Origin of the sequence: Bradyrhizobium sp. BR2003 (genome assembly GCF_009720285.1) — a bacterium.
In the GTDB taxonomy this organism is placed as follows: domain Bacteria; phylum Pseudomonadota; class Alphaproteobacteria; order Rhizobiales; family Xanthobacteraceae; genus Bradyrhizobium; species Bradyrhizobium elkanii.
Genome location: NZ_SMYJ01000018.1, coordinates 1 through 113,177 on the forward strand (window position 1 = coordinate 1; position 113,177 = coordinate 113,177).

The 113,177-nt window shown below is 64.2% G+C and carries 109 protein-coding genes and 2 pseudogenes (1 of these 111 running past the window's edge); 50 read left to right on the forward strand and 61 right to left on the reverse strand.

From position 1 onward, the window contains the following. From E2I15_RS12475 to E2I15_RS12495, 5 genes and pseudogenes are all read right to left on the reverse strand, one after another. On the reverse strand, window positions 1–1,927 hold a 1,927-nt coding region (locus E2I15_RS12475), incomplete at its 3' end, for an autotransporter assembly complex protein TamA (protein ID WP_155262350.1). 409 nt (window positions 1,928–2,336) lie between these two features. Then, complete coding sequence (locus tag E2I15_RS12480) at window positions 2,337–3,032, reverse strand: response regulator transcription factor (RefSeq protein ID WP_137481503.1); 696 nt, start codon at window positions 3,030–3,032, stop codon at window positions 2,337–2,339. Beyond that, complete coding sequence (locus tag E2I15_RS12485) at window positions 3,022–3,408, reverse strand: response regulator transcription factor (protein ID WP_349629377.1); 387 nt, start codon at window positions 3,406–3,408, stop codon at window positions 3,022–3,024. The genes E2I15_RS12480 and E2I15_RS12485 overlap by 11 nt, the downstream gene beginning before the upstream one ends. Continuing rightward, window positions 3,401–4,051, reverse strand: coding sequence for a response regulator transcription factor (locus tag E2I15_RS12490; protein ID WP_016847675.1), 651 nt, complete (start codon window positions 4,049–4,051; stop codon window positions 3,401–3,403). The genes E2I15_RS12485 and E2I15_RS12490 overlap by 8 nt, the downstream gene beginning before the upstream one ends. Then, window positions 4,048–5,922, reverse strand: a pseudogene (locus E2I15_RS12495) (PAS domain-containing sensor histidine kinase); the annotation flags it as partial. The gene E2I15_RS12490 and the pseudogene E2I15_RS12495, both read right to left, overlap by 4 nt. A 742-nt stretch (window positions 5,923–6,664) precedes the next feature. Here E2I15_RS12495 and E2I15_RS12500 point away from each other — a divergent pair. Next, on the forward strand, window positions 6,665–7,648 hold the full coding sequence (locus tag E2I15_RS12500) for a helix-turn-helix domain-containing protein (protein WP_246668235.1): 984 nt from the start codon (window positions 6,665–6,667) through the stop codon (window positions 7,646–7,648). A gap of 61 nt (window positions 7,649–7,709) precedes the next feature. Here the strand turns inward: E2I15_RS12500 and E2I15_RS39200 are convergent, their stop codons facing one another. Continuing rightward, window positions 7,710–7,922 (reverse strand): hypothetical protein, encoded by a 213-nt coding sequence (locus E2I15_RS39200; RefSeq protein WP_170991672.1) that lies wholly within the window; start codon window positions 7,920–7,922, stop codon window positions 7,710–7,712. Between E2I15_RS39200 and E2I15_RS12505 the strand changes: the two genes are divergently transcribed. The 22 genes from E2I15_RS12505 (at window position 7,921) to E2I15_RS12610 (ending at window position 32,841) form a co-directional block, all read left to right on the forward strand. After that, on the forward strand, window positions 7,921–8,748 hold the full coding sequence (locus E2I15_RS12505; RefSeq protein ID WP_137481742.1) for an alpha/beta fold hydrolase: 828 nt from the start codon (window positions 7,921–7,923) through the stop codon (window positions 8,746–8,748). The two genes, E2I15_RS39200 and E2I15_RS12505, sit on opposite strands and share 2 nt — an antisense overlap. Window positions 8,749–8,865: 117 nt before the next feature. After that, window positions 8,866–9,609, forward strand: coding sequence for an SDR family NAD(P)-dependent oxidoreductase (locus tag E2I15_RS12510; protein ID WP_137481507.1), 744 nt, complete (start codon window positions 8,866–8,868; stop codon window positions 9,607–9,609). A gap of 1,005 nt (window positions 9,610–10,614) precedes the next feature. Then, on the forward strand, window positions 10,615–11,865 hold the full coding sequence (locus E2I15_RS12515; protein ID WP_137481509.1) for an ABC transporter substrate-binding protein: 1,251 nt from the start codon (window positions 10,615–10,617) through the stop codon (window positions 11,863–11,865). A gap of 136 nt (window positions 11,866–12,001) precedes the next feature. Next, window positions 12,002–12,820: a helix-turn-helix transcriptional regulator gene (locus E2I15_RS12520; protein ID WP_016847806.1), complete on the forward strand. Its 819-nt coding sequence runs from the start codon at window positions 12,002–12,004 to the stop codon at window positions 12,818–12,820. 120 nt (window positions 12,821–12,940) lie between these two features. Next, complete coding sequence (locus E2I15_RS12525; RefSeq protein ID WP_137481511.1) at window positions 12,941–13,951, forward strand: branched-chain amino acid ABC transporter permease; 1,011 nt, start codon at window positions 12,941–12,943, stop codon at window positions 13,949–13,951. 3 nt (window positions 13,952–13,954) lie between these two features. Further along, on the forward strand, window positions 13,955–15,040 hold the full coding sequence (locus E2I15_RS12530; protein WP_137481513.1) for a branched-chain amino acid ABC transporter permease: 1,086 nt from the start codon (window positions 13,955–13,957) through the stop codon (window positions 15,038–15,040). Beyond that, window positions 15,033–15,815: an ABC transporter ATP-binding protein gene (locus E2I15_RS12535; protein ID WP_021075866.1), complete on the forward strand. Its 783-nt coding sequence runs from the start codon at window positions 15,033–15,035 to the stop codon at window positions 15,813–15,815. Before E2I15_RS12530 ends, E2I15_RS12535 begins: the two co-directional genes overlap by 8 nt. After that, on the forward strand, window positions 15,808–18,018 hold the full coding sequence (locus E2I15_RS12540) for an ABC transporter permease (protein ID WP_137481515.1): 2,211 nt from the start codon (window positions 15,808–15,810) through the stop codon (window positions 18,016–18,018). Before E2I15_RS12535 ends, E2I15_RS12540 begins: the two co-directional genes overlap by 8 nt. A gap of 3 nt (window positions 18,019–18,021) precedes the next feature. Then, the gene (locus E2I15_RS12545; protein ID WP_137481517.1) at window positions 18,022–18,855 is read left to right on the forward strand and encodes a phosphoenolpyruvate hydrolase family protein; all 834 of its coding nucleotides are present in this window, start codon (window positions 18,022–18,024) and stop codon (window positions 18,853–18,855) included. Between the two features lie 24 nt (window positions 18,856–18,879). Next, window positions 18,880–21,774, forward strand: a complete 2,895-nt coding sequence (locus E2I15_RS12550; protein WP_137481519.1) for a flotillin family protein — start codon at window positions 18,880–18,882, stop codon at window positions 21,772–21,774. Between the two features lie 9 nt (window positions 21,775–21,783). Then, the gene (locus E2I15_RS12555) at window positions 21,784–22,221 is read left to right on the forward strand and encodes an SRPBCC family protein (RefSeq protein WP_137481521.1); all 438 of its coding nucleotides are present in this window, start codon (window positions 21,784–21,786) and stop codon (window positions 22,219–22,221) included. Window positions 22,222–22,437: 216 nt separating this feature from the next. Then, the gene (locus E2I15_RS12560; protein ID WP_137481522.1) at window positions 22,438–22,881 is read left to right on the forward strand and encodes an SRPBCC family protein; all 444 of its coding nucleotides are present in this window, start codon (window positions 22,438–22,440) and stop codon (window positions 22,879–22,881) included. A 13-nt stretch (window positions 22,882–22,894) separates the two neighbouring features. Beyond that, window positions 22,895–23,713 (forward strand): FAD binding domain-containing protein, encoded by an 819-nt coding sequence (locus E2I15_RS12565; protein ID WP_137481525.1) that lies wholly within the window; start codon window positions 22,895–22,897, stop codon window positions 23,711–23,713. A gap of 5 nt (window positions 23,714–23,718) precedes the next feature. Next, window positions 23,719–24,198: a (2Fe-2S)-binding protein gene (locus E2I15_RS12570; protein WP_137481527.1), complete on the forward strand. Its 480-nt coding sequence runs from the start codon at window positions 23,719–23,721 to the stop codon at window positions 24,196–24,198. A 12-nt stretch (window positions 24,199–24,210) separates the two neighbouring features. Continuing rightward, on the forward strand, window positions 24,211–25,803 hold the full coding sequence (locus tag E2I15_RS12575) for a xanthine dehydrogenase family protein molybdopterin-binding subunit (protein WP_137481529.1): 1,593 nt from the start codon (window positions 24,211–24,213) through the stop codon (window positions 25,801–25,803). A gap of 2 nt (window positions 25,804–25,805) precedes the next feature. Next, window positions 25,806–26,828, forward strand: a complete 1,023-nt coding sequence (locus E2I15_RS12580; RefSeq protein ID WP_028333322.1) for a xanthine dehydrogenase family protein molybdopterin-binding subunit — start codon at window positions 25,806–25,808, stop codon at window positions 26,826–26,828. Window positions 26,829–26,836: 8 nt separating this feature from the next. Further along, on the forward strand, window positions 26,837–27,718 hold the full coding sequence (locus tag E2I15_RS12585; protein ID WP_137481531.1) for an AAA family ATPase: 882 nt from the start codon (window positions 26,837–26,839) through the stop codon (window positions 27,716–27,718). After that, entirely contained in the window at window positions 27,715–28,833 is a 1,119-nt protein-coding gene (locus E2I15_RS12590; protein ID WP_137481533.1) for a vWA domain-containing protein, read from the forward strand. The genes E2I15_RS12585 and E2I15_RS12590 overlap by 4 nt, the downstream gene beginning before the upstream one ends. Further along, a complete protein-coding gene (locus E2I15_RS12595) occupies window positions 28,830–29,720 on the forward strand; it encodes an amidohydrolase family protein (protein ID WP_137481535.1) in 891 nt (296 codons plus the stop codon). Before E2I15_RS12590 ends, E2I15_RS12595 begins: the two co-directional genes overlap by 4 nt. A gap of 52 nt (window positions 29,721–29,772) precedes the next feature. Next, a complete protein-coding gene (locus tag E2I15_RS12600) occupies window positions 29,773–30,621 on the forward strand; it encodes an MBL fold metallo-hydrolase (RefSeq protein ID WP_026193286.1) in 849 nt (282 codons plus the stop codon). A 12-nt stretch (window positions 30,622–30,633) separates the two neighbouring features. Beyond that, window positions 30,634–32,205 carry an isochorismatase family protein gene (locus E2I15_RS12605; protein WP_137481537.1) on the forward strand — a complete coding sequence of 524 codons (1,572 nt, stop codon included), beginning with the start codon at window positions 30,634–30,636 and terminating at the stop codon, window positions 32,203–32,205. 9 nt (window positions 32,206–32,214) lie between these two features. Continuing rightward, complete coding sequence (locus tag E2I15_RS12610; RefSeq protein WP_137481539.1) at window positions 32,215–32,841, forward strand: FMN-dependent NADH-azoreductase; 627 nt, start codon at window positions 32,215–32,217, stop codon at window positions 32,839–32,841. A 196-nt stretch (window positions 32,842–33,037) separates the two neighbouring features. Here E2I15_RS12610 and E2I15_RS12615 read toward each other — a convergent pair. From E2I15_RS12615 to E2I15_RS39205, 3 genes and pseudogenes are all read right to left on the reverse strand, one after another. After that, window positions 33,038–33,973, reverse strand: a pseudogene (locus E2I15_RS12615) (sensor histidine kinase); the annotation flags it as partial. Window positions 33,974–34,397: 424 nt separating this feature from the next. Next, window positions 34,398–35,090 carry a response regulator transcription factor gene (locus E2I15_RS12620; protein WP_137481542.1) on the reverse strand — a complete coding sequence of 231 codons (693 nt, stop codon included), beginning with the start codon at window positions 35,088–35,090 and terminating at the stop codon, window positions 34,398–34,400. Window positions 35,091–35,240: 150 nt separating this feature from the next. Continuing rightward, a complete protein-coding gene (locus E2I15_RS39205) occupies window positions 35,241–35,759 on the reverse strand; it encodes a hypothetical protein (RefSeq protein ID WP_170991673.1) in 519 nt (172 codons plus the stop codon). Window positions 35,760–36,304: 545 nt separating this feature from the next. On the opposite strand from E2I15_RS39205, the gene E2I15_RS12630 reads away from it, so the two are divergent. Beyond that, window positions 36,305–37,744, forward strand: coding sequence for an FAD-binding oxidoreductase (locus E2I15_RS12630; RefSeq protein WP_137481548.1), 1,440 nt, complete (start codon window positions 36,305–36,307; stop codon window positions 37,742–37,744). Between the two features lie 123 nt (window positions 37,745–37,867). On the opposite strand, the gene E2I15_RS12635 is transcribed toward E2I15_RS12630, so the two are convergent. The 3 genes from E2I15_RS12635 to E2I15_RS12645 all read right to left on the reverse strand — a co-directional run bounded on the left by E2I15_RS12635 (window position 37,868) and on the right by E2I15_RS12645 (window position 42,226). Then, complete coding sequence (locus tag E2I15_RS12635) at window positions 37,868–40,213, reverse strand: Tex family protein (RefSeq protein ID WP_137481550.1); 2,346 nt, start codon at window positions 40,211–40,213, stop codon at window positions 37,868–37,870. A 115-nt stretch (window positions 40,214–40,328) separates the two neighbouring features. Further along, complete coding sequence (locus E2I15_RS12640; RefSeq protein WP_137481552.1) at window positions 40,329–41,183, reverse strand: amidohydrolase family protein; 855 nt, start codon at window positions 41,181–41,183, stop codon at window positions 40,329–40,331. Continuing rightward, a complete protein-coding gene (locus tag E2I15_RS12645) occupies window positions 41,180–42,226 on the reverse strand; it encodes an aldo/keto reductase (protein WP_137481554.1) in 1,047 nt (348 codons plus the stop codon). The genes E2I15_RS12640 and E2I15_RS12645 overlap by 4 nt, the downstream gene beginning before the upstream one ends. 466 nt (window positions 42,227–42,692) lie before the next feature. Here E2I15_RS12645 and E2I15_RS12650 point away from each other — a divergent pair, with 466 nt between their 5' ends. Beyond that, entirely contained in the window at window positions 42,693–43,709 is a 1,017-nt protein-coding gene (locus E2I15_RS12650; RefSeq protein WP_246668236.1) for a hypothetical protein, read from the forward strand. Between the two features lie 27 nt (window positions 43,710–43,736). Here E2I15_RS12650 and E2I15_RS12655 read toward each other — a convergent pair whose 3' ends face one another. After that, window positions 43,737–44,051, reverse strand: coding sequence for a monooxygenase (locus E2I15_RS12655; protein WP_137481558.1), 315 nt, complete (start codon window positions 44,049–44,051; stop codon window positions 43,737–43,739). Between the two features lie 80 nt (window positions 44,052–44,131). Here E2I15_RS12655 and E2I15_RS12660 point away from each other — a divergent pair, with 80 nt between their 5' ends. Both E2I15_RS12660 and E2I15_RS12665 read left to right on the forward strand, forming a co-directional pair. Beyond that, complete coding sequence (locus E2I15_RS12660) at window positions 44,132–44,710, forward strand: TetR/AcrR family transcriptional regulator (protein WP_137481560.1); 579 nt, start codon at window positions 44,132–44,134, stop codon at window positions 44,708–44,710. Window positions 44,711–44,761: 51 nt separating this feature from the next. Continuing rightward, window positions 44,762–45,166 carry a GFA family protein gene (locus E2I15_RS12665; RefSeq protein WP_137481562.1) on the forward strand — a complete coding sequence of 135 codons (405 nt, stop codon included), beginning with the start codon at window positions 44,762–44,764 and terminating at the stop codon, window positions 45,164–45,166. A gap of 150 nt (window positions 45,167–45,316) precedes the next feature. Here the strand turns inward: E2I15_RS12665 and E2I15_RS12670 are convergent, their stop codons facing one another. Genes E2I15_RS12670 through E2I15_RS12680 form a run of 3 tightly spaced genes read right to left on the reverse strand, consistent with a single transcriptional unit; the run spans window position 45,317 to window position 49,809 of the window. Then, window positions 45,317–46,411, reverse strand: a complete 1,095-nt coding sequence (locus E2I15_RS12670; RefSeq protein WP_137478565.1) for a glycosyltransferase family protein — start codon at window positions 46,409–46,411, stop codon at window positions 45,317–45,319. A 3-nt stretch (window positions 46,412–46,414) separates the two neighbouring features. Further along, window positions 46,415–48,253, reverse strand: coding sequence for an asparagine synthase (glutamine-hydrolyzing) (asnB, locus tag E2I15_RS12675; protein ID WP_137478566.1), 1,839 nt, complete (start codon window positions 48,251–48,253; stop codon window positions 46,415–46,417). 2 nt (window positions 48,254–48,255) lie between these two features. After that, entirely contained in the window at window positions 48,256–49,809 is a 1,554-nt protein-coding gene (locus tag E2I15_RS12680) for a lipopolysaccharide biosynthesis protein (protein WP_137478567.1), read from the reverse strand. A gap of 286 nt (window positions 49,810–50,095) precedes the next feature. Between E2I15_RS12680 and E2I15_RS12685 the strand changes: the two genes are divergently transcribed. Continuing rightward, window positions 50,096–51,289, forward strand: a complete 1,194-nt coding sequence (locus tag E2I15_RS12685) for a CaiB/BaiF CoA transferase family protein (RefSeq protein WP_038380817.1) — start codon at window positions 50,096–50,098, stop codon at window positions 51,287–51,289. A 56-nt stretch (window positions 51,290–51,345) separates the two neighbouring features. On the opposite strand, the gene E2I15_RS12690 is transcribed toward E2I15_RS12685, so the two are convergent. The 9 genes from E2I15_RS12690 to E2I15_RS12730 form a co-directional block, all read right to left on the reverse strand. Next, a complete protein-coding gene (locus tag E2I15_RS12690; RefSeq protein WP_137478568.1) occupies window positions 51,346–52,857 on the reverse strand; it encodes a tripartite tricarboxylate transporter permease in 1,512 nt (503 codons plus the stop codon). A gap of 22 nt (window positions 52,858–52,879) precedes the next feature. After that, window positions 52,880–53,422, reverse strand: coding sequence for a tripartite tricarboxylate transporter TctB family protein (locus tag E2I15_RS12695; protein ID WP_137478569.1), 543 nt, complete (start codon window positions 53,420–53,422; stop codon window positions 52,880–52,882). 76 nt (window positions 53,423–53,498) lie between these two features. After that, window positions 53,499–54,599: an S-methyl-5-thioribose-1-phosphate isomerase gene (gene mtnA, locus E2I15_RS12700; protein ID WP_137478570.1), complete on the reverse strand. Its 1,101-nt coding sequence runs from the start codon at window positions 54,597–54,599 to the stop codon at window positions 53,499–53,501. Between the two features lie 40 nt (window positions 54,600–54,639). After that, window positions 54,640–55,515, reverse strand: coding sequence for an S-methyl-5'-thioadenosine phosphorylase (locus tag E2I15_RS12705; RefSeq protein ID WP_137478571.1), 876 nt, complete (start codon window positions 55,513–55,515; stop codon window positions 54,640–54,642). Window positions 55,516–55,650: 135 nt separating this feature from the next. Continuing rightward, the gene (locus E2I15_RS12710) at window positions 55,651–56,637 is read right to left on the reverse strand and encodes a Bug family tripartite tricarboxylate transporter substrate binding protein (protein ID WP_137478572.1); all 987 of its coding nucleotides are present in this window, start codon (window positions 56,635–56,637) and stop codon (window positions 55,651–55,653) included. Window positions 56,638–57,584: 947 nt separating this feature from the next. Beyond that, window positions 57,585–58,382 (reverse strand): enoyl-CoA hydratase/isomerase family protein, encoded by a 798-nt coding sequence (locus tag E2I15_RS12715; RefSeq protein WP_137478573.1) that lies wholly within the window; start codon window positions 58,380–58,382, stop codon window positions 57,585–57,587. A 47-nt stretch (window positions 58,383–58,429) separates the two neighbouring features. Next, window positions 58,430–59,626 (reverse strand): pyridoxal-phosphate-dependent aminotransferase family protein, encoded by a 1,197-nt coding sequence (locus E2I15_RS12720; RefSeq protein ID WP_137478574.1) that lies wholly within the window; start codon window positions 59,624–59,626, stop codon window positions 58,430–58,432. A gap of 129 nt (window positions 59,627–59,755) precedes the next feature. Further along, the gene (locus tag E2I15_RS12725; RefSeq protein ID WP_137478575.1) at window positions 59,756–61,039 is read right to left on the reverse strand and encodes an MFS transporter; all 1,284 of its coding nucleotides are present in this window, start codon (window positions 61,037–61,039) and stop codon (window positions 59,756–59,758) included. A gap of 159 nt (window positions 61,040–61,198) precedes the next feature. Continuing rightward, window positions 61,199–62,401, reverse strand: coding sequence for a pyridoxal-phosphate-dependent aminotransferase family protein (locus E2I15_RS12730; protein ID WP_137478576.1), 1,203 nt, complete (start codon window positions 62,399–62,401; stop codon window positions 61,199–61,201). 132 nt (window positions 62,402–62,533) lie between these two features. On the opposite strand from E2I15_RS12730, the gene E2I15_RS12735 reads away from it, so the two are divergent. The 3 genes from E2I15_RS12735 (at window position 62,534) to E2I15_RS12745 (ending at window position 66,818) form a co-directional block, all read left to right on the forward strand. Further along, window positions 62,534–63,286 (forward strand): GntR family transcriptional regulator, encoded by a 753-nt coding sequence (locus tag E2I15_RS12735; RefSeq protein WP_137478577.1) that lies wholly within the window; start codon window positions 62,534–62,536, stop codon window positions 63,284–63,286. A 132-nt stretch (window positions 63,287–63,418) separates the two neighbouring features. Further along, window positions 63,419–66,397, forward strand: a complete 2,979-nt coding sequence (locus E2I15_RS12740; RefSeq protein ID WP_137478578.1) for an FAD-binding and (Fe-S)-binding domain-containing protein — start codon at window positions 63,419–63,421, stop codon at window positions 66,395–66,397. After that, window positions 66,390–66,818 carry a GlcG/HbpS family heme-binding protein gene (locus E2I15_RS12745; RefSeq protein WP_028343121.1) on the forward strand — a complete coding sequence of 143 codons (429 nt, stop codon included), beginning with the start codon at window positions 66,390–66,392 and terminating at the stop codon, window positions 66,816–66,818. The genes E2I15_RS12740 and E2I15_RS12745 overlap by 8 nt, the downstream gene beginning before the upstream one ends. A 225-nt stretch (window positions 66,819–67,043) precedes the next feature. Here E2I15_RS12745 and E2I15_RS12750 read toward each other — a convergent pair whose 3' ends face one another. From E2I15_RS12750 to E2I15_RS12760, 3 genes are all read right to left on the reverse strand, one after another. Further along, the gene (locus E2I15_RS12750; protein WP_137478579.1) at window positions 67,044–67,823 is read right to left on the reverse strand and encodes an enoyl-CoA hydratase/isomerase family protein; all 780 of its coding nucleotides are present in this window, start codon (window positions 67,821–67,823) and stop codon (window positions 67,044–67,046) included. Window positions 67,824–67,902: 79 nt separating this feature from the next. Then, complete coding sequence (locus E2I15_RS12755) at window positions 67,903–70,002, reverse strand: molybdopterin oxidoreductase family protein (RefSeq protein ID WP_137478580.1); 2,100 nt, start codon at window positions 70,000–70,002, stop codon at window positions 67,903–67,905. A gap of 124 nt (window positions 70,003–70,126) precedes the next feature. Continuing rightward, entirely contained in the window at window positions 70,127–71,197 is a 1,071-nt protein-coding gene (locus E2I15_RS12760; protein ID WP_246668024.1) for an ABC transporter substrate-binding protein, read from the reverse strand. A 205-nt stretch (window positions 71,198–71,402) separates the two neighbouring features. On the opposite strand from E2I15_RS12760, the gene E2I15_RS12765 reads away from it, so the two are divergent. Both E2I15_RS12765 and E2I15_RS12770 read left to right on the forward strand, forming a co-directional pair. After that, window positions 71,403–72,323: a tripartite tricarboxylate transporter substrate binding protein gene (locus E2I15_RS12765; RefSeq protein WP_422109837.1), complete on the forward strand. Its 921-nt coding sequence runs from the start codon at window positions 71,403–71,405 to the stop codon at window positions 72,321–72,323. 39 nt (window positions 72,324–72,362) lie between these two features. Further along, window positions 72,363–73,070 (forward strand): molybdate ABC transporter substrate-binding protein, encoded by a 708-nt coding sequence (locus E2I15_RS12770; protein WP_137478582.1) that lies wholly within the window; start codon window positions 72,363–72,365, stop codon window positions 73,068–73,070. Here E2I15_RS12770 and E2I15_RS12775 read toward each other — a convergent pair. Then, entirely contained in the window at window positions 73,067–73,873 is an 807-nt protein-coding gene (locus E2I15_RS12775; protein ID WP_137478583.1) for an SDR family NAD(P)-dependent oxidoreductase, read from the reverse strand. The genes E2I15_RS12770 and E2I15_RS12775 overlap by 4 nt on opposite strands. Window positions 73,874–73,896: 23 nt before the next feature. Between E2I15_RS12775 and E2I15_RS12780 the strand changes: the two genes are divergently transcribed. Next, the gene (locus E2I15_RS12780; protein WP_155262352.1) at window positions 73,897–74,217 is read left to right on the forward strand and encodes a hypothetical protein; all 321 of its coding nucleotides are present in this window, start codon (window positions 73,897–73,899) and stop codon (window positions 74,215–74,217) included. A gap of 103 nt (window positions 74,218–74,320) precedes the next feature. Further along, on the forward strand, window positions 74,321–75,415 hold the full coding sequence (locus tag E2I15_RS12785; protein WP_137478585.1) for an amidohydrolase family protein: 1,095 nt from the start codon (window positions 74,321–74,323) through the stop codon (window positions 75,413–75,415). Between the two features lie 64 nt (window positions 75,416–75,479). Here the strand turns inward: E2I15_RS12785 and E2I15_RS12790 are convergent, their stop codons facing one another. Both E2I15_RS12790 and E2I15_RS12795 read right to left on the reverse strand, forming a co-directional pair. Further along, complete coding sequence (locus E2I15_RS12790; RefSeq protein ID WP_137478586.1) at window positions 75,480–75,749, reverse strand: hypothetical protein; 270 nt, start codon at window positions 75,747–75,749, stop codon at window positions 75,480–75,482. Between the two features lie 132 nt (window positions 75,750–75,881). Continuing rightward, window positions 75,882–76,550: a Crp/Fnr family transcriptional regulator gene (locus E2I15_RS12795; protein ID WP_233285806.1), complete on the reverse strand. Its 669-nt coding sequence runs from the start codon at window positions 76,548–76,550 to the stop codon at window positions 75,882–75,884. Here E2I15_RS12795 and E2I15_RS39210 point away from each other — a divergent pair. Further along, complete coding sequence (locus E2I15_RS39210) at window positions 76,543–76,695, forward strand: hypothetical protein (RefSeq protein ID WP_246668025.1); 153 nt, start codon at window positions 76,543–76,545, stop codon at window positions 76,693–76,695. The two genes, E2I15_RS12795 and E2I15_RS39210, sit on opposite strands and share 8 nt — an antisense overlap. A gap of 218 nt (window positions 76,696–76,913) precedes the next feature. On the opposite strand, the gene E2I15_RS12800 is transcribed toward E2I15_RS39210, so the two are convergent. The 5 genes from E2I15_RS12800 to E2I15_RS12820 are packed head-to-tail and all read right to left on the reverse strand — an operon-like array spanning window position 76,914 to window position 81,469. Continuing rightward, window positions 76,914–77,753: a phosphodiesterase gene (locus E2I15_RS12800; RefSeq protein WP_137478587.1), complete on the reverse strand. Its 840-nt coding sequence runs from the start codon at window positions 77,751–77,753 to the stop codon at window positions 76,914–76,916. A 3-nt stretch (window positions 77,754–77,756) separates the two neighbouring features. Then, window positions 77,757–78,821, reverse strand: coding sequence for an ABC transporter ATP-binding protein (locus tag E2I15_RS12805; protein ID WP_137478588.1), 1,065 nt, complete (start codon window positions 78,819–78,821; stop codon window positions 77,757–77,759). Further along, window positions 78,818–79,603: an ABC transporter permease gene (locus E2I15_RS12810; protein WP_137478589.1), complete on the reverse strand. Its 786-nt coding sequence runs from the start codon at window positions 79,601–79,603 to the stop codon at window positions 78,818–78,820. The genes E2I15_RS12805 and E2I15_RS12810 overlap by 4 nt, the downstream gene beginning before the upstream one ends. Before the next feature lie 4 nt (window positions 79,604–79,607). Then, window positions 79,608–80,423 carry an ABC transporter permease gene (locus tag E2I15_RS12815; RefSeq protein WP_137478590.1) on the reverse strand — a complete coding sequence of 272 codons (816 nt, stop codon included), beginning with the start codon at window positions 80,421–80,423 and terminating at the stop codon, window positions 79,608–79,610. A 38-nt stretch (window positions 80,424–80,461) separates the two neighbouring features. Beyond that, entirely contained in the window at window positions 80,462–81,469 is a 1,008-nt protein-coding gene (locus E2I15_RS12820) for an ABC transporter substrate-binding protein (protein WP_137478591.1), read from the reverse strand. Window positions 81,470–81,663: 194 nt separating this feature from the next. On the opposite strand from E2I15_RS12820, the gene E2I15_RS12825 reads away from it, so the two are divergent. Then, window positions 81,664–82,815 carry a zinc-dependent alcohol dehydrogenase gene (locus tag E2I15_RS12825; RefSeq protein WP_137478592.1) on the forward strand — a complete coding sequence of 384 codons (1,152 nt, stop codon included), beginning with the start codon at window positions 81,664–81,666 and terminating at the stop codon, window positions 82,813–82,815. A 36-nt stretch (window positions 82,816–82,851) separates the two neighbouring features. Here E2I15_RS12825 and E2I15_RS12830 read toward each other — a convergent pair whose 3' ends face one another. From E2I15_RS12830 to E2I15_RS12865, 8 genes are all read right to left on the reverse strand, one after another. After that, window positions 82,852–83,556, reverse strand: coding sequence for an ABC transporter ATP-binding protein (locus E2I15_RS12830; protein WP_137478593.1), 705 nt, complete (start codon window positions 83,554–83,556; stop codon window positions 82,852–82,854). A gap of 3 nt (window positions 83,557–83,559) precedes the next feature. Continuing rightward, a complete protein-coding gene (locus E2I15_RS12835) occupies window positions 83,560–84,330 on the reverse strand; it encodes an ABC transporter ATP-binding protein (protein WP_137478594.1) in 771 nt (256 codons plus the stop codon). Next, window positions 84,327–85,313 (reverse strand): branched-chain amino acid ABC transporter permease, encoded by a 987-nt coding sequence (locus E2I15_RS12840; protein ID WP_137478595.1) that lies wholly within the window; start codon window positions 85,311–85,313, stop codon window positions 84,327–84,329. The genes E2I15_RS12835 and E2I15_RS12840 overlap by 4 nt, the downstream gene beginning before the upstream one ends. Before the next feature lie 9 nt (window positions 85,314–85,322). Then, window positions 85,323–86,207 (reverse strand): branched-chain amino acid ABC transporter permease, encoded by an 885-nt coding sequence (locus E2I15_RS12845; RefSeq protein WP_137478596.1) that lies wholly within the window; start codon window positions 86,205–86,207, stop codon window positions 85,323–85,325. Between the two features lie 54 nt (window positions 86,208–86,261). Next, window positions 86,262–87,515, reverse strand: coding sequence for an ABC transporter substrate-binding protein (locus E2I15_RS12850; protein ID WP_137478597.1), 1,254 nt, complete (start codon window positions 87,513–87,515; stop codon window positions 86,262–86,264). A gap of 67 nt (window positions 87,516–87,582) precedes the next feature. Continuing rightward, the gene (locus tag E2I15_RS12855; RefSeq protein WP_137478598.1) at window positions 87,583–89,973 is read right to left on the reverse strand and encodes a xanthine dehydrogenase family protein molybdopterin-binding subunit; all 2,391 of its coding nucleotides are present in this window, start codon (window positions 89,971–89,973) and stop codon (window positions 87,583–87,585) included. Continuing rightward, window positions 89,970–90,455: a (2Fe-2S)-binding protein gene (locus E2I15_RS12860; protein ID WP_137478599.1), complete on the reverse strand. Its 486-nt coding sequence runs from the start codon at window positions 90,453–90,455 to the stop codon at window positions 89,970–89,972. The genes E2I15_RS12855 and E2I15_RS12860 overlap by 4 nt, the downstream gene beginning before the upstream one ends. Further along, entirely contained in the window at window positions 90,452–91,333 is an 882-nt protein-coding gene (locus E2I15_RS12865) for an FAD binding domain-containing protein (RefSeq protein WP_137478806.1), read from the reverse strand. The genes E2I15_RS12860 and E2I15_RS12865 overlap by 4 nt, the downstream gene beginning before the upstream one ends. A gap of 169 nt (window positions 91,334–91,502) precedes the next feature. On the opposite strand from E2I15_RS12865, the gene E2I15_RS12870 reads away from it, so the two are divergent. Next, window positions 91,503–92,600, forward strand: a complete 1,098-nt coding sequence (locus E2I15_RS12870) for an LLM class flavin-dependent oxidoreductase (protein ID WP_137478600.1) — start codon at window positions 91,503–91,505, stop codon at window positions 92,598–92,600. A 12-nt stretch (window positions 92,601–92,612) separates the two neighbouring features. Continuing rightward, window positions 92,613–93,488 (forward strand): polysaccharide deacetylase family protein, encoded by an 876-nt coding sequence (locus tag E2I15_RS12875; protein ID WP_137478601.1) that lies wholly within the window; start codon window positions 92,613–92,615, stop codon window positions 93,486–93,488. A gap of 6 nt (window positions 93,489–93,494) precedes the next feature. Here E2I15_RS12875 and E2I15_RS12880 read toward each other — a convergent pair whose 3' ends face one another. The 7 genes from E2I15_RS12880 to E2I15_RS12910 all read right to left on the reverse strand — a co-directional run bounded on the left by E2I15_RS12880 (window position 93,495) and on the right by E2I15_RS12910 (window position 97,951). Then, window positions 93,495–94,181: a TetR/AcrR family transcriptional regulator gene (locus E2I15_RS12880; RefSeq protein ID WP_018272811.1), complete on the reverse strand. Its 687-nt coding sequence runs from the start codon at window positions 94,179–94,181 to the stop codon at window positions 93,495–93,497. Next, the gene (locus E2I15_RS12885) at window positions 94,178–94,732 is read right to left on the reverse strand and encodes a flavin reductase family protein (RefSeq protein ID WP_137478602.1); all 555 of its coding nucleotides are present in this window, start codon (window positions 94,730–94,732) and stop codon (window positions 94,178–94,180) included. The genes E2I15_RS12880 and E2I15_RS12885 overlap by 4 nt, the downstream gene beginning before the upstream one ends. 10 nt (window positions 94,733–94,742) lie before the next feature. After that, entirely contained in the window at window positions 94,743–95,918 is a 1,176-nt protein-coding gene (locus E2I15_RS12890; protein ID WP_137478807.1) for an acyl-CoA dehydrogenase family protein, read from the reverse strand. Between the two features lie 394 nt (window positions 95,919–96,312). Continuing rightward, window positions 96,313–96,741 carry a GNAT family N-acetyltransferase gene (locus tag E2I15_RS12895; protein WP_137478603.1) on the reverse strand — a complete coding sequence of 143 codons (429 nt, stop codon included), beginning with the start codon at window positions 96,739–96,741 and terminating at the stop codon, window positions 96,313–96,315. 81 nt (window positions 96,742–96,822) lie between these two features. Further along, window positions 96,823–97,116, reverse strand: a complete 294-nt coding sequence (locus E2I15_RS12900) for a hypothetical protein (protein WP_196238905.1) — start codon at window positions 97,114–97,116, stop codon at window positions 96,823–96,825. A gap of 4 nt (window positions 97,117–97,120) precedes the next feature. Further along, window positions 97,121–97,357 (reverse strand): hypothetical protein, encoded by a 237-nt coding sequence (locus E2I15_RS12905; protein ID WP_092125851.1) that lies wholly within the window; start codon window positions 97,355–97,357, stop codon window positions 97,121–97,123. Window positions 97,358–97,696: 339 nt separating this feature from the next. Next, the gene (locus E2I15_RS12910; RefSeq protein WP_137478604.1) at window positions 97,697–97,951 is read right to left on the reverse strand and encodes a hypothetical protein; all 255 of its coding nucleotides are present in this window, start codon (window positions 97,949–97,951) and stop codon (window positions 97,697–97,699) included. Window positions 97,952–98,827: 876 nt separating this feature from the next. Between E2I15_RS12910 and E2I15_RS12915 the strand changes: the two genes are divergently transcribed. Then, on the forward strand, window positions 98,828–99,013 hold the full coding sequence (locus E2I15_RS12915) for a hypothetical protein (protein WP_137478605.1): 186 nt from the start codon (window positions 98,828–98,830) through the stop codon (window positions 99,011–99,013). A gap of 100 nt (window positions 99,014–99,113) precedes the next feature. Here the strand turns inward: E2I15_RS12915 and E2I15_RS12920 are convergent, their stop codons facing one another. Further along, entirely contained in the window at window positions 99,114–99,416 is a 303-nt protein-coding gene (locus E2I15_RS12920; RefSeq protein ID WP_137478808.1) for a hypothetical protein, read from the reverse strand. 206 nt (window positions 99,417–99,622) lie between these two features. On the opposite strand from E2I15_RS12920, the gene E2I15_RS12925 reads away from it, so the two are divergent. Then, window positions 99,623–99,883: a hypothetical protein gene (locus E2I15_RS12925; protein ID WP_038379158.1), complete on the forward strand. Its 261-nt coding sequence runs from the start codon at window positions 99,623–99,625 to the stop codon at window positions 99,881–99,883. 27 nt (window positions 99,884–99,910) lie between these two features. On the opposite strand, the gene E2I15_RS12930 is transcribed toward E2I15_RS12925, so the two are convergent. Then, window positions 99,911–100,264: a phasin gene (locus tag E2I15_RS12930; RefSeq protein ID WP_016847366.1), complete on the reverse strand. Its 354-nt coding sequence runs from the start codon at window positions 100,262–100,264 to the stop codon at window positions 99,911–99,913. Window positions 100,265–100,483: 219 nt separating this feature from the next. Between E2I15_RS12930 and E2I15_RS12935 the strand changes: the two genes are divergently transcribed. After that, window positions 100,484–100,669, forward strand: a complete 186-nt coding sequence (locus E2I15_RS12935; RefSeq protein WP_018272817.1) for a hypothetical protein — start codon at window positions 100,484–100,486, stop codon at window positions 100,667–100,669. A 13-nt stretch (window positions 100,670–100,682) separates the two neighbouring features. Here the strand turns inward: E2I15_RS12935 and E2I15_RS12940 are convergent, their stop codons facing one another. The 3 genes from E2I15_RS12940 to E2I15_RS12950 form a co-directional block, all read right to left on the reverse strand. Beyond that, entirely contained in the window at window positions 100,683–100,886 is a 204-nt protein-coding gene (locus E2I15_RS12940) for a hypothetical protein (protein ID WP_018272818.1), read from the reverse strand. A gap of 143 nt (window positions 100,887–101,029) precedes the next feature. Continuing rightward, a complete protein-coding gene (locus E2I15_RS12945) occupies window positions 101,030–102,163 on the reverse strand; it encodes an alpha-hydroxy acid oxidase (protein ID WP_137478606.1) in 1,134 nt (377 codons plus the stop codon). Window positions 102,164–102,328: 165 nt separating this feature from the next. Next, the gene (locus E2I15_RS12950) at window positions 102,329–103,348 is read right to left on the reverse strand and encodes a GlxA family transcriptional regulator (RefSeq protein ID WP_018272820.1); all 1,020 of its coding nucleotides are present in this window, start codon (window positions 103,346–103,348) and stop codon (window positions 102,329–102,331) included. Window positions 103,349–103,411: 63 nt separating this feature from the next. Here E2I15_RS12950 and E2I15_RS12955 point away from each other — a divergent pair, with 63 nt between their 5' ends. Genes E2I15_RS12955 through E2I15_RS12970 form a run of 4 tightly spaced genes read left to right on the forward strand, consistent with a single transcriptional unit; the run spans window position 103,412 to window position 106,515 of the window. Beyond that, on the forward strand, window positions 103,412–104,125 hold the full coding sequence (locus E2I15_RS12955; RefSeq protein ID WP_170991489.1) for a hypothetical protein: 714 nt from the start codon (window positions 103,412–103,414) through the stop codon (window positions 104,123–104,125). Beyond that, window positions 104,125–105,417, forward strand: coding sequence for an MFS transporter (locus E2I15_RS12960; RefSeq protein ID WP_137478608.1), 1,293 nt, complete (start codon window positions 104,125–104,127; stop codon window positions 105,415–105,417). Before E2I15_RS12955 ends, E2I15_RS12960 begins: the two co-directional genes overlap by 1 nt. Window positions 105,418–105,457: 40 nt before the next feature. Then, a complete protein-coding gene (locus E2I15_RS12965) occupies window positions 105,458–106,198 on the forward strand; it encodes a YqcI/YcgG family protein (protein ID WP_229188818.1) in 741 nt (246 codons plus the stop codon). After that, window positions 106,195–106,515, forward strand: a complete 321-nt coding sequence (locus tag E2I15_RS12970; protein ID WP_038379151.1) for a cupin domain-containing protein — start codon at window positions 106,195–106,197, stop codon at window positions 106,513–106,515. Before E2I15_RS12965 ends, E2I15_RS12970 begins: the two co-directional genes overlap by 4 nt. Before the next feature lie 25 nt (window positions 106,516–106,540). Here E2I15_RS12970 and E2I15_RS12975 read toward each other — a convergent pair whose 3' ends face one another. Then, complete coding sequence (locus E2I15_RS12975) at window positions 106,541–106,723, reverse strand: hypothetical protein (protein ID WP_016847357.1); 183 nt, start codon at window positions 106,721–106,723, stop codon at window positions 106,541–106,543. Window positions 106,724–106,748: 25 nt separating this feature from the next. Between E2I15_RS12975 and E2I15_RS12980 the strand changes: the two genes are divergently transcribed. Continuing rightward, window positions 106,749–106,934 carry a hypothetical protein gene (locus E2I15_RS12980; protein ID WP_016847356.1) on the forward strand — a complete coding sequence of 62 codons (186 nt, stop codon included), beginning with the start codon at window positions 106,749–106,751 and terminating at the stop codon, window positions 106,932–106,934. Window positions 106,935–107,182: 248 nt separating this feature from the next. On the opposite strand, the gene E2I15_RS12985 is transcribed toward E2I15_RS12980, so the two are convergent. The 4 genes from E2I15_RS12985 to E2I15_RS13000 form a co-directional block, all read right to left on the reverse strand. Beyond that, window positions 107,183–108,445 carry a CaiB/BaiF CoA transferase family protein gene (locus E2I15_RS12985; protein WP_137478609.1) on the reverse strand — a complete coding sequence of 421 codons (1,263 nt, stop codon included), beginning with the start codon at window positions 108,443–108,445 and terminating at the stop codon, window positions 107,183–107,185. Window positions 108,446–108,734: 289 nt separating this feature from the next. Next, window positions 108,735–109,157 (reverse strand): GFA family protein, encoded by a 423-nt coding sequence (locus E2I15_RS12990; protein WP_137478610.1) that lies wholly within the window; start codon window positions 109,155–109,157, stop codon window positions 108,735–108,737. A 361-nt stretch (window positions 109,158–109,518) separates the two neighbouring features. Continuing rightward, complete coding sequence (locus tag E2I15_RS12995; RefSeq protein ID WP_137478611.1) at window positions 109,519–110,094, reverse strand: DUF6456 domain-containing protein; 576 nt, start codon at window positions 110,092–110,094, stop codon at window positions 109,519–109,521. A gap of 94 nt (window positions 110,095–110,188) precedes the next feature. Beyond that, a complete protein-coding gene (locus E2I15_RS13000; protein ID WP_137478612.1) occupies window positions 110,189–110,749 on the reverse strand; it encodes a GcrA family cell cycle regulator in 561 nt (186 codons plus the stop codon). Between the two features lie 127 nt (window positions 110,750–110,876). Here E2I15_RS13000 and E2I15_RS13005 point away from each other — a divergent pair, with 127 nt between their 5' ends. The 3 genes from E2I15_RS13005 to E2I15_RS13015 form a co-directional block, all read left to right on the forward strand. Further along, on the forward strand, window positions 110,877–111,515 hold the full coding sequence (locus tag E2I15_RS13005) for a LexA family transcriptional regulator (protein ID WP_137478613.1): 639 nt from the start codon (window positions 110,877–110,879) through the stop codon (window positions 111,513–111,515). Between the two features lie 152 nt (window positions 111,516–111,667). Beyond that, complete coding sequence (locus E2I15_RS13010) at window positions 111,668–111,943, forward strand: hypothetical protein (protein ID WP_137478809.1); 276 nt, start codon at window positions 111,668–111,670, stop codon at window positions 111,941–111,943. Window positions 111,944–112,107: 164 nt separating this feature from the next. Then, window positions 112,108–113,177, forward strand: the 5' portion of a protein-coding gene (locus tag E2I15_RS13015; RefSeq protein WP_137478614.1) for an OpgC domain-containing protein. Its footprint extends 82 nt past the window's final position; 1,070 of the gene's 1,152 nt are visible here — the first part of the coding sequence; the start codon lies at window positions 112,108–112,110; its stop codon lies off the right edge, out of view.

The following is a 113,177-nucleotide window of genomic DNA, read 5'->3' on the forward strand; positions in this document are numbered from 1 at the left end:
CGTCAAGGCGGATCGGGCCGACCGGCGTCAGATAACGCAAGCCAAGTCCCGCGCCGTAGCCCACATAGTCGTCGAAGCCAGGCAGGGACGATCGGGAGGCGGTGCCAAAGTCGAAGAAAGGCACGAGACCGATGGTGGGCGTGATCCTGACCCGCACCTCGGCTGAGCCCTCGATCAGGCCGCGACCACCGGTGATCTGACCGAACATCATCGGCGAAATGGTGTTGAAGCCGTAACCGCGCACGGATCCGCCGCCGCCGGCGAAGAAGCGATGTGCATCCGGAATCTGGTCGAGCGGCGCGCCCGCAAGCGAGCCTGCGGCCAACCGACCCGCCAGCACGTAGTCGGCCTGCTCGTCGAGCGCATAGTAGGCCGAGCCCGCAACCCGCGCTTCGAACAGATCGATCGTGGAACCCATCAGCTTCGGATAGGCATTGACGGTCGCCGAGAGGCGCACACCGCGCGTCGGGTCGAGCGGATTGTCTGTCGTGTCGTAGCGGCCGGTCGCCGTGAAGCCGATCAAGGTCGCATCGACCCGCCCCAGCACGTCCTGCGATTTCGATTGCTCGACCTGAAGACCGGCCTGCAGCGAAGCCACCTCCGAAAAGCGATGGATCACGCCGAACGTGCCGCGCACCGTGTCGTCAGTGTAACCGCCGAGGTCGTTGTTGCCGACACGCTCGCGGAACGCGGTGGCCTCGATCAGAAGATCGTTGGCCGTACCGAACAAGCCTGGCTTGACGAAGGTGCCGGTAAACCGTGCGCCGAAATCCGAGGCGCTCAGATTATTGAAGCCAGTGAAGGACGTGCCGTCGATCCGTTGCAGGAGCGAGCCGGATGCTTCGAGCCTCAGGCGCTCGCCGCCGCCGAATATGTTCCGATCCTCGTAATAGCCTGCAATGCCGGGACCATCGACGGTGGAATATTTTGCCGAGAGGCCCACCGCGTGCCTTGGCCTTTCCGTCAAATCGATGAAGACCGGCAGGTTGCCATTGGCATCGAGCTTGTCGGCCTCGCGGACGCGAATTCCCCCGATGGCCGGGATCTTTGCGATCGAGGTTTTCGCCAAGGCGAGCCGCTCTGGCGAATAGGGCTCGCCTTCCCTCAGGTAGACGTGCGTGGCCACCACTCGCGGATCGACGTCTCCGCCCGAGATCGTCACGGCGCCGATGCCGGTCTTGGGGCCCGCTTCGACCCGCAACCGAAAGTCCATCGCGGCGGCGGCATGATCGACGGTGGCCTTGACGTCGGCGACCTTCGCGAGCGGATGTCCGTTGCTGCGGAACCAATCGACGAGCTTCACCTGCGCGGCGCGCAGGTCGGCAGAGATTGCGGGATCGCCAGACTTCAGCGCAAACGCGCGGCGCGGCAATCCCTGCGGCGCTTGGTCGCGCGGATAGTCTAGATCAACGGCGCGCAGCTTGAACAACGGACCAAGTCGCGCGATGACCTTGACGGGCACAACGGTCCGATTGCGAAAGCTGTCGGCCCGGCGCGCCGCCGCGGCAAGCCCGGTCTCGTCGAGGGAGATTGGAACTCCATCTATCGTCACATCGATCCGGGCGTTGTAGCGGCCAAGCCCCCAAAGGGCATCGAGCAGCGGATTGACATCTGCCTGCAGTCGGCGCGCGAGACCTTCCCCGTCCGGCGGCGGTTCCTGTCGGAGGCGATAGGTGCCGGCGGCATCGCGCAATGCCTGTTCGGCGTCGCTGTCGTTCTTGCCATCCGGCGTCTTGGCTTCGATCTCCAACCGATAGGACAGCGTCGTGGCGCTGACCGGCGGCGGATCGTCGGAACCGAACAGACCAAAGAAATCGAGCGCGTGGGCCTGCTCGCACAGCGAGCAACCGACGACAGCGACGCACGCTGAACGGAGGACCCGTCGCGCTGCAGCGATGAAATACCTTTGCCTTGCCCGCCCCAGCAAAGATGGCAGGCATCGTCGCACCACAATTTGCTTGATTGTTCCGCTCCGCCCGCCTGTTGACACGACCCGAGTCTTTGCACCTCGGGTTCCGGCGATCCCCTGTCTCCGCGTTCAACAGGCACCACACGCGAAGTTGATAGACTCATGATGGACAATGTTGGGCAAACCCAAGGGAACCTCGATGTTCGTCGCAGTTATCCAATCTCCGATGCGCGCCGCCATCGGTTCCGGCAACCACGTCTTGCGAGCAATCCGCCACGCGCGTCGCGTCATGAGCATCACTTGGCACTGACGCTGGAACCGTCGGCTGATCAACCGAGAGCCCGTCATCGGGCGGCGCGTTGTTCCAACCGCTGATCGAGTTCTTGCCCAGCCTGGCGGAAGAGTGCCTGCTTCGCTTCCGCCAGGATCATCCGTCGACGGCGGTCTCGCGCACCGCTTTCGGCAGCGTCTCCCAGATCCGGATGAGGTCGCCGATCGAAGTAGCCTGCAGCTTGCGCATGACGTTGGAGCGATGCAGCTTCACCGTCACCTCGCTGATCCCGAGCTCGAAGGCGATCTGCTTGTTGACGCCACCATGCGCAACCCTGTGAAGCACTTCGCGTTCGCGCGGCGTCAGCGTCCTGACGCGTTCGAGATAACCCTTGACGACCAGGGCCTGCTGTCGGCGCGCCGCATCCATCGTGATGCCGGCGAGCACGGCGTCGAGCAGCGCCTGGTCGCGCACCGGCTTGGTGAGGAAGTCGATGGCGCCGGCCTTCATCGCTTGCACGGTCATCGGAATGTCGCCATGTCCGGTCAGGAAGATGATCGGCTTGGGATTGCGGTTCTGGACCAGATCGGCTTGCAGGTCGAGACCGCTGGAACCCGGCATCCGCACGTCGAGGATGAGGCAGCCGGGGCGTTGCAGGACATCCGCCTCGAGCAACTCCCTGGTGGAAGCGAAGCCGATCGACTGGAAGCCGACCGACAGGATCAATTCGGATAGCGCCTCTCGCACCGACGCGTCGTCATCGACGATCAGGACGACTGGTTGCGCGGCATTGTCGCCCGGCAGCGGCCGGGTTGACGGCGGTCGTCGTTGCAGCAGCGCATCAATCCTCATTCTTCCCATCCCCTCCGCCGCGCAGGGCATCATCCACCGCGGCGAGCAGCGCCCGGCCATCGAACGGCTTGCGGAAGAATCCGCTCAATCCCTGCGCACGGCTCTGATCTGCCACCTCATGGCGGCCGCTGATCAGGAACACCGGCAGGTCCGGCCGCTGCTTCAAGGCGCGCCTGCGAAGCTCGAAGCCATCGACACCGGGAATGCCGACATCGGTGATGAGCACGTCCATGTTGGCAAAGCCGGCAGCGAGCAGCGCCTGCGCCGACGAGAAACAGCATGTGTGATAGCCCGCGGATTCCAGCAGCTCCGCGAGCGATTCAACCAGCCTCGGATCGTCGTCGACAACTGCGACAACCCGCCCACCCTTACTCACGATCGGTCCCTCCGCCGCGCCGGGAGTGGGTGACGGGAATTTCCAGCCGTTGCGCACTGCGCACGAGGTCGGCGAGCGATGCCGCTGCCATTTTCTGCATCACATTCCTTCGATGGATCTGGAGCGTCACCTCGCTGATGCCGAGTTCCGCCGCCGCCTGCTTGTTCATGAGGCCGCTGACCACGAGCGGCAGCACGTCACGCTCGCGCGGCGTCAGGCTGAGGTAACGCTGCCGCAACCCGCAGAGTTCGGCGCGATCCGCCCTCCTGACCCGGTCCTGGGCGATCGCCACCCGGATCGCAGCCATCACGTCGTCATCGCTGAACGGCTTGGTCAGAAAATCCAGCGCGCCATGCTTGATGGCACGAACCGACGACGGGATATCGCCATGCCCGGTGATGAACACGATCGGCGGATGATCGCCCTGCGCGATCTGCCCCTGCAGATCGAGCCCGTTGATGTCGGGCAGCTCGACGTCGAGCACCAAGCAGGCGGGCAGGTCCGGCTTCTCGGCATCGATATACGCCCCGGCCGAAGCGAACGTCGCGGTCTCGACGCCATGCGAGGCCAGCAGCTCACTCAACGCCTCGCGAATGCGCTCGTCGTCGTCCACGATGAAGACAATCTGCTCCTCGGCCGTCATGTCGCCCTGTTCGCCTCGATCGGCAATGTGAAAATGAAGCTGGCGCCGTGCGGCTCATTTTCTTCCGCCCACAAATGCCCGCCATGCGACTCGACGATCGAGCGGCAGATTGCGAGGCCCATGCCCATCCCGGACTCCTTCGTCGTGAAGAACGGCTGAAAAACCCGGTCAGGGAACTCGACGCCCGGACCGCGGTCGCTGATCCTGACCCGAACCGCATCCTCGATCCGATCGAGGCGGATCCGGATCGATCTGTCGCCGACGGCCCGCTCCATGGCCTCCATGCCGTTGCGGATCAGGTTGCTCAGAACCTGCTGGATCTGGACGCGATCGACGGTCACGGGCGGTATGGCGGATTCGACATCGATATCGAGCCGGATGCGACGCCGCACGGCCTCTTCGGACATCAGCTCGCGCACTTCGGCGATGATGCTGCCCAGCTCCGCGCTGTTTCGCTTGTCGAGCGATTGCCTGAACAACGCACGGATGCGGCTCACGACATCGGCGGCGCCGTTCGCATCGCGGATGATCCGCTCGACCGTCTTGCGCGCCCGCTCCAGGTTTGGCGGGTCCGCCGTCAACCAGCGCTGGCAGGCGTGCGAATTGGCCACGACGGCGGCCAGCGGCTGGTTCACCTCGTGCGCGATCGAGGCGGAAAGCTCCGCAAGACTCGCCGCCTGGCTTGCACCGGCAAGCTCGGCCTGCGCCATTCGCAACTCTTCCTGTGTCCGCACCTCGGCGTCGATGTCCAGACAGATCACGTTCCACTGCACGATGGCGCCATCGGCGTTGCGCATCGCGCCGGCGCGGGTCTCGACCCAGCGATACTCGCCGTCGAAACGCCGCAGACGGTGCCTGCGCGCATATGGCTCGCCCGACGCCAATGAGTGCGCGTATCGCTCCTTGACGCCGTCAAGGTCGTCGGGATGGACGCCGGCGTCGAGCGTCGCTTCGAGGCGCCCCTTCTCATTGCCGTCGAGTTCCTCGAGATTGTATCCGAGAAACTCGCGGAGCTGGCGGCTGCGATAGATCGGCTCGCCATCCGGCGCGGCGCAATCGATCATGGCCGGCAATGTCTCGACGAGTTGGCGCAGCGATCGCTCGCTCTCCTTCACCGCTTCCTGCGCCGTCACCAGGTCGTGGATATCGACGCTCACGCCATACCACTGGATGATATCGCCGGCATCGTCACGCAGCGGCTCGGCGCGGGTCTCCGTCCAATGGTAGGCACCCCCGGCGCGGAGTTGGCGATAGATCATGACGTAAGGCTCGCCCGTCCTGAATGAGTGGGTGATCGCCGCAATCGCGGCCGCCCTGTCGTCCGGGTGAACGACACTCAGCGAGGGCGATCCGTCGGGCGCCGTGATGTCTTCGAGGGAAGCACCGGTTGCGACCTTGAACCGCTTGTTGACATAGGTCGGTGTTCCATGCGGCGTCGTGCTCCAGATCAGCGCGGGCACCGCGTCGATCAGTTGCTGAAGCTGTCGTTCGCTCTTGCGCAGCGCGTCCTCCGCCTGTTTCTTCGCCTCGATATCGATCATCGTGCCGTACCAGCCGGCCAGCTCGCCCTGCTCATCGCGCGACAGCGAACCGAACGACCGAAACCAGCGATAGGTCCCGTCCGAGCCGCGCACCCGATACTCGGCGTCGAACGGGAGACCGGTCTTCAGCGAATGGCGGCGGATGTCCATCACCTGCGCATAGTCGTCGGGATGGATCGCGCGCCGCCAGCCGGCATTGTCGAGGATATGAAACAGCCCGGTCTTGTCCGCGAGCTCGCCGAGATAGGACAGCGTACTCGCACTCACATGGGTGATGTGACCATCCGGGCTTGCCGACCAAGTATAGGCCGGCATGCTCTCGATGATCCGCATGGCCTGCACCGCATCGGCGCTCAGCTTTGCCGACGACGGGATCGCGACGATCTCGCCGATGCAAAGCGCGAGGACAGCGAACAGCGCCAGCAATAGCGCGGGGCTCTGGGGGGCGTGCGCAAGGAAATACGCGGCAGTCGCGCCGGCGAACGCGACGCCCCACACGACCCGCAGCAGCAAGACACCCCGCCGATCGACGTAGAGGTACAGGGCGGCAACCACGGCCAGCAGGCCGAAGGGCGATTTCGTGAGCCAGCTTGCGGTAACGCCGGCGAGGCAGGCCGCGATCGCAAGCAAAGCGCGCTGCATGTTGGGCTGCCCTGTCCGCGACAGGTAAGCCTTGAGATCAATCTTGGGCTCGACCTTGGGCTCAATTCTGGGACCAGCCTTAAGATCGGCAGCGTTGTGTTTGGCGCTATTGGTCAAATGAGGGCCGGAGTTGGTGAAGCTGGGCGGTTTACGCCCCGATTGTACCCCCGCCGCGCCCGGGCCGCACCTCATGGAAACCCATGTACGCCGGCGTCTCGTTCGCAATCCGGACCAATCGCCACAGTGGCGGACGCGGGACGACCTGACGACTGGCGAACAGAGGCTATCCCGCGGCACAGTATCGCCATCTCGGAAACCGTGCCTTTTTCCCCGCATCGCGGCCGACTGGCATGCCGGCCGCGCACTCACGATCCGGGAAAGCCGTCATGCTCGATATCACCGGCACCGTCAGCGGCGCGAAGGCAAATCCATGAGCAAGCCTGTCCCGCACAACCTTCCGAACGATCGGCCGGCTACATCGGACGACCGCCCGGATGGCTCGCCGCTTACTGACCAGCGCTCGGCCAATACCGAAATGGCACGCGTGCTGAAGACGAGGCCGGTTCGCTTTGCGCTGGAGCCGTCCGGCGGCTCGATCGCATATTGGCAACACGATCCGGTGCATGAGATCGTCAAGCCGATGGCCGACCATGTCATCATGGCCTATCCCGCCGGCATTCAGCGGCTCGAGCGCCGGAGTGGAAAATCGGTTGCGATCGGCACCGCGCGCCCCGGGGTGGTGACGGTCATTCCCGCCGGCGCGACCTCGCGGTGGGATGTCGTTGCGGCCGGTTCGGCGGGCCGCGCGGATTCGCCTCAACTCTTGAATCTGATCCAGCTCTATCTTCCGCACACCACGCTTGAGCGCATTGCGGGCGAGGCCGATCTGGGTGCTCCGGCTGATCTGACCGAACGGATCGGACATCCCGACGCCATCACGGCGCGATTGCTGACCAGCGGGGCCGATCTCCTTGAGAACAACACCGCCCTGGATATTCTGTTCAGGCAACAGCTGACGGACCTGCTGGCAACGCGCCTGCTGGTCGCGCATTCCGGCTCCGCTATCAAGGTACCGCCGGCGGTCGGCGGGCTGTCGCCTTCGGTGCTTCGTCGCGCCATCGAGCGCTTGCGCTCGGACAGCGATGCGGACGTCTCGCTCGCTGCGCTGGCGTCCGATGCGGGGCTGTCACGCTTCCACTTCTGCCGCGCCTTCAAGGAAAGCACCGGGCTCTCGCCGCATGCCTTCCTGCGCCAGCACCGGCTCGAGCAAGCCATGAAGATGCTGCGCGACACCGACGCGTCCGTCGTCACGGTGTCGGCCGCGCTCGGCTACGCCTCCCAGACCGCGTTTGCTGCGGCCTTCAGGCGGTTGACCGGCGATACGCCGACCAATTGGCGGCGCCGCGTGCGCTAGCAGCAATTGCGCTGCAACGGTCTCAATCGCTCTGGGGCAGCGGCGCAATTGACGGCGTAAATCAGCAGCATGCCCACGCCAACAACACGGAGACAAACAAGATGGTTTGGAACAACTCGGTCACCCGCCTCGCGCGGACGTCGCGACGAAAGCTGCTCACGGCTTCCATCATGTCGGCAATGTCGCTGACAATTCGCTCGACATCCGCCGTCGGCAAGGAAACAAAAGCTCCGACCGGGACCGGCGAAACGACGCCGCCCGTCACCTCGATCATGACAAGAGATGGCGTGCACATCTTTTACAAAGATTGGGGACCGAAATCTGCCCAGCCGATCGTCTTCCACCACGGCTGGCCGCTCAGCTCCGACGACTGGGATACCCAGATGCTGTTCTTCCTCAGCCGGGGCTACCGCGTCATCGCACATGATCGACGCGGCCACGGCAGGTCGAGCCAGGTCAGCGAGGGGCACGACATGGATCACTACGCGGCTGATGTCGCGGCCCTCGCCGAGCATCTCGATCTTCGCAATGCCATTCACATCGGCCACTCCACGGGCGGCGGCGAGGCCGCGCGTTATGTCGCGCGGCACGGCAGGGATCGTGTGGCGAAGCTGGTCCTGATCGGTGCGGTGCCGCCGCTGATGTTGAAGACCGAGGCCAATCCCGGCGGCCTGCCCATCGAAGTCTTCGACAACCTGCGCAATCAGCTCGCCGCCAACCGCGCGCAATTCTATTTCGATTTCGCGTCCGGCCCGTTCTACGGTTACAATCGTGCCGGTGCCGAAACATCGCAAGCGGTGATCTGGAATTGGTGGCGCCAGGGCATGAGCGGAAGCGCCAAGGCGCACCACGACTGCATCAAGGCCTTCTCGGAAACCGACTTCACCGATGACCTGAAGGCCATCGCCGTTCCCACGCTCGTTCTGCATGGTGGCGACGACCAGATCGTGCCGGTCTCCGATTCCGCCGTGCTGTCGGCCAAGCTGCTGCAACACAGCCAGCTCAAGGTCTACGACCTGCTGCCGCACGGCCTCTGCACCACGCAGCCCGGCATCGTCAACGCCGACATTCTCGCGTTCATCTCGGCCCGAAGGGCTTGATGATGAATCGGGTGTCGAGCCCGGCCTAGGCTTACCTCTTCTCGATGGGGAGAGGTGAACCTCTCTTGCTGCTCGCGCTCGACTTCACCTCAATCGCAGTTTCGTAAGGACAATCACATGAACGACAAGGTCATCATCCTGACCGGCGGCACCTCCGGCATCGGCCGCGCGGCCGCGCTCGCCTTCGCACGGCAAGGCGACAAGGTGCTGGTCACCGGCCGCCGGCCCGGCCCTCTTGAGGAAACGGTTGCCGAGCATCCGAACATCGCGGGCCTGATCGCGGATGCCGCCTCCGCCGATGACGCGCGGCGCACGGTCGCCAAGGCGATCGAGGCCTGGGGCAGGCTCGATGCGGTCATCAACAATGCCGGCGCCGGCGCGATCCTGCCGCTGGAAGACGCGACGGCCGACCGGATCGCGGACATCTTCGCGGTCAATGTGGTCGGGCCGAGCCTGCTCACCGCAGCCGCGCTTCCGCACCTGAGGGCGACGCGCGGCGCCATCGTCAACGTCTCCAGCACCTACGGACACAAACCGGCGGCGGGCCTGTCGCACTATGCGGCGAGCAAGGCGGCGCTGGAGCATTTGACCCGCTGCTGGGCGCTCGAGCTTGCGTCGCTCGGCGTGAGAGTGAACGCGGTTGCGGCGGGGCCCACCGAATCCGGCGCGCTCACCGGCATGATGGGTCTCACCGACGAGCAGGCGGCAGCCATCAAGGAGCAGGAACGCGCGCGCATCCCGCTTGGACGACGCGGCCTTCCGGATGACGTCGCCGGATGGATCGTGCGGCTCGCCGGTCCTGCCACGCAATGGATGACCGGTCAGATCATGACCGTCGACGGCGGACTGGAGCTGGCGTGAGCGCGCCCCCTGCCACTGATTTGCCCGACGACGCAAGCCCCGCAGCAAAAAATATTTCGCTTTATCAGAAGCGCAACTCGGTATATGGTTTCCCTGTCTCACCCGATCGAGGGGCGCTGCGCATCGTCACGGGTGTTGCGGTGAGATGCGGTGGACGCCGATTGCGCAACTGACGAGTGCGCATGCGGCGGACGGTGAAGTCGTGTGGTCCTGACGCCCTAGCGGCAGGTGTCCTCTCGCAAAGCGCGTAAACGCTTTTGCGAAGGCGGTGACAACAAAGCCCAGTCTCGCCGGGGAGAGCACGAAGCAAGCCGTAAAACCATCGCGCAGGGAAAGCCGGGTTGTTCCCGGTTACACCTGTGGTCCTACCCCCGAGCTTTCTACTCATTGCTCGGGGCCCATGGGTGCGATCGGCGCCCGGCTTTCCCTGCGCCCTCTGTTCTCAGAGCGGCGAAACGAAATGCAAAGCTCGGGCAAATTATGTCGCGAGAATGCGGAGTTGTGACCACAAGCAGCGCAACACACTCGGCGTCGTCCTGGCGGAAAGTCAGGACCCGTAACCACAAATGCTAATTGTTGAACGATGCTGGGACGACGAGTCCCGTTCTCAACACCCGCTGCGGCGTATGGGTCCCCGCTCCCGTGCGCAATTGCGCACTAGGCGGGGACGACGTGGGGAAGGTCTCGGATGCTCTGATTCTCCCCGATATCATGCCCGCGAAGGCAGGCGATCCGGTCCGCCGCAGCTTCTCGACTCAAGCTCCTGGTCTCTGGAATACGGGATCACCTGCATGCGCGGGTGATGACACTGAACAAGCTCCGCGGCATTGCGTCGCGAACCGCGCTGCGGCGCAACAATCAAAATGAGACTGCCCGTTAAGCCGGCTAGCGCCGACGACATCCGCGCCGCGCCCGCATTCGGCTAGCTTTGCCGGCAACAACCGGACGCCCATCAGCCTTCGCACGCCAAGTGGACGCCGGCGACAACACAGAGGGAGGAGCGCGATGTTGAAAGGCAGTTTGGGACTGATTGCGTTGAGCAGCCTGTTGCTTTCGGGCACGGCGTTCGCTCAGGAGAAGATCAAGGTCGGCGTCACGGCGACGCTCGAGGGCACCTATACGGTGCTCGGCGAAGATGGCATGCGCGGCCACCAGACGGCGCTCAACGTGCTCGGCAAGAAGATCGGCGACAAGGAGCTCGAATTCGTCGTCGCCTCGACCGATGCGACGCCGGATTCCGCGGTGCGCGCGGTGCGTAAGCTGATCGAGCAGGACAAGGTGCAGATCCTGCTGTCGCCGCTGTCCGGCGACGAAGGCATCGCGGTGAAGAATTTTGCAAAAACCCATCCGGAGCTGACCTTCGTCAACGCCGCCTCCGGCGCGCAGGAGACGACCTATGTCGATCCGGCGCCGAACTTCTTCCGCTTCAACATGGACGGCGCGCAGTGGCAGGTCGGCCTCGGCAAGTACGCCTATGAGACCAAGGAATATCGCAAGATCGCGACCGTCGGCGAGGACTACTCCTTCATCTACACCCAGGTGTTCGGCCTGGTGCTCGAATTCTGCGGCGCCGGCGGCCAGGTCACCAACCGGCAATGGGTGCCGCTCGGCACCAAGGACTTTGCCTCGGTGATCGCCGCGCTGCCTGACGACGTCGACGCGATCTATCTCGGCCTCGGCGGCGCCGATGCCGTCAACTTCCTCAACCAGTATCAGCAGGCCGGCGGCAAGGCGCATCTGATGGGCGGCTCGATCATGATCGACCAGACCATCCTGTCGTCGAAGGGCAACGCCAAGAACGCGCTGATCGGCACGATCGCCGCGAGCGGCCAGGCCGATACGTGGGAGGATCCGGGCTGGCAGAAATTCGTGAAGGCCTATCAGGATGCCTTCCCGCCGGCCAAGCGCTTCCCGAGCCCGTCGCTGCTCGCCACCAACTATTACGGCTCGACCATGGCGCTGATCCTGGCGCTGCGGCAGGTCAACGGCGATCTTTCCAACAACCAGGCCAAGCTCAAGGAGGCGCTGGCCAAGATCGAGATCGACGCGCCGAACGGCAAGATCAAGCTCGATTCCAACCGCCAGGCGATCGGCACCAATTTCGTCACCGAGGTGGTCGATGACGGCAAGGGCGCGCTGTTCAGCAAGGTCGTCAAGGTGATCCCGAACGTCAACCAGACGCTGGGCTACGATCCGGCGGTGTTCGCCAAGATCGGCCTGCCGAGCCGCACGGTCCCGGAGTGCAAGAAGTACTGACGTATTTGCTGCATTGCAAGCACGCGACCGTGGCGACGGCGCGCGGTTGCATGATGCGCCCTGCTCGCCCTTGCTTTCCGCGGGCGGATGATGAACGCTTGTCGAAAAGACAAGAACATCCCGCGGGAGGGGAGGCATGAGCAGGGCGCTTGCCGTCTTCCACGGCCGGTTCGGTCGCGCGACGGTCTATCAGTTGAACCGTCCCTTCAACGTGCATGCGCACCGCGAAGGGCATCTGATATTTCATGTCGGCGGAACGCCGGCGCAGATCGACGTCTCGGAGCAACGGCTGCTGCTCAAGGACGATACCGTGGTCGCGGTCAACCCGTGGGAACCGCACAATTTTCTGCCGACCGACATGGACCACGGCGCGATCTTCTTCGTGCTCTATGTCAACGCCGAATGGTTCGCGCCGCAGCCCGCGACGGCACAGGGGCTGCGGTTCGGCCGCACCTTCTTTCCGCGCACCGAAGCGCTCGACCGGCTGATCCGCCGCACCGCAGCACTGGTGTGCGGCGCGCCGTCGCTGCGCAGCCTCGATTGCGAGCTCCGGCAGCTGATCGACTCCTGCTACGAGGAGAGCTGGCAGGCGGCGCAGGACGCGCGCGCGGCGGCCGCGGTGACCGATTTTCGGGTGCGCAAATCGATCAAGCTGATGTCGGAAAGCCCCGGCGCCGAGATCGAACTCGATGCGATCGCGCGCGAGGCCGGGCTGTCGCGGCCGCATTTCTACCGGCTGTTCCGCACCCAGACCGGCGTCACCCCTCACCTCTACATGAACACGCTGATCATGGAGCAGGCGCTGGATGCGCTGGTGGCGACCGAGACGCCGATCGCCGATATCGGCTTCGACCTCGGCTTCTCCTCGCAGAGCGGCTTCACCCGCTTCTTCGCCGCCAATGTCGGCATGGCGCCGACCGACTATCGCCGCGCCGCCAAGGTGTTGCGGCCGTGAAGCAGTTCCGGAGCACACGATAAAAGATACTGTCGATCAAATCCGAAGCTTTCGCCCTCGATAGGATACCGGACACGCGGCCCGGCAGACGGTCGCGACCAGTGAGGGAACGCGACGGAGATGGCCAGGTTCATCGAACGCCATCCGGCCTGGGCGCTGATCGTGATCATCGCGGTCGCGGTGCTCGCGTGGCTGGTGGTCGCGATCTGGCCGCCGGGGCTGGAGGCCGCGATCGGCCGCAAGCGCGTGTTCCTCAACGCGGTGCTGAACGGCATCACGCTCGGCGGGCTGTACTTCCTGGTGGCCAGCGGCTTCACGCTGATCTTCGGCCTGATGCGCAACGTCAACCTTGCGCACGGCTCGCTCTATCTGTTCGGCGGCTATGTCGGCTACGCGATCAGCAGCTGGACCGGGTCGTGGCTCCTCAGCTTCATCATCGCCTTCATCGCGGTGGCGCTGGTCGGCGTGACCCTGCAGCTCGTCGTGTTCCGACGCATGGAGGGCCAGGACCTCAGGCAGACCATGGTGACGATCGGGCTCTCGATCGTGTTCGCCGACCTGATGCTCTGGGTGTTCGGCGGCGACTTCTACCAGATCCAGACCCCGAGCTGGCTGATCGGCCCGATCCAACTGCCGCTGCTGACCGCGATCAAATCATCGGGCGAGCCGGTCTATCTGCAATACCCGCTGGTGCGGCTGGTGATCTTCGCTGCGTCGGTCGTGATAGGAATCGCGATGTGGCTGGCGCTCAACCGCACACGGATCGGCATGATCGTGCGCGCCGGCGTCGACGACCGCGACATCCTGGCCGCGACCGGCGTGCGGATCCAGCTGGTGTTCGTGCTGGTGTTCGCGCTCGGCGCGGGCCTTGCCGGCATTGCCGGCGTGGTCGGCGGCACCTTCCAGTCGCTGTCGCCGGGCGAGGATACGCGGTTCCTGCTCGCCTCGCTCGTGGTCGTGATCGTCGGCGGCATGGGCTCGATCCCGGGAGCGGCGCTCGGCGCCCTCATCATCGGCCTCGCCGAGCAGCTCGGCTCGGTCTACATCCCGACCTACGCCATCGTCGTCACCTTCCTGATCATGGTGCTGGTGCTGGCGCTGCGGCCGCAGGGCCTGCTCGCGAGGCGATGACAGATGTCGCTGCTCCAGAGCACCCAATTCCGCCCCGATCCATCCGCCAACGCGACCCGCCGCGCCTTGGTTCGTGCTTGGCCGGAATTCCAGAACCCTGTGGCCTGGCTGGTCGCGCTGATCCTCGTGATCATGCCGCTGATTGCCAACGGCTTCTTCCTGATCGAGATCTTCGCCACCACGCTGATCCTCGGCATCATCGCGCTCAGTCTGATGTTCCTCGCCGGCTATGGCGGCATGGTCAGCCTGATGCAGCTCACGATCGCGGGCTTCGCCGGCTACATGGTCGCGGTGTTCGGCGTGAGTGGCAACGCCAACATAAGCCTCGGCTGGCCGTGGTGGCTGGCGACCCCGATGGCGCTGGCGCTGGCGACGCTGTTCGGCACGCTCGGCGGCGCGCTCGCGGTGCGCACCGAGGGCATCTACACCATCATGATTACGCTGGCGATCGGCGCCGCGTTCTACTACTTCACCAACCAGAACTGGGCCATCTTCAACGGCCACACCGGCATCAACACCGTCGCGACGCCGCATTTCTGGGGCGTCGACTGGCGCGCCGATATCGCCTTCTATTATGTCACGCTCGGCATCGCCGCGATCTGCTACTTCGCCGTCCAATATGTCTCGCGCGCGCCGTTCGGCCTCGCGTTGCAGGGCGTCCGCGACAATTCCCGCCGCATGGCGGCGCTCGGCTTCAACCCCAATGCGCACCGCATCGCGGCCTACGCCTTCGCCGCCTTCATCGCCGCGCTCGGCGGCGTGCTGCAGGTCTGGAACTACCGGCAGATCTCGCCCGGCTCGGTCAGCGTCGGCGCCTGCATCGACGTCCTGATCATCGCCGTGGTCGGCGGCATCACGCGGCCGATCGGCCCCTTCATCGGCGCATTGATCTTCGTGCTGCTGCGGACCTTCGCGCTCGACGTGCTGATCAAGTTCGGCCTCGACGGCAATCGCTTCCGGCTGCTGATCGGACTCGGCTTCCTCGCCATCGTGTTCTGGTCGTCCGACGGCGTGATCGGCCTGTGGGAACGCTGGCGGCGCCGCAGCGCGTCCTCGACGCAACGTTCAGGCGGAGGCCGCCATGGATAGCGTCGCGCAGCGGCTGTCCGTGGTCGGCGCCGGCGCGGCGCTCGAGCTGCGCGGCGTGACGCGGCTGTTCGGCGCGCTGGCGGCGCTGACCGATGTCACCATCACGGTGCGGCCCGGCGAAAGGCGCGCAGTGCTCGGTTCGAACGGCGCCGGCAAAACGACGCTGTTCAACTGCATCACCGGCGACTTCCCGCCCTCCTCCGGCACGATCCGCTTCTTCGGCGAGGACATCACCCAATTCCCGCCCTATGAGCGCATCCGCCGGGGCTTGCGCCGCACCTACCAGATCTCGGCACTGTTTCCCGGCCTGACCGTGCAGGACAATGTCTACCTCGCCTGCCGGGGCGTCTCACGCGGACGCTTCTCGTTGCTGCGCCCCGGACAGAACGACGCGCTGATGCATGCGACCGAGACGCTGGTGCAGGCGGTGCACCTCGCCGGCGTCAAGGACCAGCGCGTCGCCGAGCTTGCGCATGGCCAGCAGCGCCAGCTCGAAATCGCGCTCGCGCTGGCCGGCGCGCCGCGCTTCATCCTGTTCGACGAGCCGGCGGCGGGACTGTCGCCGACCGAGCGACGCGAGCTGATCGAGATCCTGACCTCACTGCCCGCCCATATCGGCTACATCATCATCGAGCACGACATGGACGTCGCGCTGCGCGTCGTCGAAAGCGTGACGATGATGCACAACGGCCGCATCTTCAAGGAAGGCCTGCCGCGCGAGATCGAATCCGATCCCGAGGTGCAGGAGCTTTACCTCGGAGGCGGCCATGAATGACCGCCGCGCCGTGCCCGCGCTCGAGGTGAAAGGCCTCGACGTCTATTACGGCCATTCGCACGCGCTGCAGGGCGTCGATCTGACGCTCGATAGCGGCGTGTTCTCGGTGGTCGGCCGCAACGGCATGGGCAAGACCACGCTGTGCAAGGCGATCATGGGCCTGGTGCGCGCCAGCAATGGTTCGATCCGGATCCGAGGCGAGGAGGTCACGCGGCTGAATCCGGCGCGGATCGCCCGGCTCGGCGTCGGCTATGTGCCGCAGGGCCGGCGGCTGTGGCGCTCGCTGACCGTTGACGAGCACCTTGCCCTCGCCGGCGGCCTGCGCAGTGGCGCCTGGACCATCGAGCGCATCTACGACACCTTCCCGCGGCTCGCCGAACGCAAGAACAACGGCGGCAACCAGCTCTCCGGCGGCGAGCAGCAGATGCTCGCGATCTCGCGTGCGTTGCTGACCAATCCGCGGCTCCTGATCATGGACGAGCCGACCGAGGGCCTTGCGCCCGTCATCGTCGCCCAGGTCGAGGACATGCTGCTGCGCCTCGGCGATGAAGGCGACATCTCCGTCCTGGTCATCGAGCAGAATATCGGCGTGGCGACGGCGGTGTCGCGCAACGTCGCCATTATGGTCAACGGCCGCATCAACCGCATTATCGACTCCGCGCGCCTTGCGACCGACCGCGAGTTGCAGCAGCGATTGCTTGGTGTCGGCACCCACGGCGCGGACGAGACCGACGCCGAGGCTGCGCCGGCGAAAGCCGAAGCCGCCGGCACGCCGCAGCCGGAGCACAAGGGACCGATCCGCATCTACATCTCCAATCCCGTGCTGCCGACGCGCTGGTCGCAACCGATACCGATTGCCCGTATCGAGGCCGCCGCGCGGACGCAATCAGCCGCCGTCAGGCGTATCGAGGAGACAACCCGCACGCACCGCGAACCGGCGACCTCGAGGATATCGGGGCCTCCCGTCGTGCTAGTCGTCGGCACGCTCGACACCAAGGGCACCGAGCTCCGCTTCATCCGGGACATCATCGCGGGCAGCGGCCTGCGCACCCGACTGGTCGACGTCTCGACCAGCGGCAAGGCGGCAAGTTGCGACGTCACCGCGCAGGAGATCGCCCTCAACCACGGCCGCGGCGGCTCCGGCGTATTCGGCGCCGATCGCGGCGCCTCGGTGACGGCGATGGCGGACGCCTTCGAGCGATGGCTGCGTCGCCAGGGCAATATCGCCGGCATCATCTCCGCCGGCGGCTCGGGCGGCGCGTCGCTGGTCGCGCCGGGGATGCGCGCGCTGCCGGTCGGCGTGCCGAAACTTATCATCTCTTCGGTCGCGTCCGGCGACGTCGGTCCCTATGTCGGTCCCGCCGACATCACCATGATGCATTCGGTGACCGACGTGCAGGGTCTCAACTCGATCTCGCGCACGGTGCTCGGCAACGGCGCGAATGCGCTGGTCGGCATGGTCAAGGCGCGGCTCGATGAGCAGGCCGGCAAGCAGCGCGACACGCGCGCTCATCTTCCGGCGATCGGCATCACCATGTTCGGCGTCACCACGCCGGCCGTGCAGAGGATCGCGGCCGACCTGCGCGAGGATTTCGAGTGCCTCGTCTTCCACGCCACCGGCGTCGGCGGCCGCTCGATGGAGAAGCTGGTCGAGTCCGGGCAACTCGCGGGCGTGATCGACCTCACCACGACGGAGGTCTGCGACCTGCTGATGGGCGGCGTGTTCCCGGCGATAGAGGATCGCTTCGGCGCCATCATACGCAGCCGCGTGCCCTATATCGGCTCGGTCGGCGCGCTGGACATGGTGAACTTCGGCGCACCCGACGCGATCCCGGAGCGCTATCGGCAACGCAAATTCCACGTCCACAATCCGCAGGTCACGTTGATGCGGACCACGCCGGACGAGAACGAGCGCATGGGCCGCTGGATCGGCGAACGGCTCAACCAGATGGACGGGCCAGTGCGCTTCTTCCTGGCCGAGGGCGGCGTCTCCGCGCTCGATGCACCCGGCCAGCCGTTCTGGGACCCGGAGGCCGATGCGGCGTTGTTCCGCACGCTGGAGCGCACCGTGCGCCAGACCGGCAACCGGCAGATCATCCGCATCAAGCGCAACATCAACGATCCCGAGTTCACCGCCGCCATCGTCAGCGCGTTCCGCTCCTTGCTGGGACGCGCCGGTGGTCGGCGGAGAGTGGCGAGGTGACCCATGGCCAGGTTTGAACGCACGGCGCTGTTGAAGAAGTTTCACGCCATGATCGCACGCGGCGAGCCGATCGTCGGCGGCGGCGCCGGCACGGGACTGTCGGCGAAATGCGAGGAGGCCGGTGGCGTCGACCTGATCGTGATCTACAACTCCGGCCGCTACCGCATGGCCGGCCGCGGCTCGCTCGCCGGACTAATGCCCTATGGCGACGCCAACGCGATCGTCGTCGAGATGGCCGGAGAGGTATTGCCGGTCGTGACCAAGACGCCGGTGCTCGCCGGCGTCAACGGCACCGATCCGTTCCGCGATATGGACGTGTTCCTCGACCAGCTCAAGGCGCTTGGCTTTGCCGGCGTGCAGAACTTCCCGACCGTCGGCCTGATCGACGGCACCTTCCGCGCCAACCTCGAAGAGACCGGAATGTCCTACGCGCTCGAGATCGACATGATCGCGAAGGCGCATGAGAAGAACATGCTGACCACGCCCTATGTGTTCAGCGAGCAGGAGGCCGCCGCGATGGCGATCGCCGGCGCTGACATCATCGTCTGCCACATGGGCCTGACCATCGGCGGCACGATCGGCGCGCAGACCGCGCCAAGACTTGCCGACTGCCCTGCCCGCATCGAGGCCTGGGCCGAGGCCGCGCTCAGCGTCAATTCGAACATCATCGTGCTCGCGCATGGCGGTCCGATCGCGGACCCCGCCGACGCCGATTTCATCATGAAGCAGACCCGCAACTGCCACGGCTTCTACGGCGCCTCCTCGATGGAGCGCCTGCCGGTCGAGCGGGCGCTGACGGATCAGGTTCGCAAATTCAAGGCGATCGGCGCGCGCTAGCCGCCGTGACCAAGGGAGGAAGAGATGTCGGGGATGCTGGTCGGTGAATTGATCCTCTGGCTCATCGTCGCAATCGTCGCGATCGTCATCATCGTCTATGTCGTGAACTGGCTGTATCACCGTTCGTCGAAGGAGGTCTCCTTCGTCCGCACCGGTTTCCTCGGTGAGCGCGTGGTGATCAATGGCGGCGCCTTCGTGCTACCGTTCATCCACGACTACACGCCGGTCAACATGAACGTGCTGCCGATGGGGATCGTGCGCTCCCGGCAAGACGCGGTGATCACCCGCGACCGGATGCGCGTCGACATCGAGGCAGATTTCTACGTCCGGGTTCAGCCGACCCGCGAGGCGGTCTCGATCGCCGCCGCCACGCTCGGCCGCCGCACCATGGAGCCGCAGCAGCTGCACACCCTGCTCTCTGGCAAGTTCATCTCCGCGATCCGCTCGGTCGCCTCCGAGATGACGATGGAGCAGATGCACGAGCAGCGCGGCGACTATGTCGCTCGCGTCAAGGCCAATGCCGCCGAGGCGCTGGCGCAGAACGGCCTCGAGCTGGAGTCGGTCGCAATCACCGATCTCGACCAGACCGACCTCGAATATTTCAATCCCTCGAACCGCTTCGACGCCGAAGGCCTGACCCGGCTGATGGAGGACATCGAGGCCAAGCGCAAGCTGCGCAACGACATCGAGCAGGACTCGATGATCAAGATCCGCTCCCGCAATCTCGAGGCAGAGCGGCAGGCGCTGGAGATCGAGCGCGAGAGCGAGACCGCTCGTCTCGAGCAGGAACGCGATATCGAGATGCGCCGTGCCCTGCAGCGCACCGAAGTCGCCCGCGAGCGCGCGCTGCGTGAGACTGAGTCAGAGCAGGCCCAGATTGCGGCGCGCGAAGCCATTGAGAAAGCGCGCATCGCCAACGAGCAGGCGATCACCGAGGCCCGGATCGCTTCGGAGCGCGAGACCCGGCACAAGGAGATCGAGCGGACGCGGGCGGTCGAAGAGAAGGAGCTGCTGGCCCGCGAGGAGATCGAGAAGGTCCGGATCGCCAACCAGCGCTCGGTCGACACCACCCGCATCGCCTCCGAGCGCGAGGTGCGCCAGCGCGAGATCGAGCGGATGCGCACGGTCGAGGAAGCCGAGATCGCTGCTCGCGAAGCGATCGAGAAGGCTCGCATCCAGCAGGACCGCGTCGTCACCGATGCCCGCATCGCCAATGAGGAGGAGACCCGGCGCCGCGAGATCGAGCGCACCCGCGCGGTCGACGAGGCCGAGATCGCCGCCCGCGAGGCCACCGAGAAGGCGCGGATCGCCCAGACCATGACGGTCAATGTCGAGCGCATCTCCTCGGACGAGCGCACCCGCGCGCTGGAGATCCAGCAGGTCCGCACCATCCAGGAAGCCGAGATCGAGGCGCAGAAGGCGGTCGAGGCCGCCCGGATTGCCCGCGAGAAGACGCTGGCCGCCGAACGCATCGCCGCCGATCACACCACGCGCAAGCTCGAAATCGAGCGCAATCAGGCGGTCGAGATCGCCGGGATCAGTGCCCGCGAAGCCACCGAAGCGTCGCGGATCGCCCAGGAAGAGCACGTCCGGGCGCTCGAGATCGCGCGCACCCGTGCGATCGAGGAAGCCGATATCGCCTCCCGCGAGGCGATCGAGGCGGCGCGCATCTCGCAGGAGAAGTCGGTCGCCGCGCAGCGTATCCGGGCCGAGCGCGAGACCCGCGCGCTCGAGATCGAGCGCACCGGGGCGATCGAGGCCGCTGAGCTGAAGCGCCGCGACGCGGTCGAGCGGCAGCGCATCGATGTCGAGCTGACGCTGGAGAGCGAGCGGATCGCCTCCTCCAGGACCCGCGAGGTGCTCAACATCGACCAGAAGAAGGCGATCGAGCTCGCCGACGAGGAGCGCGTGATCGCGCTCGCCGCCAAGCGCTCCGAGCGGATCGATGCCGACCGGCAGGTCCGGCAGGCCGAGATTGTGGCGCGCAAGGACATCGACACCACCGACGTCTCGCGCGAGCAGGCGCTGGAGGCGGCCCGGATCGAGCGGCGCCGTGCGATCGAGCAGCTCGAGGTCGCCCGCAACCAGTCGCTGCAGGAGGCCGAGATCGTCGCCCGCGAGGAAGTCGAACGTGCACGGATCGCGTCGGACCGTGGCCTCGACGAGGCCCGGATCGGCCGGGAGCGCGAGCTGCGCAAGCTCGAGGTCAACCGCGAGAAGGATGTCGAGACCGCGCTGATGGAAAAGGCCATTGCGCTGCATCAGAAGTCACTGGAGGAGTCCGCGGCGCGCGCCGCGGCCGAGGACGCCCGGATCCGCGCGACCGAAGCGGCCGAGCGCGTCGTCACCGCGCGCGAAAGCGAGATCGCCAAGCGGCGAAAGACGGTCGAGGTGCTGCTGGCCGAGAAGCAGGCCGAGGAGACACGGATCGCCGCGGAAGCCGAACGCGTTCGCGCCGCGGTCGAGGCCGAGGCCCAGCGCCTGCTCAACGAAGCCGAGAACGTGCTCACCGACCAGGCGCGCTACTCGCTGTTCCGCCGCAAGCTGCTCGACCGCATCGAAGGCATCGTGCGCGAGAGCGTCAAGCCGATGGAGAAGATCGAAGGCATCCGCATCCTCCAGGTCGACGGCCTCAACGGCAATGGCCATGGCAACGGCACCGGCCGCAGCGCCACCGACGAGGTGATCGATTCGGCGCTGCGCTACCGCGTGCAGGCGCCGCTGATCGACTCGATCCTGTCGGATATCGGCGTCGAGGGCGGCAGTCTCGCCAAGATGCCCGGCCTGATCCGCGAAGCCCGAGACATGCAAGGCATCAAGGACTCCGCGCGAAAGAGCGGCGGCGACGCCAAGCCGGCAGCGCCCGAGGGCGGCGGCGAGCCGGCGCGCCCTGAGCGCACGCCGCGCAAGAAGGACTGAGCTGACGCCATGGCACGGGTTTACGTCTCCACCGTCGTCAACGCCCGCAACGACCGGGTCTGGGCCCGCGTCCGCGATTTCAACGGGCTGCCGAACTGGCATCCCGCGATCGCGGAAAGCCGGATCGAGGGCGGCGAGCCCTCCGACAAGATCGGCTGCATCAGGGATTTCCGGCTGCGCAACGGAGATCGCATCCGCGAGAAGCTGCTCGGGCTGTCCGACTACGACATGTTCTGCACCTATTCGATCCTGGAATCGCCGATGGGCGTCGAGAACTACGTCGCGACGCTGCGGCTGACGCCGGTCACCGACGGCGACCAGACCTTCCTGGAATGGACCGCCGAATTCGACTGCGCACCGGAACGCGAGGCGGAGCTCGTCAACAATATCGGCGGCGGCGTGTTCCAGGGCGGCTTCGACGCGCTGAAGCGGGCGTTCGGGGGATAGCGGAATGCACAGATCAGGTATCTCCGAGCAGACGGTCCACCTCTCCCCTTGCGGGAGAGGTCGGATCGCATCGCAAGATGCGATCCGGGTGAGGGGTTGCGGACCTTCGTGGGGCCTATGCCCCCTCACCCGGCGCTACGCGCCGACCTCTCCCCGCTGGGGAGAGGTGAGGCACGCGGCTCGAGACATCAAAACCTCAGCTATTGGATTTTGACCGTGCCGCATATCGTCAAAAGCACGATCCTGGATGCACCGACCGATGCGGTGTGGGCCGTGCTGCGCGATTTCAACGGTCATGACCGCTGGCATCCTGCGGTTGCAACCAGCGGCATCGAGCGCGCGCAGCCGTCCGACAAGATCGGCTGCGTCAGGCGCTTCAAGCTGAAGGACGGCGCCGAGCTGCGCGAGCAATTGCTGGCGCTGTCCGATCTTGAGCAATCGTTCAGCTACTGCCTGCTCGATACCCCGATCCCGATGTTCAACTACGTGGCGCATGTCCGCCTGCTGCCGGTCACCGACGGCGACCGCACTTTCTGGCATTGGGAGTCGCGCTTCACGACGCGGACCGAAGATAGCAAGCGCATCACGCAGATGGTTTCGGAAGACATCTACCAGGCCGGCTTCGATGCCATCCGCCGGCATCTGAAGGAGGCCGCGTAAGCGGAAGGACATCATGCCAATTACGGTGAAGACTTTCACCAACACCCACGACGCCGCGGCGGCGCTGTCCTCGGATCGCAGCGCCCGCTATCTCGGCGGCGGCACGCTGGTGATGCGGGCGCTGAACGAGGGCGACATCTCGATCTCGACCATCGTCCGCGCCAGCGACCATGCGATGACACGGATCGATGCCACGGGCTCGCGCATCACGCTGGGTGCCGGCGTCACCTTCGCGCGCATCCTGGCCGAACGCGACCTCGCCTTCCTGCACGCGCCTGCCCGCTCGATCGGCGGACCGGCGGTGCGCAATATGGGCACGGTCGGCGGCAATCTGTTCGCGCCGGTGCCGTATGGCGACTTCACGGTCGCGATGCTCGCGCTTGACGCCACTGTGTCGGTGCAGGGCGGCCTCGGTGGGCGCGATATCCCGATCGAAGAGTTCCAGCAATCGCGCGACCGGCAGGCCGGATCGCTGGTGCTGGCGATCTCCTTTGCCAGGCCCGGCAGCACCGAAGCTTTCCGCTACCGCAAGATCGCGCGGATCAAGCCCAAGGGCGGCGCGGTGGTCACGCTCGCGGCGCACCTGCCGGTCAACGGCAACCGCATCGTCGGCGCCCGCGTCGCGCTGGGCTCGATGGCGCCGACGCCGATCCGCGCCCGCGCCGCCGAGCGCGCGTTGGAAGGCCGCGCCCTCGACGCCTCCACCATTAGCGCGGCCGCTGCGGCAGCGGTCGAAGGAACGTCGCCCGGCGACAATGCGCTCGCCAGCGCCTGGTATCGCCGCGAGATCGTCGGCGTGCATCTCCGCCGTCTGTTGTCCGGTCAGGAATAATCATCATGGCCAAGACTGCCATTCAATTTCAGCATAACGGCCGTGACGTCGCGATCTTCGTTGACGGCGGCACCAACCTTCTGGTCGCGCTGCGCGAGCTGATCGGCGACATGACGCCGAAGTTCGGCTGCGGCCAGGGCGGCTGCGGCACCTGCAGCGTGCTGATCGACGGCGAGCTGCATCTCTCCTGCCTGACGCTCGCCGAAACGGTTGCCGGCCGTTCGGTCGAGACGCTCGACGGCATCAAGGATGGTCCCAACCTGCACCCACTGCAACGCGCCTTCGCCGACAATTTCGCCGCGCAGTGCGGCTACTGCACGCCGGGCATGCTGATGGCCGCGAAAGCACTGCTCGACCGCAATCCGCAGCCGAGCCGCGCCGAGGTCGTCGAGGCGATTTCGGGCAATATCTGCCGCTGCACCGGCTATGAGCCGATCATCAACGCCGTGCTGGCTGCCGCTTCCGGCGGCCGGGCACGTGCGTAAGGGAACAGTGCCATGCTGGAACTGCGCAAGGACATCTTCGCCGACGAGCGCGACGACAATCTGAAGGAGATCGGCAAAGGCACGCAGCGCCAGGACATGCTCGGCCATGTCACCGGCACCTCGCCCTATTTCGACGACCACAAGCTGCAGGGCATGCTGCATTTGAAGGTGGTGCGCAGCGCGCATCCCCATGCAAGACTCCGCCGCATCGACACCTCCGAGGCCGAGCGGTCTCAGGGGGTGCGGCGCGTGATCCGTGCCTCCGACGTGCCGCGCAACCTGAACACGCTGCTCAGCCTGATCAATTTCGGCAAGGACGACGAGCCGTCGCTCGCGGTCGACAAGGTGCGCTACAAGGGCGAGCCGATCGTTGCGATCGTCGCCGACAGCCCGCGCGAGGCCTTTGAAGCCATCGCCAAGGTCAAGATCGACTATGAGCCGCTGCCGGCGGTGTTCGACGTCGAGGACGCGCTGAAGCCGGGCGCACCCGTGGTCAACGAGGTCTATCCCAGGAATACCTTCACCTATCACGAGACCTATGACCACCAGCAGCTGCGCTTCGGCGACGCCGACCGCGCACTTGCGACGGCCGACCATGTGCTGGAGCAGCGCTACCAGATGTCGCCGATCGAGCACGCGCCGACCGAGACCAACGGCTCGATCGCAGCGCCCGACACCAACGGCCGCTACATCGTCTACACCTCGACCCAGGCGCTGTTCTTCTCGGTCGATACCTGCGCGAAGATCCTGGACGTGCCGTCCAACACCTTCCACTTCACCGGCGGCACCGTCGGTGGCGGGTTCGGCGGCAAGGTCGATACCCTGACCGAGCCGCTCTGCATCCTCGGCGCGATGCTGACCGGTCGCCCGGTGCGCTATGTGTTCGGGCGCGAGGAGGAGATGCAGTACGGCCCGCCGCGCGGCGCCGAGCGCATCTACATCAAGGACGGCGTGATGCGCGACGGCCGCATCGTAGCGCGCAAGGTGCGCGCCTATTTCGACAGCGGCGCCTATACGCGGCTGTCGAGCTATGCGGCGGTGAAATGCGCCGCCCATCTGCCCGGCCCCTACACGATCCCGAACGTCTATGGCGACGTCTATTGCGTCTTCACCAACCGCACGCCCGCGACCGCGATGCGCGGCTTCGGCGTCACGGCGATGGATTTCGCGATCGAGTGCCAGATGGACAAGCTCGCCCATCTCGTCGGCATGGACCCGATGGAATTCCGGATTCTCAATGCGTATCGCGACGGCGACATGAAAGCGCACCGCCGCGAGGCCAAGAACACTGCGCTGATCGAATGCGTGCAGGTCGCCGCGGAGAAAGCCAAGTGGCCGCTCCGCGAGGACTTCAAGCGGATGTCGTCGCGCAAGGATGGCGGCGGCGCGCGCGCCGCCGTGACGCCGACCCCGCGCGAGCCGCATGCGCCGCCGGCCGTACCATCCCAGCAGCGCACGACGTATGACCGCGCGCCGGCCACGACCCGCGAGCCGCCGCCACCGCCGCCCTCTTCGCCGCCACCGGCGTCTCCGCCGCCGCGGCCGGCCGCGCCGTCGCATGGCGCCACCCGCTTCTCTTCCGTCTTCGGCACCAGGAGGCGCTGACCATGACCCGACATCGTGGGCGCGGCATCGCGTCGGTCAATTATCCCATCGGCATGAATCTCGGCGGCGACCCGAGCCAGGCGCTGGTGCATTCCAACCCCAGCGGCAAGTTCACCGTGGCGCTGTCGTCGATCGATCTCGGCCAGGGCATGAAGTCGGTGACGCGGCAGATCTGCGCCGAGACGCTCGGCGTGCCGGTCGAGGACGTCTATGTCGACACCGCGGATTCCGACACCGGCCCGCACTGCATGGGCTCGTTCGCCTCGCGCGGCACGCACCGGGTCGGCAACGCTGTGATGGCGGCGGCGCGCGAGGCGCGCGGGGTGATGATGGAGGCAGCCGCCGAAGAGCTCGAAGTGAATGCCGCCGATCTCGAGACCGACGGCCGCGGCAACATCCACGTCAAGGGCGCGCCGCATCGCTCGATCTCCACCAAGGACGTCGCGATCGCCGCGCAGTTCAAGCAGGGCAAGACCATCTCCGGCCGCGGCATCTTCCTGGTGCCGCTGTCCGACGTCGATCCCGAGACCGGCGAAATGTCGCCGGCGACATGCTACGCGCATGCCTGCCTCGTCGCCGAGGTCGAGGTCGACGACGAGACCGGCGAGGTCGACATGGTCCGGATGGACTCCGCCTATGAGCTCGGCCGCGCGCTCAATCCGCGGCTGGTCGAGCAGCAGCTGGTCGGCGGCGCCTGGATGGGCGTCAGCCACGCGCTCTACGAGACGCCGGAGCCCTATTATCCGGAGCCGGTGCACGGTCCGCGCGACTTCGTCGAATATCTGATGCCGGGTCCGGGCGACATCTGCCCGCACGACATCGCGGTGCTGGAACGCCCGGCGCCCGACGGCCCGTTCGGCGCCAAGGGACCGGGCGAGATGTGCGCCAATCCGGTGCTGCCTGCGGTCGCCAACGCGATCTTCAACGCGGTCGGGGTGCGGATCGACGATCTGCCGATCACGCCGGAGAAGGTGCTGCGCGCCATCAAGGCGCAGGGCGGCGCGCGGCCGCAGCCGCGGCGCTGAGGCTCGCCATGCCGGTCCGCAGCAATATCGTCGGCATCGACAGCCCCGAGGCGCTGGAGAAGGCGCTGCGCGCGGCCTATTACCTCGCCGACGACGGCATCGCGACGGCCTCCTATCTCTCGCTGGCGCTCGGCAAGCCGCTGTTGCTCGAGGGCGCGCCGGGTGTCGGCAAGACCGAAGCCGCGAAAGCGATCGCCGCCGTGCTCGGCCGCAAGCTGATCCGTCTGCAATGCTATGAGGGCATCGACGCAGCCGCTGCGCTCTACGAGTGGAACTACCCGCGCCAGATGCTGGCAATCCGGCAGGCTGGCGAAGAGAGCATCGACATCTATGGCGACGCCTTCCTGATCGAGCGGCCGATGCTGGCCGCGCTGCGCGCGCCCGACGCGACGGTGCTGCTGATCGACGAAATCGACCGGGCCGATCAGGAGTTCGAGGCCTTCCTGCTCGAATTCCTCTCCGACTTCCAGATCTCGATCCCCGAGCGCGGCACGGTGCGTGCTGCCGAACATCCCGTCGTGGTACTGACCTCGAACCGGACGCGCGATCTTCACGAGGCGCTGCGGCGGCGCTGCGTCTATCACTGGATCGATTATCCGAATGCCGAGCGCGAGGCGCGCATCGTGATGATGCGGGCGTCCAGCGTCGCCGAGGCCACCGCCCGCGCGGTGGTCGCCGCCGTCGGCCGGCTGCGCCGCGAGCCGCTGAGCAAGGCGCCCGGGATCGCCGAGGCGGTCGACTGGGCGGAGGCCGCGACCTTGCTCAACAAGGGCGGCGCGCGCTGGCCGGACGCGTTCAAGCGTTCGATCGGCGTCGCGCTGAAGGATGAGGAGGACCTTCATTTCATCTCGCCCCGGCTCGATGCGATCATCGCGGAGGCAGCCGCGTGAGCGACGACCTGCAGCTGCCGCGCGCCGCGCGGATATTTGTCTCGTTCGTCGCGCTGCTGCGCGCCAACGGCTTCTCGGTCGCGCCGGAGCAGACGGCGAGCTTTCTCGCGGCGATCGAGCTGCTCGGGCCGCGCAGCCTTGAGCACATCCGCCTGGCCGGTCTAGCGACGCTGGCGCCGCCGCCGGAGCGCCGTGCGACGTATGACCGGCTGTTCGACATTCATTTTCGCGGCGCGGAAGCGATCGAGCAGGCCGAGGGCGAGGACGAGGAGACCGTCCGCCTGCAGGAGGAAGGCCGCGGCGAGGACGAGCCGCCGCTCACCGACGAGGCCAATGAGTCCGGTCTCGCCGCGGCGCGCGCCGAGGCATTGGTCGAGCGCCGCTTTGCACAGGCGGCGACCAGCGATCCGCTGCGAAAACTGTCGCGCGAGGCGGCAAGGCGGCTGCCGCGAAGGCGCGGCCACCGGCGACGCCGTGCACGGAATGGCCCGTTCGCAGATCTGCGCCGCACGCTACGCGACAGCGTGCGCAATGACGGCGAGGTGCTGCGGCTCGGGCGGATGCGCCGCCGCCAGCGTCCGCGCAAGATCCTGTTCCTGATCGACGTCTCCGGCTCGATGAAGGCGCGCACCGAGGAGAACATGAAGCTCGCGCATGTGCTGGTGCAGGCGGCCGGCAATGTCGAGGTCTTCACCTTCGGCACAAGGCTGACCCGCGTCACGCCGGCGCTGCGGCTGAAGCGGCGCGAGCAGGCGTTGAACGCGGCGTCCTTCCTGGTCAGCGACTGGGACGGCGGCACCCGCATCGGCGATGCGCTGCAGGCCTTCCTCGCGGTGCCGCGGTTCGGCGGGTATGCCCGTGGCGCCGCGGTCGTGATCGTCTCCGATGGCCTCGAGCGCGGCGACCCGGCGGCATTGCGCGATGCGGTCGCCAAGCTGTCGCGGCGGGCCTGGCGCGTCAGCTGGCTGACGCCGCTCGCAACCTCGCCCGGCTTCACGCCGCAAACCGAGGCGCTGATCGCGATCCAGCGCTTTGTCGACGATCTCGTGGATGGCGGATCCAGCGCGGCTGTTGTCGCGCATCTGCTGTCGCTTGGAACAAGGAGAGCTGCGTGACCGGCATTGTCGACGGACATCATCACATCTGGCGTCAGGCCGACCTCGCTTGGCTGTCCGGCCCGATGCAGCCGCGCATCTTCGGCCCCTACGAGCCGATCCGCCGTGACTATCCGATCGAGGAATATCTCGACGACCTCAAGGGCACCAGCGTCACCCGCTCGGTCTATGTCCAGACCAACTGGCCGAACGGCCAGTTCGAGGACGAGGCGGCCTGGGTGCAGCAGACCGCGGACCAGCACGGCTGGCCGCACGCCCTCGTCGCCTATGCCGATTTCTCCGTCGCCGACGTCCGGCCGCAGCTCGATCGGTTGAAGCGCTATCCGCTGGTGCGCGGCGTGCGCATGCAGCTGCACTGGCACGAAAATCCGTTGTACCGCTTCGCCGCCCGTGCCGATCTCTGCGCCGATCCCGTGATCCGGCGCAATGTCGGCCACCTGGCCGACTACGGCTGGAGTTTTGACCTGCAGGTGTTCGCGCCGCAGATGGCCGATGCGGCCGGCCTTGCGGAGGCCTGCCCTGACGTGACGTTCATCCTGCAGCATGCCGGCATGCTGGAGGATCTGTCGCCGCAGGGCCGCGCCGCTTGGCGCACCGGGATGACGCGGCTCGCGCGATGTCCGAATGTGGTGTCGAAGCTGTCCGGGCTCGGCACCTTCATCCATCGCAACGATGCCGCGCATATCGCCGGCGTGATGACCGATACCGTCGCGATCTTCGGCGCCGAGCGCTGCCTGTTCGGCTCGAACTTTCCGATCGAGAAGCTGTGGACCAGCTATCGCGATCTTGTCGCCGCTTTCAAGTCGGAAGCCGAGCGGCTCAGCCCCGCACAGCGCGACGCGATCTTCAGCACGACGGCGGCGCGGGTCTATCGGCTGGAGCCGTAGCCGCACCGCGGCCACGAATTATAACAACGAACACGAATTGGGAGGGAGACAGATGCCGTTGGAGATCAAGATTCTGGACTACGGCGATATCGAGCTGGAATCGAGCTTCCTCGTGCTCGGGCACAATTGCGGCCGCACCCGTCGGGTGCTGACGCTCGGCTTCCTGATCCTCGGCGGCCCCTACCCCGTGCTGGTCGATACCGGCTACCGCTCCAACCAGATCATGGAGACGCTCGGCATGCGCGGGCTACAGTTCCACGAAAACATGATCGAGAACCAACTTGCCCGCCACGGCGTGCGGATGGGTGACGTCCGCTTCGTCTGCCACACCCATCTGCACATCGACCATGCCGGCAAGGACGACCTGTTCCCGATGAACACCACCGTCGTGCTGAACCGGAAGGAGCTGGAATACTCTGTGTCCGGCCTGATGCACCCGCAGTATCCGGCGCCGGACATCAAGCACCTGATCGACCGCCTGCACACCAAGAGCGCCCTGCGCTTTCTCGACCTCGAAATCACCGGCCCGGTCGAGTTGATGCCCGGCGTCTATTGCGATGCCGCCAACGCCCATACCGAAGGCTCGATGAACATTCATGTTCACACCGCCGACGGAATCGCCACGATCTGCGGCGACGTGATCTATGATTTCAACGACCAGATCGTGAATCCCTTTAATGAGATCCACGACGCCGAGCCGCGCACCACCGGCAACCACGGCACCAGCAAACGCGCCGAGAAGGCCGCGATCAAGAAGCTGCTCTCGAGCTCACGCTATCTGCTGCCGGTGCATGATCGCCCGGCCAAGATCGAGGGCGGCATGGTGGTCGGCCGCCTGCACGACCAGGTACCCGGGCCTGTCGTGCAGAGCCTGCCGCAACGCAACTGGTTCCCGGCGTAGAGGATCAAGGCGATGACGCATGTCACGCTGCGCAACGAGTTCGAAGGGCTGATCGATCCCTACGCGCCGGTCGGCCAGGTCGGAACCGGCTTCGATTTCACGGAGGGACCGATCTGGCATCCGCTCGATCACTTCCTGCTGTTCTCGGACATGCCGGGCGACGTGCGCCGGCGCTGGGACACCCGGCGCGGCGTCGTCGAGGTCAAGCGGCCGTCGAACAAATGCAACGGCATGACCTATGACGCGGACCTCAATCTGATCGTCTGCGAGCACGCGACATCCTCGCTAATCCGCGAGCGACCCGACGGGCGGCGCGACGTGCTGGCCTCGCATTACGAGAACCAGGAGCTCAACAGTCCGAACGACGTCTGCGTGCATTCCTCCGGAGCGATTTATTTCTCCGATCCCTGGTACGGCCGGATGCCGGTCTATGGCGTGGAACGGCCGCGCCAGCTCGGCTTTCAGGGCGTCTATCGCGTGCCGCCCGGCGGCGGCGCGCCGAAACTGCTGGTCGACCGCTATTTGTTCGAGCAGCCGAACGGGCTGTGCTTCTCGCCGGACGAGCACATCCTCTATGTCAACGACACCGTGCAGGCGCTGATCCGCGCCTTCGACGTCAGCGCCGACGGCTCGCTTGCCAATCCGCGCGTGTTCGCCTCCGGCATCCGCTCCGAGCTCGAGCCCGGCCTGCCCGACGGCATGAAGTGCGACCAGCGCGGCAATGTCTGGGTCACCGCGCCCGGCGGCGTCTGGGTCTATTCACCCGGCGGCGACCTGCTCGGCAAGGTCCGCCTGCCGGAGCTCGTCGCCAACCTCGCCTGGGGCGGCGCCGACTTCCGCACGCTCTATCTGACCGCGACCCATTCGGTCTATGCGATCCCGACCAGGGTCGGTCCGCGCCATGAGCCCTATATGAGCGGCAAGCGCGGCGGCGCGAGTACCACATCGTCCCCGCCTGCGCCGAACCTGACCGGCGGCGAGATGCAGCTCGATCCGCAACGCTGCGCGATGATCATCCAGGACATGCAGAACGACGTCATCATGGACGGCGGCGCGTTCGCCGAGTCCGGTGCGCCCGCGCACGCCCGCCAGCAGCATGTCGTCGACAATGTCCGCCGGGTGGCGGAGGCTGCGCGAGCGCGCGGCGTCGCCATCATCCATGTCTGGTTCGTCGTCGAGCCGGGCGCGCCCGGCGTCACCTTGAACGCGCCGCTGTTCGAGGGGCTGGTCGACAGCAAGGCGATGGTGCGCGGCAGCTGGGGCGCGGCACCGGTTTCGGGACTCGAGCCGCGCCCGGGCGACTTCGTGGTCGAGAAGATGCGGATGAGCGCCTGGGAAGGCACGCGGCTTGAGACCATCCTGAAGGCGACCGGCCGCGACATGATCATCAACACCGGGGCCTGGACCAATATGTCGGTGGAGCACACAGCGCGCACCGGCGCCGACAAGGGCTATTTCATGATCGTGCCGGAGGATTGCTGCTCGACCATGAATGCCGACTGGCACAACGCCGCGATCAACTTCGCGCTCCAGAACGTCTCCGTCGTGACCGACGCCGACACCGTGATCAAGGCGCTCGGCTAGGGAGGCGCGGTGCCGAAGCTGCTGCATCTTAACTGCTCACCGCGCGCCGATTCGGAATCGGCGGCCGGCGCGCGTGTCTTTCTCGATCGCTTCCGTCAGGCGCGGCCGGACTGGGAGATCGACGCGATGAACCTCTGGCGCGAGCCGCTGCCGGAATTCGAGGGTTACCTGCTCGAGGCCAAATACGCCCGGATCGGCGGCAAGAGCTTCACCAGTTCGCAGCACGACGCCTTCGCAATCGCCGAGCGCCTCGCGCTGCGGCTGTCGCTGGCCGATCGCGTGCTGATCTCGACGCCGATGTGGAACTTCGGCATTCCCTACAAGCTCAAGCAGTGGCTCGACGTCATCATCCAGCCCGGGCTGGCCTTCCGCTTCGATCCGGCGCAGGGCTATCTGCCGCTGCTCAAGGACCGCCCGACGATCGTGATCCTCGCAAGCGGCAGCGACTTCGTCACCGGCATGAACCGCGGCCGCATCGACATGGCAACACCCTATCTGCGCGAGGCGCTGCGCTTCATCGGCATCAGCGACGTGCGCTTCGTGCCGATCGGCCCGACCACCGGGCCCCCCGAGCCGATCCGCGCCGCCCGCCAGGCGGCGCACCGCTGGCTTGCGGAGATGGCCGCGAGGTTTTGAGCCGCTCTCACCACGTCGTCGTCCTGGCGAAAGCTAGGACCGATAACCACCGAACTTGATCGTGAACGGGATCGGAGCCCCAGCATCGCGCAACAACTCTCATTTGGGGTAATGGGTTTTCTTTGGGGTAATGGGTTTTCGCCAGGACGACGGCGAGTGTGCGGCGCGGAGAGTGGGAGCCCGAGCCGCCGCGTGCCTATGTTTCCGCCGCGGGAAATACCAGCCTGCACAACAACCCCGGCGCATTGTCGTGCAACTCGATCCGCGCGCCGTGTAGGCTCGCGACGGCCGCAACCAGGCTGAGGCCGAGGCCGTTGCCGGGCGTGTAGCGGCTCTGCTCAAGGCGGTAGAACCGCTTGAAGACGCGGTCGCGCTGGTCGGCGGGAATGCCGGGGCCGTCATCGGCGATCGAAATCACCGCGCCTCGCTCGTCGTTGTCGCAAGTCACCGTCACCCGTCCGCCCGGGCGGCCGTGCTTGATGGCGTTGTCGACGAGATTGGCGATGGCGTCGAACAGCAGGTCGCGGTCGCCGGTGACCAGCACCGCCTGATCGCCGGCAAGATCGAGGCGCGTGGTCACCTGTTCGGCGGCGGCGTCGTAGAGTTCGACCACCTCGCCGGCGATTTCGACGAGATTGACGGTGCGGAACGCACCCTTGCGGGCTCGCGTCTCGATCTCCGAAATCCGCGTGATCGACGCGAACATCCCGAGCACCGCGTCGAGATCGGCGATGGTGTCGCCGATCAGCGCGGCGTCGCCCTCCCCGCTCCGCGGGGCGTGATAGGCTTTCTCGAGCCGGCCGCGCATCCGGGTCAGCGGCGTGCGCAGGTCATGGGCGATATTTTCGCTGACCTGTTTGACGTCCCCCATCAGGGTCTGGATCCGGTCCAGCATCAGATTGAGATTCTCGGCGACGCGATCCCATTCGTCATGGCTGCCGCGGAGCGGGATGCGCTGGTCGAGGCCGGAGAGCATGATAGCGCGACTGGTCGCATTGATCGACTCGATCCGGCCGACCGTTCGCCGCGTGACGCCGATGCTGGCAGCGGCTGCAAGCCCGATGATCAGCACGACGACCGCAATGCCGGCGGCCCTGATTTGCGCCATAAAGCCGTCGAGATCGCTGATATCGCGGCCGACCAGCAGCCGATCGCCGTTTGACAGCGTTTCCGTCACGCCTCGCAGCAGGGAGGTTCCCGAGGAAAGCTGTGGCAGGGAGGCACGAAATTCAGCCCATCCTTTCTCGGCAGCGCCCGCCGGCCACTGCCTGAGATTTCCCGCCAGCACGGTCGATCCGGGACCGACCAACAAATACACATGATCGGCAAAGCCCTTGTCCGCGACGCGTTGCGCGATCAACGCAGTCAGGCCATCGCGCCCGGACCGCGCATAGGCGTCAGCCAGGCTCGCCTGCTCGGTCATGATCGTGCGGTCGGACCTGTCGCGCACATAGGACAACGTCGACCAGTAGACATAGGCGAAGATCGCGGAAACGATCAGGCCGAAGGCACCGATGGCGATCATCGCCAGGCGGAACGTCGACGACTTGAAGGTCTTAGCCAGGAGCACGGAGGCAGTATCCGATGCCGCGGATCGTATGGATCAGCGGGTAGGCTTGCTGGTCGTCGACCTTGCGGCGCACCCGCCCGACATAGACGTCGATGATGTTGGTCGAGGGATCGAAGTGCAGGTCCCACACATGCCGCAGCAACATGGCGCGCGACACCACGCGGCCTTCGTTGCGCGCGAGGTATTCGAGCAGCTGGAATTCCTTCGGCAGCAGCGGAATCTTGCGACCGCGGCGGCTCGCCGTCCGCGAAATCAGATCGATCGCGAGATCGCCGACCCGCAGGATGGTCTCCTTGGCAACGGTCTCGCTGCGGCGGCCGAGCGCCTCCAGCCGCGCCAGCAGTTCGACAAAGGAGAACGGCTTGACCAGATAGTCGTCGCCGCCCGCGCGCAAGCCCCGCACCCGGTCGTCGATCTCGCCGAGCGCGCTGATGATCAGGAACGGCACTGCGATGCCGCCGTCGCGCATCTGACGCATTACCGTGATGCCGTCGATGTCGGGCAGCATGCGATCGATGGTGATCACGGCATAGTCGCGCGCCGCACCCTGGCTCAGCGCCTCGCGGCCGTTCGCCGCCAGATCCACATCATAGCCGCTGGTGGTGAGCTCCTCGACGAGCTGACCTGCGGTTTCCGGATCGTCCTCGACGACGAGAATGCGGCGGTGAGCACCGGTCATATTCCTGAACTCTCCGAGCTGTGTCGAACTCTCCGAGTTCTCAAACTCTCCGAGCGGCCGCCCCGCGACGATCGCCGCCAGACTATCCCATTCCGGGGCAGGATGGAACGTCTGGCGACGACCGCGACAACGGTGCGGTTGGTTGGGCGATCACCAATAGTCCCCGCACACATTGACCCATTGCAGACCGTAGGCCGTCCATACCCTGCGGTAGCAGCCGTAGTCATAGCCGGCGTAGAGATAGGGCGCACCGAAGAATGCGAAGCGATGGAAGCGGTGGTGGCGGAAGAAGCCGCCATGATGGAAGAAGCGTCCGCCGCGGAATCCGGCGCCGGCAAATCGCGGCCCGACTGCCGGTGCGCCAACGAAGCGCGGACCGCCGACATGCCCGCCGGCAAAATGCCCGCCGCCACCCATGGCGGCGAACGCCGCGCCGCCACCACGCATCCCGCCGCCGAAACCACCGCCATGCATGCCGCCGCCAGAGCCGCCACCATGCATACCGCCACCCATGGCACCCATAGCTCCACCAAAGCCACCGCCGTGGCCGCCACCGAAGCCACCGCCGCCGCCATGCCCGCCACCACCTCTGGCGAGGGCAGCCGGTGCAAGCGCAACGCTGACAGCGAGCGTCGCTGCCGTGAGACACGTGAGAAGCCTGTTCTTCATGAAACCCTCCCTGATTGGGACCGCGGCAAACTCGTATCGCCGCACGCGAGCATGATCAGAAGACGCAAGACGAAGCGCAACTTCAACTGACAAATGCGCCAGATTCTGACGCCGAAGTTAGGATCGGCGGGAGGTCTTCTTCGCGTCATAGCTATCCTGGAGTCGAGATTGCGCCCTAGGGTGCGTGTTCATCAGTGGACGTCGTCGATGTCCGGTCCACCGCACACAGCCGGCATGACAGCGAACCACACATTGTTCGGTTCAGGGCCGGGAGCGGAACAATCACAGTCCTCCGGTCGCAGTGCGCGGCCAAAGAGCGACTTGGCCGTGAACCTTTTCCTTCGCTGAGCGGACTCACGTGTAGCAGGAACCGGCCTTTGACAGGCCGAAAGGCAACGCCAGGCAACATCAATTGCTGGCAGCCGTAGCCGCGGTCGTTTGAAGATCGCCGGTTGAAGTTGTCCGGAACTTTTGACTGATTTTGTCCAGGGGATGCGGGCCGGGCGTCTGCCGGACCTCGTCTCCGTGCCATTGGAGGAGACACAATGACCGAGATCCGGCTGGCCTCGCTGCACGGCGGGGCGATTGCGCTTGGAAGTGATACTCTCGATACGTTGCGACAGACATTGCGAGGGATTGTCTGTCTGCCCCAGGAAGCGGGCTACGATGAGGCCCGCACGATCTGGAATGCGATGATAGATCGCCGCCCGAGCATGGTGGTCCGCTGCAGAGGTGCCGCAGACATCATGCATGCCGTCGCTTTCGCACGCGAGCGCGGCGTCTTGCTTGCGGTGCGCGCCGGCGGCCACAACATTGCCGGGAATGCCGTGTGCGAAGGAGGTCTCTTGCTGGACCTCTCGCTGATGCGCGGCGTGCGGGTCGATCCCGCTCGCCGCATCGCGCGCGTCGAACCGGGCGCGACCCTCGGCGACTTCGACAAAGAGGCGCAAGCTTTCGGACTAGCCACTCCGCTCGGCATCAATTCAACGACCGGCGTGGCGGGCCTCACACTTGGCGGCGGCTTCGGATGGCTCAGCCGCAAGTTCGGACTGGCTATCGACAATCTCATCTCTGCCGACGTGGTAACGGCTGACGGCAAGCTCGTGCGGACGAGCGCGGACGAGAACCCCGATCTGTTCTGGGCGCTACGCGGAGGTGGCGGCAATTTCGGCGTCGTGAGCTCGTTCGAATTTCGCTTGCACCCGGTCGGGCCGACGGTCCTCTCCGGCCTGATTGTGCATCCCTTTGCCCGGGCAAGAGAACTTCTCGCCGGCTATCGCCAGATCGCAGCCAAAGCCCCCGACGAACTCACGCAATGGGTGGTCCTCAGAAAGGCTCCGCCGCTTCCCTTCCTTCCGGCTGACATTCACGGCAAGGAAATTCTCGTCTTTGCGGTCTGCTATGTCGGCGACGAGCGCGACGGTAACCGTGCCCTGGCTGCGCTCCGTGGGCTGGGAACGCCGATTGCGGATGTGGTCGGCATGCAGCCCTTCACCACCTGGCAGACTGCATTCGACCCGTTGCTGACTCCGGGTGCCTACAATTATTGGAAGTCGCACAATTTTGTCGATCTCGGCGACGGCCTCCTGGATGTTCTCGTCAACCAGGTTGCGCAGCTTCCGACCGAAGAGTGCGAAATCTTCATTGGTCAGCTCGGCGGAGCGGCCAGCCGTGTGGCGCCTGACGCAATGGCTTATCCTCATCGCAGTGCGAATTTTGCGATGAATGTTCATACACGATGGCGCCAGTCCGCCGACAAGCAGCGCTCGATCGGCTGGGCCCGGACGCTTTTTGCCGAAACTGCGCCTTACGCAACCGGCGGCGTCTACGTCAACTTCATGCCCGAGGACGAAACCGATCGCGTGTCCAACGCATACGGCGCGAACTACGCGCGTCTCACGGCACTGAAGTCAAAATACGATCCCAGCAACCTGTTCCGGTTGAACCAGAACGTCCAGCCGTCCGCGCAGCGACCAGCGGCCTGACGAAAGACAGGGTCGCAATCTGCCAGCGAAACCCATCGCCATGACCCGACCGCTTCGATCTTCGGGTGATGGGTTTCGCTTCGCTCTGCCTGTCCTGTGATCTCACCTATTCGCGCCCACACCTCAGGTCGGCTTGGCGCGCCCGCTCTTCTCGGCCGCGCGACGCAGCGCCTCGGCGAGCGCGCCGCCGCCGGACTGCTCCTGCGGCCGGCGCGGAGCTGACGACGTCATCTTGCCGGAACCGCGCGAGAAATCGCGCGACGGCGCCGCATTGTCCTTCTTCGGCCCGATCTCGTCGTCAAGCCGCAGCGTCAGCGCGATGCGCTTGCGCGCGACCTCGACGTCCAGCACCTTGACCTTGACGATGTCGCCCGGCTTCACCACCTCGCGCGGGTCCTTGATGAAATTCCGCGACATCGCCGAGATGTGCACCAGCCCATCCTGGTGCACGCCGATATCGACAAAGGCGCCGAACGCGGCGACGTTGGTCACGGTGCCCTCGAGGATCATGCCCTTCTTGAGGTCCTTGACCTCCTCGACGCCTTCCTTGAACACCGCCGCCTTGAACGCCGGACGCGGGTCGCGGCCGGGCTTTTCCAGCTCGCGCAGAATGTCGGTAACAGTCGGCAATCCGAACGTATCGTCGACGAAGGATTGCGGCTTGAGACCCCGCACCACGTCGGCATTGCCGATCAGCGCCTTGATGTCGCTGTTGGTCGCCTCGAGGATGCGGCGCACCACCGGATAGGCTTCCGGATGCACGCCGGATGAATCGAGCGGATCCTCGCCATTGCTGATGCGCAGGAAGCCGGCGCACTGCTCGAAAGCCTTCGGCCCGAGCCGCGGCACCTCCTTCAGCGCCTTGCGCGACTTGAACGGGCCGTTGGCATCGCGGTGCTGCACGATGCTCTGCGCCAGTCCCTGGCCGATGCCCGACACTCGCGCGAGCAGCGGCACCGAGGCGGTATTGGCATCGACGCCGACCGCGTTCACGCAGTCTTCCACCACGGCATCGAGCGAGCGGGCGAGCTTGGCCTCGCCGAGATCGTGCTGGTACTGGCCGACGCCGATCGCCTTCGGATCGATCTTGACCAGCTCGGCCAGCGGATCCTGCAGCCGCCGCGCGATCGAGACCGCGCCGCGAATGGTGACGTCGAGGTCGGGCAGTTCGTTCGAGGCGAAGGCCGAGGCCGAGTAGACCGATGCGCCGGCTTCAGAGACCACGATCTTGGTCATCTTGCGCTCGGGCAACCGCTTCACGAGCTCGGCAGCGAGCTTGTCGGTCTCGCGCGAGGCGGTGCCGTTGCCGATCGCGATCAGCTCGACGCCATGCTCGATCGCGAGCTTGCCGAGAATGGCGAGCGCCTCATCCCAGCGCCGCTGCGGCTCATGCGGGAAGATCGCCGTGTGTGCCACCACCTTGCCGGTCGCGTCGATCACCGCGACCTTGACACCGGTGCGATAGCCGGGATCGAGCCCCATGGTGGCGCGCGCGCCGGCCGGCGCCGCGAGCAAGAGGTCGCGCAGATTCGAGGCGAACACGCGCACCGCCTCGGTCTCGGCCGCGGTCCACAGCCGCAGCCGCAAATCGATGTTGAGATGGATCTGGATCTTGGTGCGCCAGGCCCAGCGCACCGTCTCGTTCAGCCACTTGTCACCCTTGCGGCCCTGGTTGGAGATCGCAAAGCGGTTCATGATCTTGAGCTCGTAGAGGCCGGGCTGGCCTACGACCGGCTCCTGCGCCTCCGGCTTGATGGCGAGGTCGAGGATCTCTTCCTTCTCGCCGCGGAACAGCGCCAGGATGCGGTGCGACGGCAGCTTCGGCAGCGGCTCGGAGAAATCGAAATAGTCCTTGAACTTCTCGCCTTCGGTCTTCTTGCCGGTGCGGACGGTCGAGGCCATGATGCCGTTCGACCACATCTCCTCGCGCAGTGCGCCGATCAGGTCGGCATCCTCGGCGAAGCGCTCGACCAGGATCGCGCGCGCGCCGTCGAGCGCGGCACCAACGTCGGTGACCTGCTTCTCGGCATTGACGAAGGGCGTCGCGGCCTCGTTCGGATCGTTCTCGGGCTGCGCGAGAAGTTGATCGGCGAGCGGCTCGAGGCCGGCCTCCTTGGCGATCTCGGCCTTGGTGCGACGCTTCGGCTTGTACGGCAGATAGATGTCTTCGAGCCGGCCCTTGCTGTCGGCGGCCATGATCTGGGCCTCGAGCGCGGCGTCGAGCTTGCCCTGCTCGCGGATCGAATTGAGCACCGCGGTGCGGCGCTCCTCGAGCTCGCGCAAATACGTCAGCCGTTCTTCCAGCGTGCGCAGCTGGGCGTCATCAAGCGCGCCGGTGAGCTCCTTGCGGTATCGCGCGATGAACGGCACCGTGGCGCCGCCATCGAGCAGCGTCACCGCCGCCTCGACCTGTTCGTCGCGAACCCCCAGCTCCTGCGCAATCTGATGATGAATCTTTGCCACGCTCATCTCTCTAAAATTCCATTGCGCCGCCGGATCACCGACGGCGCGGACGCCGCTTATGAACCATCCCGGATTGATTCATCAAGGCGCGCTGTGGATCAAATTGGGCGCGACCTGCAATCTATTTCCGGGATGTTGGCCGTCCGCGGCTTGACAAATAGATGCGCGCCGCATTGCCGCCGAAAATCGCAGCCCTCGCGTCACTTGACAAATCAGCCAGCAAGGTCTCCGCCGCCGCGAGCCAATGCCCATAGCCGCCGGCAAGATTGACGACGGGCCAGTCGCTGCCCCACAGCATCCGCTGCGGTCCGAAACATGCCAGTGCGTGATCCACCGCCTCGCGCAAATCGGCGACCTGCCAGTTCGGCGCCGCCTCCGTCGCAAGGCCCGACAGCTTGCAGACGACGTTGGCGCGTGTGGCGAGACTTGCAATGTCGTCTTTCCAGGCCGCGATGTCGCCGGTTGCGAGCTGCGGCTTGCCGAAATGATCGAGCACGAATTGCAGGTCCGGATGGCGATCGACCACCTGGATGAGCCGCGGCAAATGGCGCGGCAGCACCAGCGCATCGAAGACAAGGTCGTGCCGCGCCATCGCCTCGAGCGGCGCCGCCAGTTCCGGTCGCAGCAGCCAGTCGTCATCGGCGATGTCCTGTACCATCGGCCGCAGACCGACCAGGAGTTCGCGCCCGGCGATCGCATCGATCCGCGCCGCGGCGGCGGCGGCATCGAAGTCGATCCAGCCGACCACGCCGCGCACCTGCTCGGCGCCTTTTGCGATGTCAAGCAGAAATGCGGTCTCCGCTTCCGTCGGTGCGGCCTGCACCAGGATGGTGCCTTCGATCCCGGCCGCGGCGAGATGCGGCGCCAGATCGGCCAGGCCGAAGTCGCGGTAGATCGGCCCGCGTTCGGGCGTCAACCAACCGTAATCGGCGCGGGCCAGGGTCCAGACATGGTGGTGGGCGTCGATCCGCATCATGCCGGCACCGGCGCGTGCTGGTCGAGCAGCCCCTCTGCCTTCAGGTCGCGCCACAGCGCGGCAGGCACGGGCGACGACAACGCGGCGACGTTGCGTTCGACCTCCTGCGGCGTCTGCGCGCCGAGCACGAGGCTTGCCACCGCCGGATGGCCGAGCGCGAAATGCAGCGCGGCGGTCGGCAGCGCCACGTTGTGGGCGCGGCAGACGCGCTCGATCGCCGCCACCTTCCGCATCACGTCGGGCGGCGCGTCCTTGTAATTGTACTTGGCGCCGGCAACCGCACCGGTCGCCAGGATGCCGGAGTTGAAGACGCCACCGAGCATCGTGCCGATGCCCCGGGCTTGTGCCAACGGAAGGAATTCGGCTAGCGCGGGTTGCTCGAGCAGCGAGTAGCGGCCGGCAAGCAGCATGGTGTCGAACGTTCCGGCCTTGGCGAAGCGCACGCACATCTCGGCCTCGTTGACGCCGATCCCGATGCCCCTGACCACGCGTTCGGAACGTAACTTGTCGAGCGCGACATAGGCGCCCTCCATCGCCTCGCGAAACCGCGCCTCGATCGCGTCAGCTCCGTGGGTCCAGACGTCGACGTCGTGGATCAGGAGCAGGTCGATGCGATCGGTGCCGAGCCGCAGCAGCGACTGCTCCACCGAGCGCATGGTGCCGTCATAGGAATAGTCGAACACCGCGCGATGCGGCGCGCCGCCGGCGAAATTCGAGCCGTCGCCGCGGCCATGGAACGGGTCCATCCAGCGCCCGACCTTGGTGCAGACGAGGACGTCGTCGCGCGCCACGCGGCGCAGCGCGGTGCCGCTGCGGTGTTCGGCGAGGCCATGGCCGTAGAGCGGCGAGGAATCCAGCAGGTTGACGCCCAGCGCAAACGCCCGCTCCACTGCTGCGATCGCAGCAGTGTCGTCGAGCCGTGCGAACAGGTCGCCGAGCGGCGCGGTGCCGAAGCCGGCAATGGAGACATCGAGCCCAGTGCGGCCGAGCCTGCGGCGTGGCAGTGCCGGGGAGCCTGGATCGGAGGATTGTTGTTGGGTCATCATCGCCTCCCACCTACGTTTTCTTGTTAGCCCCTCATCAGACTAGCGTCGTCGACCGGGATCGTGAAGAGAGCTCAGCGATCGATGCCGCGGTGAGGCCGCTCATCGCGCACGCACCATATCGCCAAAATGCAATGCACAGCTTCACGTTGCCTAGCGGCGGGAAATAGGCTATGGGAGCGCTTCGCAACTTCAACGCAGGAGGCGACGATGTTCAGGTCTGTGCGCTTCCCGGGTGCGCCGCGCGATATTTGACGCGCGTCCCGGGATTGGATCCCGGATGAAATCGCAACACCCACACGCAATCCACTCTGCTGCGGGCCTGCGGCTCCGCGCTTGCGGAACTTTTGTCATGACCTCGACGCTTCTGGTGGTCTCTCGTCGGGAGGCCACACGCTCCGTGCTGCTCGAACGTCAGCTGCGGAGGTATCATCCGCACGTTCAGGGAAAGGTCCGCGCGTTGGCCATGCGGCATACGCGTCTTGCGGACCTTGCCGCGAGTTTTCCTGCGCTGCTGTTCGCGCTGGCGGTCCCGCGAGCCGGGATCGCTTCGGCACGCGCACGCGCGTGCGTCATCGACGGCCGCTCGCTCTCGGACGCTACGGCCGCGGCAGGCATTCCGCTGTGGCTGCGAAGGTTGCCGCCGGAAGCGTTCACCGCTCCGATCACGGGACTGCCCGATGACGAGCTGTTTCGCCGGCAGATCGCGAACCACCTGCCGCCGTCACCGAAGCTCGCGCCGATCTGGCTGAAATCCGTCATGGCCGTTGCCGAGCTCGCACACGGACCGGCGGCGGTCTGGATCGCGCGCGAGCTGGTCCGGGCGCCGCCGCGCACCGATCCCGCGCGATTACGGCTCGTCAGCCTGTGGGCGTGGTTCTCCACGCAGCCGGCGACGCTGGGACATACGCTGATCGACCGGAGGTGGACGGCGAGCATGCAGATCGGCTCGGCGCTCGCGGCCGTCGATGCGTGGAGCACGATGATCGCGCTGCATGTCAGCCTCGGCTCGGAGAAGATCGCGGATATGTGGCTGCAGCCGGGCCGCGTTGACGGCTACGACTTCATCCCGCTGAACTCGACCACTGATATCTCGGAGGAGGCGGAAGCGATGCAGAATTGCCTGCGCACCTACGGTCCCAACCTCGCCCACAATCGCTCGCGGCTGTGGAGCGTCAGGCGGAGCGGGCAACGGGTCGCTACCCTGAGAGTTGCGGCGCGTTTTGAAGGTCCGTTGCCTGGTATCGCCGAGCTCACCGGTATTCGGAATGCCGAGATGCCGCGTGAAGTCTGGTGGGCAGCGCGCCGATGGCTGCATGGCCACGACCTGTTGCGGATGGAGATCGAGCAACGCAGGTGGGGCACCGCGCCTCTCGACCGGCCGACCTGGCGCGCGATCTGGCGGCCGTACTGGCTCGCCAGGCGGCAGATTCCGGAATGGCTGCCGCTCGCTCCATCGCGCAAGGCGCTCAATGCGCTGTAATGCGCATCCGCCACCACTGCATCGTTGCTAATCGTCGGCGACAACCTGCTGGGTAAGGTTGTCGACAACCACGGGACTCTCGAAATAGGTCACGATCGGATCGGCGTCATATTTCTCCCGGGCGCGGGCGCGCCACGCATCGGTGTACAGCGCTTCCGCCTCCACCCTCGAGCTCCAGAAATAGATACCGCCGGCCGTCAGCCCGTCCTCGGACAGCACATAGGTCTTTCGTAACAGCCCCTGAATGCCGCGATAGACCGGCGCGGTGCTCAGGAAGATGCTGCGGGCTTCTTCGCGCGTGATCGGCTTCGGCAGCTTGAACGTCGTGACGGCGGTAATCATTCGGATCTCCTCGGGTTCATTCTTGACATCATTGTCAATATTGACGATTGTGTCAAGAATGACCCGATGGAGTAGATCGAATGGTGGGCGTGCGTCAGTTCGACGAGGACGAAGTGATCGCAACCGCGCTCGACGTGTTCTGGCGCAAGGGTCTGCACGATGCGACCATGCAGGACCTCGCGGCCGCGACCGGCGTCCAGCGCGGCAGCCTCTACAACGCCTATGGCGACAAGGAAGCGATCTTCCTGCGCGCCTTCGACCAGTATGCCGCGCAATTCCTGGACGCGGCCGGCAGCGCGCTGGCGCAGGGCGACACTTCGGCGAGGCTGAGGGGCTTCTTTGAGATGATCATCGTCAACATGACGGACGGCACGCCGCAACGGGGCTGCCTGACCACGCGCACCGCGCTCGACGCGGCCATTTCGAGCACGGATGTGCGTCAGCGCGTGCAGGACGTGCTCACCAGGCTCGAGCAGTTGGTCGGCAAGGCCATCAGCGCGGCGCCGAACAGGCGCAGCACGGCCGATGCAAACCGGCTGGCGCGCGTCATCGTGACGTTCACGCGCGGGCTCGCCGTGATGGAGCGCGCCGGATACAGCCGCAAGCAGTTGAGGGAATCGGCCACCACATTCATCGATGCCGTGATTGGCGACGCCTGAGGCGGCGTCCCTTGTTCCCGGCGACGGCGTCATCGTATGGGAGAAACCAGCATGCAGGAACGGAGCGGCGGCTGTCTGTGCGGCGCGGTGCGTTACACGCTCAGGAGCGAACCGCGAAGCATCGCGATATGTCATTGCACACATTGCCAGCGACAAAGCGGCAGCTTGTTTTCGTTCAACCTTGTGATCCGCGAAGCCGACTACCAGCAGTCGGGCGAGACGGTGGTGTTCGTCGACAAGGGCGACAGCGGCCATCCGGTCCATCGTCATTTCTGCGGGCGCTGCGGGTCCCCTTTGCTTGCGAAAACCGCATTGATGCCCGGCAAGGTCGTGGTGAAAGCCGGCACGCTCGACAGCATGGAGGGATTGCAGCCGCAAGCCGAGATCTATACCGATCGCGCCGCCGCATGGCTCACGCCGATCCCCGGCGCTGCGCGCTTTGCCCGGAACGTGTGACCGGATGCGCCGGTCACGGACGCAGCGGGAAACGATTCAGCCTGGCCAGGGTCACCTCCGTTCCGATTGCGTCGGAACGGAGGCTCTCGATTTTGCTTTGACGCGTTTTCTTCACGCGAACCGGTACCCGCCTCGCTCGAAAACGCTCTATCACGGCTCAATCCGCGCGACGAGATCGATAAACTGTGCCCACTGCGAAGCCTTGCTGTAGGTCTCCTGCACACGGCTCCTGCCGGAGGCGGCGATCCCGGCCCATTGAGGCCAATCCTGCAGGCTGCGTGAGATCGCCTCGGCGGCCCGCTCGGGAGCGTCGTAGGTGCGCATCGTGACGCCGTCCTGCATCGCCTCCGGATAGTTGCCGGCATCCGACACGAGTAGCGCCCCGCAACCCATCGCCTCGAAGCAGCGCATATTGCCGCGGTCGTTGCCAGCCATGTCGATTGCGCCGTTGAGCACGACCTTCGCCGATCCGAACAGCTCGTAGAGGTCCCTGCCGAACAGCGGCAACCTCGCGATTCGCGCGATGACGTCGGGCCGCCGGTGCTTGCGCAGCGGCAGCAATCGACCGACCGCGCTTTCGGCAAGGCGCGTCAGCCGCGACGCATCGAGGCAGAACACGATCTTGCGATCAACCGCCAGGGCGGCGACCTGTTCGAGCGTCCTGCCCCGCGCACTATGATGCCGCGAATATCCACCGACAAAGGCCACATCGATCGGCCGTTCGCCGTGACCGTACTGCTCCATGACGGGGTCGATCGCGGGAAAGAAGAGCTCCGCCCGGCACCCCTTGCTGCGCCACGCCTCAAGGATCGAGGGGAAGTTTCCAAGCACCGCGCCATAGGCTGTGAGATCGGCATTTCCGGAGGGCGCGGCACGCCAGCACAGCGTCTTCTTCACGCAGCCGGGAAGCTTGGCGACGAACGCGCTCGGATAGCGCACCGGATCGAGATTGTAGAACACCTCGGCCCTGTGATGCTCGATCTGCGCGAGCAGAATGGCCTCGAGCGCGGGCGATTCCTTCATGCCCTGCTCACGTGCCCACTGGCGCTGCAGCACCTCGTCGTCGCCATTCGTGAAGAAGGCTTCAGCTGCGCCGTCGAGCACGGGCTTGAGAAAATGCGCGGCACCAAATCGATCATGCAGGAACACGTCGCGGCGCGCGTCGAAACCTGACGCCTTTGCCGCGAGCTGGTTCAGCCTCGGCAAATAGGACGGATAGAGACCACTATTCTGGAACAGACGCATTGGTTACGCGGACCTTGCCAACATCCATTTCATGTTCAAATAGGGCCAGATCCGGCCGACACTCTTCCAATCCCAGCTCTGCGACGTCGTCAAGCGGCCGACCGCGTTTCGAAGGGGTGCTTCGTCGACGAACTCGGCGAATGCCGGAACATTCCGCTCGAGCAGCTCTGCCGTCCAGCCCGCCAATGGCCCGTTCAGCCATTCCGGCATCGGCGAGTTGAAGCCTACCTTGCGGCGCGCGGTGCGGATGCTTTCGGGCATCAGGTTCGCCATCGCCTGCCGCGCCACCACCTTGGTCAGGCCATCAGCCGACTTGCTCGTTTCGGGCAACGCCATCGTGTAGGTGACCAGCCGCCAGTCCATGAACGGCATGCGGACCTCGATCCCATGCGCCATCGAGAGCCGGTCAAAATTGCGCAGAATGGTAGGCAGCGTGGTCGAATGGAACATGCGGTAGAGGCGCCGGTTCAACGCGCCCCATGTATCAGGCAATTCGTCATCCTCGGCGACCAGCGGCAGCGGCGCAGGAGCGGCCGCAGCGCCTCCACGCAGGAAGTAGTGCCCCTCGCGTCTGATCATCTGCGCCCGCAGGAAGTCGATGCCGCGCTGCGCCAGCTGCGATCGTGAGGTGAGCGCGGCTGCTGCGTTCCGGATCCGGAATGCGGCCGACTGCCCTTCCTGCAGGTAGGCGCCCATCAATTCGTCCGCGCCGTGGCCGTCGAGCGACACGGTGACGTTCTGGCGCCGGAGCTCGCGATAGATCAGCCACGGCGCGCTCGGCAGCCCGATATAGACGTCGTCATTGTCGTCGAGAATCCGGTCAAGGTCGGTGAGCGCGTCGGAGCGCCCGATCTCGAGAAAGCTCGGTGCTACGTCGGCCCACGCGGCCGCTTCCTCAGCCATCGGCCGTTCGTCATTGCTGGCGCCGGGAAACGTCGCGACGAAGGCGTGTCGCCAGGCCGTCGAGTCCCGCGGTCCCATGCCGGCCTTCTCATGGGTCGCCATGGCGCAGATCACCGCGGACGAATCGAAGCCGCCGGACAGACAGGTCCCGATCGGAACATCGCTGCGCATCCGCAGCGCGACGGAATCCTGAAACAGTTCGCGAAAGCGCTCGACGCGTTCGGCCTCGGTATCCGGAATCGCCGGCAGGTGATCCACGGTCCGCCACCAGCGGCGCACCTGCATACGCCCCTGGCGCAACCACATGCAGTGGCCGCCCTGCAGGCGGCGCAATTGCGCGAACAGGGTTCGCTCGCTGCCTTCGATCCCGAACGGGTCAAGCAACAGCCGCCGCGCCACGTCGATATCGAGCGACGTCTCAACCAGCCCGCTCCGCGCCAGCGCCCGCTGTTCGGACGCGAACACGAACCGCTCGGATGACAACGCATACAGCATCGGCTTGATGCCGAAGCGATCGCGAGCCAAAAACAGATCACCGGTAACGGTGTCGTAGATCGCCAGCGCCCACATGCCGTTGAAGCGCAGCAGCATGTCCTCGCCCCATGCCTGCCAGGCGGCGAGGATCACTTCGGTATCGGACTGGCTGCGGAAAACCGCGCCCTTGGCCTCGAGCTCGCGGCGCAATTCGAGGAAGTTGTAGATCTCGCCATTGTAGACGATCACATGGCGGCCATCGCCTGACACCATCGGCTGATAGCCGCCCTCGCCGGGATCGATGATGGCGAGCCGGCGATGGCCGAAGGCGACGTTTCGCTTGGCATTGAACCAGGTGCCCTCGCCGAACGGACCGCGATGCGCGATCAAATTGGTGAGCCGCGAGATGTCGGCCGGCTCCACGGGAGCGCCGCGCAGATTGACGATGCCTGCGATGCCGCACATGTCTAGATAGCCTTGAAGGGCAGGAAGCGACTGCTGATGACGTGGAGATCACGCCAGCAAACGGCGCGATAGGGACCGAGCTGCGACATCGCGACGGCGGCGACAAAGATCGCCGCAGCCGACACGCCGTAGAGCGACACCACATACCACCATGACGGCGCGTGGTCGAATGACGCGTGGCCGAACTGCGAACGCAGCGCCAGCGCGATGGCTACTCCCGTGCCGAGCGGGATCAATACGAAATGCAACATCCGTGACCACATATCTGAAAGGCGGAAGGTTCGCCGCAGCAACAGCACGGTGATCACCATCTGGGCGACCATCCCGACGCAGGAACTCCAACCGGCCGCCTGCCAGCCGAAATACGGCAACGCGACGGCGCTGGTCGCCAGCGTGAAGATGCCCGTAACGAGCGAGATCAGCGCGTTGGAACTGGAGCGGCCCTGCGACAGCAGATAGAACGCAAACACATTGGCGCTGGACCCCAATATTCCGCTGATCGCGAGCACCACCAGCACCAGCTGGGCCTCGGCGGCGACCTCGGCGCCAGTCCATCGGTGCAGCAATGCGCCTGCGACCGGGATCAGGCCGCCCAGCGCGCTCGCGGCAAGCACATTGAGAATCCAGGACGAGCGAAGGAGGAGGTCGACCTTGCGATCGTCATCCTCCCTCTGCAGGGTGCTGAAGAACGGGAACAAGATCTCGCCGATCTTCAACACGCCGATGTAGACCGCCTCCTCCAGCCGCTGCGCGACGCTGTAGAAGCCGACGAATTGCGGCTGCAGCAGCGCGCCGAGCAGATAGCGGTCCGCCTGCCCCGCGAACAGCGCACCGCTTTGCGCCGCGAACTGCCAACCGCCAAGCTTGACCAGCGCACGCAGCGCGCCGCGATCGAGCGCCGGCCGCGCCAGCCAGTCGCTGATGGCGTGGCGCGACCAGGCGAACGCCATCACGAGATTTGTCGCAAAGCCCAAGGCCTGACAGCCGAGGAACGTCGAGGCCCGCGGCGCGTACGGAATCAGCAGCAGCATCGAGATCGTCGTCACCACCGTGCCCGTGATGCTGATCGACGCGATCCGCCGATAGTCCTGGCGCGCCGTGAACAGCGAGAGGAAGACGGCGAACAAGCACTGGAGCAGCCAACCGGCGCCGGCCAATGCGAAGGCGAGCCCGAGGTCGTCGGCGGCCGGGCCGCCCAGGTGAAATCCCAGTCGTGCGAGTGGCGCTCCTGCAAAGGCAAGCAACGCCGCGATCAGGCCGCCAAGGACGATGGCGAGCGCGAGAGCGGTCGCGAAAAATCGCCGTGCCAGGTCGCGATCGGACGGCTCCAGCCTTTGCGCGAGCTCGCGCGCCGTCGAGAGACCAAGCGCATTGCTGAACATCAGCGCCGGCGCGACACAGGCCGTCACCAGACCCGCAACACCGAACGCGGCGAGACCAAGCCGGAAAATCACGAACGGCAGGATCGCGAGGTTGAGCAGCACCGCGACCGCGAAGGCAGTCGCGTTCCATGCCGAGTTACCGAGCAGATGGGATGGACCCTTTTTCACCGCCATGCCCACTTTCGGTCCATCGCTCCGATACGCCCCAAGTGCCTCTTCCGTAAGGGCAAAACCCATTCGGCCTGGCGACGGGCTAGCAGCCGGCGCAGTGATTGTCGAGGGTTGGCGGACGGCAAGGCATCGCAGGGCAAGGACAAGGCAGGAGCCGATCTCCACGGAACCATCGCTGGCTGTTTCCAGTCCTGTTTGTGATCCGGGTAACAGTTGGAAAGGCCTGCCAAATTGTCTATGGCAGATGGGCTGAAGCCCCCGGGCGGCCCGCCCAACAAGAGGTGTCTAAATGCCCTTTCCCCGCGCATCCCAAGCTCTTTCCCGATTCACCGTGCTGGATTTGACCCGGGTCCGGTCTGGGCCGACCTGTGTACGTCAGCTCGCCGATTGGGGTGCCAATGTCGTCAAGATCGATGCGCTTCTGGAGGACGGCGGTGGCGAGCAGCCGGGTGGCCCGCGCGGCGGGTCCGATTTCCAGAACCTGCACCGCAACAAGCGCGCTATGACGCTGAACCTCAAGGACCCCAAGGGGCTCGAGGTGTTCAAGCGGCTGGCCGAACAGGCTGATGTCGTGGTCGAAAACTTCCGGCCGGACGTCAAGGCCAAGCTCGGCATCGATTACGAGAGCATCCGCAAGATCAACCCGCGGATCGTCTATGGCAGCATCTCCGGGTTCGGCCAGGACGGCCCCTATCACAAGCGCCCGGGCTTCGATCAGATCGCCCAGGGCATGGGCGGGCTGATGTCGGTGACCGGCGCGCCCGGCGGCGGACCGATGCGGGTCGGCATTCCCGTCGCCGACCTCACCGCGGGCCTGTTCTGTGCGATCGGCATCCTCACCGCGCTGCTGGAACGCGACGTATCCGGCGAAGGCCAGTGGGTGCAGACCTCGCTGCTGCAGGCCCAGATCTTCATGCTTGATTTCCAGGCGGCACGCTGGCTGATGGAAAAGGAAGTGGCCAAGCAGGCCGGCAACAACCATCCGACCTCGATCCCGACCGGCGTGTTCAAGACCTCCGACGGTTACATCAACATCGCCACGACGGGAGGGCGGATCTGGGAGCGTTGCGCACAGGCGATCGGCGCGCCCGAGCTGATCACCGACCCCGACTACGCGACCGCCCCGGCGCGCTCGAAGAACCGCGACGCGCTGAACGCGAGGATCGGCGCGCTGACCGAGAAGAAATCGACCGAGACCTGGGTGCAGGAGCTGAACGCCGCCGGCGTGCCGTGCGGGCCGATCTACTCGATTGACCAGATGTTCGAGGATGCCCAGGTCAAGCATCTCGGCATGGCCCAGCACGTGCCCAATGACGAGAACCGGCAGATCCAGCTAGTCAGCCAGCCGGTGACGCTGTCGCGGACGCCGAGCAGGATGGCCGCCCGGCCGCCGGAGTTCGGCGAGCAGACCGAAGAGCTGCTGGCCGAATTCGGCTTCGGCAAGGATGAGATCGCCGAGCTCCGTCAGCGCAAGGTGGTCTGACGGTATCAAACCACCAACGCCCTAGCGGTTCGAGGTCGCCAGATCCCGGACCGCCACTACGCCCGTGCAGGCCGCAGCATTCGTCCGAGCCCGACGAACGCCTTGTCGATCACCGGCCAGAACAGCAGCACGATCGCCAGCGTCGTGATGGTGCCGACCAGGCCGTTCGACCAGAACACCTTCAAGTCGCCTCCGGAGCCGATCATCGAGAGGCGGAACGCATCCTCGGCGCGGTTGCCGAGCACCAATGCCAGGGTGAACGGCGCGAGCGGAATCCCGATCTTCTTGAAGACGTAGCCGACGACGCCGAAGCCCAGCATCAGCCAGATATCGAACATCGCATTCTGGATCGCATAGGCGCCGATCGCGCAGGACACCACGATCATCGGCGCTACCGCCGCGAACGGCACGCGCAGGATCGAGGCGAAGATCGGCACCGTGGTCAGCACCAGCGCCAGGCCGACGACATTGCCGAGATACATTGAGGCGATCAGGCCCCAGACGAAATCCTTGTGCTCCACGAACAGCAGCGGCCCCGGGTTGAGGCCCCATACCATCAGGCCGCCGAGCAGGATCGCAGCGGTCCCCGAGCCGGGAATGCCGAGCGCCAGCATCGGCAGCAGCGCCGAGGTGCCCGAGGCATGCGCGGCGGTCTCCGGCGCGAACACGCCCTCGATCCGGCCCTTGCCAAAGCTCTCCTGATCCTTGGCGAAGCGCTTGGCGAGGTTGTAGCCCATGAAGGAGGCCGCGATCGCGCCGCCCGGCGTGATGCCGAGCCAGCAGCCGATCACCGACGAGCGCAGCAGCGTCACCCAGTATTTCGGCAGGTCCTTCCACACCGAGAGCACGACGCGCAGGCTGATGCCGGCGGCGTGTCCGCGCAACGCGAGGCGCTCCTCCATCGTGAGCAGAATCTCGCTGATGCCGAACAGACCGATGACAGCGACGAGGAAGTTGATGCCGCGCAAGAGCTCCGCGGACCCGAACGTCATGCGCAGCTGCCCGGACACCGTATCCATGCCGACACCGGCGAGCAGCAGCCCGAGCGACATCGAGATCACCGTCTTGTGCTTGGCCTCGCGGCCGAGGCCGACGAAGGAACAGAAGGTCAGGAGATAGACGGCGAAGAATTCCGGCGGGCCGAACCTCAGCGCAAATGACGAGATCATCGGCGCCAGGAAGGTGATCAGCAGCACCGCGACCAGCGAACCGACGAAGGACGAGGTGAACGCCGCGGTGAGCGCTTCGGCCGCCCTGCCCTGCTGCGCCATCGGATAGCCGTCGAAGGTGGTCGCGACCGACCAGGCCTCGCCCGGGATGTTGAACAGGATCGAGGTGATGGCGCCGCCGAACAGCGCGCCCCAGTAGATGCACGACAGCATCACGATCGCGGAGGTCGGATCCATGGTGAAGGTCAGCGGCAGCAGGATCGCGACGCCGTTGGGGCCGCCGAGCCCGGGCAGCACGCCGACGAAGATGCCGAGCACCAGGCCGACCATCATCAACAGCAGCGTCTTCCACGTCAGCAGGACGGCAAAGCCGTGCAGCAGGAGACCGAAGGCTTCCATGTTTCGAAATCCTGTCGGTTGACTAGCGGCCGAGAGCCGACTCAAGCGGCCCCTTTGGCATGATGACGTCGAACGCGACATCGAACGTTATGAACATCGCGGCGGTGAAGACGAAGGCGGTGAGCAGCGACTTCCACAGCGCGATCTTGCCGACGAGGCGCATGAAGCCTGCGATCAAGAGAAAGCTCGCGACGTAGAGACCGAGATATTGGGTGGCGAGGCAGAACAGCAATGTCGGCACGAACACCGCCATCACCCGGCGAAGCTGCGCCCGGGTGACAAAGGTCTCGGCCGCTTCCCGGCGCGAAAGAAAGGCCGCGCCGAGACCATAGAGGCTGGCACCGCCGAGGATCACCGAGAGGTAGAACGGAAAATAGCCCGGCTGCGGACCGGTCGAGTCCCACGACGCGCCGGTGCGCCAATTGTCCCAGCCGAGCACCAGGGCGAGCGCAAGCAACAGCAGCGACACGACGACGTCGACGACGCCGGTGCTGACGACCGCCGGCGAGTTATCTTCAGGTGCGGTCGGATCGTCGACGACGATCTCAAGTTCGGTGTTGGACATGGATGAGACGGTCTGGGTTGCGAGGGCAACGATTGGGATAGCGTGCTGATGCAACCACCGTCAATGCAGCCTTCAGCTAAACAGTGGAACGTTCGGGAAAGGCGCTCGCAAGTGCAACACGCTCCGGCTTGAGAACGCCGCGCTCGGTGATCAATCCGGTCACCAGCCGCGCCGGCGTCACATCAAAGCCGAAATTAGCGACCGACGAGCCGTCCGGAACCACGCGCACGGTCTCGATCCGGCCATCCGCCGTGCGTCCCGTGAGGTGCGTCACCTCGGCGGCCGCGCGCTGCTCGATCGGAATCTGCCTGACGCCGTCATCGATACTAAAGTCGATGGTCGGCGACGGCAGCGCAACATAGAACGGCACGCTGTTGTCGTGGGCCGCGAGCGCTTTCAGATAGGTCCCGATCTTGTTGCAGACGTCGCCATTGGCGGCGACGCGATCGGTCCCGACGATCGCGAGATCGACCATGCGATGCTGCATCAGATGGCCGCCGGTGTTGTCGGGGATCACGGTGTGCGGCACGCCGTGGTGACCGAGTTCCCAGGCGGTGAGTGAGGCGCCCTGATTGCGCGGACGCGTCTCGTCGACCCAGACGTGGACCGGAATGCCGCGATCGTGCGCCTGGTAGATCGGCGAAGTCGCCGTTCCCCAATCCACGGTTGCAAGCCAGCCGGCGTTGCAATGCGTCAGGACGTTCACCACCTCGCCCGGCTTCTTGGTCGCGGCGATCGTCTCGATCAGGCCGAGCCCGTGACGGCCGATCTCGCGGTTGATCTCGACATCCTCGTCGGCGATCTCGCGCGCGCGGGCATAGGCCGCCTCGGCGCGGGCCGAAGCCGCGAGCGGCGCCAGCGCGCGCTGCATCTCGTCAACAGCCCATTTCAGATTGACCGCGGTCGGCCGGGTCGCAAGCAACATCTTGCCGGCGCGCTCGAGCGCCGCGTCGGAGGCATCGGCGCGCATCGCAAGCGCTATGCCATAGGCGGCGGTCGCGCCGATCAGCGGCGCGCCCCGGACCAGCATCGAGCGGATCGCCTCGCCGGCCTCGTCCGCGGTGGTGAGTTTGGCGACGATGAATTCATGCGGCAGCCGGCGCTGATCGATCGCGCCGACAGACCAGCCGTCGGGCTCGAGCCAGATGCTGCGAAAATGTCGTCCATCGACTTTCATGCCCACGCCCTTCGCGTCGCGCGCTCGCTAGAGGACTTCTTCACGACCGTAGCACCCGTCCGGCGACGGCATCGAGCTTGGCCAGCAGCTGCGGATCGCGGGCCGCGGGCGCCGTGATCAGCGCGGTGTCCAGCGCCCGATCCGAACCGACCGGACACGGCTCGTGCGCGCGCGGGAAATCCCGCGCCAGCCGCGCGACCAGCGCCTTTGCCTTCTCGGCATTCGAATTCAGCACGCGGATGATATCCTGCACCGTCACGGCATCATGCGCCGGATGCCAGCAATCGAAATCGGTGACCATCGCCACGCTGGCGTAGCAGATCTCGGCCTCGCGGGCGAGCTTGGCTTCCGGCATGTTGGTCATGCCGATCACCGAATAGCCCTGCGCCTTGTAGGTCAGGCTTTCGGCGAGCGAGGAGAATTGCGGCCCCTCCATGCAGAGATAGGTGCCGCCGCGGGCGAAGGCGATGTCTTCGGCCTCGGCCGCGGCGGCGAGATGCCTCGCCAGCAACGGCGACACCGGATGCGCCATCGAGACATGCGCGACGCAGCCCCTGCCGAAGAACGAGCTCTCGCGCTTGTGGGTGCGATCGACGAACTGGTCGACCAATACAAAAGTGCCCGGCGGCAGCTCTTCCTTGAACGAGCCGCACGCGGACAGCGCGACGAGGTCGGTGACCCCCGCCCGCTTCAGCACATCGATATTGGCGCGATAGTTGATGTCGGAGGGCGACAGCGCGTGCCCATGGCCGTGGCGCGGCAGGAACACGATCGGGAGTCCCGCCATCTCGCCGCGGCGGAGCGGCGCGGACGGCTCGCCCCAGGGGCTTGTGATCGCCTCATCGCGAACGTTTTCCAGGCCCGGCAGATCGTAGATGCCGGATCCACCGATGATCCCCAACACGGCCTTGGTCATGATCGCTCCTCACGGTCCCGCAACGGCGCCGGAGGGGTGACCCAGCCCGATCGGGCTCGCCGGACGTTCGGCCATACTGCGGCGCAGTAATCACTGCGCCGCCGCCGCTTGCAAGGCAATTCCGGACCGCGACCGCTATTTTGCGACGAACCCTGCCGCGTTCATCAGCGAGGCATTCTGCTTGTCGTCATCCTCGAGGAACTCGACCATGTCCTTGCCGGTGAGGAAGATCGGCTTCAGCGCCTGCTTCTCCATGTAGTCCTTGTATTCCGGCGTCTGCGTCACCTTCTGGAACAGGTCGACATAGAACGCCTGCTGCTCCTGCGTGACCTTGCCCGGCAGGAACATCGCGCGCAACATCAGATACTGTACGTCGAGCCCCTCCTCCTTGCAGGTCGGGATGTCGTTCCAGGATTGCGTGTCGGTGACCTTGGTCTTGTAGGAGATGCGCTCCTTGTCGAACACGCAGAGCGCGCGAACCTGTCCGGCGCGCCAGACTTCGAGGTTCTCGCTCGGATTGTTGACGTTGGACTCGGTGTGGCCGCCGACCAGCTGGGTCGCGGCCTCGCCGCCGGACTTGTACGGCAGATAGGAGAATTTTGCGCCGGTCTTCTGCTCCATGAACACGGTCAGCACGTGATCCTCGCGCTTGGAGCCCGTGCCGCCCATCTTGAACGGCGCACTCGCCGCTTTCGCGGCCCCGATGAACTCCTTCACGGTCTTCGGGCCGGAGGCGTTGTCCCACAACACGAACTGGTCGAGCGCGATCACCGACACCGGGGTGAGGTCGCGCCAGTTGAACGGAATCTTGGCCGACAGCGGCAGCATGTAGATCAGCGAATAGGCGATCAGCACCTTGTTGGGATCGCCCTCGCTGGACTTCATGTACATCAGCGCTTCCGCACCCGACGCGCCGCCCTTCAGCGACACCACCATCGGCTGCTTCATCAGATTGTTCTTCTGGATCGCCGCCTGCATCATGCGCGCCATCTGGTCTGACGCGCCGCCGGCACCGGCCGCGACCACGATTTCGACCGGCTTGCTCGGCTCCCAGCCGGCAAAGGCTGGCGTGCTCAGCAGCAGGGCCGCGACTGCAGCCGTGGTTTTTACAAACTGTCCCACGTGTTTCTTCCCTATCTCTTTGTTCGGCTTGGCAAAACCTGCGAGGTGGCGGGCTCGCGTCATTGTGCCGAGAATGAAGGTGAGTTCAAGTCGCGAACTGCCGCATGGCCTATGACTTTGGAATGAGGCGGGGTGTCGTTTGCGAGCCGCCGGACGCGCCAAAGTGCCCAGGACGGAGTTGAACTCGCGATTTCTCCAATCGTCGTCCCGGCGAAACAGGCCGTGCAAAAACCACGCTGTGATGCTGGATTTTGGAGGGAGAGGCTGATTCGGAGGGCCGGATGGGACACGTCGTCGGGCAGTCGCGCTATCAAGCGACACTGTATCCAGAGATGTTGGACGAGGTGATCGCGGCGGATAGCGCGGTGCGGGCCTCCAACTCTTCAAGACCTCTCACACCAAACAGAAGAAAGAATATCGGACGCAAGCCTGCCCGGCCCGCTTGTGAGTCATGCTTCCGCATCCTCGCGACATGAACCGTCCGAGTCTTGCTCTCGTTTCGCCCTCTCACTTTGAAGAGGGCGCCGGGAAAGCCGGGTGCCGATCGCACCCATGGGAGCATAGGATAGAAAGTTCGGGGGTAGGACCACAGGTGTAACCGGATACAACCCGGCTTTCCCTGCGCGATGGTTTCGGCTTATACGTGCTCGCCCCGGTGAGACTGGGCTTTTTTGTCACCGTCTTCACAAGACGCACTCGCGTTTTGTGAAAAGACACCTGCCGCTAGGGCGTCAGGTCTGCGCGACTTCGCCGTCCGCCGCATGCGAACTCGTCAGTTGCACACTCGGCGTCCACCGTATCTCACCGCAACACCCGTGACGATGCGCAGCGCCCTCGGTCGGGTGAGACGGCTATTTCTATAGCCCTGAGCTAGTCTTCGGATAAAGCGAAATATTTCTGCTTCGGGGGCTTGACCCGTCGGGCAACTCAGTGATTGAGCGCAGCCGTTACTTGCCCTTGAAGTTGGGCGCGCGCTTGTTGAGGAAGGCGTCCATGCCCTCGCGGAAATCCTCGCTCATATAAGCGCGCAGGATCAGGTCCTCGCCCTCCTCGCGCGACAGCGTACGGCGGATGCGGCGCACCGCTTCCTTGGTTACTTCGAGCGTGATCGGCGCATGGCCGGCGACGAGCTTCGCCGTCTCGGTGGCGCGGCGCTGCAACGTTTCCACATCGGGGACGACTTCGTTCAACAGCCCGAGCGCCAGCGCCTCGGGTGCCTCGACGAGGCGCGCCTTGAAGATCAGATCCTTGGTCCGCGCCGGACCGATCAGCGACACCAGCCGCGAGATGTTGGACATCGAGAGGCAGTTGCCGAGCGTGCGCGCGATCGGGAAGCCGATCCGCGTCGCCTCGGTACCGATCCGGATATCGCAGCAGGCAGCGATGCCGGCGCCGCCGCCGGTACACGCGCCGGCGATCGCCGCGATCACAGGCACCCGGCACTGCTCGAGCGTACCCAGCACGCGATCGATCCGCGCCTCATAGTCGAGCGCATCCTGCGCCGTCTTGAACGCGCGGAACTGCGAGATGTCGGTGCCCGAGGCGAACGCCTTGTCGCCGGCACCGGTCATGATCAGCGCCTTGATGGAGTGATCCTGATTGATGTTCTCGCAGATCGCCGCCATCTGCTCGTACATTGCAAAGGTCAGCGCATTGCGCGCCTGCGGCCGGTTGAACGTGATGCGCGCGATCCCGTCCTCGACGGAATAGATCAGGTCTTCGGTCGGAGTGACGGGCGCGTTCATGTCTCGCTCTTTCTGTTGTTTGCGATTCGATTTCAGGCGACGGCTCTCTAGGCCACTGCCTTGGACGCCTGCGAAGCTTCGCGTCCCTTCAGGACTTCCATCGCCGCCAGCACGCCGCCGCCGCGATGCGGCACCTTGGCCAGATCAAGGCCCATCTCGACGCCGGACAGCGTGCCCATCAACATCAAATCGTTGAAGTGCCCGATGTGGCCGATCCGGAACACCTTACCCTTGACCTTGTTGAGGCCGGTGCCGAGCGACATGTCGAAATTCTCCAGCACAACCTTGCGGAAGTGGTCGGCGTCGTGGCCGTCAGGCACCCGCACCGCGGTCAGCGCCGGCGAGTGCGCACCCTGCTCCTGGCACTGCGTCTCGAGGCCCCAGACCTTGATCGCCGCGCGCGTCGCCTCGCTGTGGCGCTTGTGGCGGGCGAAGACGTTCTCGAGCCCCTCTTCCTCCAGCATCTTCACGGCCTCGCGCAGGCCGAACAGGAGGTTGGTCGCCGGCGTATACGGCCAGGTACCGGCCTTGTTGATGTTGATGACTTCCTGCCAATCCCAATAGGAGCGCATACCCGGATTGGCCTTGGCCACGGCGAGCGCCTTCTCCGACACGGCGTTGAAACCGAGGCCGGGCGGCAGCATCAGCCCCTTCTGGGAGCCGGCGATGGAGACATCGATGCCCCAGGCATCATGCTCGTATTCCAGCGAGCCGAGCCCGGAGATGGTGTCGACCATCAAGAGCGCCGGATGCTTCAGCGTGTCGAGGATCTTGCGGACGTCGCGCGGATAGGTGACGCAGGCGGTCGAGGTCTCGTTATGGACGACGCAGACGGCCTTGATCTTGTGCGACTTGTCGGCGGACAGCCTGGCCTCGATCTGCTCGAGGTCGGCGCCGTGGCGCCAGTCACCCGCGATGAAATCGACGTCGAGCTTGAACTTGTCGGCAATGCCATGCCACAGCACGGCGAACTGGCCGGTCTCGCACATCAGAACCTTGTCGCCGGGCTGCAGCGTGTTGACGATCGCGGCCTCCCAGGCGCCGGTCCCCGACGACGGGTAGATGATCACGGGCTGCTTGGTCCGGAACACACGCTGCATCGCAGAAAGCACGGCAAAACCGATCTCGGCAAACTCGGGACCGCGATGGTCCATGGTCGGCATATCCATGGCCCGCAGCACCCGGTCCGGCACGTTGGTCGGTCCCGGAATCTGCAGAAAATGCCTTCCAGTATGCACGGTCATGAGCGTCTTTCCCGGTCTCGTCTTGGTCGTGGTGAGCCGCTCGCATATCATTATTCGCCGGGTTTGTCCTAGGCCCGGCGGGGGTCCGTCATGCATATCTGACGGCGCTCCGCCGGGGCCGGCAGCGCCTTATTCGGCGGCCACCACCTTGCCCGGCGCCACCGGTTCGCCGGTCTCCTCGAACGGCCGCTCGGGGTGCATCAGGAACGCCGAGAAGCCGCCGACCAGCAGCAGGCCCATCGACATCAGGAACGGCAGGTACCAGTTTCCGGTGGCGTCGATGACGAAGCCGGCGACCAGCGGCGAGACGATGGCCGCGAACGCCGAGCCGGTGTTCATGATTCCGGCCGCGGTGCCGGAATATTTTGCCGCGATGTCCATCGGGATCGACCACATCGGCCCGATCACGAGCTCGGCACAGAAGAAGCCGGCCGACAGGCAGAGCGCCACCACCGTGATGTCGTGAACGAACAGGATCGGCATCAGCGACAGCAGCGCGCCGGCGAAGCCCACGACCGTCACGCTGAGTCGCGCCAGCCGCACATTGCCGGTGCGCTCGAGAATGCGGTCGGAGATGACGCCGCCGATGCTGTCGCCGACGACGCCGGCAAAGAACACGCCGGATGCGAACAGCGCCGAGTTCTTGAGATCGAGGCTGTAGTTGTTCTTGAAGAACAGCGGCAGCCAGTTGAGATAGAGCCACAGGCACCAGCCGTAGCAGAAATAGGTCAGCGTCACCGGCCACATCCGCTGCAGCAGCGGTCCCCACGGCACCTTCGGCCGCTCGCCCTGCGGACGCGGCGGCAATGTCGCAAGCTCTGCCGCGGTGATCGAGCCATGGTCCCTCGGCTCGTTGCGGAAGTACCAGACCCACGCAATGCCCCAGATCAGGCTGACAACGCCGAGCACGACGAATGCGCCGCGCCAGGTCAGCCAGAGGATCAGGAGCGCGACCACCGGCGGGGTGATGGCATTGCCGAGCCGCGCGAATGAATGCGTCAGGCCCTGTGCGAAGCCGCGGCGGTTCGCCGGCGTCCAGTACTGCATCGCGCGCGTCGCGGTCGGAAACGTCGCGCCTTCGCCGAACCCCAGCGCGAAACGCGCGACGAACAGCGCGGCAAGACCATGGACAAAGCCGGTCATGATGGTCGCGGCCGCCCAGATCATGCCGCACCAGAACAGGGTCTGGCGCGGCCCGAAGCGATCGCCGACCCAGCCGCCGATCACCTGGAACAGCAGGTACGGATAGGCGAAGGCCGAGAACACCAGGCCGAGCTCGGTGTTGGACAGGCCGAGCTCCTTCTGGATTTCGCCGGCCGCAGTGCCGATGTTCACCCGGTCCACATAGGTGATGAAGTACATCACGCAGAGCATGGCCAACACGACATGGGTGGCCTTGAACCGAAGCCTCATATCATCCCCTCCCCCGATCCGCGATTGTTCTGAGTTCGTTGCGCTGCGGATGCCGTGGCTGCCAGAGCTTCGGTTCTGATTGAATCGGAACCGAAGCTCTGGATTTTTGTTGACGCGTTTTCTTCACGCGAACCGGCGTCCACTTCGCTCGAAAACGCTCTAAGTGCTGACCACCTTCAGATGCGACGACGCGTTGCGCTGGTCGCGCTGCTCGAGAAGCCGCATTGCGGCCTCGACGCCGCCCGAGCGATGCGGCACGCCGGCGACCGACAGCCCCATCTCGACGCCGGTCAGCGCGCCAAGCAGCGTCAGCTCGTTGCACTCGCCGAGATGACCGATGCGAAACACCTTGCCCGCCACCTTCGACAGGCCGGCACCGAGCGACATGTTGAAATTGTCGAGCACGACCTTGCGGAACAGATCGGCATCATGGCCGGGCGGCATCATCACCGCGGTCAGCACCGGCGAGAATTCCGAAGGCTCCTGGCATAACACCTCGAGCCCCCACTGATTGACGGCGGCGCGCGTGGCGGCAGCCAGCCGCTGATGGCGGGCGAACACATTGTCGAGCCCCTCCTCCAGCAGCATCGCGATGGCCTCGCGTAGCCCGTAGAGCAGGTTCGTCGCCGGCGTGTAGGGGAAGAAGCCCTTGGCGTTCGGCTTCAGCATTTCCTCCCAGTCGAAATAGGAGCGCGGCATCCGGTTGGTGCGCGACTCGGCGCGGGCCTTTTCCGAAATCGCGTTGAAGCCGAGGCCGGGCGGCAGCATGAAGCCCTTCTGCGAGCAGCTGACGCTGACGTCGACCTTCCACTCGTCATGCCGGTAATCGACCGAGCCCAACGAGGAAATGGTGTCGACCATCAACAGCGCCGGATGCGAGGTGCGGTCGATCGCGGCACGGATGTCCGCGATCCGGCTGGTCGCGCCGGTCGAGGTCTCGTTGTGGACGACCATCACCGCCTTGATGCTGTGCACCGTGTCGGCGGCAAGCCTTGCTTCGATCTGGGCGGGGTCGGCGCCGCGGCGCCAATCGCCGGGCATGAAATCCACCTCGATGCCGAAGCGGCCGGCCATCTGCCGCCACAGGGTGGCGAAGTGGCCGGTCTCGACCATCAGGACCTTGTCGCCCGGCGACAGTGTGTTGACGATCGCGGCCTCCCAGGCGCCGGTCCCGGACGACGGGAAGATCACCACCGGCCCCTTGGTCTGAAACACCTTCTGGCTGCCTTCGAGCACGGCCCGGCCGAGCTCGGCGAATTCGGCGCTGCGGTGGTCGATGACCGGCATGTCCATCGCGCGAAGAATGCGATCCGGGACCGGGCTCGGCCCTGGAATCTGCAGAAAATGGCGCCCTTGATGCATGAGAACCTCCCAATCGCCGGATTTCGGCTTCTCGGCGAGCTATTTTGCATTCATTTTTTGTCTTTTCAATCCAATTTTGGTACTCGATTGAAAGCGTCGACGCGGCCGCGCCGGCAAATTATTGTTCAGAATATGAAATCCGCGATTCCCGAAGCCGGGGTTCCGATTACCCCGCCCGCCGCCGGCAATGGCAGCGACCGCCAGGAGGCCTCACTTCACGGCGAGATCCTGCTGCGGCTCCGCGACTATGTGGTGGAAGGCAACATTCCCGAGGGCGCCCGCGTTCCAGAGCGGCAACTCTGCGAAATGCTGGGCATTTCCAGGACGCCGCTGCGCGAAGCGCTCAAGGTGCTGGCCGCCGAGGGTCTGATCGAGCTGTTGCCCAACCGCGGCGCGCGGGTGCGCCGGCTCAGCCCACGCGACCTCGAGGAATTGTTCGACGTCATGGCCGGGCTCGAGAGCCTCGCCGGACGACTGGCATGCGAGATCATCACCGACGAGGAAATCGTCGCGATCGAGCGGCTGCATTACGAGATGTACGGCCATTATCTGCACCGCGACATGCACGGCTATTTCCAGACCAACCAGCAAATCCACGAGAGCATCGTTGCGGCCGCGCGCAACGAGACGCTGAAGGCCACCTACGCCAACTTCGCCGGCCGCATCCGCCGCGTCCGCTATTCCGCCAATTTCGCCCGCAAGCGGCAGCGCTGGGCCGAGGCGATGCGCGAGCACGAGGCGATCCTCGATGCGCTGCGCCGGCGCGCGGCAAGCGAGCTCAGCGACGTCCTGTTCCAGCACCTGCGCAACAAGCGAGCCGCCGCCATCGATCACCTCGCGGAGGGGCCGGACAGCGGCCTGGAGACGACGCCTCAGAACGACTAAAGGGGCCGGCACTAGGATGGCTGGAGGGCAGCCAACCTTGCCCATTATGAATTCATAATGTAATTCTCACGTCGAGAGAATGCATAATCCATGAGCAGCCAAGGTCGCGTCATGGATCACATCGGATCTGGGATGAAGAACGCCTCCTCGCTCGAACAGCGCCTGCGGTCCGAACTGACCGGCGACGTGTTTTTCGACGCCTTCAACCGCGGCCGCTATGCGACCGACGCCTCGTTCTACCAGATCATGCCGGCCGGCGTGGTGGTGCCGCGAACCGTCGACGAGGCGCTGCGGGCGCTTGCGATCGCGCGCGACGCCGGGCGGATCGTCACCCCGCGCGGCGGCGGCACCTCGCAATGCGGCCAGACCGTCAATGACGGCATCGTCGTCGACCTGTCCAAGCATCTCAACCGGATCCTCTCGCTCGACGTCGAGGATCGGACCTGCGTGGTCGAGCCCGGCATCGTGCTCGACGATCTCAACCGGCAACTCAGGAAGCACGGGCTGTGGTTTCCGGTCGACGTCTCGACCGCGTCGCGCGCCACGATCGGCGGCATGGCCGGCAACAATTCCTGCGGCGGCCGCTCCCTGCGCTACGGCACCATGCGTGACAACACGTTGTCGATGGATGCCGCGCTCGCCGACGGCACGCTGCTGCATTTCGGCGAGGTGCCGCGCGACCTGACGCGGGTCAATTCGTCCGACAGCGGACTGAAGCTGTTTCGCGACATGCTCGATCTCGGCGAGCGCGAGGCGCTCGAGATCGCGGACAAATTCCCCAAGGTGCAGCGCCGCGTCGGCGGCTATAACCTCGACGCGCTGGTACCGCGCAACGCGCCGAACAATCTGGCGCATCTGTTGGTCGGCTCGGAGGGCACGCTCGCCTTCACGACGCAGGTCGAGCTGAAGCTGTGGCCGGTGATCCGCAACAAGGCGCTCGGCGTCTGCCATTTCGGCAGCTTCTACGAGGCGATGGATGCGGCCCAGCATCTGGTCAAGCTGCGGCCCATTGCCGTGGAGCTGGTCGACCGCACCATGATCGCGCTGGGTCGCGAGATCGCGATGTTCCAGCCGATCATCTCGGCGGCCGTGCGCGGCGATCCGGACGCCATCCTGGTGGTCGAGTTCGCCGAAGAGGACCAGGCCGACAATCTCGCCCGTCTCAAGCAGCTCGGCGAGCTGATGGCCGACCTCGGCTTCGGCTGGGACAAGCCGCAGCGCAAATGGGGCGGCGTGGTCGAGATCGTCGAGCCCGCGCTGCAAAACGGCATCGCCGATTTCCGCGCCGCCGGCCTCAACGTCATGATGTCGATGAAGCAGGAAGGCAAGCCAGTCTCGTTCGTCGAGGATTGCGCGGTGCCGCTGCCGCATCTCGCCGATTACACCGAGCGGCTCAATGCGGTGTTCGCCAGGCACGGCACCCGCGGCACGATGTATGCGCATGCCTCCGAAGGCTGCCTGCATGTGCGCCCCGTGCTCAATCTCAAGCTCGAGAAGGACGTCAGGGCGATGCGCGCCATTGCCGAGGAAGCCTTCGCGATGGTGCGCGAATACAAGGGCTCGCATTCCGGCGAGCACGGCGACGGCCTGGTGCGCTCGGAATTCCACGAAGCGATGTTCGGGCAGCGCATCGTGGCCGATTTCCGCGAGGTCAAGCAGCGCTTCGATCCGACCAACACGCTCAACCCGGGCAAGATCGTCGATCCGCCCAAGATGGACGACCGTTCGCTGTTCCGCTTCGCGCCGGATTATCGCGTCGGCGACTTGAAGACGGTGCTCGACTGGTCGGCCTATCCCGGCGCCGGCGGCGGCTTCCAGGGCGCCGTCGAGATGTGCAACAACAATGGCGCCTGCCGGAAGCTCGAAGGCGGCGTGATGTGCCCGTCGTATCGTGCTACGCGCAATGAAAAGGACGTCACGCGCGGCCGCGCCAATACGCTGCGGCTCGCGATCTCGGGCCAGTTGGGTGCGGACGCGCTCGCCTCCGACGAGATGATGGAGACGCTGAAGCTCTGCGTCTCCTGCAAGGCGTGCCGCCATGAATGCCCGACCGGTGTCGACATGGCCAAGATGAAGATCGAGGTGCTGGCCGCGCGCGCCGCGACGCACGGTCTGTCGCTGCGCGACCGGCTGGTCGGCTACCTGCCGCGCTATCTCGATCTCGCCTCGCGCTTTGCCCCGATCGCGAACTGGCGCAACCGCAGCCCGCTGCTGCGCGCGCTGTTCGAGAAGCTCGCCGGGATCAGCGCCAAGCGCGCGCTGCCGGAATTTCGCAGCGACACGTTCCGGCCCGACGCCGAGGTGCTGGGCCCGGTGGATGGCCGCGAAGTGGTGCTGTTCGCCGATACGTTCAACCGCGGCTACGAGCGCGAGAATCTCGACGCCGCGCTCGAGGTGCTGGTCGCCGGCGGCTATCGCGTGCATCTGCCGAGGCCATCGGAGGGCGGGCGGCCGCCGTGCTGCGGGCGGACGTTCCTGTCCGCCGGACTGGTGGAGCAGGCCCGCGCCGAGCTCGACCGGCTGGTTGCGACCTACGTCCCGTTCGCGGCCCGCGGCGTGCCGATCATCGGTCTCGAGCCGAGCTGCCTGCTGACCCTGCGCGACGAGCTGCTGTCGCTGCGTTCGGATGAGGCCGCCAGGACCGTCAGCGCGCACGCGCTGCTGTTCGAGGAATTCCTGGTGCGCGAGGCCGAGGCCGGGCGCCTCACTTTGCCGCTCGGCGCGGTCGCCGGAAAAGCGGTCGTGCACGGCCATTGCCACCAAAAATCCTTCGGCGCGTTCAAGCCGGTGGAGAAGGTGCTGCGCCTGGTGCCGGGCCTCGACGTCAAGACCATCGAGTCGAGCTGCTGCGGCATGGCCGGCGCGTTCGGCTATGGCGCGGACACCTATCAGGCCTCGATCGAGATGGCCGAGCTGTCGCTGCTGCCCGCGGTCCGCAGCGCCGATCAGGACACGCTGATCGTGGCCGACGGGACCTCATGCCGGCACCAGATCAAGGACGGCAGCGGGCGGACGCCGCTGCATGTCGCCAGCGTATTGGCGATGAGCCTGAAACGTGCGAAATCGAATTCCGACAGATTGTTACCGACAAAGGAAGAGGCCCATGGCTGAGCTCACTCTCGAAATTGCCCGCAAGATTCTGGATGCCGCGCTGGCCAAGGGGGTCGAGAAGAAGTTCAAGCCGCTGGTCGTCACCATCCTCGACGCGCGCGGCGCGGTGAAGGTGACGGCCGCGCAGGACGGCACCAGCCTGATGCGGGCCGAGATCGCCCACGGCAAGGCCTATGGCGCGCTGGCGCTCGGGATGGGATCGCGGGCGCTGTTTCAGCGCGCGCAGGAGCAGGCCTATTTCGTCGACGCCGTGAACACGCTGGCGCAGGGCCGGATGGTGCCGGTCCCCGGCGGCGTCCTGATCATGGACGGCACGACCCTGCTCGGCGCCGTCGGCGTCAGCGGCGACACCTCGGACAATGACGAGATCTGCGCCGTGGCCGGCATCGAAGCCGCCGGCCTGAAGCCCAACGCGGGCTAACGCGCAATGTGCATCGCGCTCCCTCACCCCATTCTCCCGGGGAGAGGGCTGGGGCGAGGCGCGCTTGCGATTTCGGAATAATAGAACAGTGCCGCTGATTTGCCCGACGTGTCAAGTGGCCGTGTCGAACGCCGGCAGCCCCCCGTTACTTTGCATGGGGTTGTTTTCGATATTTTGGCAATGAGCCCTCCCCGCACGTGGGCGAGATGAAGCAGAGTCCGCCGTTCAGCGCCCGGTCCAGGTCGGCTTGCGCTTCTCGCCGAAGGCCTTGAGACCTTCCTTGGCATCCTCGGTCATCGCGAGCAGCGCGATCTGGCTTTCGGTGTAGGCGATGCTTTCATCGAACGACATCGAGGCGATCGCCCGCATCGCGTATTTGCCGCGGCGGATCGCCGTCGGCGACTTGTCGACGATGCGGCCGATCAGCCAATCGACCTTGGCGTCGAGTTCGGCCGCCGGCACCACATAGTTGAGCAGACCCGCAGCCTGCGCGGCCCTGGCATCGAACGGCTCGCCGGTCAGCGCCCATTCGTTGACGAGGCGCGGCGGGGCGATCGATTGCAGCAGGCTCAGCACCTGCATCGGGAACACGCCGACCTTCACCTCGGGCAGGCCGAAGATCACGCCATCGGCAGCCACCGCCATGTCGGTCATGCACAACAGTCCCATGCCGCCGGCCATGCAGACGCCTCCGACCCGCGCGATCGCGGGCTTGGTCGCGCTCTGCGACAGCCGCAGCAAGTCGGCATAGTCGACATTGGGGCGCGAGAAATCCATCGAGAATGCCGCGCCGCTGTTCTGCAGATCAGCGCCGGCGCAGAACGCCTTGTCGCCAGCGCCGGTCAGCACGATGACGCGGACGTCCTTGTCATCATGCGCTTCGCGATAGCCCTTCGCGATGCCCGCGATCACACCGGCATTGAGCGCGTTGCGCTTGTCCGGGCGGTTGATGGTGATCCAGAACGCCTGCCCGCGCTTTTCGAGAAGAACGCTGTTGTCGGTCATGTTTCCTGCCTGTTTTCTTAGCCGTGCGCCGTTGCCAGCGGACATTTGCGGCAGGATCGGCGCCGACTGCAAGCAGGATTTATGCGGCGGCCGATGCCTTCCGGATCCAGACCTTGTTGTCGTGGAATGCGGCGCCGCCGAGCGGTGCGACGGCCTCCGCCCCGGTCAGCATGTTGATGCCGCGCCCGCCGATATGGGACTTGTTCGGATGGATCGACTCGGCGATCAGCACGCCGCGGCGAACGCCATCGAACAGTCTCGCGGTCAGCGTGGTCTCGCCGCGCATGTTGCCGAGCGTCACCGCATCGCCATCGGCGATCGACAGGTCGGCCGCATCGTCGGGATGGATCATCACGGTCGGCACGCCCTCGCGGGCCTGCGACGACGGCGTCTCGTTGAAGCTGGTGTTGAGGAAGCTGCGGGACGGCGAGGTCGCGAGCCGGAACGGATGCTGCGCGTCCGCCTCCTCGATGATGGTCCAGTGGTCGGGCAGCGAGGGCATCTTGTCCCACGCGCCCATCAGCCCGCCCGCCCCGACCGGCACCTTGCCCCAATCGACCTTGAAGTGAAACTTCTTGTCGGGATGGGCAAAGCCGTCGAGATAATGCGAGGTGCGGAAATCCGGCTGCAGATCGCGCCAAATGTCGGCCTCCAGCGCCTCGATCGTGCCGTGACCGCTCTTCTTCAAGGTCGCATCAATCAGCTGCCGCGGCGTCATGTCGAAGCCGGGATGCACGGCATTGAGCCTGCGGCCGAGCCCCTGCATCACCTCGTGATTAGAACGGCACTCGCCGGGCGGATCGATCAGCTTCGGGCCGACCGAGATGTGCTGATGGCCGCCGCCGTAATAGAGGTCGTCGTGCTCCATGAACATCGTCGCCGGCAGCACGATATCGGCCATCTGGGCCGTCTCGGTCATGAACTGCTCGTGCACCGCGACGAACAGATCCTCGCGGGCAAAGCCCTGGCGCACCAGAGCCTGCTCGGGCGCCACCGTCATCGGGTTGGTGTTCTGGATCAGCATCGCCTTGACCGGCCCGCCGCCGCGCAGCGCCTCGGCATCGCCGGTCAGGATACGGCCGATCTTGGATTGATCGAGCACGCGTGTCGAGGGATCGATCGCGTCGTGGCCTTCGATGATCGACTCGTCGAAACGCCAGATTGCGGCATTGTTGAAGAACGCGCCGCCGCCCTCATATTGCCAGGCGCCGGTCACGGCGGGAATGCACGACGCAGCGTGCATCTGGGCGGCGCCGTTGCGGCTGCGGGTGAACCCGTAGCCAAGACGGAAGAACGAGCGCTTGGTCGTTCCGACCAGCCGCGCGAATGCCTCGATCTCCTCGACCGGCACGCCCGAGATCGCTGAAGCCCATTCCGGCGTGCGGGTCTTCAGATGCGCCTCCAGCTCGTCCGGGCAGTCGGTATAGCGCGCAAGATAATCGCGATCGGCAAATCCCTCGCCGAACAGCACATGCATCACAGCGCAGGCGAAGGCGCCGTCGGTGCCCGGCCGCAGCAGGATCTTGATGTCGGCCTGCTTCATGGTCTCGTTGTTGTAGACGTCGACCGCCGCAATCTTCGCGCCGCGCTCCTTGCGCGCGCGGGATGCATGCGTCATCACATTGACCTGGGTATTCACCGGATTGGTGCCCCAGATCACGACGAGGTCGGAGACGCCCATCTCGCGGGGATCGACGCCGGCGATCTTGCCGGTCCCGGCGGCAAAGCCGATGCGCGCGATGGTCGCGCAGATCGTGCCGTAGAAGCGTGAATACTTCTTCACATGCGACAGCCGGTTGAGGCCGTCGCGCATCACCAGCCCCATGGTGCCAGCGTAATAGTAAGGCCAGACCGACTCGGCGCCGAACTCCCGCTCCGCGGCATCGAATCGCGCCGCGATCTCGTCCAGCGCCTCGCCCCAGGAGATCCGCGCGAACTGGCCGGAGCCCTTCGGGCCGGTCCGGCGCAGCGGATACATCAGCCGCTCGGGATGATGAATCCGCTCGGCATAGCGCGCCACCTTGGCGCAGACCACGCCGGCCGTATAGGTCTGCTGTTTGGAGCCTCTGACTCGACCGATCGAGCGGCCCTCGATCACCTCGACGTCGAGCGCACAGGCCGAGGGGCAGTCGTGCGGGCAGGTGGAATGGCGGATATCGACCTTGGCATGCTGGTTCATGGCCAAATTGGTAACATCAAATGCCCCCTCCGCCGAGGGGCATTATTGACCCAGTCCGCGCGAAATCCGGGCACGTGCCATGCGGCTAGCGCCCGGATGGGCAGCTATTGGCCGAGCTGCCCCATCAGACGCGGAAGATGCGGGTGTAATGCGATTTGATCGATTCCCCTTCCCGCTCCACCGCCACCGGATCGTCCTTCATCGTCTTGATGTCCTTTAGCGGCCTGCGTCCAGCCTTCTCCTTGGCCTGCGCGTGGACGGATCTGAGGCCGCCGATCTCGACATTGAGCTGCTGGCCCTCGCGCCCGAGCGCGAAGGACTGGAACAGCCTGGCGGCATTCGGATGCGGACAGTCCTTGAAGATCCCGTTGGGGCCGACGATGATCGGCGAGCCCTCGGTGGCGTAGACCGGCTCGACCGGGCGGCCGGCCTCCTTCATCTGGAAGATGTTGTATTCGTTGCCGTCGGCCATGACAGCACGCTCGCCGAGATCGAGCTTCTTGGGTGGATCCGTCGAGGACTGCACCTGCATGATGTTCTGCTTGGCGAGCTTCTCGAAGAAGCTCCAGCCGAGATCGCGCTGCATCTGATAGGTCGCGGTCATGATGGTGCCGCTGTAGCCGGGATGCGCCTTGACGATCTTGCCTTTCCACTTCGGATCGAGCAGATCGGCAAAGCTCCTGGGCGCCTCCTCGGCCTTCACGAGATTGGTGTTGTAAGCAATGATCGAAAGCCAGACCCGGAAGCTTGCGAATTGCCCGTCCGCGTCGCGATGCTCCTCGGGATAGTATTTCGCGACCTCCTCCGGAACATAGGGCGCGAGAATGCCGTCGCGCTTCCACACGATGAAATGTGCGGCGTCGGAGGAATTGACGACATCGACGGCATGAATGTTGCTGGAATATTCCTGGCCGATCCGCTGGAACACACGCTCCGCGCCGGTGCGTTCGACGCGCACGGTGATATCGGGATATTTCGCTTCAAATGCCCTTGCCAGCTTCTCGGCAACCGGCAGATCGGTCGACGTGTAATAGACGACCTGCCCCTCTTTCTTCGCCGCCTCGATCAACGTCGGCGTCACCGGCTCCGCAGGTGGCGCGGCGGCCATCACGCGCGTTGAAAGAGCGGCCCCAGCCAGCACCGCGCTCGAGCCCTTCAGCATGTCGCGGCGCGATAGCCCAGGATGTTTCCTCATATGATTCCCCGCACGCGATGGCGAAGTTTGAGTACACCGTCCCCCCGCACTTATTCCGATGCGCGAAAACGGAGTCTGTCGTCGACAGAAGCTTCAAGTTGCAGCTAGACTTCTGATCAAGAAACAAGACTAAAGTTGGGGGATTCAGTCAATGGCGAGCCTGCGATACGCCTTGGTGTTTGTCGCGGCGTTGCTGACCGTGTCCATGGCAGGCTCATACGCTGACGCCGAAGACTATCCTGCACGGCCGGTCAGGATCATCGTTCCCTTTGGTCCCGGCGGTCCGGCCGACGTCGTCGCGCGACAAATCGGCGGCATCTTGCAGGAAAGCCTCGGCCAGCCCTTCGTGGTGGAAAACCGCACCGGCGCCGGCGGCGTGATCGGCACGCTCGAGGTCGCAAAGGCACCGGCCGACGGCTACACCCTTCTGATGATGTCGAACACCCAGACCGCGAACGAATCGCTGGTACCGCAGCGCAAATATGAGTTGATGCGCGACCTGACACCGATCGCGGCGTTGAACACCTCGGATCTCGTGATCGTGGTCCACCCCGCCGTGCAGGCAAAGACCTTGCAGGAGTTCATCGCCCTCGCAAAGACCCAGCCCGGAAAGCTGAACTATGCGTCGTCAGGTCAAGGCACGCCGTATCACATGGCGGGCGAGCTGTTCAAAGCCATGGCCGGGATCGACGTCGTGCACGTGCCCTACCGCAACAGCGGCGAAGCCCGCGGCGGCGTCATCGGCGGCCAGGTCCAGATGATGATCGATGCCGTGCCGGCGATGGCGCCGAATGTCGCCGAAAACCAGGTGCGAGCGCTCGCGACGACCGGCAAGACTCGTTCGACGGTGCTGCCCGACGTTCCGACGGTGATCGAGGCGGGCGTGTCCGGCTATGAGGCAACGATCTGGCTCGGCCTGATGGCCCCGGCGGGCACGCCGAAGCCGATCATCGACAAGCTCAACGCGGCGGTGGACGCGGCGATCAGGCGGCCGGAGGTCGAGAAGCTCTGGGCCGCGCAGGGCGCGGCGCCGATGACCATGACGCCGGAAGCATTCGACGCATTCCTGCGCGCCGATATCGTGAAGTGGGCAGACGTCGTCAAGAAATTGGACAAGCCCCAATAAGCACGCAACGGCGAGTCCGGGAGCGAAGGAACAGGGCTCATGAAGACATTGAACATCCTGAGTGGCGGGGCGGCGCAGGGCCTGGTGCGCAGCCTTACGCCTGCGTTTGAAGCCGATACCGGCCTGGCCATCTCCGGTGATTTTGGCGCGGTGGGCGCCATGGCCGACAAGTTACGCACTGGCGTTGCAACCGACATTGTCATCCTGACTGCGGCGCTGATCGCGAAGTTGGCCGACGAAGGGCTGGTCTTGCGCAGCTCGATAACGGACATCGGCCGCGTGGAAACCGCCCTTGCCGTTCGGGCCGGCGATCCGTCGGTCAGCGCCGACGACGCGGCCAGCCTGCGTGCGGCGTTGCTCGCGGCGGACGCGATCTTCGTGCCCGATACGAAGGCGTCGACGGCCGGAATTCATGTCGCCAAGGTGCTCACGCAGCTCGACATCGCTGATGTCGTCGCGGATCGCCTGAAGATCTTTCCGAACGGTGCGACCGCGATGCGACATCTGGCCGAATCCGGAGACCGGCGGCCGATCGGTTGTACGCAATCGACCGAGATCATCAGCACCAAGGGCGTCGTGCTGTCGGGCAGCTTGCCGCCAGGATGCGGGCTCGCCACCACGTACACCGCCGCGGTTGCGACGCAGGCTTCGTCTGGGTTGCAGGCGCAACGCCTGATCGCGCTACTGACATCGTCGGAAACGTCTGAGCTCCGCAACCAGGCTGGCTTTTCTTCCGACGCAACCTAGCGCGCCAGCTGCGTAAGCCCCGTCGGCGGCCCATCGACCGCGGTCCAGCCGCCATCGACGAACAGCGTGCTGCCGCTGACATAACTCGCCGCGTCCGATGCAAGGTAGGCGACGGCGGTCGCGACCTCGTCGGCGCGGCTCCAGCGATTGAACACGGTATGGCCGGCATAGAGGTTGTAGATATCGGGCCGCTGCTTGAACGGACCGGTTAATGCGGTCTCCGCAATGCTCGGCGCGATCGCATTGACGCGGACGCCGGATCGCCCGACCTCGGACGCGAAGCCCTTGACCAGAAGGCCGATCGCCGCCTTGGTCGATCCATAGACTGCAAGCCCCGGCTCGATGGTCACGGCACGCACCGAGGAACATGCAATCAGGCTGCCGCCCTGTTGCTTGACCATGATGCGGCCGAACGCCTGGAAGAACCACACCGTGCCCTTGACGTTGAGGTTGATGACGCGGTCGAGATCCTCCTCGGTGTAATCGAGGATGGTCTTGCGGATATTCAGCCCCGGCGTCGTCACCGCGATGTCGATCCGCTGGAATTCCGCGAGCGCCCTCGCCGCCAGCACCTCGACGTCGGCACGATCGGCCGCATCGCAACTGGCTGATGTTGCCGATCCGCCCTGCTGCCGGATTGCAGCAGCCGTTGCCTCCGCGCCCTCCTGTGCTCGATCGGCGCAGAGCACGCGCGCGCCGAGTGACGCCAGCGCTTCGGCCGAGGATTTACCGATTCCCGAGGCCGCTCCCAGCACGACGGCGGTTTTCCCGCTGAGATCGAATAACTTGCGATAGTCGGTCACGTGAATCCTCCCTTCGGCGACGCATGCCGGAATGCAACACTTTCCCGATTTGCTTCAGGTTCGACACCGAGGGCAAGCGCCATCTTGCACAAGCGCGGCAAACGCGTCTGCATTGTGGGCAGAAGCGCGCCCGCGCACTGAATATCCGCTGGAAAAGTGCATTGTACCGGGCATCTGTCTCGACCTGCGCCACATCGCGCCGCGTGCCGAAGATCGCCGAACAGCTGCGCAACGACGGCCTCGAGGTGCTTGCGAACGGGCCCGATGGCATGCGCAGGCGTATTGCAGACGAAGTGCCGAAATGGCGCGACATCATCGCAAAGGCGGGGATCAAGCCGGTCTGAGCAGATCAACGTTGCGCGACACGCACAGCGTGTGATCTTGCGAGCATTAGCCAGCATCCCTAGGCTCCCCGTCCATAACAAAACAACCGGGGAGGCGATCGTCATGACCACAAGGCGGGATTTCCTGAAAGCGGGAGCAATGGCGGCGGCAGGCATCGTGTTCTGCGGCTGCGGGCTCGTCCACAACGCAAATGCGCAGCAATCGCGCCAGCAACTGCCGGTCACGGTCAACGGCAAACGTGTCAAGACCATCGACATCCATTCGCATTGCCATTTCCGCGAGGCGGGCGCGCTGCTCGGCGCAGACGCCGGAAAATATCAACTGCCGCCGGTCAACGGGGCCGCGGAAGCCTTCATCGAGATCGACAAGCGGCTGGCCGCGATGGACGCGCAGGCCGTCGACATGGAAGTGCTTTCGATCAATCCGTTCTGGTACGACCGCGACCGGGACCTTGCCGCGCAGATCGTGAAAATCCAGAATGAGAAGCTCGCCGAACTCTGTGCCTCGAAGCCCGACCGGTTCGCGGCTTTCGCCTCGCTGACGCTGCAGGCACCGGACCTTGCGGTGCAGGAGTTGGAGACGGCGGTGAAGAAGCAGGGGCTGAAGGGCGCGGCGATCGGCGGTGTCGTCGATGGCGTCGAATTCTCAAATCCGAAGTTTCATCCGGTATGGGCCAAGGCCGAGGAACTCGGCGTCCCTTTGTTCATCCATCCGCAGGGCGTGCCCGAGCTCAACAAGCGGCTCTCCGGCAATGGGTGGCTTGGCAACACGATCGGCAATCCGCTCGAGACCACGATCGCGCTTTCTCACTTGATTTTCGAGGGCACGCTCGATCGCTTCCCGGGACTGAAAATCATCGCCGCGCATGGCGGCGGTTATCTCGGCTCTTACGCCGACCGCTCGGACCATGCCTGTCTGGTTGGACCCAAGGGATGCAATCCGGAGATCAAGCTCCAGAAGGCGCCGGCTGAATATCTCAAACAGATTTATTTCGACTCCCTGATCTTCACGCCTGAGGCGATCAGGCACCTCGCCGCCCAGGTCGGCGTCGGTCAGATCGTGCTGGGAAGCGACTATCCCTATCCATGGCAACTGGCACCGGTCGACCACATCTTCGCCTCGTCGTCGCTGAGCGACGATGACAAGGCCAATATTCTCGGGCGGACCGCAGCAAAGCTGCTCGGCGTAGCCGCGTGAGGACGGCTTGCTGCTGGACAGGCAGCTATCGTCGCGCCGTGCCGCGCGACGATAGCATCAACGATCAGTAGGCCTTCACCGTGCGGATCTCGTTGCCCGGCCGAACCGTTGGTGCCATCTGCGCGATATTAGGTATCGGATCGGTGTAGACGGCGTCGGTTCCGACGAACTCGGCTTGCGCCGCATCCGATATCCATCTGACCGCCGCGGGATGACTGACCAGCATCCCGATCAACGCAACGATGACGAGCAGCGGCAGCGCGACAAGCTTGATGCTGAAGCTCTGGTAGTTGTGCTGTGCATCCTGCCGTCGCTTATCGAAAGAGCTCTGCATGGATTCTTCCATATTGTGCTCCCCCTGACGCGTCACTTACCGCAGCGCACGCAAGGCCGATGTGAATGGCTTCACAGGCCCGTTCAGCTCACCGTTTCGGGAAATGCGCGACAGACCGGGCAGCCGACGCGACTACTCGCCGTCGTTCGCGCCAGCGTCGACCAGCTCCTGGAGCGTCTCGGGCTTCAGCACGACGATCGCGCCATGCTCAAGCCTGACCCAACCGCGTATCGCCCATGCGCGGAGCTGCTTGTTGATGCTCTCGCGCGTCATCCCGACCATCTCGCTGATCTCCTGCTGGGTGATCGAGATGGTGCGCCCTTGCGGCTTGTGCTTGTCGCTCAGGCGCAGCAGCGCGCTGGCCAGGCGGCCGGGCAAGTTCTGCAGGATGACCTGCTCGACCTGGTCGCTGGTCCGGCGCAACCTTTCGCAAAGCAGTTCGATGAACTTCATCGCAAGCGTCGGCTGGCTGCGCACGAACGGAATGAACTCGCGCCGGTCAATGACGAACAGCTCGCAATTGGTGTTGGCGGTGGCATCGGCCGTCCGCGACAAGCCGTCGAGCAGCGCGATCTCCCCGAATATCTCACCGGCCTCGATCAGGTTCAAAATCGCATTGCGACCATCCGGCGACGAGATGCTGATCTTGACCGTGCCCGAGATCACCGCAATCAGGCTGGTGCCTGGATCGCCTTTGGAAAAGATCGTCGTCCCCCGCTTCAGCGTGGTGTGCTTGGCGTAGCGGCAGAGCTGATCGAATGCCTCGGGCTCGAGATCGGCGAAATAGGGATGCTTGCGCAACACCGACAGCCTGTCGTTCGAAAACAACGGCGCGCCGGAAGTTCGTTCTATGGGCGACGCACCGGTCATCGTGATCCAGACTGATTGTGTTGCGTTCAATCGGCCCGCCAGCACAGCGGACGCCGACAAAGCCATCGATCAATGAAAGCAGACGGAAGTATAGCCCCCCCGGGGGTCTACAGCAACAAAGGTCCGAGCCGGCGCATTGGGATGGAGGACATCCAAGGTACAATTTGGAATAAATCTGCGCCGATGCAACGCTCAATTGCAAGCTGCGGGCTGCCCTTGATTTGACACGCCCGGCCCATCCACGACAATCTCGCTTGTCAAAATCCCGTCTGTGCGAAGGGTCAACGCGCCAACTCACAGCAGCTTGCCGTCTGGCCCAAAGAACGGATGCGGCCCGTCAAACTGACCGATCGCGACCTGGTGCGTGACCAACTGTCCAAAATCCGGCCCGGGAAACCACGTGTGCAAGTGAAATGCCGGCGGTTCCACCTTGAACGATGGTTCGCGGAGCTGTCCAAGGTCCAGGTCGACCGCATGGTTCGGCGCGGGGCACAATGTGACGGGAATCCCGGCAAAGGAGGTCAGCATGGCACGATGGACGTGCCCGCACCCAATCAAACGCACCCGCGGGTGACGCCTGACGATTGCTGCCAGTTCTGCGGCATTGAAAAGGTCCTGGCGGTCCATGTGCCAGATGCCGCCCTTGAACGGCGGGTGATGCAGGAAAAGCAGCGCGGGCCGGTCGGCTGCCGCCGCCAGCGTCGCGTCCAGCCATTGCAGCGTCGACGGTTCGAGCATGCCATGAGGCTTCCCGGCAACGCTTGAATCAAGCAGCAGCAGATCGAGCCCATTCACCTCGATCCGCTGGTCGAGCGGGCCTGTTCCGTGATCATAGGGTGCGGCAGGAAACGCGGCGCGCATCCACGCACGCGAGTCGTGATTGCCGGGAATTCCGGCAAACGGAACGCGCAGCGGCTCGAGCAGGCGCTTGAGATGGTCGTATTCCTCGACCGACGGCGTATCGACAAGGTCGCCTGAGATGACGACGAAATCGGGCGCCGGCTCGAATGCACTGAGCGTGGCCACGCAGCGCTCAAGCGCCTTCGCGGTATCGACCCGGCCATAGGCCAATGCTCCCGGCGGCTTGATATGGAGGTCGGAAATCTGGGCGATGAGGACCGGTTTCGACGGCATCGATCAATCTCGTGGTTCGGAGGGGAGCAGACGGACGGCGTCGGGCGCAATCGAAAGCCCGACACGATCGCCGATCCTGGCTTGAATCGTGTTGGAAGCATCGACATTGAGCGGCTTGCTCGATGCACCGCTCACGACGAGCCGCTGTCGGTCGCCGATGAAGCTGACGGAATCGACGATTCCCGAGAGCAAACCCGTCCCCGCCTCCGTCACGCGAATGGTTTCTGGGCGGATCATGACGGTCTCGTTCGCGGTCGTCGCTGCACCCTCGATCGGCAGTCGCCCGCCGGGCAGGATCAATACGCCGTTCTCGACCGGAGCCTCCACAATGTTCGCCGCTCCGATGAACTCCGCCACAAACCGGTCCTTCGGCGCGAAGTAGACCTCGCGGGGCGTGCCGATCTGGGCGATTGCGCCTTTCCGCATCACGACGATCCGGTCGCCCAATTCCATGGCTTCGGCCTGATCGTGGGTGACATAGATCGTCGTGATGCCAAGCGCACGCAACAGCCGGTTGAGCTCGCTCCGCAGCCGGTCCCGCAACGCGGCGTCGAGCGCTGTCAAGGGCTCGTCGAGCAGCAAGATGCCGGGCCGGATCGCGACGGCGCGCGCCAGCGCGACGCGCTGGCGCTGGCCGCCCGAAAGCTGGTCGATGCGGCGATTCTCCAATCCCGTGATGTTCGTCAGCGCAACCAGTTCGGCGACGCGTGCGGTGCGCTCGCCCCTCGCAACACCGCGGATCTTCAGCCCGTAGGCGATATTGTCCGCGACCGTCATGTTGGGGAACAGGGCGTAGGACTGGAACACCATCCCGACATTGCGCCGCTCGATCGGGACCGAGGTCATGTCCTTGCCGTCGAACAGAACCTTGCCGCCGACATCCGGCAGCTCGAGCCCTGCGATGATGCGCAGCATCGTGGTCTTGCCGCAACCAGACGGCCCAAGCAGCACCATCGTCTCGCCGCGCGCAATGTCGAGGGTCGCGGGATCGAGCGCGCGCGTGCCGTCGGCAAAGGTCTTGCCACACGCCTCGATCCGCACCGCTGCGCCATGCCCGGCCGCACTCATCGCTTGTGATCCCTGTCGGCCAGCAGCTGCATCGCGACCAGCAGCGGAATGATCATCACGAAGAAGATCAGCGTATAGGCTGAGGCCACTTCGAGCCGCATCGAAGCGTAGCTGTCGGCGAGCCCGATCGGTAGTGTCTTGGTCAACGGCGTATGCAGCATCCAGGTCAGGTTGAATTCACCGAGCGACAGCGTGACCACCATCAGCGCCCCGGCGAGAATTCCCGGCAGTGCGTTCGGCACGATGACGTCGCGGAATCGCCGCCATGGCGACGCTCCGAGCGAGGCCGCCCCCTCATCCAGCGTCTTGATGTCCACGGTGGCGAACACTGCCATCACCGACCGCACCATGAACGGCATGGTGAAGATCACATGTCCGACCAGGATGAACAGCCAGGAACGGCGAAAGTCGCCGAAGCTGCCATAAGCGAGCAGCAGTGCAAGCGCAATCGCAAGCCCGGGGATCGCCAAAGGCAACGTGATGATCTCCTCGACGATGCGCGCAAGCCGGCCTCCCCGCGCGTGCAGCGCATAGGCTGCGGGAACGCCGGCGAGCAGCGTGACGGCAAGGGTCGCGAATGCGATCACGAAGGAGACCAGGATGGTGCCGGCATAGAGCTCCCAGACCTGTGCGACCCATTGCAGGGTCACGCCGGACTGGATGCCCCGGAAGTAATTGACGGTCACGCCGGCGGAGATCGACAGCCCTGCGGGAACCACCAGGAAGCCGGCGACGAGCAGCGTGAAGATGAACTGACCGGTGAAGATCAAGCGATCGCGCATGCGTTCACCCGGCCGCCGCGACCGCGCTGCCGCTGAACGAGCGGGCGAGCGCGAGGATGAGCCAGGTGATCAGGCCAAGTCCCACCGACAGCGCGGCCGAGGTCGCGAAATTCGCGGCCAGCGTGAACTCGGTGTAGATCAGCATCGGCAGCACGTCGATATTCGTCGCCAGCGTAAACGCAGTCCCGAAGGCCCCCATCGCGGTCGCAAATGCGATCGCGCCGGACGCAACGAAGGCCGGCGCCAGCGCGGGCAGCACGACGTCACGCTGCACCGCCCAGGGGCTCGCGCCGAGCGAACGCGCGGCTTCTTCCAGACCGACATCGAGCTTCTGCACGGCCGCCATGATGGTGAGGATGACGCGCGGGATCGAGAAGTAGAGGTAGCCGAGGAACAACCCGTAGATCGAATAGGCGAAGACGAACTTCTCGCCGAAGATCCGGTTCGACAGATCGCCGATCAGCCCCTGCCGCCCCGCCAGCAGAATGATCATGAAGCCGACCACCACGCCGGGAAACGCCAGCGGAAAGGTCAGCATCGCGATTAGCACGGCCCGCCCGGGAAAGCGGTGCCGCTGCAGAAACATTCCGGCTATCGTCGCCACGATCAGCGTGACTACCGTCGTTGCCGCGGCCAGGAGCACGGTATTGATCAGCGTCGCGCGATAACGAGCTTCGGTCATGATGGCGAGATATCCGGCGAGCCCGTGCGGTCCTTCGGCACCCGCGACCACCAGCCGTGCCATCGGCAGCAGGAAGAATGCCGTGGTCACGACCGCGAGCGGCAGCAGGCAGAGCCAAACGAAGGATTTTTGCGACATCGGAAGAATGGTGCCCCGGCGAAGGGCACCATATTGCCTCAGCGAACCTCGGCGAGATAGCGGTCGACGAAGGCTTTTTGCACGTTTTCCATCTCGCCCCAGTCGACGCTCTTGGCGCGTGCATAATCGCTGTCGGGGAGAAATTTCCCCTTCACGGAAGCCGGCAGCTCGATCGGGCGGGCCGGACGCAGATAGGCATTGGTCCAGATCGCCTGCCCCTTGTCGGACAAGAGATAGTCCATCACCCTCTTGGCCTTCTCCTTGTCGGGCGCGTTCTTCACGAGACCAACGACATAGGGAAACACCACCGACCCCTCGCAGGGAATCACAAACTCGAAGTTACCCTTCTCCGAGTACTTCGCGCGATAGGCATTGAAGTCGTAATCGAACAGGATCGGCATCTCACCGGAGACGACGCGAGCATATGACGTCTGCTTGGGTACGATCGGATCGTTCTTGCGCAGCTCCTTGAAGAAGCTGATCGCCGGGTCGAAGTTGCCTGGCGAGCCGCCGAGCGCCAGATTGACGGCGACCGCGCCGACATAGCCGACCGCCGCCGACGACGGGTCGAGATAGCCGACCATCCCCTTGTAATCGGGCTTCAGGAGATCCTTCCAACAGGCCGGCACCGGCTTGCCGCCGAGCGCATCCTTGTTCACGAACAGGCCGAGCGTGCCGGAGTGGATCGTGGTCCAGTAGCCATCGGGGTCCTTGAGGCCGGCCGGGACCTGATCCCAATGCGCCGGCTTGTAGGGCTCGAGCGCTTCCTGGGCCTTGGCCTTCATGCCGAAGGTCACGCCGAAATAGCCGATATCGCCGACCGGATTGCTCCTCTCGGCCAGGATCTGGGCCAGCGCCTGGCCGGAATTCTTGTTGTCATGCGGAATATCGTAGTTGAGGTCCGCCTTGATCGCCTTCAGCATCGACGCCCAATCCGCCCATTCCGGCGGACAATTGTAGCAGATCACGTCGGCCGCCCTGGCGGATTGCCACGGCGCGATCAGCGTCAGCGCCAGCAACGCAAGGACAAGGCGGACGGTCTTCATGGGAGGCTCCGGTCTGGGAGTGGATGCAATGAGGATTTCAACATCAACCGGGCGACCAAGTATAGGCCGCGTATGAACGTTTTGCGACGCGCTTGCTGCCGTGCAGCAAATGCAGTGGCTCCAATGCCAACGATCGGATGCTCGCGACTGCCGGTCGTTTCGCGCTAGGCTGTCAACCAAAAGAGGAAGCGCCCATGTATCAGCCGCACGGCGTCAAGACGTCGCCCGACCTTCCCGCCCCCGACCTGATGGCAGCCTGGGTCCTTGGTGACCCCGATCAGCTCCTGCTTCGCGAAAAGCCAACGCCGGTCCCCTCGCGTGCCGAGGTGCTGGTGCGCATCGACGCGGTTGCGATCTGCGCCACCGATCTCGAAATTATCCATGCCGGGTCGCCGGCAAGCATTCAAGGCGGCCTGCCCTTCAACAAAAACTTTACGCCGGGCCACGAGTACATGGGCACGGTCGCCGCACTCGGGCCGGACGTTGACGAATTCAGTATCGGTGAGCGGGTCAGCGTCGAAATCCATGCCGGTTGCGGCCAGTGCAAACGCTGCCGCCAGGGCATGTACACATCCTGTCTCAACTATGGAAAGCCCGAGAAGGGCCACCGCGCCAACGGCTTCACGACCGACGGCGGTTTCGCCGAATACGCGGTCAACCACATCAACACGCTGGCGCGCGTACCGGACAGCATGAGCGACGCGGAGGCGACGCTTGTGGTGACCGCCGGGACGTCGATGTATGGCTTGACGGAATTGGGGGGATTGGTGGCCGGCGAGAGCGTCGTGGTGATCGGCCCGGGGCCGATCGGGCTTCTCGCAGTTGCCGTGGCCAAGGCGCTTGGTGCAAGCCCGGTGATTCTGACCGGCACGCGCAACAAGCGGCTCGCGATCGGCCAGGAACTGGGGGCCGACCGCGTCATCAACATCAACGACGAAGACGCCGTTGCGGTCGTGAAGCAACAAACAGGGGGGATCGGCGCGGACTATGTCGTCGAATGTGCCGGCACCGAAGCGACACTCAACCAGGCCATTCATATGACCAACCGTGGCGGCAAGATTTGTCTGGCCGCCTTCCCGCACGAGGCCGCGACGCTGGATATCGCGCATCTCGTGCGAAACAACATCTACGCTTACGGGATCCGCGGTGAGGGCCGCAGCGCTACTCACCGCGCCATGGAATTGATGGCAGCGAAGCGGTTCGACGCAACAAGAATCCACACGCATACGTTTCCGCTGGCCGACCTGCCGACGGCGCTCAGATATGCACGGGATCGCGTGGATGACGCGATCAAGGTCGTCGTCACCACTCGCAAGGCCGACGCGATCGCGCGCGCCGCGGAGTAAGGTCTAATCGCGCCGGCGGGAGACCGGAAAGCCCGCTCACACCGAACAATATCGTTCCTTGATCTCGTCGTCGGCCAGCAAGGTCTGCGCCGACGCCTGGTGCACCACTGCCCCCTGATCAAGGACGTAGGCACGATCGGCGATGCCAAGCGCGAGCTCGACGTTCTGCTCGACCAGCAGCACCGTCGTCCCCTGCGCCTTCATGTTGCGGAACAGCTCGAACATCTCGTCGACCAGGACCGGCATGATGCCCTCCGAAGGCTCATCCAGCATGATCAGGTCGGGCTTTGCGATCATCGCCCGCGCGATCGCCAGCATCTGCTGCTCGCCGCCGGACATCGTGACCGCCTCCTGGTCCATACGCTCGGCCAGCCGTGGGAATACTCCTGCCATCTCGTCGATCAGCTCGGCTTCCCGCTTCTTCGCCGGCGACGCCACCAGTCCGAGCCGCAAATTTTCCCGGACCGACAGTCCCTGCACAATCCGCCGCTCTTCGGGAACGTAGGCAAGTCCGAGCGCGAAGCGCACATGCGGCGGCCGGCTCAGCAGCTCCACGCCCTTGAAGGTGACCGAGCCGCGCGTTCGTCCCATCAACCCCATGATCGATTTCAGCGTCGTCGTCTTGCCGGCTCCATTGCGACCGATGAGGCAGACGATCTCGCCTTTGGTCACCTCGAGCGTGACGTCCTGCAGCGCGTGACTTGCGCCGTACCAGGCATTGAGCTTGCTGATCTGCAGCATCCGTCAATGCTCCCGTTGGCCGAGATAGACCCGCTTCACCGCCTCGTTCTGCCGGACCTCCTGCGGCGTTCCTTCGGCGAGAAGTTCTCCGTGGTGCAGCACGAGGATGCGATCGCTGATCCCGAGCACCAGCTTCATCTTGTGCTCGACGAGGATGACCGTACGTTCCTTCGCGAGCTTCACGATCAGATCCATCATGATCCGGGTTTCCTCCGGGCTCATGCCGGCCGTCGGCTCGTCCAGCAGCAGCAAGCGGGGTTGGCTGGCAAGCGCCATGCCGATTTCCAGCGCCCGCTGCTCGCCATGGGCCAGCGTCTTGGCGGCACGTTCCCGGGACTCCCACAATCCGACCAGGGCCAGCAGCTCGTCCGCCCGCTCGACCAGCTCGGTCAGGCGCGCGCGGGGACGCCAGATGTCGTATCTCGACACCAGCGCCTGCAGACCAACGCGGATATTTTCACGGGTCGTGAGCTGCGGAAACACGCTGGTTATCTGAAAGGACTTTGCGATGCCCATATGCGCAAAGCAGTGCTGCGGCAGGCCGGTGACATCTCTGCCCTCGAATTCAACGCTGCCTTTGGTGGGCGCAAACGCACCGCACAGCAGGTTGAAATAGGTGCTCTTACCGGCCCCGTTCGGACCAATAATGGAGGTGATCGCTCCTCTGGAGAACTCCGCCGAGATATTGTTCAGCGCGACAAACTTCCCGAACGTCTTGCCGACGCCCTTGGTGCGCAGAATGATTTCTTTGGTTTGGTCTTCCGCGGCACTCATCGCCTGCCTCGCGCGATCAGCGTGCCCCAGATGCCGGCGGGGAAGAACAGCACGCACGCAATGAAGATGGCTCCCACGATCAGTTGCCAGTGAACGGTCCACACCGAGACAATATTCTCCAGGACCAGGAACACCGCGGCGCCGATCATCGGCCCGAAGAACGTCCCCATACCGCCCAGCAATGCGATCATCACGACCAGGCCCGACGTCTCGTAGTGCAGGATCTCGATCGGAACGATCGACAGATGCAGCGCCTGCAAGGCTCCTGCGAGACCGCAGAAGCCGCCAGATAAAACGAAGGTCAGCAAACGGGTCTTGGTGACGTCATAGCCTGACGCGCGCGCGCGCATCTCATTCTCCCGCACGGCCTCAATGACGGCGCCAAATGGCGAGGCCAGAATGCGCGACATCACGAAAAAAGCGGCAATCACGAAAGCCGCGATGACATAGTAGCGGATCATCGGATTGATGAAGTCGAGCCGCAAGCCGAACAGATCGATGGTGCGGACGTTGATGCCGCGGAGGCCGTTTTCGCCGCCAGTGAGGTCAACCGCTTGATAGAAGAGGTAGTAGATACATTGCGACAGCGCCATCGTCACCATCGCGAAGTAGATGCCGCGGGTTCTGATCGCGAGCACGCCAATCAACGATGCCATCAACAGGCCGCCGGCGATCCCGGCCGCGATGGCCGCATACCATGGCCAGCCAAAATGCACGATGGCGATGCCACCGAGGTAGGCACCGGTTCCGAACAGCGCCGCGTGACCAAACGACAGCAGACCGAGATAACCAAAGACGAGGTTGAAGCCGACGGCGTACAATCCATAGATCAGGATGTTCACCGCGAGGGCCGTGAACGGCATCACCAACGGGAAGATCAGGATCACCGCGGCCGCAATGCTGGCGCGATGCCGCGTTGCGAATTCGTACCAACTGCCCGTCGTGGCACGAGGCTGTTTGATGGATTCGGTGGCTCCGGTCATCCCTGGCTCTCAGCTCATCAATCCGGCACGGCCGAAGAAGCCCTGGGGACGAACGATCAGGACGATCGCCATCAGGGCAAAGATCGAAACCTTGGCCATCTCGGGTGCAAACAGCGACGTCAGGCTGACCACCACACCGACGAGGAGGCCCGCCAGTACGGCGCCACCGATCGAACCCATGCCTCCTACGACCGTCACCACGAACGCCTCGGCGAGAATCGTGCCGCCCATCTCGGGAATGACGCCTTGAAGCGGGGCAGCCAGCAGCCCGGCAAAGCCCGCAATCGCGGTGCCTATCCCGAACACGATCAACCAGACCTTGGAAACGTCGACCCCAAGGACGCGGACGATTTGCGGATCGCGCGCGCCGGCGCGGATGATGAGCCCGAAGCTGGTTTTTTCCAGGAACAGCCAGAGCGCCAACAAGACGACGGCCGTCGCGCCGATCACGAACAGGCGGTAGAGTGGAAAATATCCGACACCGATGTTGACAGCCCCCTGCAGAAGCTCGGGCGTATCGAAGGGATAACCAGTCTTGCCGAAGGCAATGCGCACGCATTCGACCATGACGTAGCTCAGCCCGAAGGTCAGCAGTAGCGGATAATCGATGCCGCGGCCGTAAAGCGGCCGGATCAGCACGCGCTCGACGGCAAGGCCGAATAGCCCGATCAGGAGTGGTACCGCCAGCAAGCAGAGCCAGAAATTGCCGCCGATCGAAATCAGGTACAGCCCGACATAGGCGCCGACCATGTAGAACGCGCCATGGGCGAAGTTGACGACGGTCAACATCCCGAAAATCAGCGAGAGGCCGATCGCAAACAGCACGTAGATCGCGCCGAGCGCCAGCCCGGCGAATAATTGCAATGCAATCAGGTCAAAGCTCAGGCCCGCCATTTGTCCCCCTCAGCACGGCGCGCACCCGCCCCGCGGTGCGCGCCGACGCATGACTCAGCTCTTGTGGCCAAGCGCGTCGCAGGTACGCAGGTTCTTCTCGTCAGGCTCCTCGGTCGATAGAACCTCGAACACATCCGACTCGTTCTTCATGTCCTTGGACTTCGACTTGATCACGAGCACCGATTGCACCGACTGGTGATCGCATTTGCGATAGTATTGCGGCCCCTTGTAGTAGTCGTACTTCAGGGCCTCCAACGCCGCGACGACCTTGTCGGTCTCCACGCTGCCCGCGCCCTTGACCGCCTCGAGCACCGTCCGAACACCGCCATAGCCGAGCGCGCCGTAGTCGGTAGGCAACTTGCCGTCATACATCTTGCGGAACGCGTCGTTGAACGCCTTGGTCGAGGCGAACTTGTCCTCGATGCCCCAGAAGAACGAGCAGCCGCCGACGACGCCTTCGAATGCCTGAGGGCCCGCCGCAACGCGACTGGCGTGCGACAGCAGCGGCGCGATGATCTGGATCGATTTCTTGATGCCGAAGTCGGTTGCCTGTTTCAGTGCGATTTGCTGGTCCCGGCCAAAATTGCTGATGCATAGAATATCGGGCTTCAGCGCCTGGAGACGCGGCAGCAGGGTCGAGAAATCAGTCGTCCCGAGCGGATGGCGGATGTCACCGAGATTCTCGATGTTGAATTGCTTGCCGACCTCGAGAAAGCCGCGAACCATCTCGTGACCGTAAGCATAATCCGCCGTGAGAAACGCAACCTTCTTGCCGAATTTGGTGAAGGCGTAGCGACCGACCGCCCCTGACGTCATATGCGGGTTCAGCGCTTCGTGGAACGTGTATTTGCTGAAATCTGCCGCCTCGTTGATGGCGTCGGACTGACTGATCGAATTGAAGATGACGCCGCGCTCCTTGGTGACGTTGTTGATCGCGAGCTGAACCGCCGCGGACAGACTGCCGACGACGAAATTCACCTTCTCCTTCTCGACCAATTCCAGGGTCCGCGTCGCCGCCTCGCCGGGATTCAGCTTGTCGTCGCGCACCACGAGCTCGGCCTTGCGGCCGTTGAGACCGCCAGCATCATTGAACTGGGCCACAGCAAGCTGACCCGCCCGCACCTGGTCCTGGGCCTCGGCGCCGTATGGACCGGTCAAAGGAACCGGGAAGCCGATCTTGATGGGCGCTTCCTGGGCCTGAAGCAGATTGATGCGAAAAGGCGAGACGGCGAGAACGGCGCCGGCGCTTGCCGTCGTCAGCAGACGACGCCGTGATATCGATCCAGCTTTGGTGACCTTCTTCGTCATGACTATTCCTCCCCAAGAACTGTCTGCGTTTTGCTTATCGTATTATCGTTGCCCGGAACGTCTCCGCTCAGATCCGTCTCAAGGCGGTCAGGATAACCTGAGGCGTGAGCGGAATCTCGGTAATTGTTGCGTCAAACGGCCGGAGCGCGTCATTGACTGCGTTGGCAACCGCCGCTGCCGCACCGGCCGTCCCCGCCTCCCCTGCCCCTTTGGCTCCCAGCTCCGATTCCTGCGTCGGAGACACCACGTGGCCGACCTCGATATCGGGCATCTCTCCGGACATCGGGACCAGATAGTCCGCCATATTGGCATTGGTCAGCTGACCGCGTTCGTCGTAGATGCACTTCTCGAACAGCGCCGCGCCGAGCCCCTGCACGACCCCGCCCCGGATCTGCTCGTCGACCAGTTGCGGGTTGATGATGGTGCCGCAGTCTTCGACAACCCAATGCTTCAGCAGCTTGACGAACCCGGTCTCGGTATCGACCTCGAGCCATGAGGCTTGAACGCCGTTGGTGAACGCAAAGGGATATTGGCGCGGAACGAAATGCCGGGTCGCCATCAATTCGGGCTGTATGCCGGGAGGCAGGGTGTCCGGCCGAAAATAGACGATCCGCGCAAGCTCGTGCAGTTCAATGCGAGGCGCGCCGTCTGCAGTGTTGACGATGCCGTTGTCGACGATATCGAGCTCGGCCGGCGTCGATTGCAGGATGGCCGCGGCGACGTTCAGAATATTCTCTCGCAGGGCCTTGGCTGCCTGCAATGCAGCTTCGCCGCCGATGCCGGCACCGCGCGAGGCCCAGGTGCCACCGCCATAGGGCGTGTTGTCGGTGTCCCCCAGGATGACGCGAACGCGTTCCATCGAAACGCCAAGCACGCTGCCGACGATCTGGGCCGTCAACGATTCCGACCCTTGCCCCTGTTCCGTGATGCTGGTCTGGCAGATCACCGACCCTTGCGCGTCGAGCCGGACCGCAACGCCATCCTGCGATGAGATTTTCGCGCCGCCCACGCCGTAGAAGGCAGCGCTGGGATTGGTCACCTCGATGACGCTCGCGATTCCGATGCCTCGATGCACGTTTCTGGCACGCAAGGCCGCTTGCTCAGCGCGCAACGCGTCGTAATCCATCATCTGAAGTAGCTTGGTCAACGAGGCGTGATGCGAGAGCTGCTCGAACTTCATGCCCGAGGGTGATGCACACGGATAGGCATCGTCGGCGATCAGATTGCGCCGCCGGATTTCGACAGGGTCCATGCCGATCTTCGCTGCCGCCAGATCGACCAGGCCTTCGGTGACCGAACAGGCGATCGGGTGTCCGACCGCCCGGTACTGGCACATCATGTTCTTGTTCTGGAAGACGACGCGCGCCCGTGCCCGATAGTTCGCCGTGACATAGGGCCCACCGACCAGATTGACCACCTGATTTGCCTCGATGGCGCTGGTGCGCGGATACATCGAATACGGGCCGATCCCCGTCAGATCGTCGATCTCGAAGGCTGTGATCGTACCGTCCGGCCTGACGCCGATCCGTCCCCTGCAACGATGATCGCGGGCGTGGATGTCCGTGTTGAAACTCTCGACGCGGTCCGCCACGAACTTGACCGGCCGGCGCAACAGCTTGGATAGCGCGTAGGTGGCCATTTCGTCGGCGTAGATATGGACCTTGATGCCGAACGAGCCGCCGACATCCTTGCAGACGACCCGGACCTGCGCTTCCCTCAACCCAAGATGCAGCGCTGCAATGTTCTGCACCATGTGGGGCGCCTGCGTGCCCTGATAGATCGTGAGCCGTGCCTCGGCCGCATACCAGTCGGCAACGACGGCCCGCGGTTCAAGTGTCACGCCGGTGTGGCGCCCGAATACGAAGTCGGCCTCGACGAGTTCGGACCCCGACAATGCATGATCGACGTCGCCGGCGTCGAGCATCCGCTCAAAGGCAAGATTGTCGCCGAGCGCAGCATGAATGACGGGAGCTGCCGGATCGAGCGCAGCTCGCATGTCCGTGACCGGCTCGAGCTCCTCGTAGTCGACCGAAATATGCTCCATGGCATCTTCGGCTGCAGCACGGCTGGTCGCCACAATCGCTGCAACGGCCTCACCCTGCCAGCACACGCGGTCGACCGCGATCGCGTGCTGCGGCGCTGACTTCAGTCCCTTCAGGTGCGAGAGCACCCCGACCCACGGCGTGATGACCGCTTCAAGTTCACGACCCGTGACGATGGAAATGACACCCGGCATGCGCCTTGCCGCGTCGGCGTCGATCGCTACGATTTTGGCGTGGGCATGTGGGGACCGTAGAAAAACCACATGCGCCATTCGCGGCAATTCGAGATCACTCACATATTGGCCGCGCCCCTGCAGCAACCTGTCGAGGTTCGGCCGCGGCACGGTCTTGCCGATGTAGGAATTCGGGCGATCAAGCACCGAAAGCGTGTCTGTTCGCGCCCGCGTCACCGTCATACGGCCCGCTCCGCACGCGTCTTGGCTGTCGCCTCCACCGCATCCACGATGGCCTGATAGCCTGTGCAGCGGCAATAGTTGCCGGAAAGATGCTCCCGGATCGCCCGGCGATCAGGCACGGACACATGCTTCAGCAGGTCCTGCGCCGTTATCAGCATCCCAGGCGTGCAATAGCCACACTGCAATGCATTGCGCTCGCGAAATGCTGCCTGAAGATCGGCTATTTCACCGCTGTCAGACAGCCCCTCGATTGTCTCAACAGACGCGCCCTGCGCCTGGACCGTCAGCATCAGACAGGAGCGAACGATCTCGCCATCGAGCCGGACCGTGCAGGCGCCGCAAACGCCGTGCTCGCACCCAACGTGGGTTCCTGTCAGCTTGAGATTTTCCCGAAGGAAATCAGCAAGATTGAGCCGCGGCAAGACGAAGGCATCGATGGGTTCGCCGTTGACCAGAAGCGAGACGGCTACCGGAGCGTTCACTTGCCGACTCCCGTTTCCAGTTCCGGCCGCGCGAGCAATTCTGCCACGCAGCGCCGGAGCAAGACCGTCGCGAGGTGTCGACGCATGGCTGCGGTCGCCTGCTGGTCCTCGTGTGGATCGAGTTCATCCGCCAGTGCGGTCGCCGCCTCTGCGAGCAAGGCGGGAGTTACCGTGGTATTGATCAGTTTGCCGGCGGCCGCCGCGAGCAACGGCCGATCGCCAACAGCAAAGAAGCCGAGCCGAAGAGCTGAGAATCTGCCGGCTGCAACAATAGCACGGGCAGCAAGACCAACGACAGCGTAGTCGCCATGCCGCCGGGCATACTCCTGAAAGAAAAATGTCGAGCCTTGGCCTGCGATCGGCACCTCGACCGCGACAAGCAGCTCGTCCGGCAACAGCGCCGTTTCGTAGATTCCCCTGAAAAACTCCGTCGCAGCAATCCGGCGCTCGCCGGCCGAGCCCCGAACAACGATGGTGGCGTCAAGCGCCACAACACAGGCCGGCAGCTCCGAGGCAGGATCGGCGTGAGCGAGGCTACCGCCGATCGTTCCGCGATTGCGAATTGCGGGATGGGCAACGTGGGCAACGGCATCGCGCAACAGCCGCGCCTGCAGTGCAATCTCCGGCGATCTGAGCAGATCGACGTGCCGGGTCAACGCGCCAACGACCAGCACGTCTCCCCTCACGGTGATGCCGCGCAACTCGGCGAGGCCGCCGATATCGACCAGAATGTCCGGCGACAGGAGCCGCAGGTTCATCGCCGGCATCAGGCTCTGACCTCCCGACAGAACCTTCGCCTTGTCGCCGTGCATGGCGAGCAGCTCCAGCGCATTCACGACGCTGGTCGCGCGGGCGTAGGCGAAAGCCGCAGCTTTCATGTGGGCGTGGCCTCCCGGGCCCAATTTTGGTTTGCCCGATTAGAGGGCCGCCGTCTTCAAAGGTCAAGCTTGTTTATCGAGTGATTATTTGTGCGGTAGGGCTTGTCTTGGCCTCGGGAAGGACGCAGGTTCCTTGCCAACCAAAGTTCAAATCGCGGGGAGGCGGATCATGAAGCTCGGTTTTTTTACGATGCCGATCCATCCTCTCGACAAGGATTGGCGGCAATCGCTCCGGGAAGATCGTGAGGCTTTTCTGCTCGCGGATGAGCTCGGGTTCACCGAAGCGTATGTCGGCGAGCACGTCACCGACAAGGCCGAGAACATCACCTCAAGCATCGCCTTTATTGCCTGGCTTGCAGCCGCAACCAAGCAGATCAAGCTTGGAACTGGCACCATCAACATGCCAAACACGCATCCGGCAGCAGTCGCAGCGGCCGTCGCCATGCTCGATCACATGCTTGATGGCCGCTTCATCCTTGGAATCAGTCCTGGTGGATTGCTGTCGGATGCGGAGGTTTTCGGCAATCTCGATGCCGACCGCAATGCGATGTTCCTCGAAGCCATCAATCAGGTTCTTGATATATGGGCCGGTAAGCCGCCCTATGATTTGCAGGGCAAATATTGGAACATCTCAGTCAAAAGAACTCAGATCGAGGACATCGGCCAGGGAATCGTCGCTCGCCCTTTGCAGGCCCCTCACCCGCCAATCGTGGTGACCGCGGTTGCGCCATTCTCAAAGGGCGTCACGGAGGCGGCGGCGCGCGGCTGGGATCCGATTTCGGCGAACTTCCTGATGCCTGCCTGGGTGAAGAGCCACTGGCCGAAATATGTCGAGGGTTGTGCGCGCGTGAACCGGGCAGCCGAACCTGGCAATTGGCGTGTCGCCAAAAGCGTGTTCGTGGCAAAGGATGCAGCAACCGCGAAGGCCTATGCCACACCGCCTGATAGTCCCTACGTGTACTATTATCACCAACTGTTCACGAAGCTGAGGCGCAGTGGCCGGCTCGAGTTGTTCAAGACGCGACGGGATCAACCCGACGCTGAGGTTACACTGGAATCGATCTGCGACAAATTGATCATCTACGGCACGCCCGAAAGCGTGGCTGACCAGCTGCTGGCGTTCCAGGAAGAGATTGGTACCTTTGGAACCCTGCTTTACGCCGGCAAGGACTGGAAAGATCGCGAGCTTGGCCGTCAATCGATGATCCTGATGGCCGAGAAAGTCCTGCCGCGGATCAATGCCGCCGCTGCCGGATCATCGACGTGAAGGAGGTTCGACATGGCCCTTACTGATCGCATTCCGTACCAGGCGCAGGTTGACCGACCGAAACTGACATTGCCTGACGGAAAGAAGCTTGCCGTGTGGGTCATCCTCAATGTCGAGGAATGGCGCATCGAGAATGCGATGCCACGCACCGTGCTGAGCCCGCCGATGGGGCAGCCCCTGCTGCCCGACGTGCCGAACTGGTCGTGGCATGAGTACGGCATGCGCGCCGGCTTCTGGCGGCAGTTCAAAGCTCTCACCGATCGAAAGATACCGGTGACGCTGGCTGCAAACGCCAACGTCTGCTACAGCTATCCGCGTGTGGCGTCGGCGGCGCGCGAGGCGGGCTTCGAATTCATGGGACATGGGTTCGTTCAGGGCCCGATGCACAAGGTCGAGAACCAGGCGGACGCAATCAAGCGCGCGGTCGACACGATTGTTGGATTCACCGGCAAGCCGCCGCGATCATGGGAAAGCCCGGGCCTGACCGAAACCGAAGAAACGCTCGATCTTCTGCGCCTCAACGGGATCGAATACGTGGCCGATTGGGTGATCGACGATCTTCCCCAGGACATCGTCACGCCGCACGGCACCGTGACGACGATTCCCTATTCGGTCGAGACCAACGACATTGTCATTCACGCGCTGCAACACCTTCCGTCGGAACAGTTCCTGACGCGCTGCACTGACCAGTTCGATCGGCTGTACCTCGAGGGCGCAGAGAACGCGCGGATTATGGCCATCTCGGTGCACCCCTACATCACTGGCGTGCCTCATCGTATCAAGTACCTCGAGGCCCTGCTCGATTACGTTATCGGCCATGACGGCGTCGCCCTCATGACGGCAAGCGAGATCGGAGACTGGTATCGGGGTCAGATGGCGATAATGTAGCGCGGCTCAGCCGACGACCTTGATCGGCGCCCGTCGACGATCGGTCGCGCTCTCCGCCATCCTCTCAAATCCCGCGAGGAAGATATCCAGCGCGTCACTGATCATTTGCGCCTTGTCCTCGAGGACAGGCGCTTCGTAGATGTACTTGCGTACGCCATAGTAGAAGATGCCGCCGTGAAACACCCAGGCCAACTCGAGTTCTGCGGCGCTGGGCCTGCCTTGCGTCGCAAGGCCGGCATCGTGGCGGCATTCCCTGAGAATGCGCGTCAGGATCTTGTCCTTGACCATGCCAACATACCAGCGATTGATATCGAGGCCCTTGAGGCCGGAGTAGAGATAGATACGGAGCCATCTTCGGTTGAAGATCGCGTCGGTATAGATTTCGTAAAATTCCTGAAGCCGCACGCGGAGCGGACGCGACCGATCCGAGAGCAGCTTCTCCCAGCCGATTTCAAGCGGTTCGAGATATACCTTTCGGTAGACTTCCTTGATGAGATCGTCCTTGCTCGGAAAGTAGCGGTAAAGCAGCGGCTGCGTTACGCCGAGCTTGTGAGCAAGGGCACGCGTGCCGCCGCCAAATCCCTCCTCCGCAAATAGCTCGGTTGCCTTGGTAACGAATTCACTGCGACGATCGACAGCTGATAGTCGCCTCTGCTTGGCACGAACGCGCTTGACGGGCGTCTTTCGATTCATGATGTCTTGTCACCACCGTCGGCCAGGAACCGGCCAAAACCTCCGCGCGCGAACAACAGCGGATTGTTCCGGTTATAGTCGTAGGCTTCCACCGCGCCCAGGAAAATGACGTGATCCCCGCCATAGTAGCGGTTGGCGGCACGGCATTGGAAATTCGCGACCACATCGGCAAGCACGGGAGCATTCCCGAGACCCGGCGTCCAGCTCACGCCCGCGAACTTGTCACCCGACGATCTGGCAAACTGCATCGCCAGCGCCTGCTGCGACGCGTCTAGAACGTTGACCGTAAAATGACTGGCATTCTGAAAGATCGGCAGCCCCTGCGAAAACATGCCCAGGCTCCACAGCACCAGTGGCGGGTTGAGCGACACTGATGCAAAGGAATTACAGGTAATTCCATACGGCCTTCCTTCAGCCGACATCGCGGTGACTATCGTCACACCTGTTGCGAACGTGCCGAGCGCATTGCGGAAATCACGGGGATCGATCGCCGAGCTATCGCTTGCGAGCTCACTGGCGGGATCCAGCGGATGTTTGGGCGAGTCGGACATCCGGCTAACCTCAAAGCGTCAGGTTTTCGGACGGCAGTCCCAGAGCCACCCGCCCGTAATTGGTGCCCGCCGCGTCGAAATTGAACGCGAGATGCGAATTCACCGCATGCGCGTCGCGGAATTGGCGCTGCAACGCTCCCGAGGTAAACAGGCTGCGTGCGCCGCCCGCCGCGAATAGAAGAGATACCGCCTCGGTGCACAAATTGACCGCGAACGCACCGTCGCGCCGGAGCTTCGTCTTCGCGGCCATCCCCGGGATGTCGCCACGCCGGACCTCCGCAAGCGCCTCGACACAGTTGGTGCGCATGATCAACCGCGCGGCATCTATCTTCGCCGACGCTTCGGCGATCTTGATCTGTGTGCTTTGCAGGTCCCCGATCTTGGCCCGGTTATATGTCGAAGCGCGGTGTCGCGCGATCTCGACATAGTCATCAAGGCAAGCCTGTGCATTTCCCAAACCAACCCCGGACAGCACATAGGGAAACAACGAAAAGACCGGAAGCATGTAGAGCGCATTTGGATTGACGACACTGCCCGGCGTCGCACCTCCCGCAAGATCGCTGACGGCAACCGTCATATGCTCGGGAACGAATGCGTCGGTTACCCGCACGTCGTTCGACCCCGTCCCGCGCAAACCAGCCGCATTCCAGGTGTCGTCGATGCTGTAGTCCCGCCTGTTCAACAGGAATAGACGATACTCGACACCATCGGCCTCATCATCCGAGGCGACCACGCTCGCGAGCATGTTCCATCCGCAGGATTCCACCCCGGACGAAAACGGCCAATGACCACTCAGAACATATCCGCCACCTGCCTTCCTCGCACGACCTGCCGGGAAGACAAAGGAAGACGCGATCAGCGCATCCGGATCCTCTCCCCACACCGCGCTCTGCGCTTCGGGGGCGAACATACCCAGCATCCAGTGGTGACTTGCAAGGTTGGCAAAATTCCAGGACACCGAGGCGTCTCCCCGCCCGAGGGCATCGGCGCAGTCGACCAGTGCAACATAGTCGAGCTCGCTGCCTCCGACGCGCTTGGGCTGCAGGATCCGGAAAAGGCCGCTTTCAAGCAAATCCCGCTCGGTCTCCGGCGGCAATCTGCGCAACTCTTCAGTCCGCGATGCCCGTTCGCGCAAAGCCGGAACGAGCGCCCCGGCCCGTGCGACCATGACCGAATAACGATCCATATCCGGGCCTGGCTGTACCTGCGTGTCGAGCCCGCGGCCAACCTCAACCATGGTCTCTTCCTTCGCTCGATCTCCAAGAGATTTGCGCGTGCGATCGAGCCGTCAACTCAGTTTATCGATCGATCACCAGAGATCAAGATGCGCAAGCCTCCATTTCGCGAATTCAACGCTCAGAATCCGCGACTGCCGCCGGAAACGCCTCCAGCGATGCTTCGTTCGCATTGCATAAGCCCATTCTAGCATTCCCGCGCCCAAGATTCGATGCCGGCAATGACCGGCGCTTGCCGAAGGGGCGCTTCCCATGACCAGAAACGCAAAAAAGCCCGGTGGCCGAGGCCACCGGGCGCTCCACGTCATCGAATTGTTCGCAACAACCCGAACCAGGTCGTAGGACCTAGACGAGTTCCTTCCGCCAATACAGCGTGTGCTGCCATGCCCAGGGCGAGAGAGGTTCGAAGAGCCGATATCCCAGCCGGATAAAATTGTTGGCCGAGAAAATGTTATCGGTGGTATCCGAAACGATCGCCCTCCAGCCGGCACGCCGCGCTCGCGCTTCCAACGCGCGAGTAAGCCGCACCTGCAGGCCGTGGCCGCAGTGTGGCATCACGACGCCAACGCGGCACAGATATCCAGCATTTGTAACATGGGTTGAAGGAACGACACCCGCGAATGCGATTGGCTTCGCTCCACGGAACGCAATCCACCAATATCCTTGCTCGAAGTCCGGTGCACGGGTCCCGTCGCAGAATATCAGCTGGTGAAGCTCGGCGAGCGAGTCCGCCACCGCTTCGTCCTGGGTTTCGACCTCGCGTATCCGATACATTTCTGCGCCTCAATAATTCTGCTGTCCGCCAAGACGCCCAGATCTAGGGCAAGGACATCAATCCGCTCCGCGCTCTGCGAGTCACTTTCCGAGCGTGGCCTTGATGCCCAACCAAACGGCTCCGAGAAAACCCGTGGCAATCACAGTTATCACCGCCTTGAATGTGTAGCTTTGCGCCTGCTCGACGCTTCGTCGCCACCGCCGGAGATGCTGAAAATCCGCGCGCAGCTCGCGTCGGTCCCCCTCTTCGAAACCGAATGAAGTGAGGACAGTCGCAATAGTCTTGACCACCACGGCGTCGATATCGCTTCGTCGTACCCGGTCTTGCTCAATCAACGTTTCCATCACGATCGCCTTGACATCAGCTTCGTGCATGCGGTCACCGTCGAATGATGCGTGCGACATTCTCGAACGTGCGTTTTCCAAAATAGAAACCCATGATCATGCCAGCCCAGGTGCTTACGTCTCCCGCGAGTTGCGGCGTCGTTCCAAGACCGAGAACCTTGTCCCACACGACGCATTTCCCAGATCCGCGGCCGCCGAACGCCCCCTTGTATCGCGCCGGTCGAAGCAGCGGCTCGAACACCTTTGCGGTCGGAATTTTCAGGATCGACAAGGCTGCTCTCGATAGGGCAAAGCGGCTCGCACGCCCGCCTGGCGCCGAGCGGTGATCATCTCGCTTGAATGGTCATTGACGAGGGCGCGCTCTGATCAAGTCGGCGAGCCATGACAAGGCCAATCCCGCTTGCGTGGCGGCGCTCTGCTTGACACGCCATGATTGATATCATGCCGGCTAGCACGTAGGTAGGAGCAGCCCAGCAGACCCGGGCACACGATGCCGCGAGTGGCCCCGATAGCGGTCCGAGTTCTCGATGACGTAATTGAACGTATCGGAAGGACTTGCGGCAAAGCAATTCAAGCCATCCATGGGTCGGGTGAACTGCGGCCGCTGCTCTCAGGTATCGTCGCCGTCAATCTCCTCGGGCTCAACGATGACTCGCTCGATGCGGTGCACAAGTTCGAGCGCTCCATCGCCGTTTTCGATCGCCTGCGGCGCTTTGCCCCAGCCGCGATCGAGGATGGCATTGGCCGCGGAGACGCGGGCGGCCGGGGTGGCGCTGGTCGATCGCATCACGCCGACGAGTGCGTTGAGTGTGGTTCTCGTATGGCTCCGCGCGAGTGAGCGGATCTGGGTGATCGTCTTCGCCAAGCTATTTCTCCTCCCAATCGGACGGGAGATATTCGCTCGGAGCCGTGTCGACATCACTCGTGTCAGGATCGGGCAACGCCGAGCGAAATGCGATCGTGGGAAAATCCGTTCGTTCGCGTGCGTGACGCGGACGGGGGATGAACGGTATGATCTCTGCGCTCATGCAAACTCCGACAATGCAATGGCGATCAAGCCCGCGAGCGCGAGCGATATCAGATAAGCGGTCATGCAACCTCGTTGATGGGCCGTCGGCGCGCTAAGACGACCATGGAATGAATGTGCGGCAGATCGCGCAGCGGACGGCGATCTTTTGGGGCGCGAACCTTATCCCTGACAAGTGGGGCCGCGGGCGGCGCCGGCTTGCGCCGCGCCGCAGGACCGGCACGTTCGCGCGCACCGGCCAATTCGTTGCTCTTTTCAAAGGGTTCGGACGGCGGCGCGCTTGCGACGCTCAGGCGACGGGCTGGGAGGATGTGGCGTCGTGACGGTGCGGCCGCCGTCCGATTGGTGAAACGGCAAAGAAAAAGCCCGCCGCGGATTGCTCCGCGCGGGCTCTACAATTTCTGATTTTCGGATTATGCCCCTGAGTTGCCCGACGTGTCAAACCCTTTTTCGGGCTGAATGCGATCGGTAAAATGCGATGCGTCGGCTTCGACGATGAGCAACCGCCTTGAGCGAAAGTTTGCGCATTGATCCGGAATCGCAATGCGAGCCGGCGCCAATCGCCTATGCTTACTGCGATGATGTCAGTGTGCCGCTGAGTTGCCCGACGCGTCAAGCGGACAGCTCACAATATTTGTATCGACATCAAGACAGTTTTGGCTCGCGTCGGTCGAACTGACCCGCGCCGCATTTGATTGCAAGGAGGAAGCGTCGATGTATTTCGTTGCTGCCGTGCTCGCGGTCCTGTCCGGCCTGTTCTACGCCGCGGGTCATCATCAGATCGGCTCTCTCGGTGCCACCATGTGCCAGTATGGCGGCACGTTCTGCGATAGTCCGGTGCTGGTTCTCGTCGGTGCAGGATTTGCAGCAGCGTGGGGTATGCTGGTCAGCGTTCGCTGATCATCCCGCGATATTTCCGACGATGATTTTGTGCCGCTGATTTGCCCGACGAGTCAATTCCTGCGCCGAGGTCGGGATGCGATCCCGCGAGCGCCCGCATCTATTGCGGCGTGCTCGGGTTTGCCGGATGAGCGGGCTTTGGGCCCGGTGGAACAGGCTCGATCGGCGCCTTGGGCTCGGTCGGTATGACCTTTGCGCCAGCCGCGCGCGCCGCCTCACCGGTCGTTGAGTAGTTGGCCGAAGCGGCCGGCTGCACGTTCGGCTTGTTCCACGGACCGTGATCCACGATCAGCATGCCGAGCACGCCGAGGATCGCAACCACGGCCGCGACCAACAGCGGCGTGCCACCATGCCGGTTTCGATGCTTGACCGAACCGCCATCCGCAATGCCATGCGCCCGCATTGTCATGATCGCCTCCTCCACGGAAACAAGCCGCGACGCGCGCGTAAGTTTCCGGTTCCCGGATGTGAAAGCGAGGCATGTCGGTGGAACCAATCCACCGCTGCGGAATTTCTCGGATATGTGGCCGCCACCGCCGTTCAAAACGTGCGGATAGCAAAGTTGGCGGTCACTTGGCGTCGGTCATCAATCAAATCGTGGCACCGCACATGAGCTCCGAAATACCTGAGTCCCCGCTTCAGCCCACACTCGGTGAGCGGGCCATCGACACCGCGACGGACGTTTCGCGTACGATCACGGAGGTGTCGGACGGACTTCGAGCGGCCGCCGATCGCCTCGGCGACGCCATCGCGACCTCGCGCCGACCGGGCGGAGCCCTGGCCACCGTGAGTGCGGTCACGCGCGAAGCGCCGCTCGCAAGCCTGTTCGTCGCGTTTCTGCTCGGCGTTGCCGTCGCGCGCCGGCGCTAAAGCGTCGATAGGCCGCGAAAGCCGTCCCTAGAACTTGCCCTTCGTCGCGTCCTTGGTCGCCGACATCACGCTACCGCTGATCTGCCGCATATGTTCGCCGGCATTGGTAAACTGGCTGCGCAGGAATTCCGACTGGATCCGCATCGCCTCCTGCAGATCCGTTGCGTGCACGAGCTTGCGTGCATGCTCGAACGCTGCCTTCATGTTCTGCTCGGTGAACGACAGCGCTTGTTTGGAGATCTCGGTCCCGGCGCCCGGCATCGACGTCATCGACTTGCTCGCGGCATCAAAGAACAAGCTGAAGGCCTGTTCGGCCTGGTCGATGGTCTTTTCCGCGAGATCGCGCAACTCGGCGGGAACTTCAAGCTTTGGCTCAATCATGATCGCGCCCCCTGAAATAAGCGTCTGGCGAGGTTAGCATAGATTGTGACGGCGTCAGCGCCGGATCGCGAGCTATAAAAGACCTCACCCGCTCCGGCCAATCGAGGAAAAATTACCTAGCCGCAGCTAACAGCCGATTCCAATCATGTCAGCACTGTGGCATAGTGATTCGGCTTCTTCGTCGGTCGCGTTCGCGTCTCTGGGGAATAAGGGGATCCGATGCTGCGCGCCGTTCGTCCAACACCGACCTGCACCCGGTTCAAAACCAGCATAGAGATGCCGTGCATGAAGTGCGGCACGCAAATGCGGCTTGCCTTGATCGAGCCGCGCGACCAAGTCTACGACGTGCTGACCTATCAGTGCACGCCCTGCAATTCCGGTGAAAGCTTCCTGAACGCGCGCTAGGCCGGACGCCCGTTCAGTCGCTCAGCACGGCGGCTCCCGCCTCCGTCAACCCGGGTTCATCGTCATGCAGTTCGATCAGACCGAGCTCAGCGAGGACGTGCAGATCCTCATCGCTGACCGGTGACAATTTGAGCCTGCCGGCCTGGATATCCCGCAAGGTCCAGCGCAAGCCGATCGCGCGCTCGAGTGAAAATTCCGCGAATGGATTATTTGCCATCCGCCTCGACTAGTGGGGCATTTGGATCAGACTTTGTCGTTGCCGCGGCGGCTTCATGGACACCACAGATTGATGGCGGCTAGCGTGATCGAGGCGCACATTGCCTCGATCGCGCCAGCACTTCATGCATCGCTCGCAGCGACTCAGTAGCGGTAGGGATCGATATCGAGAAGCGGGAATGCGCTGAACACGCTCGGCGAATTGGTCGGCATCGCCGGATGCAGGTAGGACTTGTCCAGTTCGGCAAAGCTGGTGACGCCGAGCAGACCGAGGCAGCGGATCACCTCATCCTCGAGCAGTTCAAGCATCCGGACAATGCCGGCCTCGCCGGCCGCGGCGAGCGCCCAGCACTGCAGGCGGCCGATGCCGACAAGATCAGCGCCCGAAATGACAGCCTTCACAATGTCGGTGCCGCGGCAGAACGAGCCGTCGACCATGATCTTGGCACGACCGGCGACCGCCTGAACGATCTCGGGCAGGACATGCATGGACCCACGGCCATGGTCGAGCTGTCGGCCACCATGATTGGAGACGTAGATCCAGTCGACCCCGTGGTCGAGGGCGATCTTGGCGTCTTCGGCGGTGGCGATCCCCTTGAGGATAAGTGGAATCTTGAATTTGTCCTTGATCAACTTCACCGTCCGCCATTCCAGCCCCTTCTGGAAATCGCCGCCGGTGGCGCGGATGCGGCTGTCGCGGACATAGCGCTTGGCTATGTCACGCTCGCGCCGGCTGTAATGGGCGGTGTCGACGGTGAGGCAGAACGCGGCGTAACCGTTGTCGATGCTGCGGCTGACCACATCCTCGACAAAGGCATCGTCGCCGCGCACATAGAGCTGGAAGATGCGAAGCGCGTCCTGTGCCGCCTTGGCGGTGTTCTCCAGCCCTGGCTCGGACACCGAACTCAGCATGTGCGCCGCGCCGAACGTTCCCGCTCCGCGCGCGACGGCCGCGCCCGCATCCGGATCGAAGATCTCGAGCGCGCCGACCGGGGCGATCATCACGGGAAGCCGGAGCTTGCGTCCGAATACCACGGTGGAAGAATCGACGTTGATGACGTTGCGAAGGACGCGCGGCCGGAACGCGATCTCGTCGAGCGCCATTCTGTTGCGGCGCATCGTGGTCTCGGTCTCCGAGGCGCCGACGATGTAGTCCCAGGCGTTCTGATTCAGCTTGGCGCGGGCCTTTCGCGCGAATTCGTGCAGGTTCTGGAATTCCTCGCCGCTCGCGCCGAGTTCGACATTGCGCGCCTGTCGAATGGGGGTCCCGTCATTCATGGTGTTTCTTCTCCCGATTTGGCCGGCACATTAGCCGCAGACAAACCGGAAAAGCTACCACCTTGAGCCACGAATCCGGCCAGCGAAGGCCAGCTATTCGCTCGTGAGATAGATCGGCTTTCGACGCGAAGCGGTCCGCATCCGGATGGCCTCGCCCAAGGCGAGCTAGCTGCCCGAAAACCGGTTTCGGTACTCGGTCGGCGATACGCCGAGGTGGCGCAGGAAGGCCCGCCGCATTCGCTCGTCATCGCCAAATCCCGCGCGCTTGGCGACCTCGACCACGCCGCCGATCTGGCGGCTTTCGAGCAGCAAGCGCGCGGTCTCCACGCGCAGCGCCTCGACGCCGCTGGCCGGCGTCATGCCGGTGCGGCTGACATAGGTCCGGGCAAAGGTGCGCGGCGTCATGCCCGCCTTTTCGGCGAGGGTCTCGACCTTGAGGTCGCTCGTGATGTTCTCGATGATCCAGGCGTGCAGCGCGCTGAATCGTCCCTCGACGTCCGATGCCTGGGCGGCAAGGACGGTCGAGAATTGGCTCTGACCGCCCGGCCGTTTCAGAAACACCACAAGTCTGCGCGCGACATCAAGCGCGATGGTGTGGCCGAAATCCTCCTCGATCATGGCGAGCGCCAGATCGATGCCGGCGCTGACCCCGGCCGATGACCAGACCCGTCCGTCCTTGACGAAGATCGCGTTGGGCTCGACCCGGATATTCGGAAAGCTATCCTGCAGACGGGGACAATAACGCCAGTGCGTTGCTGCCCGCTTGCCGTCCAGAATTCCGGTCCAGGCCAGCGCAAATGCGCCAAGGCAAACCGACGCGATACGGCGCGCCTTCGGCAGCGCCTCCGCGATCCAGTTCATCAGCTTCGCGTCGTTGCGGATCTTCCAGATGCCGGGCCCGCCGGGGATCACCAGCGTGTCGACCTCGGCGGGCGCAATACTGTCGATCGGCGCCGTGTCGATCATCATGCCGACATCGGTCGGCACCAACCCACCGGAGGTCGACAGGTAGGACAGCGAGTAGTCCGGACCCGGCAGCTCGATCGCTTCCAGTTCTGCAAACACCTGCGCCGGTCCCGAGATGTCGAGCAAGGTCACACCCGGAAAGGCAACGATCGCGATCCGCCGCGTCGCTTTCTTGTCGCGCGGCTCAGGCCGGGGCGCTTTGGCAGTTTTCGAGGGCATATTGTCCTTTAAGCCATTCGAGGCTGCCCTGTATAGCTCGCAATGGAATTCTGGAGTTCTGCCATGTCGCGAAATCTGGGCAGCGGATACGAGGCGATCAAATCGCCTTGGACGGATTACGCGATCTACAGTCTACCCGATGCCTCTCGGGTGGAAGCCTGCGACCGTCAGCCGCTGATGGACGCCATGAACGGCATCATTGCCGTCAACTGGCAGGCCACCGAGCCGCACTGGACGGCAACCTCCTCGCCCTTCGACAAGAAGTATAGCCTGATCCTTGTCTACGATCGGTCTGGCCTCATTGCCTTCTCCGTCTACCGCGTCCTGGAGATGTCGGCCGGACTTGGCATCTATCGCAGCGGCACGGAAGTGCTCCCGGCGCACCAGGGCCGCGGCTTCTACGGCTTCTTCACATCGGAAGTCCTGAAATGCTCCGGGGCCGCCGCGAGAGCCGCGGGCAACGTGATCTACGGCTGGCGAACCCGCAACCCGATCGTCTGGGCAGCGAACGCTAAAATTTGCGAAAAAGTGACTCCTTCTTTGCTCGACGACACGCAGGATCTCGCCCTGCAGGCGGCCTGTATCGAGATGTGCACCTCGCTCTATCCGGGCAAGCCGCTCGAACTGCCCGACATGATCATGCGTGGCGCTTACGGCCACATTAAGCACCATCGGCAGGCCTATCATGGCACCGCGTCGCTGGTCGATGCCGCGATGTTGCGGAAGATTCCGAATTCAGCGGATGCCCTTTTCTCGGTGGGTTACGCGAGGGTGTGATGTCGATGCTCGGACAACAAGCTGTTTATGCCCCGACGTCGCGCTTCACCGATCGCGCCTATCTCGCGTGGACTGCGGTGGCCATCGCCTACGCCATTGCCTTCCTGCAGCGCGTATCGCCGCAGTCGGTCAGCCTCAGTTTCATGCACGACTTCAACACCGACGCGGCCGGCGTTGCGATGCTCGCCTCTAGCTACTTCTGGGGCTACACCTTGATGCAAATTCCGGCAGGCCTTCTGGTCGACCGTTACGGCGTCAAGCGCGTCGTCCTCGTCAGCATGATCGCCTCCTCGCTCGGCAGCGCCGCGTTCGCGCTGGCACCGAACCTGCTCGACGTTTTTGTTGCACGCCTGATCGTCGCCTGCGGCGATGCGCTGGTCTTCACCGCACTCCTGAAGCTCGTGGCACAAAGCTTCACGGATGAGCGGTTCGGCATGATGTCGGGCATTTCGCAGGTCTCGGGCTATGTCGGCGGCGTAATTGCGACCACGCCGCTTGCAGCTGCGGTTTCAGGCTTTGGCTGGCGGGCCTGCTTCCTGTTCATCGCGTGCATTGGATTGGCCAACCTCGCTTTCGCCAAGCTCGCGCTCAAGCCGGATCCGGCCTCGCACAGCAACAAGACGTTGAAGGGCGTGGTGCTCGCCGCGCGGCGATCGCTGGCTCATGTCGGGAACTGGGGTTGCGCAATGACGTTTGCGTCGCACTTCGCGGTGGTGACGACGCTGTCGGGCGTCTGGGGCATTCCGATGGTCGCGCACTTCTTCCACATCTCCCCGACGGCGGCCGGCACGCCCCTGCTCGCCTTCATGATCGGCAATGCGCTCGGCTCGATCTTCCTGGGTCACGCCGCCGATCGCGCCGCGGCGGCGCTTGACCGCGCGCTGATCGGCATTTGCGTGCTCCGCATGCTGCTAATCGCGATGCTGCTGCCGCCGATCGCCCAGACATTTGGTCTCGCCTACGTCACCGTCGTGTTTACTGTCTTGGGGCTCGTCGCCGGCGGCACCGTCCCGCTGGTGCTGAAATGCGTCAAGAAGCTCTACACCGCCGATCTGATCGGCGTAGGCGCATCCGTGAACACCACAGCCGCCGGAATCTTCGCCGGCATCTCGCAGCCCATCATCGGCTTCGCGATGCTCGCCGCCAGCAACGCCTCGGGGACCGACGCCGTACACAACACGGCCGCGATCGGCGACGGCGGCTACAGCGCCTTGATTGTCATTCTGCTTCTCATGTCGCTGCCGGGCATTGCCGGGCCGCTCTTGATGAGAAGCAAGTTGATAGCTCGTTAGTGTCGTTATGAGTGTAGGGGGTGTTATGGAGCGCTTGTTCTTGAGAAAAGGCGAAGTCGCGTCAAACTTTCCGGTCAGCAGCTGGCAGAGCGTGATGTTCTCCGAGTTTGAAGCGCAGATGAGCAGCGAGGCAAGGCCGTTCCCTTGCGTGTTCGGCGTGACCGGACATCGCCAGGATCAGCTCCGCTACCTGTTCCTCGACCCATATGATGTGGCGGTGCTGGGCGAGCAACTCGGGCAATATGTCTCGCAGGCGCGCTCGTTCGGTCCCAACACCTCGTTGATCGTGTTCACGCGACCCCGCCCGGTACAGACGCTCGATGCCTATTATCGCAAGATGTGGCTGACGCTCGACCAGCTCGCACGGCTGGACAAGAACCCGTGGCCATCGGAGATTCCGGAACAGATCGACCACCCGATGTGGGAGTTCTCGTTCGCGGGCGAGCCGATCTTCGTGGTCTGCACGACGCCCGCGCATGTGATGCGCCAGAGCCGCCGGTCCAGCGCCTTCATGCTCACATTCCAGCCGCGCTGGGTGTTCGAGAAGATCCTCGGGACGGAGAAGGCCGCGAACGCCGCGTTCGCGGAGGTGCGCAAGCGCCTGATCCCGTACGACAGCGCGAGCCCCTCTCCGCTTCTGGGCCGCTACGGTGCGACCGACGGCCGCGAGTATCTGCAGTACTTCCTGCACGACGACAACAATGCGAGCTCGGGCTGCCCCTTCGCCAAGCTCGCGCAGAACAAGACGCCACCGATCGCGAACAAGGAGCAGGCAGCATGACCCAGATCATCGCAGGCACGAAGACTGAATTTGCCATCGACCCGGAGATCCTGAACCTGCTTCCGGCCCAGGGTTCGGTCGAGCTGCAGCATGATGCGGCCGGCAAGGTGCATCAATTCCATACCCATCCGGTCGACGAGATCCTGATGATCATCAGCGGCCGGCTGCACTTCATCTGGGATGGCGGCGAGCGGGTGGTTGGCGCCGGCGACACCATCCTGCTGCCAGCCGGCACGCTGCATCAATCCGAAGCGCTCGAGGGCGGCGCAATCTATGTGATCGCGACGCAAACGCCCGCCAAGCCGATGAACAACTGACGCACAGGAAAGATTTGCGAGCACCTCAGGACAGAGAGGGATCGCGCGGCGGCTCAACCGCCAAACGTTCGACCAGCTCGATGACCTCGGAACGCTGGTCGGGCGCAAGTCGAAGGAAGGCCTTCAACAGTCGCAGGCTTTCCAGTGTTTCGCTCGATGGAGCTCCGAGCTTCTTCTGCAGCTCTGCAACGTATGTGGGATTTTTCATCTCGCACCTTAAGTGAGGATTACGAATGGCATACCCAGGTAAACGTGAAGGCTTGGCCCAGAAGGTCGACACCGCAGCACAAGAGGCCGAACGCCTCGGCCTCACCACGGCAACCCTCATCCTCCGGATGGCACGCCTCGAGATCGATCGGGCGGAGCCCGAGGAAGTTGAAAGTATGCCAAGGAACAACCTGCGCAGCAAGCCGAACTGAGTTCCCGAAACGGACCAGCTCCCGGGCCGCCGGCGACGCGCCGGGGCCTGCGACGCCTGAAAGACATCTCGCGAGGCGAGAGGCTTTCCTCTCGCCTGCGGTCAGGCTGGTTTGCGAATAGTTGATCCTCTGTGCAGGCCGAGCACGCCGGAGCGTTTTCGAGCGAAGCGGATACGGGTTCTCGTCAAGGAAACGCGTCAAACCAGAATATGGAGCCCCGTTCCGATTCCATCGGAACGGAAAAGGCCCTAGCCGGCGTTGCCTGCCTTGCCAAACGCGCCGGCTTCGGCCAGCGCGGCAATGCGCCGGTCGTCGTAGCCAAGCGTCTCGCTCAACACGTCCTTCGTATGCTGACCGAGCAGCGGAGCCGCAACAGGATCAACGGTCGGCGTCAGGCTCATATTGACCGGCGGCTCGATGTTCGGAACAGAGCCGGCGGTTGGATGCGCAATCCTGCTCAGGCGATATCGGTCGCGTACCTCGGGCGCGTTGAACCCCTCCTGGACCGTCCGCAGATAGCCAACCGGAATGTTGGCCTTCTTCATCTTCGCCATCCAGTTCTCGAGCGTGTCGCCCGCAAACACGCTGGCAATGATCGCGCGCAGCTTCTCCTTGTTGGCGGTCCGCGCCTTGCGGTGAGCAAACTCGGGATCGGTGACGAGATCCGGGCGTTCCAGCACGTCGGTGACCAACCGGCGATACAGCCGGTCATTGGCGCAAGCCATGTAGAGCGGACCATCGGACGCCCGGTAGACGCCGACGGTCGGCGAACCGTTCGGAGAGTTGCCGAAACGGCCGGGATTGTTGCCATTGATGAGATAGGCCATGCCGTAGAAGCCGGTCATTGACACCGCGGTGTCGATCAATGCGACCTCGACCTGCTGACCGCGACCGAGCCGATCGCGAGCGATCAGCGCCAGCAGGATGGCGTTGCAGGCCGACATGCCAGTTGCCATGTCGACGATCGGCGGCCCGGTGCGCACCGGCTCGCCATCCGGAAAACCGTTGAGCGACATGAAGCCGCTTTCGGCCTGCGTGATCGGGTCAAAGCCCGGGCGCAGCGCGAAATCGCCTTTGCGGCCGTAGGCGGAGATCGAGCAATAGATCAGCCGCGGGTTGGTCGGCGCCACCGACGCATAATCAAGACCGAATTTTTTCATCACGCCGCCGGAGAAATTCTCCACCACGACGTCGGCCTTGGCAATCAACGCGCGAGCGACCTCGAGCGCGGCCGGATTGTTGAAATCGAGCGCGATGCCACGCTTGTTGCGATTGAGGCTCAGATACGCCGCGCTCTCTCCGCCGATTTCAGCGTGCTCATAGGCGCGCGTGTCATCACCGCCGTCCGGATTCTCGATCTTGATGACTTCGGCCCCGAAGTCGGCCAGCGTTTGCGTACAGGCCGGGCCGGCCACGACGCGGGTGAAGTCGACGACCAGCAGGCCGTCGAGCGCCGTCGGAACTCCCTCCCCGCGCGGCGTGCGCCCCGGCAATTCTGGTCTGGTCATGATCTGACGCTTCCTCTGTTATTTTGTCAGGCGAAATACGGCGGTCCCTGCCAAGACCGGCACCGCTCGCCTTTTAGCGGAAGCTCGTCAGCAAAACCAAACCCGGATTTTGCAGGGCGGGACCTTCGTCCGACATGGCTGTCAATAGCCAGGACGCCCCGGCGGCGCGGGCGGCCGCCGACATGGTCGGACGCCTTGCATGCGAAGCAAGCCTGCCAGACACCGATCTGGGGCCATACGCAGACGGGTGGCGGCACGCCGCCACCCGCTTTCGTGATGGAGAGCCTTCGGGCTATTCGGCGATCATTTCGCCGGAGCCGCCGAACTCGGCCGGAAAATCCTTCAACTTCGGCAGGCCATCGCGTATCTGCAGCACTGCCTCGGAATAGTTGACGTGAACGCCCGGGCTGAATTTCAGCGTCGGGATCGTTGCCGTGAACACGTCGACGAGCCCGAGCGTCGGATGGTTGGTCATCAGGTGACCGCCGCACTTTGTGCAATATTTGCGCTGGCTCATCGCAGTCTTCTCGAATGTCGCGACGTGGTCGGCGCCCTTGGTGACCTCGACCGCCTCGGGCTTCCAGAGGCTGAACGCATTCACCGGACCGCCGGACCAGGAACGGCATGAACGACAGTGGCAATAGCCCATTGCCTCGGGCTCCCCGCTGACCTTGAGTTCGACGGCGCCACAAAAGCAGTTTCCAGTGTGATTCATCGGTCGGTTCTCCCTTGGGTTATTTTGATTGGGCTCGCGTCGGCATCGGTCCACGTTGCTCGTGGTATTCGTGATGCAGAGAAGATGTAGACAGGTGCGTAGCCGCGGCGAACTCCCTTGCGTGGACGTACCAGACCCTTCCCCGCGCGAGAGGCCTCGAATGCAGGCAGGTCGTCGACGCGACGGAAGTTACATGAGAGTCCGCGCCGCTGTCGACCATCTTCGACACAGCCTGACCGGGCCCAATCCCGACCGCGCACAAGGAAGGAGTTCAGTGTGAGGCAAGGCACAATCATGCGACGAGTTGTTGCCGTGCCGGATTCCTGCGCGGCAAACCAGCACGGTCAGCAATCACCTCGTATCAGCGTTGACGGTCCTTCACCGGAACCCTGCTTGCCGTCGCAAGCCCGTACATCAGCGCCAGCCGATCCAGGCATTCCTTGAGACGCCGCGCAAAATAGTCCTGCCAACGCTGCGTACACAGTCCGCGCCGCCGTCCAACCTGCTCCATGGTCATGCCGAGGATCAGGACATCGTGCACCAGCGCCGAACCGTCGGCGCCGAGTTCATGCTCAGCGCGATTCAGGCGCAACGTCGCCTGGCGCTGCCCCTCGGTGATCGGCTCGCGTCGCAGGCCGCCATCGACATATTCGCGTGTCGTATCCACCGCGCGCGGGCCGCGCTCGGCCTTTTCCCAGTCGTTCTGGAACGCCCGGCCGCTCCGATACTGCGTATCGTCGATCTGGCGGTGCGCATGCAACCGGCCGAGCGGATCGTTGCGGATCGAGCGAAAGGCCACGATCTTCTCGCTCGGCTCGAGCGCAAGGGGATTGTCGACCTCGACGGTCGCCACCTCGGCATTAAAGGGCAGATCCTGGGCACGTCGATCGTGCGCTCCGGCGGGATCGTACGGCTTCCGGCGCCTGGCTCGCGGCATTGGTAACCTCCTAAATGTCTGATGATGGGCGCGCGGAGGCTTCCGCGCGATCGCGGTTGCGGACCGATGTCCTTCGGTCAGGTGACGAATTGCCTCAACCGGCCCCGATGGCTTGAAGCCAGGCGGCGCTCAATACCGGCCTCGCCGTGGCTTCAGGATCGCGACTGAGGTGAAAATGCGGGGTGCAGTAGCTCGAGCCCGACCGGCACGGATGACCGCAGAAGGTCATTGTCTCGCCGTCGCGATCGCCACCATAGGGATAGCGACAGTCTCCGGGTTTGAGGTCGAGCAGCGAAAGATGCCGCGGCACGACCGCCACGCAACGAAGTTGCGGCATCTCCACCGTTTCAGTGAAGATCTTTGGCCCGCGAAGCAGATCGGGCGTCAATTCGGCGCGCCCTTCATGCAGCCACCCGAACCCTGGGAGCTCCGGCAGGGACGATTTGGGCGGATCGAGGTGCCCCGGCAGGGACGGCTCGAGCCTTTCGAGGCCCGCCAACCCCATGCGCTGCGCCCGGCTGAGCGCCGCGTTGCGTGTATAGGCCGTCTTGAAGGTAGCGTTGATCGTGTCAGCGATTTCCGAATAGGACAGGCCGCGGGCGCGGAGGTCCTGCAAGGCTGCCGAATGCTCCGGCAGCCAGTTCATCGTTTCCATTCCAAATTCCCATTTCTGTCATTCCGCCGGCGCTTCGCATATGTTCCGATATTCCGAAGAAAAAGTCAAGCTTGTTTCTGATAATCGTAACGGATATAGTGTGTCCGGGTTTGGGAAAGGATGAAACATGCTGGACGCGGCACTGATCGAACGAGCACTGGAAAAGACCGGGAAGAGCAAAGGCGGGCTTGCCCGCGCGATGGGGGTTCGGGCCGGGGCGGTCTCCGAAATCCTGTCGGGAATTAGGTTGATCAAGGCATCCGAGATTGCCCCGATCATGGAGTATTTGGAGCTGAATTCGGTACCGATCGTGGGCCGGGTCGGCGCCGGCGCCTCGATCCAGCCGGAGCTTGAGCAGGTCCCGCCGGAGGGTCTCGGCGAAATCGAGCTTCCGTTCCCGGTGACGGAGGAGACCGTCGCTTTCGAGGTCTCAGGCGATTCGATGCTGCCGAAATACGAGAACGGCGACGTCATCGTGGTGTATCGCGAGCAGCGCTATCCGCTATCGAGCTTCTACGGAGAGGAAGCCGCCGTCCGGCTGAAGAGCGGCGAGCGATATCTGAAGACGATCGAACGCGGCAGTTCGTCCGGCACCGTCAACCTCAAGAGCTTCAATGCCAAGCCGATCAACGGCGTAAAGCTCGAATGGATCGGCGAAATCTGCGTCACCCTGCCCCGCGGCCAGATCGAAAGGCTGCGCGGCAAATCGGCGGCGAAGAGTCGCAAATCTGCCCGGACGCAGGGCGGCCGATCGTCCGAGAAGTAACCGTGCTGCTTCAGGGACCGATTCGGACGCCTTCGGGCCGAATCGGTCCGGCCGTGCATGCCTGAATTTCGGTTTTCAACAATTCACCTTGACATACTTCCGATTATCGGAAATAATGCCCGGTGACAGTCAGAACATCGAACGATCCGGCAATGCAGTACTTCGTCGTGATGATCGACTATGGCCGCCGTGGCCGCGAGGCGATCGTCGATCCCGAAATGACACGACGCGATGTCGTCTCACGAATCGCCTCGGGCGAATATACGAACATCAGCTTCATTCACGAGATTGCCGAGCGTTCGGTCGAGGATGTCACGGACGACCTCCTGGCCGAGGCCGCCTTGCCGGAACTCCCCGCGACCGGCGCGAACCTGCAAGCCAATACGCTGGATCACGCCCGCGACCTGCGCAAACACGAGCCGGTCTGACACCGCTCCCGGGATGATTGCGAAAACGTGATCTTTCTTGAGCCGGCCACTTGGCCGGAACCCGAAACGGACTAGATAGGGTTCACGCAAAGTCTATTCGGACCAGGCGCGGGTTCCCTCTAGATTAGCGATTCGTTTCTCGGGCCAGCAAATTTCAGCTTCAGATGACTTCGACAACAAACGCCGAGATCGCGAAAGCCGATGGCGATCTCAGGATCGCGCTGCTGCTTGGCATCGCAAACTGGTTTCTGTTTCTGGACCATATTCCGCACAACGTCGTGGGCGCGCTGACCATGCGCAACTTCGGCTTCAGCGGCGCAACCGACCTTTTTGTATTCGTGGGCGGCTACGCAGTGACGCTCATCTACGCCAGAATGACGCTGGAACGCGGATTCCTGGTGGCCGCAACCCGCATCTTCAAGCGCGTATGGCAGCTCTATGCCGCCTATATCGTTTTGTTCGTGATCTATGTCGAGTTGATCAGCTATGTCGCCACCCGCACCGCGGCGCCCGAGATCATCAGCGAGTTCAACATCACCGGCTTCATCGATCACCCGATCCGGACGTTGATCTACGGCCTGTTCCTGCAGGCCAAGCCGCTCAATCTCGACGTGCTGCAACTCACCATTGCCTTGATGGCGTTCCAGCCCATCATCGTGTTCGGGCTGTTGTACGTGCCGAACGTGACGGTCGTCGCGTCCGTGACCCTCTATGCGGCCGGCCGGCTGCTCGACTGGAACCTGTCGTCATATCCGTATGGAGACTGGTACCTCAATCCGTTCTGCTGGCAATTGCTGTTCGTGATGGGCGGCTGGCTCGCGTTGATCGGCGCGCGATATGCACCCGCGATCCGCGCGATGCAGGCCGCTCCCGCGCTGCGCGCCATGGCGTTGCTGTACTTGCTGTTCGCCCTGACGATCGTCTCGACCAGCGATATCCCGGCACTCGCACAAATGATGCCGAGCGGGCTGAACGATATGCTGCCGCCAAACGACCGGGAGGATGTCGCACCTCATCGCATCCTGCACTTCGTGACCTTGACGTTCCTGTTCACGTGGCTGGTGCCGCGCGATTGGGAATACCTGCGATCTCACGCCTTGCAGCCGATTATCAAGTGCGGCGAGGAATGGCTGGCCGTGTTCTGTACAGGCGTCTTCCTCTCCTTCGCTGCGCACCTGATCCTGATTACGGGCCCATACTCGCTGGCAAGGCAGGTCGCGGTCAGCATCGCCGG

Coding starts and splice junctions, on each gene's coding strand:
- E2I15_RS12480 (WP_137481503.1), bottom strand. CDS start 3,032: ATGAGGATTGATGCGCTGCTGCAACGACGACCGCCGTCAACCCGGCCG.
- E2I15_RS12490 (WP_016847675.1), bottom strand. CDS start 4,051: ATGACGGCCGAGGAGCAGATTGTCTTCATCGTGGACGACGACGAGCGC.
- E2I15_RS12500 (WP_246668235.1), top strand. CDS start 6,665: ATGAGCAAGCCTGTCCCGCACAACCTTCCGAACGATCGGCCGGCTACA.
- E2I15_RS12505 (WP_137481742.1), top strand. CDS start 7,921: ATGACAAGAGATGGCGTGCACATCTTTTACAAAGATTGGGGACCGAAA.
- E2I15_RS39200 (WP_170991672.1), bottom strand. CDS start 7,922: ATGATCGAGGTGACGGGCGGCGTCGTTTCGCCGGTCCCGGTCGGAGCT.
- E2I15_RS12510 (WP_137481507.1), top strand. CDS start 8,866: ATGAACGACAAGGTCATCATCCTGACCGGCGGCACCTCCGGCATCGGC.
- E2I15_RS12515 (WP_137481509.1), top strand. CDS start 10,615: ATGTTGAAAGGCAGTTTGGGACTGATTGCGTTGAGCAGCCTGTTGCTT.
- E2I15_RS12520 (WP_016847806.1), top strand. CDS start 12,002: ATGAGCAGGGCGCTTGCCGTCTTCCACGGCCGGTTCGGTCGCGCGACG.
- E2I15_RS12525 (WP_137481511.1), top strand. CDS start 12,941: ATGGCCAGGTTCATCGAACGCCATCCGGCCTGGGCGCTGATCGTGATC.
- E2I15_RS12530 (WP_137481513.1), top strand. CDS start 13,955: ATGTCGCTGCTCCAGAGCACCCAATTCCGCCCCGATCCATCCGCCAAC.
- E2I15_RS12535 (WP_021075866.1), top strand. CDS start 15,033: ATGGATAGCGTCGCGCAGCGGCTGTCCGTGGTCGGCGCCGGCGCGGCG.
- E2I15_RS12540 (WP_137481515.1), top strand. CDS start 15,808: ATGAATGACCGCCGCGCCGTGCCCGCGCTCGAGGTGAAAGGCCTCGAC.
- E2I15_RS12545 (WP_137481517.1), top strand. CDS start 18,022: ATGGCCAGGTTTGAACGCACGGCGCTGTTGAAGAAGTTTCACGCCATG.
- E2I15_RS12550 (WP_137481519.1), top strand. CDS start 18,880: ATGTCGGGGATGCTGGTCGGTGAATTGATCCTCTGGCTCATCGTCGCA.
- E2I15_RS12555 (WP_137481521.1), top strand. CDS start 21,784: ATGGCACGGGTTTACGTCTCCACCGTCGTCAACGCCCGCAACGACCGG.
- E2I15_RS12565 (WP_137481525.1), top strand. CDS start 22,895: ATGCCAATTACGGTGAAGACTTTCACCAACACCCACGACGCCGCGGCG.
- E2I15_RS12570 (WP_137481527.1), top strand. CDS start 23,719: ATGGCCAAGACTGCCATTCAATTTCAGCATAACGGCCGTGACGTCGCG.
- E2I15_RS12575 (WP_137481529.1), top strand. CDS start 24,211: ATGCTGGAACTGCGCAAGGACATCTTCGCCGACGAGCGCGACGACAAT.
- E2I15_RS12580 (WP_028333322.1), top strand. CDS start 25,806: ATGACCCGACATCGTGGGCGCGGCATCGCGTCGGTCAATTATCCCATC.
- E2I15_RS12585 (WP_137481531.1), top strand. CDS start 26,837: ATGCCGGTCCGCAGCAATATCGTCGGCATCGACAGCCCCGAGGCGCTG.
- E2I15_RS12600 (WP_026193286.1), top strand. CDS start 29,773: ATGCCGTTGGAGATCAAGATTCTGGACTACGGCGATATCGAGCTGGAA.
- E2I15_RS12605 (WP_137481537.1), top strand. CDS start 30,634: ATGACGCATGTCACGCTGCGCAACGAGTTCGAAGGGCTGATCGATCCC.
- E2I15_RS12620 (WP_137481542.1), bottom strand. CDS start 35,090: ATGACCGGTGCTCACCGCCGCATTCTCGTCGTCGAGGACGATCCGGAA.
- E2I15_RS39205 (WP_170991673.1), bottom strand. CDS start 35,759: ATGAAGAACAGGCTTCTCACGTGTCTCACGGCAGCGACGCTCGCTGTC.
- E2I15_RS12630 (WP_137481548.1), top strand. CDS start 36,305: ATGACCGAGATCCGGCTGGCCTCGCTGCACGGCGGGGCGATTGCGCTT.
- E2I15_RS12635 (WP_137481550.1), bottom strand. CDS start 40,213: ATGAGCGTGGCAAAGATTCATCATCAGATTGCGCAGGAGCTGGGGGTT.
- E2I15_RS12640 (WP_137481552.1), bottom strand. CDS start 41,183: ATGATGCGGATCGACGCCCACCACCATGTCTGGACCCTGGCCCGCGCC.
- E2I15_RS12645 (WP_137481554.1), bottom strand. CDS start 42,226: ATGACCCAACAACAATCCTCCGATCCAGGCTCCCCGGCACTGCCACGC.
- E2I15_RS12650 (WP_246668236.1), top strand. CDS start 42,693: ATGCGGCATACGCGTCTTGCGGACCTTGCCGCGAGTTTTCCTGCGCTG.
- E2I15_RS12655 (WP_137481558.1), bottom strand. CDS start 44,051: ATGATTACCGCCGTCACGACGTTCAAGCTGCCGAAGCCGATCACGCGC.
- E2I15_RS12660 (WP_137481560.1), top strand. CDS start 44,132: ATGGTGGGCGTGCGTCAGTTCGACGAGGACGAAGTGATCGCAACCGCG.
- E2I15_RS12665 (WP_137481562.1), top strand. CDS start 44,762: ATGCAGGAACGGAGCGGCGGCTGTCTGTGCGGCGCGGTGCGTTACACG.
- E2I15_RS12670 (WP_137478565.1), bottom strand. CDS start 46,411: ATGCGTCTGTTCCAGAATAGTGGTCTCTATCCGTCCTATTTGCCGAGG.
- asnB (WP_137478566.1), bottom strand. CDS start 48,253: ATGTGCGGCATCGCAGGCATCGTCAATCTGCGCGGCGCTCCCGTGGAG.
- E2I15_RS12680 (WP_137478567.1), bottom strand. CDS start 49,809: ATGGCGGTGAAAAAGGGTCCATCCCATCTGCTCGGTAACTCGGCATGG.
- E2I15_RS12685 (WP_038380817.1), top strand. CDS start 50,096: ATGCCCTTTCCCCGCGCATCCCAAGCTCTTTCCCGATTCACCGTGCTG.
- E2I15_RS12690 (WP_137478568.1), bottom strand. CDS start 52,857: ATGGAAGCCTTCGGTCTCCTGCTGCACGGCTTTGCCGTCCTGCTGACG.
- E2I15_RS12695 (WP_137478569.1), bottom strand. CDS start 53,422: ATGTCCAACACCGAACTTGAGATCGTCGTCGACGATCCGACCGCACCT.
- mtnA (WP_137478570.1), bottom strand. CDS start 54,599: ATGAAAGTCGATGGACGACATTTTCGCAGCATCTGGCTCGAGCCCGAC.
- E2I15_RS12705 (WP_137478571.1), bottom strand. CDS start 55,515: ATGACCAAGGCCGTGTTGGGGATCATCGGTGGATCCGGCATCTACGAT.
- E2I15_RS12715 (WP_137478573.1), bottom strand. CDS start 58,382: ATGAACGCGCCCGTCACTCCGACCGAAGACCTGATCTATTCCGTCGAG.
- E2I15_RS12720 (WP_137478574.1), bottom strand. CDS start 59,626: ATGACCGTGCATACTGGAAGGCATTTTCTGCAGATTCCGGGACCGACC.
- E2I15_RS12725 (WP_137478575.1), bottom strand. CDS start 61,039: ATGAGGCTTCGGTTCAAGGCCACCCATGTCGTGTTGGCCATGCTCTGC.
- E2I15_RS12730 (WP_137478576.1), bottom strand. CDS start 62,401: ATGCATCAAGGGCGCCATTTTCTGCAGATTCCAGGGCCGAGCCCGGTC.
- E2I15_RS12735 (WP_137478577.1), top strand. CDS start 62,534: ATGAAATCCGCGATTCCCGAAGCCGGGGTTCCGATTACCCCGCCCGCC.
- E2I15_RS12740 (WP_137478578.1), top strand. CDS start 63,419: ATGAAGAACGCCTCCTCGCTCGAACAGCGCCTGCGGTCCGAACTGACC.
- E2I15_RS12745 (WP_028343121.1), top strand. CDS start 66,390: ATGGCTGAGCTCACTCTCGAAATTGCCCGCAAGATTCTGGATGCCGCG.
- E2I15_RS12750 (WP_137478579.1), bottom strand. CDS start 67,823: ATGACCGACAACAGCGTTCTTCTCGAAAAGCGCGGGCAGGCGTTCTGG.
- E2I15_RS12755 (WP_137478580.1), bottom strand. CDS start 70,002: ATGAACCAGCATGCCAAGGTCGATATCCGCCATTCCACCTGCCCGCAC.
- E2I15_RS12760 (WP_246668024.1), bottom strand. CDS start 71,197: ATGAGGAAACATCCTGGGCTATCGCGCCGCGACATGCTGAAGGGCTCG.
- E2I15_RS12765 (WP_422109837.1), top strand. CDS start 71,403: ATGGCAGGCTCATACGCTGACGCCGAAGACTATCCTGCACGGCCGGTC.
- E2I15_RS12770 (WP_137478582.1), top strand. CDS start 72,363: ATGAAGACATTGAACATCCTGAGTGGCGGGGCGGCGCAGGGCCTGGTG.
- E2I15_RS12780 (WP_155262352.1), top strand. CDS start 73,897: ATGCCGGAATGCAACACTTTCCCGATTTGCTTCAGGTTCGACACCGAG.
- E2I15_RS12785 (WP_137478585.1), top strand. CDS start 74,321: ATGACCACAAGGCGGGATTTCCTGAAAGCGGGAGCAATGGCGGCGGCA.
- E2I15_RS12790 (WP_137478586.1), bottom strand. CDS start 75,749: ATGCAGAGCTCTTTCGATAAGCGACGGCAGGATGCACAGCACAACTAC.
- E2I15_RS12800 (WP_137478587.1), bottom strand. CDS start 77,753: ATGCCGTCGAAACCGGTCCTCATCGCCCAGATTTCCGACCTCCATATC.
- E2I15_RS12805 (WP_137478588.1), bottom strand. CDS start 78,821: ATGAGTGCGGCCGGGCATGGCGCAGCGGTGCGGATCGAGGCGTGTGGC.
- E2I15_RS12810 (WP_137478589.1), bottom strand. CDS start 79,603: ATGCGCGATCGCTTGATCTTCACCGGTCAGTTCATCTTCACGCTGCTC.
- E2I15_RS12815 (WP_137478590.1), bottom strand. CDS start 80,423: ATGTCGCAAAAATCCTTCGTTTGGCTCTGCCTGCTGCCGCTCGCGGTC.
- E2I15_RS12820 (WP_137478591.1), bottom strand. CDS start 81,469: ATGAAGACCGTCCGCCTTGTCCTTGCGTTGCTGGCGCTGACGCTGATC.
- E2I15_RS12825 (WP_137478592.1), top strand. CDS start 81,664: ATGTATCAGCCGCACGGCGTCAAGACGTCGCCCGACCTTCCCGCCCCC.
- E2I15_RS12830 (WP_137478593.1), bottom strand. CDS start 83,556: ATGCTGCAGATCAGCAAGCTCAATGCCTGGTACGGCGCAAGTCACGCG.
- E2I15_RS12835 (WP_137478594.1), bottom strand. CDS start 84,330: ATGAGTGCCGCGGAAGACCAAACCAAAGAAATCATTCTGCGCACCAAG.
- E2I15_RS12840 (WP_137478595.1), bottom strand. CDS start 85,313: ATGACCGGAGCCACCGAATCCATCAAACAGCCTCGTGCCACGACGGGC.
- E2I15_RS12845 (WP_137478596.1), bottom strand. CDS start 86,207: ATGGCGGGCCTGAGCTTTGACCTGATTGCATTGCAATTATTCGCCGGG.
- E2I15_RS12850 (WP_137478597.1), bottom strand. CDS start 87,515: ATGACGAAGAAGGTCACCAAAGCTGGATCGATATCACGGCGTCGTCTG.
- E2I15_RS12855 (WP_137478598.1), bottom strand. CDS start 89,973: ATGACGGTGACGCGGGCGCGAACAGACACGCTTTCGGTGCTTGATCGC.
- E2I15_RS12865 (WP_137478806.1), bottom strand. CDS start 91,333: ATGAAAGCTGCGGCTTTCGCCTACGCCCGCGCGACCAGCGTCGTGAAT.
- E2I15_RS12870 (WP_137478600.1), top strand. CDS start 91,503: ATGAAGCTCGGTTTTTTTACGATGCCGATCCATCCTCTCGACAAGGAT.
- E2I15_RS12875 (WP_137478601.1), top strand. CDS start 92,613: ATGGCCCTTACTGATCGCATTCCGTACCAGGCGCAGGTTGACCGACCG.
- E2I15_RS12880 (WP_018272811.1), bottom strand. CDS start 94,181: ATGAATCGAAAGACGCCCGTCAAGCGCGTTCGTGCCAAGCAGAGGCGA.
- E2I15_RS12885 (WP_137478602.1), bottom strand. CDS start 94,732: ATGTCCGACTCGCCCAAACATCCGCTGGATCCCGCCAGTGAGCTCGCA.
- E2I15_RS12890 (WP_137478807.1), bottom strand. CDS start 95,918: ATGGATCGTTATTCGGTCATGGTCGCACGGGCCGGGGCGCTCGTTCCG.
- E2I15_RS12895 (WP_137478603.1), bottom strand. CDS start 96,741: ATGTATCGGATACGCGAGGTCGAAACCCAGGACGAAGCGGTGGCGGAC.
- E2I15_RS12900 (WP_196238905.1), bottom strand. CDS start 97,116: ATGCACGAAGCTGATGTCAAGGCGATCGTGATGGAAACGTTGATTGAG.
- E2I15_RS12915 (WP_137478605.1), top strand. CDS start 98,828: ATGTATTTCGTTGCTGCCGTGCTCGCGGTCCTGTCCGGCCTGTTCTAC.
- E2I15_RS12920 (WP_137478808.1), bottom strand. CDS start 99,416: ATGCGGGCGCATGGCATTGCGGATGGCGGTTCGGTCAAGCATCGAAAC.
- E2I15_RS12925 (WP_038379158.1), top strand. CDS start 99,623: ATGAGCTCCGAAATACCTGAGTCCCCGCTTCAGCCCACACTCGGTGAG.
- E2I15_RS12930 (WP_016847366.1), bottom strand. CDS start 100,264: ATGATTGAGCCAAAGCTTGAAGTTCCCGCCGAGTTGCGCGATCTCGCG.
- E2I15_RS12935 (WP_018272817.1), top strand. CDS start 100,484: ATGCTGCGCGCCGTTCGTCCAACACCGACCTGCACCCGGTTCAAAACC.
- E2I15_RS12940 (WP_018272818.1), bottom strand. CDS start 100,886: ATGGCAAATAATCCATTCGCGGAATTTTCACTCGAGCGCGCGATCGGC.
- E2I15_RS12945 (WP_137478606.1), bottom strand. CDS start 102,163: ATGAATGACGGGACCCCCATTCGACAGGCGCGCAATGTCGAACTCGGC.
- E2I15_RS12950 (WP_018272820.1), bottom strand. CDS start 103,348: ATGCCCTCGAAAACTGCCAAAGCGCCCCGGCCTGAGCCGCGCGACAAG.
- E2I15_RS12955 (WP_170991489.1), top strand. CDS start 103,412: ATGTCGCGAAATCTGGGCAGCGGATACGAGGCGATCAAATCGCCTTGG.
- E2I15_RS12960 (WP_137478608.1), top strand. CDS start 104,125: ATGTCGATGCTCGGACAACAAGCTGTTTATGCCCCGACGTCGCGCTTC.
- E2I15_RS12970 (WP_038379151.1), top strand. CDS start 106,195: ATGACCCAGATCATCGCAGGCACGAAGACTGAATTTGCCATCGACCCG.
- E2I15_RS12975 (WP_016847357.1), bottom strand. CDS start 106,723: ATGAAAAATCCCACATACGTTGCAGAGCTGCAGAAGAAGCTCGGAGCT.
- E2I15_RS12980 (WP_016847356.1), top strand. CDS start 106,749: ATGGCATACCCAGGTAAACGTGAAGGCTTGGCCCAGAAGGTCGACACC.
- E2I15_RS12990 (WP_137478610.1), bottom strand. CDS start 109,157: ATGAATCACACTGGAAACTGCTTTTGTGGCGCCGTCGAACTCAAGGTC.
- E2I15_RS12995 (WP_137478611.1), bottom strand. CDS start 110,094: ATGCCGCGAGCCAGGCGCCGGAAGCCGTACGATCCCGCCGGAGCGCAC.
- E2I15_RS13000 (WP_137478612.1), bottom strand. CDS start 110,749: ATGGAAACGATGAACTGGCTGCCGGAGCATTCGGCAGCCTTGCAGGAC.
- E2I15_RS13005 (WP_137478613.1), top strand. CDS start 110,877: ATGCTGGACGCGGCACTGATCGAACGAGCACTGGAAAAGACCGGGAAG.
- E2I15_RS13010 (WP_137478809.1), top strand. CDS start 111,668: ATGCAGTACTTCGTCGTGATGATCGACTATGGCCGCCGTGGCCGCGAG.